100 protein-coding genes and 2 pseudogenes (1 of these 102 only partly in view) are annotated in these 114,450 nt (G+C 65.0%); 56 read left to right on the forward strand and 46 right to left on the reverse strand.

Features of this window, described 5'->3' with window-relative positions:
* Window positions 1–137: 137 nt before the first annotated feature.
* The 7 genes from WD006_RS22575 (at window position 138) to WD006_RS22605 (ending at window position 8,221) form a co-directional block, all read left to right on the forward strand.
* Window positions 138–527: an OsmC family protein gene (locus tag WD006_RS22575; protein ID WP_011518147.1), complete on the forward strand. Its 390-nt coding sequence runs from the start codon at window positions 138–140 to the stop codon at window positions 525–527.
* Between the two features lie 386 nt (window positions 528–913).
* Window positions 914–1,738 (forward strand): hypothetical protein, encoded by an 825-nt coding sequence (locus WD006_RS22580; RefSeq protein WP_029308649.1) that lies wholly within the window; start codon window positions 914–916, stop codon window positions 1,736–1,738.
* A 315-nt stretch (window positions 1,739–2,053) separates the two neighbouring features.
* Window positions 2,054–2,686 carry a response regulator transcription factor gene (locus WD006_RS22585; protein ID WP_008645493.1) on the forward strand — a complete coding sequence of 211 codons (633 nt, stop codon included), beginning with the start codon at window positions 2,054–2,056 and terminating at the stop codon, window positions 2,684–2,686.
* A complete protein-coding gene (locus WD006_RS22590) occupies window positions 2,683–3,099 on the forward strand; it encodes an Hpt domain-containing protein (RefSeq protein ID WP_029308650.1) in 417 nt (138 codons plus the stop codon). Before WD006_RS22585 ends, WD006_RS22590 begins: the two co-directional genes overlap by 4 nt.
* 127 nt (window positions 3,100–3,226) lie before the next feature.
* Window positions 3,227–4,201, forward strand: coding sequence for a DedA family protein/thiosulfate sulfurtransferase GlpE (locus WD006_RS22595; RefSeq protein WP_029308651.1), 975 nt, complete (start codon window positions 3,227–3,229; stop codon window positions 4,199–4,201).
* An 87-nt stretch (window positions 4,202–4,288) separates the two neighbouring features.
* Window positions 4,289–7,060, forward strand: a complete 2,772-nt coding sequence (locus WD006_RS22600) for a hypothetical protein (RefSeq protein ID WP_029308652.1) — start codon at window positions 4,289–4,291, stop codon at window positions 7,058–7,060.
* A 144-nt stretch (window positions 7,061–7,204) separates the two neighbouring features.
* Entirely contained in the window at window positions 7,205–8,221 is a 1,017-nt protein-coding gene (locus tag WD006_RS22605; protein WP_035833204.1) for an LLM class flavin-dependent oxidoreductase, read from the forward strand.
* 37 nt (window positions 8,222–8,258) lie between these two features.
* On the opposite strand, the gene WD006_RS22610 is transcribed toward WD006_RS22605, so the two are convergent.
* Window positions 8,259–9,821 (reverse strand): methyl-accepting chemotaxis protein, encoded by a 1,563-nt coding sequence (locus tag WD006_RS22610; RefSeq protein WP_011518140.1) that lies wholly within the window; start codon window positions 9,819–9,821, stop codon window positions 8,259–8,261.
* 154 nt (window positions 9,822–9,975) lie between these two features.
* Here WD006_RS22610 and WD006_RS22615 point away from each other — a divergent pair, with 154 nt between their 5' ends.
* Window positions 9,976–10,716, forward strand: coding sequence for a lipoate--protein ligase family protein (locus WD006_RS22615; RefSeq protein ID WP_029308654.1), 741 nt, complete (start codon window positions 9,976–9,978; stop codon window positions 10,714–10,716).
* A 6-nt stretch (window positions 10,717–10,722) separates the two neighbouring features.
* Here the strand turns inward: WD006_RS22615 and WD006_RS22620 are convergent, their stop codons facing one another.
* On the reverse strand, window positions 10,723–11,283 hold the full coding sequence (locus tag WD006_RS22620) for a DUF3047 domain-containing protein (protein ID WP_029308655.1): 561 nt from the start codon (window positions 11,281–11,283) through the stop codon (window positions 10,723–10,725).
* A 300-nt stretch (window positions 11,284–11,583) separates the two neighbouring features.
* Between WD006_RS22620 and WD006_RS22625 the strand changes: the two genes are divergently transcribed.
* The 4 genes from WD006_RS22625 to WD006_RS22640 all read left to right on the forward strand — a co-directional run bounded on the left by WD006_RS22625 (window position 11,584) and on the right by WD006_RS22640 (window position 15,475).
* A complete protein-coding gene (locus WD006_RS22625) occupies window positions 11,584–11,808 on the forward strand; it encodes a hypothetical protein (protein WP_224444636.1) in 225 nt (74 codons plus the stop codon).
* A 184-nt stretch (window positions 11,809–11,992) separates the two neighbouring features.
* The gene (locus WD006_RS22630) at window positions 11,993–12,910 is read left to right on the forward strand and encodes a polysaccharide deacetylase family protein (protein ID WP_227874018.1); all 918 of its coding nucleotides are present in this window, start codon (window positions 11,993–11,995) and stop codon (window positions 12,908–12,910) included.
* Window positions 12,911–13,013: 103 nt separating this feature from the next.
* Window positions 13,014–15,122, forward strand: a complete 2,109-nt coding sequence (fusA, locus tag WD006_RS22635) for an elongation factor G (protein ID WP_008645473.1) — start codon at window positions 13,014–13,016, stop codon at window positions 15,120–15,122.
* A gap of 101 nt (window positions 15,123–15,223) precedes the next feature.
* Window positions 15,224–15,475 (forward strand): GlsB/YeaQ/YmgE family stress response membrane protein, encoded by a 252-nt coding sequence (locus tag WD006_RS22640; protein ID WP_011518135.1) that lies wholly within the window; start codon window positions 15,224–15,226, stop codon window positions 15,473–15,475.
* 53 nt (window positions 15,476–15,528) lie between these two features.
* Here WD006_RS22640 and WD006_RS22645 read toward each other — a convergent pair whose 3' ends face one another.
* The 3 genes from WD006_RS22645 to argG form a co-directional block, all read right to left on the reverse strand.
* A complete protein-coding gene (locus WD006_RS22645; RefSeq protein ID WP_227874017.1) occupies window positions 15,529–18,597 on the reverse strand; it encodes a transglycosylase domain-containing protein in 3,069 nt (1,022 codons plus the stop codon).
* A 226-nt stretch (window positions 18,598–18,823) separates the two neighbouring features.
* Window positions 18,824–19,849 carry an aldo/keto reductase gene (locus WD006_RS22650; RefSeq protein ID WP_029308659.1) on the reverse strand — a complete coding sequence of 342 codons (1,026 nt, stop codon included), beginning with the start codon at window positions 19,847–19,849 and terminating at the stop codon, window positions 18,824–18,826.
* A gap of 152 nt (window positions 19,850–20,001) precedes the next feature.
* A complete protein-coding gene (gene argG / locus WD006_RS22655) occupies window positions 20,002–21,327 on the reverse strand; it encodes an argininosuccinate synthase (RefSeq protein WP_008645466.1) in 1,326 nt (441 codons plus the stop codon).
* Window positions 21,328–21,616: 289 nt separating this feature from the next.
* On the opposite strand from argG, the gene WD006_RS22660 reads away from it, so the two are divergent.
* The 3 genes from WD006_RS22660 (at window position 21,617) to WD006_RS22670 (ending at window position 23,117) form a co-directional block, all read left to right on the forward strand.
* On the forward strand, window positions 21,617–22,045 hold the full coding sequence (locus WD006_RS22660; protein WP_029308660.1) for a VOC family protein: 429 nt from the start codon (window positions 21,617–21,619) through the stop codon (window positions 22,043–22,045).
* A gap of 195 nt (window positions 22,046–22,240) precedes the next feature.
* The gene (locus tag WD006_RS22665) at window positions 22,241–22,444 is read left to right on the forward strand and encodes a SlyX family protein (protein WP_008645462.1); all 204 of its coding nucleotides are present in this window, start codon (window positions 22,241–22,243) and stop codon (window positions 22,442–22,444) included.
* 91 nt (window positions 22,445–22,535) lie between these two features.
* Complete coding sequence (locus WD006_RS22670; protein ID WP_011518132.1) at window positions 22,536–23,117, forward strand: DUF1439 domain-containing protein; 582 nt, start codon at window positions 22,536–22,538, stop codon at window positions 23,115–23,117.
* Here WD006_RS22670 and WD006_RS22675 read toward each other — a convergent pair.
* From WD006_RS22675 to WD006_RS22685, 3 genes and pseudogenes are all read right to left on the reverse strand, one after another.
* Window positions 23,114–23,972 (reverse strand): annotated as a pseudogene (locus tag WD006_RS22675) (DMT family transporter). The gene WD006_RS22670 and the pseudogene WD006_RS22675 overlap by 4 nt on opposite strands.
* A gap of 282 nt (window positions 23,973–24,254) precedes the next feature.
* Window positions 24,255–25,088, reverse strand: a complete 834-nt coding sequence (locus tag WD006_RS22680) for an NAD-dependent protein deacetylase (RefSeq protein WP_029308661.1) — start codon at window positions 25,086–25,088, stop codon at window positions 24,255–24,257.
* Complete coding sequence (locus WD006_RS22685) at window positions 25,085–25,453, reverse strand: oxidoreductase-like domain-containing protein (RefSeq protein WP_029308662.1); 369 nt, start codon at window positions 25,451–25,453, stop codon at window positions 25,085–25,087. Before WD006_RS22685 ends, WD006_RS22680 begins: the two co-directional genes overlap by 4 nt.
* A gap of 74 nt (window positions 25,454–25,527) precedes the next feature.
* Here WD006_RS22685 and WD006_RS22690 point away from each other — a divergent pair, with 74 nt between their 5' ends.
* Both WD006_RS22690 and WD006_RS22695 read left to right on the forward strand, forming a co-directional pair.
* The gene (locus WD006_RS22690) at window positions 25,528–27,780 is read left to right on the forward strand and encodes a patatin-like phospholipase family protein (protein WP_029308663.1); all 2,253 of its coding nucleotides are present in this window, start codon (window positions 25,528–25,530) and stop codon (window positions 27,778–27,780) included.
* A 294-nt stretch (window positions 27,781–28,074) separates the two neighbouring features.
* Entirely contained in the window at window positions 28,075–28,929 is an 855-nt protein-coding gene (locus tag WD006_RS22695; RefSeq protein WP_008645453.1) for an IclR family transcriptional regulator domain-containing protein, read from the forward strand.
* Window positions 28,930–28,987: 58 nt separating this feature from the next.
* Here the strand turns inward: WD006_RS22695 and WD006_RS22700 are convergent, their stop codons facing one another.
* Together WD006_RS22700 and WD006_RS22705 are read right to left on the reverse strand one after the other, a co-directional pair.
* A complete protein-coding gene (locus WD006_RS22700; RefSeq protein ID WP_011518126.1) occupies window positions 28,988–29,782 on the reverse strand; it encodes a flagellar brake protein in 795 nt (264 codons plus the stop codon).
* A 246-nt stretch (window positions 29,783–30,028) separates the two neighbouring features.
* Window positions 30,029–30,889 (reverse strand): LysR substrate-binding domain-containing protein, encoded by an 861-nt coding sequence (locus WD006_RS22705; protein WP_029308664.1) that lies wholly within the window; start codon window positions 30,887–30,889, stop codon window positions 30,029–30,031.
* 147 nt (window positions 30,890–31,036) lie between these two features.
* Here WD006_RS22705 and WD006_RS22710 point away from each other — a divergent pair, with 147 nt between their 5' ends.
* Window positions 31,037–31,651 (forward strand): LysE family translocator, encoded by a 615-nt coding sequence (locus WD006_RS22710; RefSeq protein WP_029308665.1) that lies wholly within the window; start codon window positions 31,037–31,039, stop codon window positions 31,649–31,651.
* Window positions 31,652–31,783: 132 nt separating this feature from the next.
* Here the strand turns inward: WD006_RS22710 and thpR are convergent, their stop codons facing one another.
* Genes thpR through WD006_RS22725 form a run of 3 tightly spaced genes read right to left on the reverse strand, consistent with a single transcriptional unit; the run spans window position 31,784 to window position 34,415 of the window.
* Window positions 31,784–32,350, reverse strand: coding sequence for an RNA 2',3'-cyclic phosphodiesterase (gene thpR, locus WD006_RS22715; RefSeq protein WP_011518123.1), 567 nt, complete (start codon window positions 32,348–32,350; stop codon window positions 31,784–31,786).
* Window positions 32,351–32,367: 17 nt separating this feature from the next.
* Window positions 32,368–32,916 (reverse strand): methylated-DNA--[protein]-cysteine S-methyltransferase, encoded by a 549-nt coding sequence (locus WD006_RS22720; protein WP_011518122.1) that lies wholly within the window; start codon window positions 32,914–32,916, stop codon window positions 32,368–32,370.
* Window positions 32,913–34,415: an AlkA N-terminal domain-containing protein gene (locus tag WD006_RS22725; RefSeq protein WP_029308666.1), complete on the reverse strand. Its 1,503-nt coding sequence runs from the start codon at window positions 34,413–34,415 to the stop codon at window positions 32,913–32,915. The genes WD006_RS22720 and WD006_RS22725 overlap by 4 nt, the downstream gene beginning before the upstream one ends.
* Before the next feature lie 188 nt (window positions 34,416–34,603).
* On the opposite strand from WD006_RS22725, the gene WD006_RS22730 reads away from it, so the two are divergent.
* Both WD006_RS22730 and WD006_RS22735 read left to right on the forward strand, forming a co-directional pair.
* Window positions 34,604–37,477 carry a M16 family metallopeptidase gene (locus tag WD006_RS22730; protein ID WP_011518120.1) on the forward strand — a complete coding sequence of 958 codons (2,874 nt, stop codon included), beginning with the start codon at window positions 34,604–34,606 and terminating at the stop codon, window positions 37,475–37,477.
* Window positions 37,478–37,582: 105 nt separating this feature from the next.
* Window positions 37,583–37,954 (forward strand): hypothetical protein, encoded by a 372-nt coding sequence (locus WD006_RS22735; RefSeq protein WP_029308667.1) that lies wholly within the window; start codon window positions 37,583–37,585, stop codon window positions 37,952–37,954.
* 158 nt (window positions 37,955–38,112) lie between these two features.
* Here WD006_RS22735 and WD006_RS22740 read toward each other — a convergent pair whose 3' ends face one another.
* From WD006_RS22740 to WD006_RS22750, 3 genes are all read right to left on the reverse strand, one after another.
* Complete coding sequence (locus WD006_RS22740) at window positions 38,113–38,688, reverse strand: hypothetical protein (protein WP_011518116.1); 576 nt, start codon at window positions 38,686–38,688, stop codon at window positions 38,113–38,115.
* Window positions 38,689–38,748: 60 nt separating this feature from the next.
* The gene (locus WD006_RS22745; protein ID WP_011518115.1) at window positions 38,749–39,906 is read right to left on the reverse strand and encodes an acyl-CoA dehydrogenase family protein; all 1,158 of its coding nucleotides are present in this window, start codon (window positions 39,904–39,906) and stop codon (window positions 38,749–38,751) included.
* Window positions 39,907–40,032: 126 nt separating this feature from the next.
* Window positions 40,033–40,356: a hypothetical protein gene (locus WD006_RS22750; protein WP_011518114.1), complete on the reverse strand. Its 324-nt coding sequence runs from the start codon at window positions 40,354–40,356 to the stop codon at window positions 40,033–40,035.
* 361 nt (window positions 40,357–40,717) lie between these two features.
* Between WD006_RS22750 and WD006_RS22755 the strand changes: the two genes are divergently transcribed.
* The 3 genes from WD006_RS22755 (at window position 40,718) to WD006_RS22765 (ending at window position 43,577) form a co-directional block, all read left to right on the forward strand.
* Complete coding sequence (locus WD006_RS22755) at window positions 40,718–42,031, forward strand: MFS family transporter (protein WP_011518113.1); 1,314 nt, start codon at window positions 40,718–40,720, stop codon at window positions 42,029–42,031.
* An 84-nt stretch (window positions 42,032–42,115) separates the two neighbouring features.
* On the forward strand, window positions 42,116–43,069 hold the full coding sequence (locus WD006_RS22760) for a LysR family transcriptional regulator (protein ID WP_011518112.1): 954 nt from the start codon (window positions 42,116–42,118) through the stop codon (window positions 43,067–43,069).
* Between the two features lie 34 nt (window positions 43,070–43,103).
* Window positions 43,104–43,577, forward strand: coding sequence for an aminoacyl-tRNA deacylase (locus WD006_RS22765; RefSeq protein WP_011518111.1), 474 nt, complete (start codon window positions 43,104–43,106; stop codon window positions 43,575–43,577).
* 18 nt (window positions 43,578–43,595) lie between these two features.
* Here WD006_RS22765 and eutC read toward each other — a convergent pair whose 3' ends face one another.
* Both eutC and WD006_RS22775 read right to left on the reverse strand, forming a co-directional pair.
* Window positions 43,596–44,366 carry an ethanolamine ammonia-lyase subunit EutC gene (gene eutC, locus WD006_RS22770; protein WP_029308668.1) on the reverse strand — a complete coding sequence of 257 codons (771 nt, stop codon included), beginning with the start codon at window positions 44,364–44,366 and terminating at the stop codon, window positions 43,596–43,598.
* 17 nt (window positions 44,367–44,383) lie between these two features.
* Complete coding sequence (locus WD006_RS22775) at window positions 44,384–45,766, reverse strand: ethanolamine ammonia-lyase subunit EutB (RefSeq protein WP_029308669.1); 1,383 nt, start codon at window positions 45,764–45,766, stop codon at window positions 44,384–44,386.
* A 202-nt stretch (window positions 45,767–45,968) separates the two neighbouring features.
* On the opposite strand from WD006_RS22775, the gene WD006_RS22780 reads away from it, so the two are divergent.
* Window positions 45,969–47,063: an AI-2E family transporter gene (locus WD006_RS22780; protein ID WP_011518108.1), complete on the forward strand. Its 1,095-nt coding sequence runs from the start codon at window positions 45,969–45,971 to the stop codon at window positions 47,061–47,063.
* 71 nt (window positions 47,064–47,134) lie between these two features.
* Here WD006_RS22780 and WD006_RS22785 read toward each other — a convergent pair whose 3' ends face one another.
* Window positions 47,135–47,833 (reverse strand): FadR/GntR family transcriptional regulator, encoded by a 699-nt coding sequence (locus WD006_RS22785; RefSeq protein ID WP_029308671.1) that lies wholly within the window; start codon window positions 47,831–47,833, stop codon window positions 47,135–47,137.
* A 137-nt stretch (window positions 47,834–47,970) separates the two neighbouring features.
* Here WD006_RS22785 and WD006_RS22790 point away from each other — a divergent pair, with 137 nt between their 5' ends.
* From WD006_RS22790 to WD006_RS22805, 4 genes are read left to right on the forward strand one after another with little or no spacing between them, the layout of a single operon-like run.
* Complete coding sequence (locus WD006_RS22790) at window positions 47,971–48,756, forward strand: (Fe-S)-binding protein (RefSeq protein ID WP_029308672.1); 786 nt, start codon at window positions 47,971–47,973, stop codon at window positions 48,754–48,756.
* A complete protein-coding gene (locus WD006_RS22795; RefSeq protein ID WP_011518105.1) occupies window positions 48,753–49,463 on the forward strand; it encodes a LutC/YkgG family protein in 711 nt (236 codons plus the stop codon). Before WD006_RS22790 ends, WD006_RS22795 begins: the two co-directional genes overlap by 4 nt.
* Window positions 49,460–50,905 (forward strand): LutB/LldF family L-lactate oxidation iron-sulfur protein, encoded by a 1,446-nt coding sequence (locus WD006_RS22800; RefSeq protein WP_029308673.1) that lies wholly within the window; start codon window positions 49,460–49,462, stop codon window positions 50,903–50,905. Before WD006_RS22795 ends, WD006_RS22800 begins: the two co-directional genes overlap by 4 nt.
* 58 nt (window positions 50,906–50,963) lie before the next feature.
* A complete protein-coding gene (locus WD006_RS22805) occupies window positions 50,964–52,664 on the forward strand; it encodes a lactate permease LctP family transporter (protein WP_008646178.1) in 1,701 nt (566 codons plus the stop codon).
* Window positions 52,665–52,738: 74 nt separating this feature from the next.
* Here WD006_RS22805 and WD006_RS22810 read toward each other — a convergent pair whose 3' ends face one another.
* The 3 genes from WD006_RS22810 to WD006_RS22820 form a co-directional block, all read right to left on the reverse strand.
* Window positions 52,739–53,878, reverse strand: coding sequence for a CaiB/BaiF CoA transferase family protein (locus WD006_RS22810; RefSeq protein WP_011518103.1), 1,140 nt, complete (start codon window positions 53,876–53,878; stop codon window positions 52,739–52,741).
* 23 nt (window positions 53,879–53,901) lie between these two features.
* Entirely contained in the window at window positions 53,902–54,900 is a 999-nt protein-coding gene (locus tag WD006_RS22815; protein ID WP_008646175.1) for a Bug family tripartite tricarboxylate transporter substrate binding protein, read from the reverse strand.
* A 130-nt stretch (window positions 54,901–55,030) separates the two neighbouring features.
* Entirely contained in the window at window positions 55,031–56,827 is a 1,797-nt protein-coding gene (locus WD006_RS22820) for an acyl-CoA dehydrogenase family protein (RefSeq protein ID WP_029308674.1), read from the reverse strand.
* Between the two features lie 143 nt (window positions 56,828–56,970).
* Between WD006_RS22820 and WD006_RS22825 the strand changes: the two genes are divergently transcribed.
* The 4 genes from WD006_RS22825 (at window position 56,971) to WD006_RS22840 (ending at window position 60,727) form a co-directional block, all read left to right on the forward strand.
* On the forward strand, window positions 56,971–57,864 hold the full coding sequence (locus tag WD006_RS22825; RefSeq protein WP_029308675.1) for a LysR substrate-binding domain-containing protein: 894 nt from the start codon (window positions 56,971–56,973) through the stop codon (window positions 57,862–57,864).
* Window positions 57,865–58,202: 338 nt separating this feature from the next.
* Complete coding sequence (locus WD006_RS22830; protein WP_011518099.1) at window positions 58,203–58,505, forward strand: FeoA family protein; 303 nt, start codon at window positions 58,203–58,205, stop codon at window positions 58,503–58,505.
* Between the two features lie 23 nt (window positions 58,506–58,528).
* On the forward strand, window positions 58,529–60,391 hold the full coding sequence (feoB, locus tag WD006_RS22835; RefSeq protein ID WP_029308676.1) for a ferrous iron transport protein B: 1,863 nt from the start codon (window positions 58,529–58,531) through the stop codon (window positions 60,389–60,391).
* Window positions 60,392–60,406: 15 nt separating this feature from the next.
* Window positions 60,407–60,727 carry a DUF6587 family protein gene (locus WD006_RS22840; protein WP_011518097.1) on the forward strand — a complete coding sequence of 107 codons (321 nt, stop codon included), beginning with the start codon at window positions 60,407–60,409 and terminating at the stop codon, window positions 60,725–60,727.
* 292 nt (window positions 60,728–61,019) lie between these two features.
* Here WD006_RS22840 and WD006_RS22845 read toward each other — a convergent pair whose 3' ends face one another.
* Window positions 61,020–62,405 carry a hypothetical protein gene (locus WD006_RS22845; protein WP_011518095.1) on the reverse strand — a complete coding sequence of 462 codons (1,386 nt, stop codon included), beginning with the start codon at window positions 62,403–62,405 and terminating at the stop codon, window positions 61,020–61,022.
* Window positions 62,406–62,677: 272 nt separating this feature from the next.
* On the opposite strand from WD006_RS22845, the gene WD006_RS22850 reads away from it, so the two are divergent.
* The 3 genes from WD006_RS22850 (at window position 62,678) to WD006_RS22860 (ending at window position 65,646) form a co-directional block, all read left to right on the forward strand.
* On the forward strand, window positions 62,678–62,827 hold the full coding sequence (locus WD006_RS22850; protein ID WP_011518094.1) for a hypothetical protein: 150 nt from the start codon (window positions 62,678–62,680) through the stop codon (window positions 62,825–62,827).
* A 108-nt stretch (window positions 62,828–62,935) separates the two neighbouring features.
* On the forward strand, window positions 62,936–64,633 hold the full coding sequence (gene leuA / locus WD006_RS22855) for a 2-isopropylmalate synthase (RefSeq protein ID WP_175582393.1): 1,698 nt from the start codon (window positions 62,936–62,938) through the stop codon (window positions 64,631–64,633).
* 350 nt (window positions 64,634–64,983) lie between these two features.
* On the forward strand, window positions 64,984–65,646 hold the full coding sequence (locus WD006_RS22860; RefSeq protein WP_375198994.1) for an OmpW family protein: 663 nt from the start codon (window positions 64,984–64,986) through the stop codon (window positions 65,644–65,646).
* 117 nt (window positions 65,647–65,763) lie between these two features.
* Here WD006_RS22860 and WD006_RS22865 read toward each other — a convergent pair whose 3' ends face one another.
* Window positions 65,764–67,254 (reverse strand): AMP nucleosidase, encoded by a 1,491-nt coding sequence (locus tag WD006_RS22865; RefSeq protein WP_011518091.1) that lies wholly within the window; start codon window positions 67,252–67,254, stop codon window positions 65,764–65,766.
* Window positions 67,255–67,480: 226 nt separating this feature from the next.
* On the opposite strand from WD006_RS22865, the gene WD006_RS22870 reads away from it, so the two are divergent.
* The gene (locus tag WD006_RS22870) at window positions 67,481–67,870 is read left to right on the forward strand and encodes a GNAT family N-acetyltransferase (protein ID WP_008646522.1); all 390 of its coding nucleotides are present in this window, start codon (window positions 67,481–67,483) and stop codon (window positions 67,868–67,870) included.
* 60 nt (window positions 67,871–67,930) lie between these two features.
* Here the strand turns inward: WD006_RS22870 and WD006_RS22875 are convergent.
* The 4 genes and pseudogenes from WD006_RS22875 to WD006_RS22890 all read right to left on the reverse strand — a co-directional run bounded on the left by WD006_RS22875 (window position 67,931) and on the right by WD006_RS22890 (window position 71,548).
* Window positions 67,931–68,681 (reverse strand): annotated as a pseudogene (locus WD006_RS22875) (NADPH-dependent F420 reductase).
* Window positions 68,682–68,800: 119 nt separating this feature from the next.
* Window positions 68,801–69,787 carry a Bug family tripartite tricarboxylate transporter substrate binding protein gene (locus WD006_RS22880; protein ID WP_011518089.1) on the reverse strand — a complete coding sequence of 329 codons (987 nt, stop codon included), beginning with the start codon at window positions 69,785–69,787 and terminating at the stop codon, window positions 68,801–68,803.
* A gap of 42 nt (window positions 69,788–69,829) precedes the next feature.
* A complete protein-coding gene (locus tag WD006_RS22885) occupies window positions 69,830–70,174 on the reverse strand; it encodes an AtuA-related protein (RefSeq protein ID WP_011518088.1) in 345 nt (114 codons plus the stop codon).
* A gap of 12 nt (window positions 70,175–70,186) precedes the next feature.
* Window positions 70,187–71,548 carry an acyclic terpene utilization AtuA family protein gene (locus WD006_RS22890; protein ID WP_029308681.1) on the reverse strand — a complete coding sequence of 454 codons (1,362 nt, stop codon included), beginning with the start codon at window positions 71,546–71,548 and terminating at the stop codon, window positions 70,187–70,189.
* Between the two features lie 123 nt (window positions 71,549–71,671).
* Between WD006_RS22890 and WD006_RS22895 the strand changes: the two genes are divergently transcribed.
* Window positions 71,672–72,571 carry a LysR family transcriptional regulator gene (locus tag WD006_RS22895; RefSeq protein WP_029308682.1) on the forward strand — a complete coding sequence of 300 codons (900 nt, stop codon included), beginning with the start codon at window positions 71,672–71,674 and terminating at the stop codon, window positions 72,569–72,571.
* A gap of 22 nt (window positions 72,572–72,593) precedes the next feature.
* Here the strand turns inward: WD006_RS22895 and WD006_RS22900 are convergent, their stop codons facing one another.
* From WD006_RS22900 to WD006_RS22935, 8 genes are all read right to left on the reverse strand, one after another.
* Window positions 72,594–73,373, reverse strand: a complete 780-nt coding sequence (locus tag WD006_RS22900; RefSeq protein WP_011518085.1) for an SDR family oxidoreductase — start codon at window positions 73,371–73,373, stop codon at window positions 72,594–72,596.
* Window positions 73,374–73,403: 30 nt separating this feature from the next.
* Entirely contained in the window at window positions 73,404–74,543 is a 1,140-nt protein-coding gene (locus tag WD006_RS22905; RefSeq protein WP_008643458.1) for an ABC transporter substrate-binding protein, read from the reverse strand.
* A gap of 283 nt (window positions 74,544–74,826) precedes the next feature.
* Entirely contained in the window at window positions 74,827–75,339 is a 513-nt protein-coding gene (locus tag WD006_RS22910) for a hypothetical protein (protein WP_008643456.1), read from the reverse strand.
* Between the two features lie 168 nt (window positions 75,340–75,507).
* The gene (locus WD006_RS22915) at window positions 75,508–76,980 is read right to left on the reverse strand and encodes an acetate kinase (RefSeq protein WP_011518084.1); all 1,473 of its coding nucleotides are present in this window, start codon (window positions 76,978–76,980) and stop codon (window positions 75,508–75,510) included.
* Window positions 76,981–77,088: 108 nt separating this feature from the next.
* The gene (locus WD006_RS22920) at window positions 77,089–78,228 is read right to left on the reverse strand and encodes a hypothetical protein (RefSeq protein ID WP_029308683.1); all 1,140 of its coding nucleotides are present in this window, start codon (window positions 78,226–78,228) and stop codon (window positions 77,089–77,091) included.
* A 13-nt stretch (window positions 78,229–78,241) separates the two neighbouring features.
* Window positions 78,242–78,940 carry a C39 family peptidase gene (locus WD006_RS22925; RefSeq protein WP_011518082.1) on the reverse strand — a complete coding sequence of 233 codons (699 nt, stop codon included), beginning with the start codon at window positions 78,938–78,940 and terminating at the stop codon, window positions 78,242–78,244.
* Window positions 78,937–79,398: a hypothetical protein gene (locus tag WD006_RS22930; protein WP_011518081.1), complete on the reverse strand. Its 462-nt coding sequence runs from the start codon at window positions 79,396–79,398 to the stop codon at window positions 78,937–78,939. The genes WD006_RS22925 and WD006_RS22930 overlap by 4 nt, the downstream gene beginning before the upstream one ends.
* Window positions 79,399–79,590: 192 nt before the next feature.
* A complete protein-coding gene (locus WD006_RS22935; protein WP_011518080.1) occupies window positions 79,591–81,072 on the reverse strand; it encodes a hypothetical protein in 1,482 nt (493 codons plus the stop codon).
* A gap of 699 nt (window positions 81,073–81,771) precedes the next feature.
* On the opposite strand from WD006_RS22935, the gene WD006_RS22940 reads away from it, so the two are divergent.
* The 4 genes from WD006_RS22940 to WD006_RS22955 all read left to right on the forward strand — a co-directional run bounded on the left by WD006_RS22940 (window position 81,772) and on the right by WD006_RS22955 (window position 85,523).
* Window positions 81,772–82,554: a GntR family transcriptional regulator gene (locus WD006_RS22940; protein WP_011518079.1), complete on the forward strand. Its 783-nt coding sequence runs from the start codon at window positions 81,772–81,774 to the stop codon at window positions 82,552–82,554.
* Between the two features lie 100 nt (window positions 82,555–82,654).
* Entirely contained in the window at window positions 82,655–83,695 is a 1,041-nt protein-coding gene (locus WD006_RS22945; protein ID WP_029308684.1) for a tripartite tricarboxylate transporter substrate binding protein, read from the forward strand.
* On the forward strand, window positions 83,692–85,014 hold the full coding sequence (locus tag WD006_RS22950; protein ID WP_011518077.1) for a 3-isopropylmalate dehydratase large subunit: 1,323 nt from the start codon (window positions 83,692–83,694) through the stop codon (window positions 85,012–85,014). The genes WD006_RS22945 and WD006_RS22950 overlap by 4 nt, the downstream gene beginning before the upstream one ends.
* Window positions 85,011–85,523, forward strand: coding sequence for a 3-isopropylmalate dehydratase small subunit (locus WD006_RS22955; protein WP_011518076.1), 513 nt, complete (start codon window positions 85,011–85,013; stop codon window positions 85,521–85,523). The genes WD006_RS22950 and WD006_RS22955 overlap by 4 nt, the downstream gene beginning before the upstream one ends.
* A gap of 9 nt (window positions 85,524–85,532) precedes the next feature.
* Here WD006_RS22955 and WD006_RS22960 read toward each other — a convergent pair whose 3' ends face one another.
* A complete protein-coding gene (locus tag WD006_RS22960) occupies window positions 85,533–86,315 on the reverse strand; it encodes a phosphoribosyltransferase (RefSeq protein ID WP_029308685.1) in 783 nt (260 codons plus the stop codon).
* 339 nt (window positions 86,316–86,654) lie between these two features.
* Here WD006_RS22960 and WD006_RS22965 point away from each other — a divergent pair, with 339 nt between their 5' ends.
* A complete protein-coding gene (locus WD006_RS22965) occupies window positions 86,655–86,819 on the forward strand; it encodes a hypothetical protein (RefSeq protein ID WP_011518074.1) in 165 nt (54 codons plus the stop codon).
* Window positions 86,820–86,897: 78 nt separating this feature from the next.
* Here WD006_RS22965 and cynS read toward each other — a convergent pair whose 3' ends face one another.
* Complete coding sequence (cynS, locus tag WD006_RS22970) at window positions 86,898–87,341, reverse strand: cyanase (protein WP_029308686.1); 444 nt, start codon at window positions 87,339–87,341, stop codon at window positions 86,898–86,900.
* Between the two features lie 91 nt (window positions 87,342–87,432).
* A complete protein-coding gene (locus tag WD006_RS22975) occupies window positions 87,433–87,573 on the reverse strand; it encodes a hypothetical protein (protein WP_017510937.1) in 141 nt (46 codons plus the stop codon).
* Between the two features lie 518 nt (window positions 87,574–88,091).
* Here WD006_RS22975 and WD006_RS22980 point away from each other — a divergent pair.
* From WD006_RS22980 to WD006_RS23005, 6 genes are all read left to right on the forward strand, one after another.
* Window positions 88,092–88,223, forward strand: a complete 132-nt coding sequence (locus tag WD006_RS22980; protein ID WP_008647799.1) for a hypothetical protein — start codon at window positions 88,092–88,094, stop codon at window positions 88,221–88,223.
* Window positions 88,224–88,285: 62 nt separating this feature from the next.
* A complete protein-coding gene (locus tag WD006_RS22985) occupies window positions 88,286–88,594 on the forward strand; it encodes a YXWGXW repeat-containing protein (RefSeq protein ID WP_011518071.1) in 309 nt (102 codons plus the stop codon).
* An 808-nt stretch (window positions 88,595–89,402) separates the two neighbouring features.
* Entirely contained in the window at window positions 89,403–90,332 is a 930-nt protein-coding gene (locus WD006_RS22990; RefSeq protein WP_011518069.1) for a helix-turn-helix transcriptional regulator, read from the forward strand.
* 179 nt (window positions 90,333–90,511) lie between these two features.
* Entirely contained in the window at window positions 90,512–91,717 is a 1,206-nt protein-coding gene (gmd, locus tag WD006_RS22995) for a GDP-mannose 4,6-dehydratase (protein WP_011518068.1), read from the forward strand.
* Window positions 91,701–92,702 carry a GDP-L-fucose synthase family protein gene (locus tag WD006_RS23000; protein ID WP_011518067.1) on the forward strand — a complete coding sequence of 334 codons (1,002 nt, stop codon included), beginning with the start codon at window positions 91,701–91,703 and terminating at the stop codon, window positions 92,700–92,702. The genes gmd and WD006_RS23000 overlap by 17 nt, the downstream gene beginning before the upstream one ends.
* A 38-nt stretch (window positions 92,703–92,740) precedes the next feature.
* Window positions 92,741–94,180 carry a hypothetical protein gene (locus tag WD006_RS23005; RefSeq protein ID WP_029308687.1) on the forward strand — a complete coding sequence of 480 codons (1,440 nt, stop codon included), beginning with the start codon at window positions 92,741–92,743 and terminating at the stop codon, window positions 94,178–94,180.
* A 132-nt stretch (window positions 94,181–94,312) separates the two neighbouring features.
* Here WD006_RS23005 and WD006_RS23010 read toward each other — a convergent pair whose 3' ends face one another.
* Window positions 94,313–95,716: a hypothetical protein gene (locus WD006_RS23010; RefSeq protein WP_011518065.1), complete on the reverse strand. Its 1,404-nt coding sequence runs from the start codon at window positions 95,714–95,716 to the stop codon at window positions 94,313–94,315.
* Window positions 95,717–96,038: 322 nt separating this feature from the next.
* Here WD006_RS23010 and WD006_RS23015 point away from each other — a divergent pair, with 322 nt between their 5' ends.
* From WD006_RS23015 to WD006_RS23030, 4 genes are all read left to right on the forward strand, one after another.
* Window positions 96,039–97,301, forward strand: a complete 1,263-nt coding sequence (locus tag WD006_RS23015; RefSeq protein ID WP_011518063.1) for a glycosyltransferase WbuB — start codon at window positions 96,039–96,041, stop codon at window positions 97,299–97,301.
* Window positions 97,302–97,443: 142 nt separating this feature from the next.
* Window positions 97,444–98,064, forward strand: coding sequence for a putative colanic acid biosynthesis acetyltransferase (locus WD006_RS23020; protein ID WP_029308688.1), 621 nt, complete (start codon window positions 97,444–97,446; stop codon window positions 98,062–98,064).
* Between the two features lie 43 nt (window positions 98,065–98,107).
* On the forward strand, window positions 98,108–99,253 hold the full coding sequence (locus WD006_RS23025) for a glycosyltransferase family 4 protein (protein ID WP_029308689.1): 1,146 nt from the start codon (window positions 98,108–98,110) through the stop codon (window positions 99,251–99,253).
* The gene (locus WD006_RS23030) at window positions 99,250–100,482 is read left to right on the forward strand and encodes a glycosyltransferase family 4 protein (RefSeq protein WP_029308690.1); all 1,233 of its coding nucleotides are present in this window, start codon (window positions 99,250–99,252) and stop codon (window positions 100,480–100,482) included. Before WD006_RS23025 ends, WD006_RS23030 begins: the two co-directional genes overlap by 4 nt.
* Window positions 100,483–100,516: 34 nt before the next feature.
* Here the strand turns inward: WD006_RS23030 and WD006_RS23035 are convergent, their stop codons facing one another.
* On the reverse strand, window positions 100,517–101,278 hold the full coding sequence (locus WD006_RS23035) for a ChbG/HpnK family deacetylase (protein ID WP_017510947.1): 762 nt from the start codon (window positions 101,276–101,278) through the stop codon (window positions 100,517–100,519).
* Between the two features lie 337 nt (window positions 101,279–101,615).
* On the opposite strand from WD006_RS23035, the gene WD006_RS23040 reads away from it, so the two are divergent.
* From WD006_RS23040 to WD006_RS23050, 3 genes are read left to right on the forward strand one after another with little or no spacing between them, the layout of a single operon-like run.
* Complete coding sequence (locus WD006_RS23040) at window positions 101,616–102,704, forward strand: polysaccharide biosynthesis/export family protein (RefSeq protein ID WP_008647828.1); 1,089 nt, start codon at window positions 101,616–101,618, stop codon at window positions 102,702–102,704.
* A gap of 3 nt (window positions 102,705–102,707) precedes the next feature.
* Window positions 102,708–103,202 carry a low molecular weight protein-tyrosine-phosphatase gene (locus WD006_RS23045; protein ID WP_017510949.1) on the forward strand — a complete coding sequence of 165 codons (495 nt, stop codon included), beginning with the start codon at window positions 102,708–102,710 and terminating at the stop codon, window positions 103,200–103,202.
* Window positions 103,202–105,448, forward strand: a complete 2,247-nt coding sequence (locus WD006_RS23050; protein WP_029308691.1) for a polysaccharide biosynthesis tyrosine autokinase — start codon at window positions 103,202–103,204, stop codon at window positions 105,446–105,448. The genes WD006_RS23045 and WD006_RS23050 overlap by 1 nt, the downstream gene beginning before the upstream one ends.
* 81 nt (window positions 105,449–105,529) lie before the next feature.
* Here the strand turns inward: WD006_RS23050 and WD006_RS23055 are convergent, their stop codons facing one another.
* Complete coding sequence (locus tag WD006_RS23055) at window positions 105,530–106,732, reverse strand: glycosyltransferase family 87 protein (RefSeq protein WP_029308692.1); 1,203 nt, start codon at window positions 106,730–106,732, stop codon at window positions 105,530–105,532.
* A 171-nt stretch (window positions 106,733–106,903) separates the two neighbouring features.
* Here WD006_RS23055 and WD006_RS23060 point away from each other — a divergent pair, with 171 nt between their 5' ends.
* Window positions 106,904–107,749 carry an SDR family NAD(P)-dependent oxidoreductase gene (locus WD006_RS23060; protein WP_011518055.1) on the forward strand — a complete coding sequence of 282 codons (846 nt, stop codon included), beginning with the start codon at window positions 106,904–106,906 and terminating at the stop codon, window positions 107,747–107,749.
* Between the two features lie 20 nt (window positions 107,750–107,769).
* On the opposite strand, the gene WD006_RS23065 is transcribed toward WD006_RS23060, so the two are convergent.
* The 4 genes from WD006_RS23065 to WD006_RS23080 all read right to left on the reverse strand — a co-directional run.
* Window positions 107,770–109,380 carry a hypothetical protein gene (locus WD006_RS23065; RefSeq protein WP_011518054.1) on the reverse strand — a complete coding sequence of 537 codons (1,611 nt, stop codon included), beginning with the start codon at window positions 109,378–109,380 and terminating at the stop codon, window positions 107,770–107,772.
* A gap of 51 nt (window positions 109,381–109,431) precedes the next feature.
* Entirely contained in the window at window positions 109,432–111,279 is a 1,848-nt protein-coding gene (locus WD006_RS23070; RefSeq protein WP_011518053.1) for an alpha/beta fold hydrolase, read from the reverse strand.
* 107 nt (window positions 111,280–111,386) lie between these two features.
* Window positions 111,387–113,720, reverse strand: coding sequence for a polysaccharide biosynthesis tyrosine autokinase (locus WD006_RS23075; RefSeq protein ID WP_035820283.1), 2,334 nt, complete (start codon window positions 113,718–113,720; stop codon window positions 111,387–111,389).
* A gap of 70 nt (window positions 113,721–113,790) precedes the next feature.
* A protein-coding gene (locus tag WD006_RS23080) for a mannose-1-phosphate guanylyltransferase/mannose-6-phosphate isomerase (RefSeq protein ID WP_029308693.1) crosses the window boundary here: on the reverse strand, window positions 113,791–114,450 show its 3' portion. Its footprint extends 837 nt past the window's final position; 660 of the gene's 1,497 nt are visible here — the last part of the coding sequence; its start codon lies off the right edge, out of view; it ends in the stop codon at window positions 113,791–113,793.

The raw sequence follows: 114,450 nt of genomic DNA on the forward strand, positions 1-114,450 counted from the left end.
AGGGTTGGCAAGCACTTTGTCATAAAAGTTTTATGCAACGATAAAAGCGCCGTTTTAATCACTCAATGGGGCGTGATCAACCCTGTATAGAATCTGTGCATCGGCCTCCCCTGGCCCTCTTTCAAAAGGAAGCATCCATGACTATTGAAGCGACGTGGCTGGCAAACTCCGGTGCGAGCTTGTGTGACCTAAGCAATGGCACGGCCCATTGGAAGGCGGATCTCGACGCACCGGCCGGCGATGCGACCCTTCCCAATCCTCATGACCTGCTGGATTCCGCCCTGGCTGCCTGCACCACCCTCACCCTGCAGATCTACGCAAAGCGGAGGAACTACGACCTGCAGGAAGTTCGCGTGACGGTTTCGCATGAAGAGGCGCCCGGCACCTACAAACTGGTGCGACGCCTTGAACTCCAGGGCAATCTTGATGAGAAGGCCCGGGAGGATCTGCTGCGCGTCGCCAACAAGTGTCCGGTTCACAAGGTACTCTCCTCCCAGATCTCGATCGACACCACGCTCGCAGGCTGACACATCTCCGGCGTCTTGATTTAATGAATGATAATCGTTATCATTCATTCCCTCGGGTTCAGACACGCCCGAGTCAGCAAATGGGTTCCCGGACACTTCCCGTGTCCGGCCTTTTTCGCTATCCAGCCATTCTTCCCCTTCGTCATCACCCTGCCCTACTAGGTCCGCAACGTTGCCTGGCAGCGCGACACGCACTTGTCGTCCACTGACCTTGCACCGTCGTTGGGCGCATTCGCTCGCTTTGTGCGCTGCCCCACGCAGCCAGTGTTGCTACGGGTCGTAGACGCCACCCTACCGCTTTGTCGGCCTGGGGCATCGGCTTACCATGAAGCCAAAAAAGAACATTGGCAGCACGAAGCAAGGAATGCATCAGGAGCGGGGACACCTTGGCGAATTACATTGAAGAGTATTGCGCGCGCATCCGGCAGGGCGGCGCGCGAGGTCTTGCGGAAAAACCCGTCGTCATCGGCCAGGACAACATCTACGCGATGCATTACGTGCCGTACGAGTACTGGAACAACAGTGCGCGGCTCGTGATCGTCAGTACCACGCCCGGGCATACGCATGTCCGGCTTGCAGCAACTGTCACAGAAGAACTGCTGCAAACCCATGCGCCGGGACCACAGATCCAGCGTGAGAACAAGCGCCGCGTGGAGTTGGGCGGGCGGATGGTGCGCCCCAACCTCATACGAATGCTCGACCACTTTCACGTGCCGGCACTGATCAGCCAGCCAGATGCCACGTCCCTGTGGGAAGAGGCGGGCTTCGATTCGATCCAGCCGCTGGCGTTGCTGCCCCACGCCACGACGCGCCGCGGGCTGGCTTTCGACGGTCCGCTGGATGAACTGCTTGACACACCGATGCTGCGTGACGTGTTCCAGCGGGAGTTTCTGGACCGGCTCCCGCAATATCCCCGGGACGCCCTCTACATCGGACTTGGGCGCACGGCATGGTCCGGACTCGAACACGCCGTCCGAGCGGGGCTGCTCCGCCAGCAACAACTGCTGGGCATGATGCCCGTCCCCACACGGGCCGGCAGCATGGTGCGCTACTTCCTGCGCGAGGTCCGGGAAGCCGATCTTTCCCCCAACGATCCGGTCCGGCATCGCATTGCCTGGCTCGATGCCGCCCATCGGGAAATGGAAGCTGGCGTGGAACGGCTGCGCACCGAATCGATACCTTCGGCACAACCTCGCCGGCTCACCGCCTGACCCTGCAACCGAAGTGACCCAGACCCCACGTCGGTAGGGATCAACCCACGCGTCCCGCGCCGATATTCCCTCTTGAGGAATCTGACCTCCTCGCATTCCCGATTGGCGGCCCCCGTTTGAGTGCGGAGGGCCGCGATTTTTTTGTGCCGTCGGACTGCCGGCTTCGGCCAGTCGCAAATCCGACACCTTCCATGGAAAATTCCTACACGAACTGCGGAATCGTCGCATTACCGGAGCACTAACGTCTCCCTATACTGCCCCGTCATGTAGTGACCGCCCCATTGAATGGTCGGGCTACCACCAAGGCAGCAAGGCATGGCAAGCATTCTTATCGTCGACGACCACCCAGCGCTACGGCTGGCGCTGCGTACCCAGCTTTCACAACTGCTGGGCGTGACAACCCTTCTGGAGGCCGATAACGGGCAAGGCGCGCTCAACCTGGTCCGGCAGCACAGGCCAGACCTTGTCCTGCTGGATCTCGACATCCCCCGCATGAGCGGCCTGGATGCCGTGCCACGCATACGTGCCCTCCACCCCGCCGTCCGCATCCTGGTACTTTCCGCGCAAGACCCCATCCCGTTCGCAGCACGTGCCTACCACGCCGGCGCACAAGGCTTCGTGAGCAAGACGCAAAACATGGACGCCATCCTCCGATGCGTCGAAAGCGTGCTTGGGGGCTTCACCGTATTCCCGAACAACAACCCTCGCGACAACCCGCGCGAAAGCCGCGTCGTGGGCGACAGCGAAGGACTGAGCAAGCTGACGGACAAGGAAGTGGAAATCCTGCGGATGCTGACCCGGGGCATGAGCAACAAGGCCATCGGCAAGGCGCTGTTCATCAGCAACAAGACGGTAAGCAGCTACAAGACCCGCGTGATGAAAAAGCTGGCTGCGGATTCACTGGTGGACCTGATCGACTTTGCCCGCCGCTGCCGGCTGATTCCATGACGTCCTCCGGCACCCCCTCCGTGCTGACCACCGAGGAATGCCAGGCGTTCGGCCCGGCGCTGGCAAGCGCCGCGCGCGAGGACCCCACCGTGTACCACCTGCTACTGACCCGCCTGATCGACGCCAACCATGGCGATCTCACCGATCTGCGTCGAGCCGCCAAACTGCGTGACTGGGCTGGCGTGCACCGGAGCATTCATCGCCTCAAGGGCAGTGCGGCGCTGGCCCGATGTCCGACGCTGGTCGCGGCCGGCAAGTCCATCGAGTCTGCGGCGAAGTATCGCAAGGCCGCCGTCGTGAACGCCCTGCTGCCGCGCTACGTCGCCATCGTCACCGAATTCAACGACCGATTGCGCGATTTGCGCAGTAACAGGCGCTCCGCGCCGGGTGGCGGCTTCGTTCAAGGAATTTGATCAAGCCGTCCATCAGGCACGCGTGCAAGTGCCCTGACACGCTGGCAAACTGTGAACCTGCTCCGGCCGCGCCCCCAAGTCATGTCTGCCGCCGGGAGCCTCAACAGTTTAGGCGGGAGACCTTGTCGTGGGTGATTTACAGAGCTTGCTCGATGGTCACGGGCTGATGCTCGTGTTTCTCAATGTACTGGCCGAACAGGCCGGGCTGCCGATTCCTGCCTACCCCATGCTGTTTGTGGCGGGCGCATTGTCGATGCAACCGAACGGCCCCTCGATCGGCACGGTACTGTTCGCCGTGATTGTCGCCTGTCTGATCGCCGACACCGCCTGGTACTTCGCCGGAAAGCGGCTGGGCCAGCCAATGCTGCGCACGATCTGCCGCGTCTCGATCTCACCGGACACCTGCATCCGACAGACCCAGTCGCTCTACCTGCGCGTGGGCCCCCGGTCGCTGATCTTCGCCAAGCTGCTGCCTGGCGCCGGCGCGCTCTCCACGTCGATGGCCGGCATGACCGCCACGCCGTTCCTGACCTTCATCTTCTATGACGCGCTCGGCGCACTGGTATGGGCGGGCGCCGCACTGGTCGCCGGCATGGTCTTCAGCGATTTCGTCGATACGATCCTGGCCGCCTTCAGCGCCTTCGGCCATATCGCCCTCATGGTGGTGCTCGGCGCATTCGCGCTGTTCATCGCCTGGCGATTCTGGATGCGCTGGCGCCTGCTGCGCCGGTCCGGCCTGATTCCGCGCATGACGGTCATGGAATTCGAGCAGCGCCGGGCGGCAGGAGACAAGCCGGTCGTCGTCATCGATGTGCGCGCCCATGGCGCCGCCCCCATCGAGCGCATTCCCGGCTCGATCGTGATGGAAATCAAGGGCCCCTTCGACACGTTGTCCGGCCATGACGCCAGTTCCGACTTCGTGGTCTATTGCGCATGTCCACACGAGATGTCGGCTGCCGTCCTGGCCGAACGCCTGCGCACGGCCGGGTATCCGAACACTTGGGCGCTGGCCGGGGGATTCGACGAATGGAAGCGGCTGCAAGGCACTTCAGGCCTGCCAACCGCCACGCCAGACGCGCCACAGCAGATCATCGCGCACTAGACCCGGCGCCGGAGGCTCCACGCCGCCCTTTCGGTTCCCCTGTCGCTTCCTATACTTGGCCCAAGCCGTTTGTGCACGGAGGGTGACATGCCGGGCGAAGACCATGGTTGGGAAGAGGAAGCCGCGCGCGTGGCCCACCGCCGTCGCGCGCTCGATATTCCCGAGGTAGCAGGAACCGACGGACGCAACCGCGCGCTGGCGCTTTCCGGGGGCGGCATTCGCAGCGCCACGTTCTGCCTGGGCGTGATGCAGGCGCTGGCCGAAGCGCCTGCGCCGGATGCCACCCCGAATGCCACCCCCGAAGCCACCCCCAATACCAGCTCCACGCCGGCCGACACCCCGGGCACGCGCTCGCTGCTGGCCCAGTTCGACTACCTTTCGACGGTCAGCGGCGGCGGCTACATCGGATCGTTCTTCACCAGCCTGTTCGTGCCGGGCCGTCTGCGCCGTGGCACCAGTCCGCTTCAGGCCGCGCAGGACGCCTATCGCACGCTGCAGTACGAGCCACCGGGCCGTATCCGAACGGGAGATGTCTACAGCGACGCCCCGGGCCGGGCCGCCGTAGCATGGCTACGCGAGAACGGCCGCTATCTCACCCCGACTGGTGCTGGCGACAACCTGTACGCGGCGGCAGTCATCGTCCGCAACTGGATGGCGATGCAATACGTCATCGGCAGTGCGTTGCTGGTACTGCTGGCCGCCTTGGCATTGGGCCTCCACAAGGCCACCGGGACCTGGCCCGGCTTGTGGCAGGGCGAGATGGACCTCCTGCATGACGCACGCCAGGCCATCAACGACGGCGACCTGGGAATCTGGTGGAGCTCCTACCTCTGGATGCCGGTGGCATCCACCGTGCTGTTCGTGCTACCACCCGGCATCGCGTACTGGCTCGTCTATCCCACATCCGACAATCCGCAGCAGCCGGTGCGTGCGCTCAACGGCGCCGTCCTGCTCACGATGCTTCTCGGCGCGCTGTTCCTTGCGGCATCGCTATGGTTCCAGACGATTGAACCGAACATGCGCGTTGCCTATGCCTGTTTCGTGATCGGCCTGCTGGCGTGGCTCGGCGTGGCCGCCTGCCTGGTCATGCTGATGCCCGCGCCACGCACAGTCACCAACTACCGTGTGCGCGCCACGCGGGTACTGCGTGGCGCGATGGGGTTCACGGCGATGCTGGCCGCGCTGGGCCTGGCCGACACGGTCGCCCGCACGTGCTACCTCTACAGCTTCATGGCGGCGCACCCATGGGCCGCGATCGGCCCGGCCGGCGCGCTCGGCGGCCTGGTGTGGCTGGTCCGCTACGGGGCGACGCTATTCGACGACGGCAAGCAGGGCGCCACGGATTCGGTCTGGCGCTCGCTGCTATCCCGGCTGCCCGTGTCGCTGCTCGCGGGATTGGTCGCCGCACTGGTCGCGCTGCTCGTCTTCGTGCTGTGGTCCTGGATCGTGCTCTGGGTGCGCTGGGACGGCGGCGAGCCCGTCGACTGGCATGTGTTCGGCAAGGCGTGGACCACCGCCGCGCTCGCCACGCTGACGTTGCTAGCGTTGTGCATGGCGATCGTAGTGGGACGCTTCGCGGGCTTCCTGAACTTGTCCACGCTGCAGTCGTTCTACGCGGCCCGCCTGACGCGGGCTTACCTCGGCGCGTCCAACGGCAATCGATTCAGCACCCCCGCGACGGACCGCGCGGCACGCCAGCGCTTCAGCGTGGCCGAGCCCGCGCCGGATGACGCGCTCAGCCTCAACGACTACTACGACCCCCGCGTTCTGGCCCCGCTGCACCTGATCAACGTGACGATGAACCAGACGGTGGACCCCGCGGAGCAGCTCGTTCAACGCGACCGCAAGGGCAAGCCGCTCTGCATCGGCCCTGGACCCGCGCTGGTGCAACCGGGCAATGCCCAGCAGCTTCCCGCCGACGCCTACGTACGCTTCACGGTCGACGGGCAACTCTGCTGCGCGAAATCGCAGCAGCCCGCCGGCGCCGCTACACGTTCGATCGAGATGGCGCAGGCGCGTACCGTCGGCGACTGGATCGCGATCTCTGGCGCCGCGATCTCCACGGGCCTCGGGCGCGCCACGACGCTGGGCACGTCGCTACTGCTCGGGCTGGCCAATCTGCGGCTGGGGATCTGGTGGCCGTCGAACATGGCCGAAGGCGGATCGTGCGCAGTACCGTCGGCCATGCGCCGCCCCGATATCGAACAGCGACTGCATCCGGCGTTGGGCGTGATCACAGGTCTGTTCCGCACGCAGTACTACCTTGCGTGCGAACTGGCCGCGCGCTTCCACGGCACACGGCGACGCTGGCAGTACCTGTCGGACGGCGGGCACTTCGAGAACACCGCCATCTACGAACTGCTGCGCCCCGAGCGCCGTGTCGGCCTGATCGTCGTCTGTGACTGCGGTTGCGACGGGGATTACCGCTTTGGCGATCTTGCCAATCTGATCCGGCTGGCGCGCATCGACTTCGGGCTTGAGATCGTTGTCGATCAGGCGGCGCCGGACGACGCCGTTCTGGGCCCGGTATTCGGCACCCCAGACGACTTGGCCGCCAATGCCCCACCCGAGTCCCGGGACAAGGTCGCCATCCTGCTCAACGTCCATATCGCCGGCCAGGCGGGGGCACCCGACAGCGCGCCGATCACACGCATCGTGCTGCTCAAGCCTCGCCTGACGCCATCGGCGCCAGCGGACGTGCGGCAGTACGGCGCAATGCACCCGGCATTCCCGCAGGAAGGCACGGCCGACCAGTTCTTCGATGAAGCGCAGTGGGAAAGCTATCGTGCGCTCGGCGTGGCCATTGGTCGGCGCATTGCCAGCGGTGCCGTCGCGTCGCGCTTGTTCAGCCACGTGTGATTCGGCCGGGTGTAACGGTGGCCCCACGGCCGTCATGGCTACTTTGCCGCCGCCAGCACGATCTGGCCGGTGTGACTACCATAGCCCGTCCCTGATTCAAGACCTCGCGTGGCATGCGTCGCGCGAGGCATGCAAGCTTTCCCCATGACTCCCTATTCCCTGCTCGACCTCTCGCCCATCATCGAAGGCAGCGACGCCACCCAGGCCATGCGCAACACGCTGAGCCTGGCGCAGCACGCGGAACGTCTTGGCTATCGGCGCTTCTGGCTGGCCGAACACCACAACATGCCGGGCATTGCCAGTGCCGCCACGGCGGTGCTGATCGGGTACGTCGCCAACGGCACCTCGACGATCCGGGTCGGCTCCGGTGGCATCATGCTGCCCAACCATTCCCCGCTGGTGGTGGCCGAACAGTTCGGCACGCTGGCCTCACTCTATCCGGGCCGGATCGACCTCGGGCTGGGCCGCGCCCCCGGCACCGACCAGGCCACGGCACGCGCGCTGCGCCGAACCCTGAGCCACGACTCGGCCGACTCGTTCCCGCAGGATGTGGAAGAACTGCAAGCGTACTTTGATGAGGTGCGACCCGGCCAGCGCGTGCGCGCCGTGCCGGGCGCGGGGCTCAAGGTGCCACTGTGGCTCCTCGGTTCCAGCCTGTTCGGCGCGCAGCTAGCAGCGGCGATGGGCCTGCCTTTCGCGTTTGCTTCGCACTTTGCCCCGGGCTTCATGCGGCAGGCGATAGACCTGTATCGCCGCACCTTCCGCCCGTCGGAGCAGCTCGATCGTCCGCATGTGATGCTTGGCCTCAACGTGTTCGCCGCCGAGACCGACGCTGAGGCGCGTCACCTGTTCAGTTCGCTGCAGCAGCAGTTTCTGGCGCTGGTTCGCGGCACGCCGGGACAGCTCAAGCCGCCGGTCGACGATATCGAGCGTCTGTGGGATGCCAGCGAAGCGGAGCATATCCGCCGATCCCTCGCCTGCTCGGTCGTGGGAGACCCGGCGGCGGTACGCGAGGGCATCCAGCGTTTCGTGGACGATTTGCGGCCAGATGAGCTGATGCTGACCGGCCAGATCTACGACCATGCCGCCCGGCTGCGATCGTTCGAGATCGCAGCCGATGCCATGCGCGCGCTACAGCCCGCATCATCGCAGACGGCGTGATGACGGGAAGTCGTCGATAACAGGAAGGCCAGCAGGTTCAGACCGTTGCCAGCCGGAACGCCGACACCGCACGCATCATCGACTGCGCCTGCTCGGCCAGCGATTGCGCGGCAGCGGCCGCTTCTTCCACAAGCGCGGCATTCTGCTGCGTGACGGAGTCCATCTGCGTCACGGCCTGGCCCACCTGCTCGATGCCGGTGCTCTGCTCGGCCGACGCGGCGCTGATCTCGCCCATGATGTCGGTGACGCGTCTGACCGCGCCAACCACCTCCTGCATTGTGGCGCCGGCCTTGGCCACCAGTGTCGAACCGGTGTCGACCTGCGCCACCGAGTTGTCGATCAGCGTCTTGATCTCCTTCGCCGCATTGGCGCTGCGTTGGGCGAGACTACGCACCTCACCCGCCACCACCGCGAACCCGCGTCCTTGTTCACCGGCGCGCGCGGCTTCCACCGCAGCGTTCAGCGCCAGGATATTGGTCTGGAATGCGATGCCCTCGATCACGCCGATGATGTCGACGATCTTGCGCGAGGCCTGGTTGATCTCGCCCATCGTGCTCACCACTTCGCTGACCACCTCGCCGCCACGGTTGGCGATCTCCGACGCGTTGACGGCCAGCGCGCTGGCCTGCCGCGCATTGTCGGCGTTCTGGCGCACGATGCCGGTCAGTTCCTCCATGCTCGATGCGGTCTGCTCGAGCGCGGCGGCCTGCTGTTCAGTCCGTTGCGAGAGATCGTTGTTGCCAGCCGAGATCTGATGCGTGGCGCTGGCGATGGCGCCGGCCGCGCCGCGGATATCGCCCAGCGTTGCGGCAAGTCGCTCCTGCATCTGCTGCATGGCGGCCAGCACGCTGCGATCGTCGTCACCGCGCACCTGCAGCGGCACGGTCAGGTCGCCGCCCGCGATACGCGTCACTGATTCCACGGCGTAGGCCGGCTCGCCACCAAGACTGCGCTGGACCGTCCGCATGATCATGCCCATCACGGCCGCAATCAGCGCTCCGATCAGCAAGGTACTGGCGATCGCGTTGATCAGGTTGGCGCGGAAGGCATCCTCGATGTCGACCAGGAACACGCCCGTGGCGACGAACCAGTCCCAGTCCGCCACGTAGCGCCCGTAGGTCAGCTTGCGCTTCGGCGTTTCGGTGCCGGGCAGGCGGCCCCGGTAGGTCGAAAAGCCAGCGTCCTCGCCGGTGGTGCGGCGCGCGCCTTCGATAATCGCGCGGTAGACGTACACCCCGTCGGGGTCCTTGAAGTCGCCGACCATATTGCCTTCGGTCTGCGGCAGGCCCGGGTTCAGCACCACCTGCGGCTTGGAATCGACAATGAACAGGTAGCCGTTCTGGCCGAAGCGCATCGCGCGCAGCGCGTCCTTGGCGGCGGCCTGGGCGTCCTCTTTCGACATCACGCCCTTGGCGGCGCGTTCAGCGTACAGCTTGACGATGCCCTCGCCGGTGGTCACAAGCGATTGCAGCGCGTCGCGCCGCTCGGCCATCATCACGGACCGCGCGTGGAAGGCATTCCATGTACCGAGCGCAAGCAGCAGCAACCACATGACGGCTAGCGCCGCCCAGAGTTTGGTATTGAGGGTAAGTCGATTCATGATCCGGCAGGGGGTTACCTGAGACCTCGTGGATATCGGCACACCGCGGCAAAACCCTTAGTCCGCCCCTGGTCGGGGTCACGCCACTGGCGCCCCACACCGCCTGCGTGGAGAATGCGTTATCCGCCACGCGAGCGCCCGACGCCTAGCTGCCATGACGTTCACCTTTGTCGAATCTGATCCAACCGAGACCGATCCGCTGCAGGGTGAGCTGGCCCTGCTGGAACACGCGATCAGCACCGGCCCCGTGGCACAGCTCTGGGAGGCGCCGCTCTCGCTCGTCATCCCGCGCAGCTACCTGCGCCAACCGGGTATCGAGGAGGCGCGGGCCCAGTTCGCGGCCCAGGGTTGCCCGGTCTGGCTGCGCATGTCCGGCGGCGGGCTGGTGCCGCAGGGTCCGGGCATCCTCAATGTCAGCCTGGCCTACGCTGTACCCCGGGGCGTGGCGACGTGGATGGAACCGGTCTACCTCCATCTGTGCGAAGTCATCGCACAAGGGCTGCGCGAGGTCGGCGTGGAAACCCATTGGCAGGCCGTGGAAGGTTCGTTCTGTGACGGCCGCTTCAACCTGGCATGGGGTCCCGGCGATAGCGCCCGCAAGATCGCAGGCACAGCGCAGTACTGGCGCCGCGCCCCAAGCGCGGTGCAGACACCCGACGGTCAGCGGCATCTGGTGCTGGCCCATGCCATTCTGCTCGTGGACGCGGACCCGGTCGAAATCAACGCCCGCGCCAATGCGTTCGAAGCGGCCATCCACAGCGGCCGTCACTACGATCCGGCCAAGGTGGTCAGCGTGCACGAGGCGTCGGGTATCGACGATGCCACCGGCCTGACCGAAACTGTGAAGACGGCGATCCGGAACGCCATCGCGCGCTCGACAGCGCCCGGGCAATAAGCCCCGCTAGTTCTGCGGCGAGAACCTGATATCGCCGTACCAGGCGCGTGCCACGCCGCCCGTGTTGTCGGTATCGGTCAGGATGCCGTAGCCGGTCAGCTTGCCGGGCTTCTCATGAAAGACTTTCTCGAAATCGGCGACGACATTGCGGCGCAGGCTCTGCCATTTGCCCGCCTCGTTACCAACCACGATCATCTGCACCCGGCTGGAATGGGGGTTCTCGATGACGGTACCGGGCGCGGCGCTGTTGGTCCAGATGTACATCAACGTGGCGTAAGGCAGACTCTCGCCCAGAGCATGGGCCGCGAACATCTCTGCGCGATCGCCAATCGACAGGCTGTCGACCTGACCGCCGAAGAAGAACACGAGCCGTGCGGGCGAGTCCTCGCGGTCGGCCACGCGATTGTCGGCATTCTGGATCGGCGCGGCCACCTTCCAGCGCCACGAGACGACCGGTGTCTTGTTCAGATCGAAGTCGCCCTCGTGTACCAGCCCGGATGCCGAGCCGCTGGCATCGGCTTCGAGCACCGTGGTACCTTGGTCCGCCACCAGCACATAGCTGGTCATCTTTTTTCCGGGCAAGACCGGCCTGTTCTGCCATCCGCTCGGCAGCCCGCTGCCAGGCCGGGCCGTTGAGAATACAACCCCCGGCTCCACCGTCTGCGCGCGTACCGGCACGCAGTGGAGAACGGTTGGCAGCAGACAGGCCGCCAGTCCCAACAGCCGGGCTTTGGTGAGGATAGACGGCATAGTGACCGTTGATGTCGGGATGCGTTGGACGAGGATGACACGAGCATTCTAGGTGCCCGCCGTGATCGCTGTCGACGCGGCGTCGAAAACAAGAACGCGGGAACGGGAAAGGTCGGTATGGATCTGGTTGTCGGCACCATTGGCTGGCTCTGCGTCGAGCTCGTTTTTTACGGCCTGTTCTATGCGATCGGCTGGAGCTTCATCAAGATGGTCACGCTGGGGCGCCACCCGGGCCCATGGCGGGGAGCGGAAGGTTTCGTCGACGCCGAACTCGTGGCATTCGCCGGCATCGTTGTCACGTTGGTCGTGGTCCTGGTCGCCTGGAAGTACCTGGCGCCCTGATGCGTCGACGCTGCGTCATCCGCTGATGTGATACGAAAAGATCACATTGACAGTTGCTTACAACTGCGCGTCCGCGCGGTCATGCCGGGGTGATAAGGTGCACCGTCGCGCGGGCCAGCCGGTACCGGCTGGCTGCCACGTATTCTGAGATCCCTTGCCACACCCTAGATTTCGTTCGCTCCACGTGCCTTCATCCGTCCTGATGCGTCGCCTGACGCTCGCCGCAACCGCTACGGTCACCGTGATCGCCGCGCTGGTCGCGCCCCCCGCCCTGGCCGAGGGGACCGTCACGGCGGCGGACGCCGACCAGCCGGCAGCGCTGACCAAGGCCCCGGACGCCGCCCAGGCGCTCGCGCCCGTGCGCTTCCTGCTAACGTTCGACGACGGGCCCGATAGCGGCCCCGACGGCAGCACGCCCGTGATCCTTCGCCAGCTTGCCAACAATCCGATTGCGCCCGGCATCAAGGCCGTCTTCTTCGTCCAGACCGCGCACCGGCGCCGTGGCGGTAGCCCGGAGGGGCAGGCGCAGATGCGCGACACCTGCGCGGCAGGCCACCTGCTGGCCGTGCACAGCGGCCTGCCCGAAGGGCACGTCCCGCACACCCGGCTGACGCCGGAAAAGCTCGCCTACTCGCTGCGCTCTGGTGAGGCCGACATCGTCGCGCAGTGCGGCCACGTCGCCCCCGTGGTGCGGCCGCCCGACTGGGCCCATAACGACGCCACCGAGGCCGTCTATCACCAGCTCGGTCTGGACATGCTGATGGCCGACGCCAACGCGCGCGACGGCAAGATCTACGGCTGGCATATCAGCCTGCGCCGGCGCTCGCACATGGTCAGCGAGCTCGAACGGGTTGGCCGCGCCATGGCCACGCACCGGCTCGAACCCGTGGACGGCGTGGTGCCGGTGATCGTTGCTTTTCACGACACCAATGACTTCACGGCGTCGCACATGACCGATTACCTGCAGATCCTGGTCGATGCGGCGCGCGAAAACGGTTTGCCGCTGGCCGATCCGCCGTTCTATACCGATACAGGCGCCGCCGAACAAGCCGCCGTCGCCCGTGCCAAGGCAGGGCTGTACGCACGCGAAAGCTGGCCCTGATCCGGTACATGGTCGGCTTGCCCTTGTGTGAAGCGGGGACATACGGAATCGTCCCGGAAGTGCTACGCTAGTTGCCCGTGGTGCCCTTACCAGGAGAAACACCGTGCCCCGCAAGACCCCCATCGAACGCTACCGAAATATCGGCATCAGTGCGCACATCGACGCTGGCAAGACGACGACGACGGAGCGCATCCTCTTCTACACCGGCGTGAACCACAAGCTGGGCGAGGTGCACGACGGCGCGGCCACCATGGACTGGATGGAGCAGGAGCAGGAGCGCGGCATCACCATCACGTCCGCCGCCACCACGGCGTTCTGGAAAGGCATGGCCAACAACTATCCGGAACACCGCATCAACATCATCGACACGCCCGGACACGTGGACTTCACCATCGAGGTGGAACGCTCGATGCGCGTGCTTGATGGCGCCTGCATGGTCTATGACGCCGTGGGCGGCGTGCAGCCGCAATCGGAAACCGTCTGGCGTCAGGCCAACAAGTACAGCGTGCCGCGCATCGCGTTCGTCAACAAGATGGATCGCGTGGGCGCGGACTTCTTCCGCGTGCGCACGCAGATTGCCGACCGCCTCAAGGGCAATGCCGTGCCGATCCAGATCCCCGTTGGCGCCGAGGACCACTTCAAGGGTGTGGTCGATCTGGTCAAGATGCGCGCGATCGTCTGGGACGACGACAGCCAGGGCGTCCGGTTCGAATACACCGATATCCCGCCCGAACTCGTTGCCACCGCGAAGGAATGGCACGACAAGATGGTTGAGGCCGCGGCCGAAGCCAGCGAGGAGCTGCTCGAGCGTTACCTGAGCGGCGAGCCGCTGTCCGAGGAAGAGATCAAGACCGGCCTGCGCAAGCGCACGGTGGCCGGCGAAATCGTGCCGATGCTCTGCGGCAGCGCGTTCAAGAACAAGGGCGTGCAGGCGATGCTCGACGCCGTGATCGACTACCTGCCCTCCCCGGTGGACGTGCCCGCCATCCTGGGGCATACCGAGGACGACAAGGAAGCCGAGCGCCACCCGAGCGACGACGAGCCGTTTTCCGCGCTGGCGTTCAAGATCATGACCGACCCGTTCGTCGGTCAGCTGATCTTCTTCCGCGTCTATTCCGGTGTGGTCAATTCCGGCGACACGGTCTACAACCCGGTAAAGGGCAAGCGCGAGCGCCTGGGCCGCATCCTGCAGATGCACGCCAACGTGCGCAACGAGATCAAGGAAGTGCGTGCGGGCGACATCGCTGCGGCGGTGGGGCTCAAGGAAGCCACCACGGGCGACACGCTGTGCGACCCGGACAAGGTCATCATCCTCGAACGCATGAGCTTCCCGGAACCCGTGATTTCGCAGGCCGTGGAACCGAAGACCAAGGCCGACCAGGAAAAGATGGGCATCGCCCTGAACCGGCTGGCGCAGGAAGATCCTTCGTTCCGCGTGGCGACCGACGAGGAGTCCGGCCAGACGATCATTTCCGGCATGGGCGAACTGCATCTGGAAATCCTGGTCGACCGCATGAAGCGCGAGTTCGGCGTGGAGGCATCGGTCGGCAAGCCGCAAGTGGCGTATCGTGAAACGATCAAGGGCAAGGCCCGCGACGTCGAAGGCAAGTTCATCAAGCAGTCGGGCGGCCGTGGACAGTATGGTCACGTGGTGCTCGATGTGGAACCGATGCCGCAGGGCGGCGGCTACGAGTTCGTCGATGCCATCAAGGGTGGCGTGGTGCCGCGCGAGTTCATCCCCGCGGTGGACAAGGGCATCCGCGAAACGCTGGAGACGGGGGTGCTGGCCGGTTACCCGGTGGTCGACGTGAAGGCCACGCTGGTGTTCGGCTCGTACCACGACGTCGACTCGAACGAGAACGCGTTCCGCATGGCCGGCTCGATGGCGTTCAAGGAAGGGATGCGGCGCGCCAAGCCGGTGCTACTGGAACCGATGATGGCCGTGGAGGTGGAAACACCCGAGGAATTCACGGGCAACGTGATGGGTGATTTGTCATCGCGGCGCGGCATGGTGCATGGTATGGAGGACATCGCCGGCGGTGGCGGCAAGATTGTGCGCGCCGAAGTGCCGCTGGCGACGATGTTCGGCTATTCGACGTCGCTGCGTTCGCTGACCCAGGGCCGTGCCACGTTCACGATGGAATTCAAGCATTACGCCGAGGCACCGGCCAACGTGGCGGAAGCGGTGATCAACGCGCGCAAGGTTGGATAAGTCGCGCAGCAGGGCCGACAAACCCGGGGATTTGGACCTGTCCGCTTCCCCAGCCGTAACCGCCGGCCCACCGGCGGCCTTCGCACTTTCAGGAGCGCATCATGATGGCATTTCTTGGCACCGTGTTCGTTGGCCTGATCGTCGGTTTGATTGCTAGAGCGATCAAGCCCGGCGACGACAAGATGGGTTGGATCATGACGATCGTCCTCGGCATTCTGGGGTCGGTGGCGGCGGGTTACGTGGGACGCGCCCTTGGCATGTATCAGCCCGGGCAACCGGCCGGCTGGATTGCCTCGGTGATCGGCGCCATCGTGCTGTTGGCGATCTACGATATGGTCCGGCGCAAAGCCTGAGCCCTGCGCCCTGAGCCATAAACCCGCGGCGATCCCGGAACGGCCGGGATCGCTCAGTTCTCGCAGCGGAGCAGTGTCGCGTCGCTGCCGGGCGCGACCATCGCCGTGATCTGCGGCGCCAGCGAGCGCAGCACCCGTAATGACAATGCGCTGGTGAACGAGTAACGCGCGGCGTAGGGCTCCCGCACGTGAATCGTCACGGTGCCGAAATAGCGATCACCGAGCAGGAACACGAACGTCGCCGAGCGGCTGACCGAGCGCGACGAGATCACGCGGCCACCCGGGCCATAGGTCTGGAAGCGTTGGTCGCCGGTGCCGGTCTTGCCGGCAATGATCAATGGCGCCCCCACCGCCTGCCCCTTCCGATTCAATGGCACGAACGCACCGTTGATGGACTTGGCGGTGCCGTTCTGCACGACATCGAGCATGGATCGCCGCACCAGCATGGCGATCTCCGGCACGATCAGCGGCTTGCCGGGCGCCGGTTGCAGCCGGTAGGCGCTTGCGTAGGGCGTGTCCGACGCGAAGGCCAGCGCGCGCACCGCCGAGGGCTGGGCGTCCACCCCGTTGGCCAGGATGATCCCCGCCAGTTCGGCCAGCGCGGCAGGCCGGTCACCCGATGCGCCGATCGCCGTGCCGTAGGACGGCGTGAGCGAATCGAACGGATAGCCCAGCCGTTGCCAGCGCGTGGCGATCTTCCCAAAGGCCTCGCGTTCCAGCAGCGTGCGAATGCGGCCATCCTGACCGAGCTTGCTGCGCGTCTTGAACAACCATGCATAGACAGTCTGGCGATCGGGCGCGCTCGCCTTCAGGATCTCCTTCAGCGTCGCATCCGGATGCGTGCCCAAATACTCGACCATCCACAGCTCCAGCGGGTGGATGCGCGACAGGTAGCCCCGATCGTTGAGGTTGAACTTGTCGTGGCCGTACTTCACATACAGCGCCTGCAGGTCCTCGTCCGACAGCGTCTCCTTCTGTTTCGGCATCCACTGGCGCAGCGTGCGCGCGTATGTCTCGAAATCGGTGTTTGGCCGCGCGCTCAGTAACGTGACGGACAGCCGCACGGCCGCCAGATGCGGCGTCGGCTGCTTGACCCGGCCGAGCAGCACCTTGAGCCGCTCGTCGTTGTCCTTGCCGCGATAACGCTGGTAGAACGCGGTCATGAACGCCGTACCTTCTTCGTCGGCAAACTGCTCGAGATAAGCGCGACGGCCGGGCGCGTAGCGGTCCTCGAGCAAATCACGTGCGTCAGGGTGCGCCTGGTAAACCTCATAACGCACGATGTCCCGCATCATCCGCACGAACACCAGGTTGACCGAATGCTGGAAACCCACGCGCACTGTCATCTGGTGCTCGCCTTCCCATTTCTCAAAGTTCGAGAAGCTCTGCATGCCACCGCCGGTAAAGAACGCCTCTCCGGCGCTGCCCGAATACTTGCGCTCCATCGCGGCATCGAGCATCGTGGCCAGCCGACGGTCAGCCGGGGATTTCGCGGCGATCAGGTAGTCGACCGCCCAGCGTGTCAGCACATCCTGGCGCGGCACCTGGAGCGCGGTCAGCTCGGCGCGGCTCATGTCCACGTAGCGATCATGCAGTTCGCTGATGATCTCGAGATACGTCACCAGCGTGCGCAGCTTGGCGGTCGACCCGAGATTGAGCCGCGCCCCGGCGTTGATGTCGAACGGCTGGTCAACATTGTCAGTCTGCACGCGCACCACGCTCGCATTGCCAACGCGCTCGAACAGCGTGAAGCTGGCCACGAGACGCGATGGGTCATCGCCTTCGCGTAGCAGGTTCTTGCCATACAGGCCCATCTCGTGCGCGACGCCCTTGTCACGCATCCGCAGCAGCGTATCGGTAACCAGGCGCTGTGCCTCGCGATTGATGGTGCTGTCGACGGTCAGGTCCAGCCGGTCCAGGTCATAGCGGCTGTTGATGCCGATCATGTGCGAGACATCGTTGCTGACCTGGTTGACGGCCTTGCGCGTGACCCACGGCTCGGCGTCCGGGCGTGGCGGCGGTGGGGCCTTGTCCAACGACTGCTCCAGCGCCGCGTCTCTCAACTCCGGCGTGATGACGTTGTTCGCAGCCAGCAGGCGCAGGTAGCTACCTGTCAGCGCATCGAGGTTCGTGTCATCGCGCCGCAGGTGATACGACGGACGCCGCTGCGAGATGATCAGTGACAACGCACGCTTGTAAGCCTGCGCTTCGCGTGGCGTGGGGTCACGCGGATTCATCTGCTGCAGCGCGGCGTTGAACTCGCTGAAATCTTCGCCGTACCAGACGTAAAGCGCGTCGCCGATACCGTTGATCTCGCCGTGGCCAACTCGCGCCGACAGCGGCACGGTATTCAGATAGTCCAGCACGACGTTCTCGCGCACGCGCTGCGTGTCGGGTCCGTCATGGTAGGCGCGCAGTGAAGCGGAGGCCATCTGCCGGAACTTTTCGGAGACCGACTGCGTTTTTCCCTTCGGGGAATGCCGGTACTTCTCGATCTGTGTGGCCAGCGTGCTGCCACCGGGGGTGTCGTGGTGCCGGTCAGCGAACTTGATGCCCTGGTCGAGTACCGCACGCGACAGCCGGCGCCAATCCAGCGCCGGATTCATCATCGGATACTCGGGATTGAGCAGGTTCTGGTTCTCCACATAGAGCAGAGAGGAGATCAGCACCTTCGGAATCGACTCGAAGTTGTCATATTGGCGCTGCGGGTAGCGCGCGAATGCCAGCGTCAACGCGTTGCAGTCGCGCACTAGCAGACCGGCCTGGTTCTTCTCGCGATAGGGCGGAAAGATGCCGTTGTCCATCAGTCGCACCATGTCGGGCGACATGCGCGCCTGGGAACTGGTCACGTAACCTTGCTTGAGCAGACGCTCGCCAAACTCACCCAGGCGCTCGTAGCCGAGTCGCTCGTCGTAGGGGCCGGAGTGTGGATAGCGGATGCTGTCGCTGGGGCCGGGCTCGATGGAGTACGTCAACGACTGGCCCAGCCGGCTCATGTACCGAGCCTGCCATTGCGAGGTGCGAACCTCATTCGCGACGAGGCTCACAACGATGTAGGTGCCGCCGCATGCGGCGACCGTCATCCCGACGAGAATCCAGCCACGACGTGACACGTTTCGCATCCGGTTGCGCCGGGCCTGCCGTCTCGGCGGGCGTCACCGGCTCATAGCCTCACGCAAGTCGGCCGTCATTTGACGGCCGTGCGTGCTTTTATATTACGCCCAACCGCAGCGGTTTGCCGCAGGGAAGTTGGCTGGCGCACATGGGTGTCAGCCTTCGTGCACTGGGCGCAACAGGCAGCTTGGGAATCACACCCGGAATGGGGATGCGGGAGGCTACGTGTGGCTGCTAGGCGGCAGCGACGGGACGTCCGCCAAACGGGTATCCCGGGTCGTTGTACCCGTGCGTCGACGCATGTCCGCGCGGCACCAGGCCGTCGACCATGGCTTCTTCCGCCGGGGTGATCGCCGCGGCCACCGCGCCAAAGTAATCCTCGAATTGCGCCAGCGTACGCGGGCCAGCGATCACCGAACTGATGATCGGGTTGGCAAGCACCCACGCGGTGGCGAACTGGCCCGGCGTCAGTCCACGACCCTCGGCATGGCTCTTGAGCGTCTGCGCGATGACCAGCGATTCCTCGCGGAATTCGGTTTCCATGATGCGCCTGTCCGCGCGGCCGGCGCGCGTTTCCGCACCGGGTGCCTGGCCGGGTAGATACTTGCCGGTCAGGACACCACGCGCGATCGGGCTGTAGGGCACCACGCCCAGGCCGAAGTGCTGGCATGCGGGCAGGATCTCGACTTCGGGCACCCGGTTCAGCAGGTTGTAATACGGCTGACAGGCAACCGGACGCGGCACGCCGAGCCGGTCGCACAGCGCGGCGATTTCCGCGATGCGCCAGCCCCGGAAATTCGACACGGCCCAGTAGCGGATCTTGCCGGCCCGGATCAGGTCACCCATCGCACGCACGGGCTCTTCGAGATTGGCGCCGGCGAAATCGCGATGCAGGTAAAGGATGTCGATGTAGTCGGTGGCCAGACGGGTCAGGCTGTCTTCCACCGAACGCATGATCCACGTGCGCGAGTAGTTCGACTGGTTCGGGCCACTACCCATCGCGTTACCGAGCTTGGTCGCCAGCACCCAGTCGTGGCGACTGCCGGCCAGCAACCGTCCTACCATCTGTTCGGATGCCCCCTTGCTGTACACGTCGGCGGTGTCGATAAAGTTCACACCGTGCTCACGCGCGCTGGCGACGATGCGGGCGGCCTCGGCCTCGTCGGTCTGATCGGCGAACATCATCGTGCCCAGGCACAGGTTCGAGACGTTCAGGTTGCTGGCGCCAAGGCGGCGGTACTGCATGGCGAAATCTGGCATGGTGGATTCCTGAGTAGGACGAGCGGAGAGGACTTCACGCATTGTGCCGCGTTGCGGTAGAGCTTGCAGGGCGCCAGATGTCTGCCGGGCGGCAGCGAAAAAAAAGCGGCACGATCGCTCGTGCCGCTTTTCCGTCCGGAAACGTGCCTTGCTCAGTCTTCGAGCTTTGGCAGCGCCGCGCTGGTCTGGTTCGACAGCAGGCCGGACTTGGCGTACGTCTGCAGCTTCTCGCGCGTGTCGACGATGTCGAGCGTACGCATCGTGAGTTGGCCAATACGGTCCAGCGGCGTGAACATCGACTCGCCCTTTTCCATCGTCAGGCGCTCGGGCTTGTACGTCAGGTTCGGCGACGTCGTGTTCAGGATCGAGTAGTCGTTACCGCGACGCAGTTCGATCGTCACCTCGCCGGTCACGGCGCCAGCCACCCAGCGCTGGGCGGTTTCGCGCAGCATGATGGCTTGCGGATCGAACCAGCGGCCCTGGTACAGCAGGCGGCCCAGACGGCGGCCGTTGTCGCGGTACTGCTCGATGGTGTCTTCGTTGTGGATACCGGTGATCAGGCGCTCGTAAGCGATGAACAGCAGCGCCAGGCCCGGGGCTTCGTAGATGCCGCGGCTCTTGGCTTCGATGATGCGGTTCTCGATCTGGTCGCTCATGCCCAGGCCATGACGGCCACCGATGACATTGGCTTCCATGAGCAGGTCGACGGCATTGGCGAACGTCTTGCCATTCAGCGCCACCGGCTGGCCTTCCTCGAAGCGCACGGTCACTTCCTCGCGCTTCACTTCGACGTCATCGCGCCAGAACTGCACGCCCATGATCGGCTGGACGATGCGGATGCCGGAATCCAGGTGCTCCAGATCCTTGGCCTCGTGCGTGGCGCCGAGCATGTTCGAATCAGTCGAGTACGCCTTTTCCGCCGACATCTTGTAGGCATGGCCGTGCTGGCGCATGAACTCGGACATTTCGGCGCGGCCACCTAGTTCGTCGATGAACTGCTGGTCCAGCCACGGCTTGTAGATCTGCAGACCCGGGTTGGTCAGCAGGCCGTAGCGGTAGAAGCGCTCGATGTCGTTGCCCTTGAACGTGCTGCCGTCGCCCCAGATGTTGACGCCGTCTTCCTTCATGGCCGCCACCAGCATCGTGCCGGTCACGGCACGGCCGATCGGGGTCGTGTTGAAGTAGGTCACGCCGGCGGTCGAGATATGGAACGCGCCGCATTGCAGCGCGGCGATACCTTCGGCCACCAGTTGGGTGCGGCAATCCACCAGACGGGCGGCCTCGGCGCCGTACGCCATGGCGCGGCGGGGGATGTCGTCGTAATCCGGTTCGTCGGGCTGGCCCAGGTTCGCCGTGTAGGCGTAGGGAATGGCGCCCTTCTGGCGCATCCAGAGGAGCGCGGCGCTGGTATCGAGTCCGCCCGAGAAGGCGATTCCGACGCGCTGGCCGGAAGGAATGTGCTGCAGGATGGTAGTCATCGCCAGAAAACCAGGTGAATTTGTCGGCTCTTGGGGCGCCCCCGCACGATCGCGTCATGCGGCGAGCCGGTCCGGCGCCCGAAACTCGTAACCGTGAATTGTGACATGGCCCGGCGTCAGCGCCAAACGGCAACGGTGAAACAAGCCTTTCGCGACCCGTCATATCTGTCCCCGAAAATAGATGTGGACATCCCCCGGACTCTCGCCTAATCTTTGTGGACGCCGTACACAAGTACCGGTTCAGCCCCCCGCCCGGCCGTATTGGGCGCCCAATCCACAGGAGTTATCGATGTCCTCGAAAGTCCAGCCGTATCTGTTTTTCGATGGTCGCGCTGAGGAAGCGGCCGAGTTCTACAAGACCGCCCTGGGCGCGCAGGTTGGCGCCATGCTGCGCTACCGCGATGGCCCCAAGGATGCCGGTCCCGGCTGTGGTCCGGCCGTCATCGACGAAGACAAAATCATGCATATGGCGCTGCAAATCGGCGATGCCGTGATCATGGGGTCCGACGGGGAAGCCAAGGGCAAGACCGAGTTCAAGGGCTTCGGCCTGTCGCTGAACGTGGCCAATGCCGCCGAGTGCGACAAGACGATGGAAAAGCTCGCCGAGGGTGGCCAGATCAACATGCCGCCGTCGCAGACGTTCTTCAGTGAGCGCTTTGGCATGGTCACCGACAAGTTCGGCGTGATGTGGATGGTGATCGCCGGGCCCAAGGAATAACCTGGGCCACTGGGCCACTGGGCCACTGGGCCACTGGGCCACTGGGCCACTGGGCCACTGGTCCACTGGTCCACTGGTCCACTGGTCCACTGGTCCACTGGTCCACTGGTCCACTGGTCCACTGATCATCGTTGCCGTTCTTCGGCTGGCCGTACCGTACAGTCCCGTACAATGCGCGGCCAACCGGAGAACACCATGGAATCCCGCCTGACCGATCTGGAGATCAAGGTCGCCTTCCAGGAAGACCTGATCGAGACGCTGAATCTCGCCGTCGCCCGCCAACAGCAGCAGATCGATCTGTTGCAGGCGCAGTTTCGCGCGCTGTACCAACAAGTGCGTGCCAGCGCACCCATGGCTGCCGAGTCCGATCCGCAGCACGAAATCCCGCCGCACTACTGAAACCTGTCGATGGCCCGCACCGGCATCACATGTCGGAACGATCACCGCGCGGCACGGGTCTGACTGCGTAACTTCGATTCGCATCCCGGCCATGTCCCGTACCCTGATCAACCGCCTGTCCCACGCGCGCCGCCCGTTGCTGGCCCTGGCCATTGTCGCGGCGGCGCTGGGCACTGCCCACGCCGGCTACAACGTCTGGACTGGCGAATACACGTTCACCAAGGACGAGTTGCAAAGCGCGGTGGACAAGCGCTTCCCGGCCACGCTGCGCTATGGCGAACTGGTCAGCGTGCGGCTTTCGAACCCGCGCCTCGTGCTCGACGAGGCCGGCAACCGCATCACCACCCGGGTGGACGCGGCGCTCTCGAACACGGTAATCCCGTCCCCGCCGGTCAACGGCTCGCTGGCGCTGAACAGCGGCGTCCGCTACGACGCCACGCGCCGCGCGGTGCTGCTGGACAACCCGACGGTGCAGGACGTGGAGGTGCAAGGCATGAGCCAGTACCGCGAGCAACTCAACGCCATTGGCGCCGTGGTCGCCCAGCAACTGCTGAAGGACTATCCCCTGTACACGTTCAAACCCGAAGAACTCCGCTTCAACGGCAAGGATGTCGAGCCAGGCGCCATCACCGTGGCGCCCGACGGCATCCGCGTGCAGGTCAACCTGCGCTAGCGTCCCGCGCGAAACGCCAGCGCCAGCCCCACCGGAATGGCAATCATGCCGACCAGCGCAAGCGGCGCGGGCCGGTTGCTCAGCGCGACGAAGTCCAGCAGAACGGTCACAGGCGGCACCAGATAGAACAGGCTGGTCACGTTGACCAGGTTACCGGCCTGGATCAGCCGGTAGAACAGCAGCGTCGCCACCACCGAAATCACGATCCCCATCCAGAGCAGCGGGAAAATGAAGCCCGGCACGTGCTCGAGCCGGAACGGCTGGAACGGCACGCACAGCAGGCACATCGCCAGCGCCACCGTGTACTGCAGCGGCAGGATCTCCACCGGGGCCTGCCGGATGCCTTTCTGCCCGATAGCGCCCAACGTCATGCACGCGAGCGCGGCCAGGGCGGCCCCCCCAGCCAGCCATCGAGAACCTTGCGGCCATCAGGCTATCGGCCACGATCGTCACCAGCCCGGCCAGCGCCAGCGTCAGACCCGCCAGCCGCGCTACCGACACGCGCCGCTCCATCCAGAGCAAAGTCAGGATTGGCTGCACGCCCAGCACGGTAGCCAGCACACCTGGTGTCATGCCGAAATCCAGTGCCAGCAGGTAGCTGATCGAGTAACCGCCGATCATCAGCGCGCCCGTCACCGCCACACGCACACGCGTACCGGGTGCTGGCAGCATGCGTCGGCGTGCCACGCCGATGGCGGCGAGCAGGGTCAGCGCGATGACGAACCGCAACGTGAGAAACGCAAATGGCGAGGCATGGGAAAGTCCCACACGGCTGAAGATCGCGCCTCCACTCCAGAGCAGCACAAACAAAGGGGTTGCGCCATACACGGCAAGCGCGTGCATGGACGTGCGCATGGCGGATGCGTCCGCCATGACGTCCTTTTCGGAATTCATGAATTGTCCTGTCAAAAACCACGCAGGCTCCGGCGCGTGCCGCGCGCGATGCGCGAGCACGTCTTCGTCAGCGATACCGGAGACGTCAGTCGGCTGGAATCAGCCGCGCGGCGGCGCGCAGGGGGGCGCCGTGACAGAAACAGGGGTCATGAGATGACTGGTTGGGGGGCACCCGAAGATATCGGGCAATGCGTCGATCCTAGCGGCGGGCGCCGCCGTGGTCAATCGGTGGTCAGTCGGTAGTCAATCGCCGGCCAGCCCGATCCCGCTCGCCAGCGCAGACAGTGTGGGCCCGATCGGCGCGGATACCTTGAGTGTCAGCAGCGGATCGGCGCGCGTGGTGCCAAGGTTCAGCGCGGCGATCGGCAAACCTAGCTCGTTCGCCCACAGGCAGAAGCGATAGCCCGAAAACACCGTCAGCGACGACCCGACCACCAGCACGGCATCGGAGCTGGCGAGTGCCGCCCGGCCGGTATCGACGCGCTCGCGCGGCACCGACTCGCCAAAAAACACCACATCTGGCTTGAGCACGCCCTCGCATCGCTCGCAAATCGGCACCGCGAAATTGTCGAATAACGGCGACTCCAGATGCGCGTCGCCGTCCGCGGCGGGTAATGCCGTCATGTCACGAAAATCGGGATTGTGTTGCCAGAGCCAGTGCTGCAACTCCGCGCGCGGGTAGCGCGTGGCGCACGACATACACACGACCTGCCTGATGCTGCCGTGCAACTCGACGACATCGCGGCTGCCCGCCTGCTGGTGCAGTCCGTCCACGTTCTGGGTAACCAGCGCCGACACGCGCCCGGCATCGCCAAGCCGCGCCACCACGCGATGACTGATATTTGGATGTGCCCCCGCCGCCACCGGCCAACCGACCATGCTGCGCGCCCAGTAGCGCTGCCGTGCCGCATGACCGCTCATGAACGCGCTGATGGTCATCGGCGCCGAGCGTTGCCAGCGGCCTTGTTCGTCGCGATAGCCCGGAATGCCGGAGTCCGTGCTGATGCCGGCGCCGGTCAGGACGAACAGGCGCCGATGCCGTTCAACGAAGTCCTGAAGCGCGGCGGAATGGTTCACGAATGCGTTGCGGCGTTATCGCGAGCGGCTTGGCGAGCGGCTTGGCGCGCCTCCCATGCCCGCAGTTCCTGGCGATAGCGCTCCATCTCGTCGTTGTAGAAATCGAAGACGCATGGATCGCAGCCGCTGCCGCAGCACTCGTTGTCGCCGGGTCTTTCTGGCGGCGCGGGTTTTGGATCGTCGGGGGGCGTGTGGAAATGTTCTGCGGAAGACACGGAAGACACGGAAGACGCAATGGAATCAGGTACGGCGCCAGTATATGCCGCATCGGCTATCCCGCGCCTGAGCGGACAGAAGCCGACATGCGTGGCCGCCGATCTGAATGGTTCCGGCGCGCGTGATGAATTGTTTTGATCTTGGCGCATGGCATACGCCACATGCGGACCACACTGCTAGTGTTGAAGGTCGCGGCAATGTCCTTCGCCGCCCCCTCTTCTTCATGTCATCTGCGATGCGCCACGCCTCTGCCCTTCTTCGCTGCGCCGCATGGTTGGCAGTGCTGTGTTCGGGCGCGATAGCCGGCCCGTCGGCACTGGCGGCCGAGCCCGCCGCGGCATCGGCGCCGCAGGGCCGGCCGAAGATCTGCCTGGTGCTTTCGGGCGGCGGCGCGCGGGGCGCGGCCCATATTGGCGTGCTCAAGGTGCTCGAGGAACTGCGCGTGCCGATCGATTGCATCGCCGGCACCAGCATGGGATCGATCGTCGGCGGCGCGTACGCGACCGGCATGAGCACGTCGGACATGGAGAAACTCGTCGGCGGGCTGACGACGGGAACGATCTTCAAGGAGCGCCCGCCCCGTCAGGATCTGGCCATTCGCCGCAAGATCGACGACCACACGAACCTTTTCACGCCCGAGATCGGCGTGCGCTCGGACGGCCTGCTTTTGCCCAAGGGTGCCGTCTCGGGCGTGCAGCTCGAAACCGTATTGCGGCAGCTCGCCAATGCTCCCGGCTATCGCAACTTCGACACACTGCCGATTCCGTATCGGGCAGTCGCCACGGATCTGGTCGCAGGTACGCCGGTGGTGTTCAGCCAGGGCGAACTGGCCAACGTGATGCGGGCAAGCATGTCGGTGCCGGGCGCGGTAGCGCCCACCGAGTATGAAGGCAAGCTACTGGTCGATGGCGGCCTGACCGACAACCTGCCCGTCGACGTGGCGCGGGCGATGGGCGCGGACATCATCATCGCCGTCAATCTCGGCACACCGCTGATGAAGCGCGAAGAGCTGACCTCGATCATCGGGGTAACCGGACAGATGCTCAACATCCTGACCGAGCAGAACGTGCGCACATCGCTGGCCTCCTTGAGGCCCACCGACATCCTCATCAAGCCCGAATTGGGGGATTTCTCGGCAGGTGATTTCGACCACCTGCCCAAGACGATCCCGATCGGCGAGGCCGCCGCACGGAAAGAGGCGAGCCGGCTGTCCGAGCTGTCGATCCCGCCGGCACAATACGCCCAACTGCGCGCGCGACAGGTGGCGCTGCCGCCGCCCGACGTGCGGCCCGTCGACGAAATCCGCTTTGCGCCGATGGAACGTGTAAATCCGGAGTTCGCGGCCGCCACGATGGAGACCAAGCCCGGTGAGCCGATCACGCAGGCCACTCTCGATCGCGACATGCGCCGCCTGTTCGGCACCGGCGACTTCGAGCATGTGAACTATCGCTTCCTGGAGGAACCGGGCAAGCGCGTGCTTTCGGTCGATGCGATCGAGAAATCCTACGGCCCCGACTATCTGCGCTTCGGTCTCGGGCTGAGCACCGACTTCCGCGGCGATGCCTACTTCAACCTGCTGGCCAGCTACCGCCGCACTTGGCTGAACTCGCTCGGGGCGGAGTGGCGAACCGATGCGCAGGTGGGTCAGACTTCGAGCCTGATCAGCGAGTTCTACCAGCCGCTCGATACGCGCCAGCTTTTCTTCGTGGCGCCACGTATCGAACTGGAGCGGCGGCCGGTCAATATCTTCAGCGGCAGCACCAGACTGGCCCAGTACGATCTGCGCCGCACCGACTTCGCATTCGACATCGGCAGCCAGATCACCAAGTACGGCGAGGCCCGGCTTGGCGTGGTCGTTGGGGAGCAGAATGCTTCGCTATCCACCGGCCCCGCGTATCTGAGTCCCGGCCCTGGCCGCGTCAACCGGCGCGCCATCGAAGGCCGGCTGGTCGCGGATCAGCTCGACAACCTCAACTTCCCGCGCTTCGGGTACGGCGGCACGCTGAACGTCTACGCCTCGCAGGGTGGCATGGGCGCGACCGATACCTATACCAAGGGCGATATCTCAGGCGCGTGGGCATACTCGATCGGCAATAACACGCTCAGTTTGGCGTTCAAGGCCGGCAGCAATATCGGCGGCCCCGCCCTGCCGAAGTACGACCTGTTCCAATGGGGTGGCTTCCTGCAGCAGTCGGGGTACAGCACGGGGCAACTCATCGGCGGCAATTTGCAGTTCGCGCGGATGGTCTACTACAACAAGCTGATCCACCAGACGTTCTTCGACGGCGTCTACGCCGGCTTCTCGCTTGAGGCCGGGCGCGTCGGCGCGCCGCTGGTGCCGGGTAGTCCAAAGGGGCTGCTGAAGTCGATGGCGGCATTCCTGGGCATCGACAGCCCGGTCGGGCCGCTTTACCTCGGCTATGGCCGGGCGGCGGGCGGCAGCTATGCGTTCTACCTGTTCCTGGGCAAGCCTTGAAGGTGCCTTTTGAGGAGGCCTTGAGCGATCCTGAAGCCGTCGCGAACAGCCCCTGAGCGACCGATGTGCCTCCCGGCGCTGGCTGTCGGCGCCTTCCCCCACCTTAGTTGTATTTAATGTCTCTGTACCCCTACCTATACTCGATTCGTCGTCAGGACCCCCGTCTTGACCGACACCCCCTTCCCCGTCGCCGTCCCGACCGGCGACATTTTTTTGTCCAGAAGGCGGCAATCAGCGCTCTGGGGCGTTAAGATGCGCGATTATCGAACGCTCCCCCGCACCGTTTTATCCGCCATGGACGCTCCGAGCCCCAGCCCCATCAGTCTCAAACCGGCGCAAGCCGACACCGTGCGCGCTGCCAAGCCGCCCGCTGACATCCTCGGCAGCTTTGCCGGCGATCCTAACTTCATGCTCTCGCTGGCGCGCGGACTGACCGTGCTCGAGGCATTCTCCGAACGCAAGCGCCCACTGACTATTTCTCAGGTGGCGCAGCGCACGCAGTTGTCGCGCGCTTCGGTTCGCCGCTGCCTCTACACGCTGGAACAGCTTGGCTACGTCAGCCAGCAGGACGGCCACTTCGCGCTGCGTCCGCGCGTGCTGCACCTTGGCCACGCATTTTTCTCGTCGAGTGCGATCGTCTCTCTGGCGCAGCCCGTTCTGGATAGCCTCAGCGCGCGCGTGCACGAGACCTCGGCGCTCGCCATCCTCGACGGCACCGACATCCTGTATCTGGTTCGCTCGGAAGTGCAGCGCGTGCTGACGCACTCGCTCGGCATGGGCAGCCGCCTGCCGGCCTATTGCACGTCCACCGGCCGCCTGTTGCTGGCCCATCAGCCGCAACCGATCCTGGAGGCGTTCTTCGACCATGCTGAACTGCGCCCGCGCACGCTGCTGACCAAGATCTCGCGTCCTGAGCTCGAGGCAGCCTTCCAGCGCGCCCGCGACATGGACTATGTGCTGATCGACGAGGAACTGGAGCCGGGATTGCGCGCGATCGCCGTGCCCGTGCGGTCGCAGGCCGGCGTGGTGCTGGCGGCCATCAGCGTCAGCGTGAAGGCCAACAAGGTGTCGGAGGGGGAAATGATTGCGCGGCTGCTCGGCCCCATGCGGGAGGCGGCAGCCGCGATCGGCAAGATGATTGGCAACTAAGCGGAAACTGAGCGGAAGCTAAGCGGAAACTGAGCCGCTTTCCGCTTGCGCCGGGGTGTCAGCCCCGGTGCGCCAGTTCGAGCTGGAACACCAGGCGCTGCAGGAAGTTTTCCATGCGGCCGTCCGGGTTCAGGAACGCGCATCCGTAGTGGTGCACGGTGTTGTCGTCGAAGCCCACCAGCCAATGACCCACCACCTGCATGTCGAGCTCCAGTCGGCCGAGTTCGGCAAAGTCCAGCAGGCAGCGCTTGATCACGGTGCCCACGGGCAACTGGTCCGCGCCCACCGCGCGCGAGCGCAAACCCACCCCTGACAACGACAAGTCAGCGATATCGAGCTGCAGCGCCTGCTTTTCCGTCTCGGGAATTCGCAGTTCGCAGCGGTAGCCCTTGGTCAGCAACGTGCGCGCGCGGAAATGGCGGCGGCGCTGGAAGTGGTACAGCTTTTCGGGAAAATCGGCGATGAACGCGGGACCGCCTTCGAAGCGCGTGGCGCCCGGCGTGCCAACGATAAAGTTGACCGGCACTCCGCGCAGCAGGCCGGAAAAGGCGTTCTGCTCGGACGACATCAATGCCTGCCGCTCGCCATCGGCACGGCACCAATCGAAAATGAAAGTCTTGTTGGCCGGATCGACATGCAGGATCGACGTCACGATCTCGGAGCCGCCCTTCGAGCGCACATTCAGCAGGCACTTCTGCCAGGCCATATCGCGCAGCACGGTGCCGATCTGTGAGCTGTGCGTCAACCGGTAGCGTTCATCCGACTGGGCCGCAGCGTCCCGCTCGTCGGCCTCGCCATCGACCTGGGACTGTGATTGGGCCAGCTTGGACCCGATGGGTTCTTGAAGACTCATGGAGATACGCTACATCGAAAGGGTTGCGCCACAACGCACCCTTTTGGGGGGCGGGAACTGGAAAGCGGTGACAGCTCGCGGCGACCAGCCGCCGCATGGTAAGCGCCACCCGAAGGTGGCGCAAGCACCTGCCATATGCTTCGGCAAAATACGACGTAACTTTAGCGACAGACTTCCGAGGGGTGGCGCACGTAACGCTTCTTCCACTTCGCGACGCACTCGAATGGCGATAACGGCGCCACCTTGCTATACGTGTGAGGATGCGTTTGCCTCGGCATGGAGCCAGTCGAACAACGCCAGCCGGCGCGAGTCATGCTCGAACGGCACAGGCGAAAGCAGATGGTACGCCGAGCCATCAGCCACGAAACCCCGGGGTGCGGCCATGCGACCGTCGGACAACTCGTCATAGGCCATCAGCTCCGAAGCAATCGCCCAGCCAAGCCCGGCGGACGCGGCCTGCAGGCTTAGATAAAAGTGCTCGTACCAGACGTCCGTGCTGCCAGTGAGCACATACCCCGCGCTACGCGCCCAGCGCTGCCAGGCATCGGGTCTAGTGCGCGTATGCAGCCAGGGCATTGCATCGAGCCCGTGATCTGCCAGATCCGGCCGGCAAACCGGCCCCACCCGCTCGGGCGTCACCTCCCGCGTGTGCCAGCGCGTATCGAACGGGAAATCATTGCGACGCAATGCCACGTCGACACCGCTACGCGCAAAGTCGATCGCGCCGCCAGCAGCCATCAGATGCAACGGGATATCGGGATGCCGAGCGGAAAACCGTGCCAACCGAGGAATCAGCCAGCGCATGGCGATGGTTGGCTCGCATGACAACACCAGCGCGGTGTTCGCAGCGGGCTTGCGGATGCGCTCGACCGCCGCCGCAAGCAAGTCCATCGACTGCGTGGCCGCGGACTGGAGAGTGCGGCCAGCCTCGGTCAGAAAGACCGCGCGATTACGCCGTTCGAACAGGCTCACGCCGAGTTCGGCTTCAAGCTGGCGGATCTGCCGACTGATCGCGCCGTGGGTCAGGTGCAACTCGTCGGCCGCGCGGGCGAAGTTCTGGTGACGCGCGGCGGCTTCGAAGAAGCGAATCCAGCCGAGCCAGTGCATCGATGGCATGCCAATCAGTCAGTTTTTCTCACGGAATATGGCGAGTATATATCGTTTGCCGTACCCGTTTCTGCGAATAAAAATGGCATATGTCGTGCCATCGAATACACGGCTTACGCAACGAAAACTGACTGAAATACCACAACAATGACCCCACTCGCCGAACTGCTGGCCGTCGCGGCCATCACCCTTCTTGCCGTCATCAGCCCTGGCCCGGACTTCGCCATGGTCACGCGCAACAGCTACCTGTTTGGCCGCCGCACCGGGCTGCTTTGCGCGCTGGGCATCGCGCTCGGCGTGCAGGTACACGTCGCCTACACCATGTTCGGCGTGTCACTGCTGGTGCGCCACGCGCACGGGCTGCTCTCGATCATCAAGCTGGCTGGTGCGGCCTACTTGATCTGGATCGGCATTCAGACACTACGCAATCGCAAGGCGTTGGACGTCGACGCCGATGGGGCACCCGCCGTTTCGGGACTGGCGGCGTTTCGCATGGGTTTCCTGACCAATGCGCTCAACCCGAAGACCACACTGTTCGTGGTCAGCACGTACTCGCAGGTCGTCAACGAGCACACGCCCGCCGCCGTGCAGTTTGGCTATGGATTGTTCATGTCGGCCACGCATTGGGTCTGGTTTAGCATCGTCGCGTGGTGTTTCGGCTCGAAGTCGCTGCGTGCCACGATGCTGCGATACCAACGACAGCTCGATGTCATCATCGGGACTGCCCTATTCGGGCTGGGCGTGGCACTTGGCGTCAGGTAGCCCACCGCGTTGAGCAAGCCATCCAGATACTGCATGCAACATGCGTTACAGCCGTTACATGGCAGATCTGAAGCCAACACTCAGAGCGGCTGTCCGGGCGATCACCGGCCGAGCGGCACGGCGTGACAGGTGTCAGCGTTGGGGGCAGCGGTCTGGACCGTTCGCGACAAGTGGATAGACGGCCCGCGCCACATGCCGCGCGCCCTGTCGGTCAAGCACGCTCTCGAACAGGACGAACCGGTCGATCGTGCAGGCAGGCAGCGACAGTGCCCGACGGGCCGCCAGCCAGTCCCGCAGTACATGCTCCGGCACCTCAGGCCGGCAACGTGCCAGGGTCAAATGTGGCCAGAAGCGGCGGCGCTCGGGTGGAATCCCTTCGCGCTCCAGCGCGGCGGTGATGGCGTCGACCAACGCCTGCATCGGCGCCGACGCCTCCAGCCCGGCCCAGAGTATGGCGCCCTGGCGGCCACGAAAGCGGCCGACACCCTTCACCTGCAACACCACGGACGGCGCAGCTACCTCGGACAACACCCGTTCAATCCGCACCGCCGTGGGGTCATCCTGCTCGCCCAGAAAGCGCAGGGTCAGGTGCAACTGCGCGGCCATCGTCGGCCGAATGCCGTGCTGTGCGGGAACGATGCGCAGCAGGTCGGCCACCAGCGCGGCGGGAGGCTGGATGGCGACGAACAGACGCGCCACGCGCGCTCCCGCCTTCGTCAGTCCAGGGCAAGGGCGGCCTGACCCAGCGCCGTGGCTTGCAACTGGCCCGGATAAAGCACGCCCTCCAGCGTCAGCAGCGCACGCTTGCGGTCCACGCCGCCCGCGTAGCCGGTCAGGTCGCCGGACGCGCCAAGCACGCGATGACACGGAACGATGATCGACAAGGGATTGCGCCCCACGGCACCGCCCACCGCCCGCGAATGGCTTGGCGGCAAGCCGAGCCCCGCGCCGAGTTGTCCGTAGGTCGAAGTCTCACCAAATTCGATATCGCACAGCGCTTGCCAGATCCGCTGCTGGAACGCGCTGCCAACCAGCCGGAACGGGACGGAGAATCCATGCAATGCCCCGTCGAAGTAGGCGCCGAGTTCCATCGCGGCCTGCTCCAGCACGCGCGCATCCGCTGCGGGCATCGCCGAGACGGGAGTGGGACGCGCCAGCCCGGGGTAGTACTTCTGGCCGGCAAAGAACACGCCGGTCAACGCGCCGCCATCGGCACGCAACAGCATGTCGCCCAGCGGGCTGTCGATGATGTGATGGCTGCTCATGCCGCCTGCTCCTCGATATCGCTACCCTGAAGCTTCAGCGCTTCGTAGCGGTGCCAGAGATGGATTGCCGCATAGGCGCGCCACGGCGCCCATCCGGCGGTCTTCGCCTGCATCCCGCGAACCGTATCGACGCCCAGCACCTTGCGCAGCGCATAGTCGGTGCCCGGAAATGCGTCAGGCCAGCCTAACGCGCGCATTGCGACGTATTGCGCCGTCCAGTCTCCGATGCCATCGATGGCACGCAATTGCGCCACGGTCACCTCGGGTGGCGCGTGGGGATCGAGATCGATCTCATGGGCAGCCACGCTGCGGGCCAACGCACGAATCGTCCGGGTCTTCGCGGCGGTCACGCCAGCCGCCCGATATGCCTCGTCGGGCAATGCAGCCAGAGCCTGCGCGGTCGGGAAGGCGTGAGTCAGCGGCGCTTGGCCGGCAGGCGTGGTAAGTCCCGCTTGGGCCGCTTCCGGCAACGGCTCGCCGGCCGCCTGCGCCAGCCGAGCCAGAATGCGCCGCGCCTGCACCACCGGAATCACCTGACCGACGATCGCGCGCACCCCGATCTCGAATCCGTCGAACGCGCCGGGCAGGCGCATTCCAGGCGTCTGCGCAGCCAGTTCGCCCAGGTGGGCATCGACGATGTCGGGGCGACAGCCCAAATCGCATAACCGCCGGACCTTGCCCAATGCCTGCGGAATCACGGGCGCCAACGCGCCGGACAACGTGATGCGCAGCACCGCGCGCCGCGCCACATGCTCGAGCCGCACCCAGCCCGCATGACACCGGCCACCCGCTTCGATCGACAACGTGCGCGAGTACACCTCGCCATCACATTGTTCGATGCCGTCGACGGCACGCACGGCCAGAAATCCGAGCAGCGCCCCCCACGCCATCGGCGGCCGGTAGCCGAGCTCGAACACGAGCCGGTCCGCCATGCCATCTGCGGCGCGCTTGCGCATCGCCAGCGGCGTCAGGCCATAGCGTTCCTTGAGCACGTCGTTGAACCGCCGCACGCTGCCAAAGCCGGCTGCCAGCGCCACCTCGGTGACGGGCAGCGCGGTGTCTGTCAGCAGGCGCTTGGCCAGCAGTAGCTTTTGCGTCTGGGCGTACTCATGCACCGACACGCCGAACTCGGCATCGAACAGGCGGCGCAGGTGACGCTCGGTCACACCGATCCGCGCGGCCAGCTGGGCCACGCCCGCGCCGGCCATGAAGCCTTCGTCGATCAACGTGGCGGCCGCCTGCGCCAGCCGGCCGGAGATGTCCGCCAGCCCATGCCCCGGCGCCAATTCCGGGCGACAACGCAGACAAGGCCTGAAGCCGTGTTTCTCCGCGGCGGCGGCGGTCTCGTAGAACGTGCAGTTCTCGCGCTTGGGCGTGCGCACGGCGCAAATCGGCCGGCAGTACACGCCCGTCGACGACACCCCGACGAAGAAGCGTCCGTCGAAGCGCCGGTCATGCGAGGCCACGGCCTTGTAGCAGGTGTCAGGATCGAGTTCCATGCCATGCATCCTACGCCTTTACGACATGACAAACCCGCTGGAATCGGACATTCGCCTCGGGCCCGGATGCCGCCGGCGGTCACGATTGTTGGCCCCGAATCTGAAAGTGTGCCGGCACGCGGTTCGCGTGTCGTCCATCCGGCTAGAATCCTTGCAGACGGCCAACCGGCGCCGTCTACGGAGAATTCATGCGTCGTCTTGTCACCAGTTTTGCCGCCAGCTTCGTCACCGGCGCGGCTTGCTTCATTTTGGCGGGCCTGAGCGCCCTGCCCGTGCCCGCCTTCGCCGCGCGGCCGAGCAGTGTCGCGCCCCCGCCACCCGCAGCGCCGGTCATCCGCGCGGAGCGCGTGGCCGCCGTGGAAGGCATCACCGAGTACCGGCTGCCGAACGGCCTCCGGATCCTGCTCGCCCCCGACGACGCCCAGCCGACCACCACGGTGAACATGACCTACCTCGTGGGCAGCCGGCACGAGAACTACGGCGAAACCGGCATGGCGCACCTGCTCGAGCACCTGATGTTCAAGGGCACGCCGTCATTGCCGGGCCGGACGATTCCCACCGAGTTCGCCCGGCGCGGCATGCAGTTCAACGGCACGACGGCGCAGGACCGCACCAACTATTTCGAGACCTTTGCTGCCAGCGACGACAACCTCGACTGGGCGCTCCGGATGGAAGCGGACCGCATGGTCAACAGCTTCATCTCGCGCGCCGACCTCGACAAGGAAATGACGGTCGTGCGCAACGAGATGGAGATCGGTGAGAACAATCCGATGCGGATGCTGCAACAGCAGATGTACGCGGCGGCCTATCGGTGGCACAACTACGCCAAGGCGCCAATCGGCGCGCGCAGCGATGTGGAGCGTGTCGGCATCCAGAACCTGCAGGCGTTCTATCGACGCTACTACCAGCCCGACAACGCAGTGCTGGTGGTAGCCGGGCAGTTCGATCCGGTGCGTGCGCTGTCACGGATCGAGCAGGCGTTCGGGCCGATTCCGCGGCCCACGCGCGTGCTCCCGACCGAGCACACCGTGGAACCGCCGCAGGAAGGCGCCCGGGAACTGACGCTGACGCGCCCCGGGGACAGCAGCATCGTGGCCGCGATGTATCACGTCGCGCCTGGCGCGCACCCCGACACCACGGCCCTCGCGCTGCTGACGGTCATCCTCGCCGACACGCCGGGAGGGCGGCTCGAGCATGCGCTGGTGGACACGCGCAAGGCGGCATGGCAGATGTCGATGTTCGACGCGATGAAGGATCCCGGCGTGATCCTGTTCGCGGCAGGGACAGGCAAGGACCGGCCCATCGAGCCGGTGCGCGCGGCGCTGCTTGCGGAAATCGAAGGACTGGCCGCAAAGCCAGTCACCCAGGACGAACTGGATCGCGCCCGCGTGCGGATGCGTAACGCGTACGAGAAGATTCTCAACGATCCGGCGCGCTATGGCGTGGCGCTGTCCGAATCCATTGCAAAGGGCGACTGGCGCCTGCTCTTTATCGCGCGCGACCGCGTGGAAACCACCACGCTGGAAGACGTACAGCGCGTGGCGGAGAACTACCTGCGCCAGACGAACCGCACGGTCGGCGAGTTCCTGCCCGGAGACAAACCCCAGCTTGCGACCATTCCGCAGTCGCCCGACGTGGCCGCGCTGGTACGCGACTACGCCGGCAAGGCTGTCGCGCAGGCCGTGCCCACGTTCGACCCAAGCCCGGCCAACATTGACGCCCACACGGTGCGCCAGACGCTTCCAAACGGGATGGAGCTTGCGCTGCTATCCAAGCCCACGCGCGGCGAAGCGGTCAATGGCACGCTGGTCCTGCATCTGGGCAATACCCAGTCGCTGCAAGGGAAAACAGCGATTGGCTCGCTGACGGCCGGAATGCTCGACCGTGGCGCGGGCGTGTTCAGCCGCCAGCAGATTGCGGATCGGTTCGAGGCGCTCAAGGCCAATGTATCGATCTCGGGCAGTTCGGAGCGGCTGACGGTACGGTTCGAGACGCACCGTGCCTACCTGCCCGACCTGTTGGACCTGTTGCGAACGGTGCTGCGCATGCCGACATTCCCGTCGGCCGAACTGGAAACCCTGCGCGCCAGCAGTATCGCGGGGGTAGACAGCCAGCGTCGCCAGCCCAACGCGCTGGCACCGAACGCCCTCGGGCGCCATGGCAACCCATATCCGGCCGAAGATCCACGCTACACGCCAACCTTCGACGAAAGCGTGGCCAGCCTCAGGGGCGTGACGCAGGCCGATCTGCGCGAGTTCCATGCGCAGTTCTACGGCGCCGACCACGCGCAGCTTGCGATCGTCGGTGACTTCGATGCCGCCGACGCCGCGAAGCAGATCCAGTTCCTGTTCGGCGACTGGCGGGCCCAGGTACCGTTCGAACGCGTGGATCGCCCGTTCATCGCCATTCCGGCGGCCAGCTTCACACTCGACACGCCTGGCAAGGCCAACGCTGTGTACCTGGCATCGCAACCCGTCGATCTGCTCAACGACTCGCCGGACTACCCGCTGATGCTGATCGCAGCCAGAGTGCTCGGCGGCACCGGTATGCGCAGCCGGTTGGCCGATCGGTTGCGGCAGCAGGAAGGCATCAGCTATGGCGTCTCGAGCTCGCTGTCGATTGGCGCACTCGACCGCGCAGGACGCTTTGCCTTATGGGCCGTCTACGCACCGCAGAACCAGACGCGCCTGCGCGACGCGGTGGGTCAAGAGATGCAACGCTTTGTGCGCGATGGCATCACATCCGTCGAGTTGTCGGAAGCCGTCAGCGGGCTGCTGCAACAGGGCCTGATCAGTCGCACAAGGGATGGCCTTCTGGCTGGGGCGCTGGCGAATCAGCTTTACCTTGGACGCACCATGGCCCATACGGCCGAAGTGGAGGCTCGCATCAGCAAGGCCACGCCGGAGGCGGTCAATGACGCGATCCGGCGTTACCTGAGTCCGGATACGTTGACGCAGGCATTTGCCGGAGACTTCGGCTCGGGTGCAGGCACCCCGGCAGCAACGGCGGCGGAACCCGCCACCGCGCCAGCAGCCGCCCCAGCGGAACCGGCCAGACCATGATCCGGCAATGCAGCGGGATATGTCGGAAACGTCATGCCCAAAGCCTTGAGACCTGACGACAATCACTGTATATTTATACAGTGATTGTTCAGACTAGAGGTATGGATGTCGATCGTGCGAGCTGGCAGCAAGGCAGAAGCGCTCAGGCTTCTGGCCTCTGAGCGGATGCTTGCGCTTGAGCTGGATTACGAGACCGGATGGCAGGACGCCGTCGAACTCGGACGGCTCGGAGAGAAGCGCGGTATCAAGGTGCAGTACCGCGGACAGGAGAGCATCGCTGTCCGCTCCCATGACGCCCTGATCGAAGGGCTTGGCAAACCCAAGACAACGTTCCGGCAACGCAATCTGTATTGCCAGTTCGATCTCGGCACGATGGCCGACCAGCATCTTCTGGAGCTCGAGGCCAAGGCGAGCCGCCTCGGCGACTACATCCTGGCGGGGCACCTTCTACGCGATGTGGACGGCGTGTGGGCGTGACCGGTTGAGACCGGCGCCGGCGGTAGTTGTGGTGATGGTGGCAATGGCGTTGCCGGCGATTTCCCCAGTTACAACAAGGATGGCGGCATCGTGCGCCGTTGCCGCATCCGACAGCGCAATCGCAAAGGCTGTTGCTACTGCTATTACTACGGCCGGTGTTATTGCCAGACGCGCATCGCGCCGGCCCAGCGGGCGGCTGCGGAGGTGTGCATCATCGCGCGATCCGCTTCGTTGGCCGACTGGGACTCGACTGCCGCGCCGTCGATGGCCGTGCAGCACAACACGCCGGTCACCAGTGTCTTGATATTCCCGCGTCCGGTGCTGGCCAGCGCGGCCAGACGGTCATAGCCGTCCAGCACGATCAGGTGGTCGCCGTCGCGTGGATGCATCTCGAGCGTGTACAGGTGATCGCACTCGCATTGCATCCTGCCGCCCGATACCGCGACGACGATCGCGCTGGGAAGCGCCAGACCGCTGTCGCGTACCGAGTTCAGCAACCGGTCCAGATGGGCTTGCGCGCGATAGTCGCGCGCCGAATGCGACGGTTCCGGGCCGCGGCTCAGCGACATCAGTTCGTCCGGGGATACGACCAGTGTGTAAGCCTGCAGCGTCGTGCGATACGTCGCCACCACGGCACGAAGCCGGTGCACTGCGTGGAGATCGTCCTGGGACACCTTTGACTGCTGCCCCGCCGTGACCGGCCCTTGCGAGGCCGTTACCTGGAACCTGCTCATCCTGTCTCCTATCCCCTCAGGCCCATCTGGCCTGATCGTTCCGGCTTTCTTGAGCCGTGCTCAGTCGCGCAGCAGTTGCTTGGCGATGATGAGCTGCTGGATCTGCGTCGTGCCTTCATAGAGGCGCAGCAGACGCACGTCGCGGTAGAAGCGCTCGGCCTTGTATTCGGCGATATAACCCGCACCACCGTGGATCTGCACCGCGCGGTCCGCTACGCGGCCCACCATCTCGGTACAGAACATCTTCGTGCACGATGCCAGCATGCTGACTTCCGGATCGCTCTTGCCAGCCGGCTTCGCATCATAACGCTGTGCGCAATCGCGCACCATCGACAGGCCCGCATAGAGTTCGGCCTGGCTGTCGGCCAGCATCCCCTGGATCAGTTGGAAATCGCCGATCGGCTTGCCGAACTGCTTGCGCTCCTTCGCGTACGCCACGGCGTCGGTAATCAGCCGGTGCGCCATGCCGCAGGCCAGCGCCGAGATGTGCAGGCGGCCACGGTCCAGCACCTTCATCGCCGTCTTGAAACCCACGCCCGGAACGCCGCCGATGATGTTGGCGGCCGGCACGCGCACGTTTTCCAGCACCACGTCGCACGTCTTGGTACCGCGCTGGCCCATCTTCTTGTCCGGCTTGCCCAGTGAGATGCCCGGGGTATCGGCCGGCACGATGAACGACGAAATGCCCGACGCGCCTTGGCCACCCGTGCGTGCCATTAGCGTGAACGCCCCCGCGCGCGGCGCGTTGGTGATGAACCGCTTGGTACCGTTGATCACGTAGTGGTCGCCGTCGAGGTCGGCGCGCGTTTGCAGCGAGGCGGCGTCGGAGCCGGCGTTCGGCTCGGTCAGCGCGAACGAGATGATCAGTTCGCCGCTGGCGATCTTCGGCAGATAGGTCTGCTTCTGTTCCTCGGTGCCGTCCATCAGGATGCCCTGCGAGCCGATACCCACGTTAGTGCCGAACACCGAGCGGAAGGCAAAAGCAGTGTGGCCCAAGTCGTAGACCACATCGCATTCCTGCGACATCGACAGGCCGATGCCACCATAGCTCTCGGGAATCGAGATGCCGAACAGGCCCATTTCCTTCATGTCGGCCACGATATCGGCCGGCACATCGTCAATCTCTTCGAGCGTGTCCTCGGCCGGCTTCAGGCGATCGTCGATAAAACGCTGCACCGAAGCGCGCAGCAAGGAAAAGGATTCGGCGTCGAGGGCCATGGCAATCTCCGGTGATTCAGATGCGATAACGAAGGCGAACAATGGTACGCGGACTACCGAATTTGACAATCCACTGCGACTTGGACAGAACCGAAAGTATTTTTTGACAATAAGCCAGATTGCAGATTATCGATCACATTTCTTTTTGGCGAGGGTTTCGCGGGTGTAGCCGTAGCCCACGCGCAATTGATGCTCGACAGCATCGGCCTGGTCCAGGCAGGAGAACACGAGATCGTCCTTGAACTTCTGCGTGACGCCCTTGAGCCGTGGGGCCTCATAAGAAATCTCCCGCGCGCGGCAGCGCAGGAACAGCAGCGTTTCCTCCGACGCCGAACGCAGCTGCGACTGATCGACGCGCTGGCATTGCACGAGGTCGGGTTCTGCCTGCGCGATCAATGGCATGAGCAACAACTGCGGTAGCAGAATCAGCAGATAACGCAAAACTGGCATTGGCAGGCTTCGGAAAAGATCGGCAAAGACTTGGATAAGGGGGCTGGGGCGCAATCCGCAAGCATCATTGCGCAGCGTGAAGCGTCATGCAAGCCATACGGTCACGTGAGACGCTAGCCAGCCAAATTCCGCGCCAGCCCACAGCAGCATTTGCAGAAACACTATTCACCGGCAAAGACAATGTTCCGCGAACCCAGCGCGGGCCGGGCCCTTCCGAATATGGCTGGCAACCATCTGCGCACTTCTGCTGTGCAGTCTTCGTTTTACGAGTTACGCTAAGTAAGCACACGGGCCCCAGTGTGCGACGTCGCGCCCGCCCCCATCCGGCGGCAAGCCCCACCGCCAAGAATCAGAAGGTCCTATGACAGACACCGCCTCTTCCGTCACCACCGGTACGGCACCCTCCCCAGAAGAAGTCAAAAAACGCATCTTCGCGATTGTTGCCGCGTCGTCCGGCAATCTGGTGGAATGGTTCGACTTTTATGTCTATGCGTTCAGCGCGATCTATTTCGCGTCATCGTTCTTCCCCAAAGCCGACCCCACCGCGCAGCTCCTGAACACCGCCGGGGTGTTCGCGGCCGGCTTCCTGATGCGGCCGATCGGCGGATGGCTATTCGGCCGCATTGCCGATCGCACCGGCCGCAAGCACTCGATGGTGATCTCGGTCACGATGATGTGCTTCGGCTCGCTGATGATCGCCTGCCTGCCGACCTATGCCGCGATCGGCAACCTGGCGCCAGCGCTTCTGCTGCTGGCCCGGCTGCTGCAGGGCCTCTCGGTCGGTGGCGAGTACGGCACTACCGCCACGTACATGAGCGAAGTGGCGCTCAAGGGCCGGCGCGGCTTCTTCTCATCGTTCCAGTACGTGACCCTGATCGGCGGTCAGCTGCTGGCCGTACTGGTGATCGTGATCCTGGAGCAGTTGCTGACCGAGGCCGAACTGAAGGCCTGGGGCTGGCGCATCCCGTTCGTGGTTGGCGCGGTCACCGCGGTGGTGGCCCTGCTGCTGCGCCGCACGCTGCATGAAACGACCACCGCCCAGTCGCGCAACAGCAAAGGCGCCGGCACCGTGGGCGAGCTCTTCCGCCACCACAAGGCCGCGTTCTTCACGGTGCTCGGGTACACGGCCGGCGGCTCGCTGATCTTCTACACGTTCACCACGTACATGCAGAAGTACCTGGTCAACACGGCCGGCATGCCGATCAAGACGGCCAGCTACGTGATGACAGGCTGCCTGTTCCTGTACATGTGCATGCAGCCGCTGTTCGGCATGTTGTCGGACCGCATCGGTCGCCGCAACAACATGCTGATGTTCGGCGCGCTGGGCGCAGTCGCCACAGTGCCGATCCTGACCGCGCTCAAGACCGTCAGCAGCCCCGAGATGGCGCTGTTGCTGATCTGCGTGGCGCTGGCCATCGTCAGCTTCTACACGTCGATCAGCGGCATCGTGAAGGCCGAGATGTTCCCGCCGGAAGTGCGTGCGCTGGGCGTCGGCCTGGCATACGCGGTCGCCAACGCCATTTTTGGCGGCTCGGCCGAATATGTGGCGCTGGGCCTGAAATCGATCGGGCACGAGAGCGCGTTCTACTGGTATGTCACCGCGATGATGGTGGTGGCGTTCCTGGTCAGCCTGCGCCTGCCGCGCCAGGCCAAGTACCTGCATCACGAGCACTGACCGGCCACCCGCCGCAGTCATGGCAAACTGAGGGGCCTTCGGGCCCCTTTTTATTTGCACGCGGCCTTCGCTCTCCTCCCCGCCATGGATCTCAACGCCCTGCGCCTGTTCGTCGATATCGTCGACGCTGGCAATCTCAGCGCCGCCGCGCGCAAGCTCAAGATGACGCGCGCCAACGTCAGCTACCACCTCAAGGCTCTGGAGGAGGAACTCGGCGTGCAACTGCTGCGCCGGACGACCCGGCACGTGGAACCGACGCCGGTGGGCGCCGGACTGTATGAGCACGGCAAAAACATCCTGGGTGAAGTGGCTGCGGCCAACGCGCTGATCAGCAGCATGGGCAAGAGCCTCCAGGGCCATGTGCGGCTGTCGGTACCCACCGGTCTGGGTCACACGATGATCTCGCCGCTGCTGGTGCGCTTCAAACAGCGCTATCCCGATATCACGCTCGACGTCGTCTTCGACAACCGCATCCACAACCTCGTCTCCGAGGATGTGGAAGTGGCGTTGCGCATCATCTCCACGCCTCCCGACTCGGTCGTTGCCACCGAAATCGGCGGGGTGGACTGGCTGCTTTGCGCTGCGCCGTCGTATCTGGCCGGACGCACGCCGCCCGCGCACCTTGCCGACCTGACGACCCATGCGATCGTGTGCGCGTCGCCGATCGGGCAGAAACTCAAGGTGTCAGGCACGCGCGACGGCACCGCCGACCGCGAACAGGTGGTGCTGGAGCCAACCCTGAGTTCCGAGAACTTCGCGTTCCTCAAGGAGGCCGTGGTCGGCGGACTCGGCATCGGCATTTTTCCGCTCTATGCGGTGGACAAGGAACTGGCCAGCGGCGCGCTGGAATCGCTGCTCGGCGACTATCAGATCAGCGCGTTCGGCAGCAAGCTGTACATGCTGACCATGCCCAATCGCTACCAGACCATGGCAACGCGCTACCTGCTTACGTTCCTGAGAACAGAGCTGCAGGCGATCTGGCCGCGCATTCGTGCCGGCGGTGCCGACAGTGCCTATAGTGAGAACACTCAGGACTAAACTGCGCGTGGCTCGCGTAGGAAGGAAGGCAATCATGGCAATGGCAGGCACTCTGGCTGGCCGGCTCAGCCGTATGAACAGCCAGTTCGACATCATTCGTCATCCTTACAGCCTCAGCAGCATGGCCACTGCGCAGGCTGCCCATGTACCAGGAAACCGTCTGGCCAAAACGCTGTTGCTCGAGGACGAAGGCGGCTATGTGGCGGTTGTGATTCCTTCGAGTCACCATCTGCAGATGTCAACCATCTGCGAGATGACCGGCCGCAAGCTCGTGCTCGCGCACGAGGATGAGATCCGCGAAGTGTTCAAGGACTGCGACCTTGGCGCCATCCCGCCTTGCGCGATGTCGTACGGCATGCAGACCTACGTGGACGAAAGCCTGTTCGACGAACCGGAAGTCTGGTTCGAGGCCGGCGACCACATGGAACTCGTGCACATGCAACGCGATCAGTTCATGACGTTGATGAGCGATGCGGAAAGCGGCAAGTTCTCGCACCGCATGATGTAGCACCCTTCCCTTATGTCTTCAGGGGGGCGACAGTGCCGCCGACACGGCGGCACTGTCGTCTTTCAGGTCCACGCCGGACCGACCGAGCGCGACCGCCCCTTGCATCAGGAACACCAGCCTGTCCGCCGCCTGCGCATAAGACAGTCCTTCGGGCCGCACGTTGGAGATGCAGTTGCGCTGGGCATCCGTACGCCCCACACGGGGGTCGAATGTCAGGTAGATCCCAAGGCTATCCGGCGAACTGAGCCCCGGACGCTCGCCAATCAGCATCACCACCTGCCGCGCACCAAGGCGCTCGCCAATCTCGTCGCCCAACGCCACCCGCGATTGCCGCGCGACCACCACCGGTCCAACCCGCCAGTCATGCAGACGCGCCAGCACTGCCTGCAGCAGCGGCACCGCGTGGCGCTGCGCGGCCAGTGCGGAAAGCCCGTCGGCGATCACGAAGACGACATCGTATGGCTGCGCCGATGGAACGAGTCGCGCGCGGCTCTCGGCATCGAGACTTCGGCCCAGGTCAGGGCGACGCAGGTACTGGTCGCGATCCGCCGCTGCGCCATGCACGTGCAGCACGTGCAGCGCATCCAGGCCGGCATCGCGCAGCGCGGTTTCCAACGCCGCCACATCGATCGCCAGATGCACGGCATCACGCGCCTGTGCATGGGCCAGGCCAAACGCCAGGATCGACGCGGTCTTCTGCGCGTGACCGGTGCGGCCGATGGCGATGCGGGCGCGTGTGAACTGGCGCAAGCGCGCCCACGGGTCTTCGGGGTTCGCTGGCGTCGACATGGTGTTCCTCCTCCCGTTCAAAGCGTGTCCGCCATGGTCAGCAGCGCCTGGCGCGTGCCAGGCTCCAGCAACCGCCCGCCCGCGTCGACAATGCCCATCTTGCGCAGCCACGCCTCGAACTCCGGCGCGGGCCGCAGGCCAAGGACTTCGCGCAGGTACAGCGCGTCATGAAACGACGTGCTCTGGTAGTTCAGCATGATGTCGTCGGCGCCGGGCACGCCCATGATGAAGTTGATGCCCGCCACGCCAAACAGCGTCAGCAGGTTGTCCATGTCGTCCTGATCGGCCTCGGCGTGGTTCGTGTAACAGACGTCGCAGCCCATCGGCACGCCCAGCAGCTTGCCGCAGAAGTGGTCCTCAAGCCCGGCCCGGATGATCTGCTTGCCGTCGTAGAGATACTCGGGACCGATGAACCCCACCACGGTATTGACCAGCAACGGCTCGAACCGGCGCGCCACCGCATACGCGCGCGCCTCCATGGTCTGCTGATCCACACCATGGTGGGCGTTGGCGGAAAGCGCGCTGCCCTGGCCGGTCTCGAAATACATCACGTTGTGCCCCACCGTGCCGCGCCGCAGCGACAACGCCGCCTGCCGTGCCTCTTCGAGCAGCGCCAGAGAGATGCCGAACGCTTCATTGGCCGCCTGGCTGCCAGCCACCGACTGGAACACCAAATCGACCGGCGCGCCCTGCTCCATCACGCGCAAGGTGTTGGTGACGTGAGTCAGCACGCAAGACTGGGTGGGGATCTCGTAGCGGGTGCGAATGTCATCCAGAAGCTTCAGCAACGTGGTGATCGCCCCAAGGTTGTCGCTGGCCGGGTTGATGCCGATGGTGGCATCGCCGCAGCCGTACAGCAGCCCGTCGATGATCGATGCGGCGATGCCGCGCGGGTCGTCGGTCGGATGGTTCGGCTGCAGCCGCACGGCGAGGCGCCCGGGCAGCCCGATGGTGTTACGGAAGGCGGTGACCACCGCGCATTTGCGCGCCACGGCCACCAGGTCCTGGTTGCGCATGAGCTTGCTCACGGCTGCCGCCATCTCGGGGGTGACGCCTGGCGCCACCCGCGCCAGCGTGGCCGTATCGGTGTCGTGCCGCAGCAGCCAGTCCCGAAACTCCCCGACGGTCAGGCTGGCAAGCGCCGCGAACGCCTGCGCGTCGTGGCTGTCCACGATCAGCCGGGTGACCTCGTCGGCCTCGTAAGGAACCAGCGGCTCCGCAAGGCAATGCGCCAGCGGCATGTCCGCCAGCGCCATACGCGCCGCAATCCGCTCTTCTTCGCTGGCGGCGGCGATACCCGCGAGGGCGTCGCCCGACCGGGCCGGACTGGCCTTGGCCAGCAGCGTGCGCAGATCGTCAAAGACGTGTCGGCGTACGCCGACGGTATGCGTGAAGGCCATGCAAGTGGTCTCCTGAAGGGCTGCCACGGAACTTCAATATAGGCCAGTGCTGCAAATATCACGCCCGGGCAACCGTCCGCACGATTTGTCCCGTTATCAGCTTGTCTCGTCATCCTGTCTTGCCATTGTTACGCCCGGCATCGACAATCGTGGCGATTGCTTCCTTGCTTCATTTCCGCAACGCCCCGCTCTCCGCCGAGATATGCCGCAGTTGGACAACGAATTGGACACCGAACAGACCGAAGACCGCGCCGGAACCGGCAGCACCGAACAGCCTGACCAAACCCGGCCCCTGACTCCCGCCGCCTGGTTCAGCGTCAAGACCGTGTCGTACGTGTTGACCGCCGGGGCCCTGCTGCTGGTGATGCACGCCAACCTGGTGTCCGCCCTGCTCGCCGGCCTGCTGCTCTACTCTCTGGTGGATGTGCTGGCGCCACGGCTGATGCGACTGCATTCGCGCCGCGACGCCATCGCCGTGGCGATCCTGTCCACCATCATCCTGCTGGTGCTGACCGGCAGCATCTGGGCGCTCATCCGCTTTATCAGCGGCGACGGCAATACGCTGGACCGGCTGCTCGACCATTCCGCCGACATCATCGACCGCTCTCGCGCCCAGTTGCCAGCCTGGCTGAGCGACTACCTGCCCAACGGGGTCGACGAACTCGCCACGACCCTGATCTCGGCATTGCGCGAGCACGCGCAGATGGCGCAGCGGCTCGGCGCCGATATCCTGCGCACGCTGGTCCATATCCTCGTCGGCCTCATCATCGGCGCGATGATCGCGCTGTACCGCGCCATTTCCCGCCCGAATCGTCGCCCGCTAGCCTTGGCCCTGGTGGACCGGGCCCGCACGCTGCAGACTGCGTTCTCGCAGTTCATCTTCGCGCAGATCCAGATCTCGCTCGTCAACACAATCCTGACCGCGATCTACCTGCTGGTGCTGCTGCCCCTGTTCCACCAGCACCTGCCGCTCTCCAAGACGCTGGTGGCCATCACGTTTATCGCCGGACTGCTGCCGGTGCTGGGCAACCTGATCTCGAATACGGCCATTGTCATCGCCTCGCTTTCGGTCTCGCTGCCGATCGCGGTGGTGTCGCTGCTGTTCCTGGTGTTGATCCACAAGCTCGAGTACTTCCTCAACGCGCGAATCATCGGCGCGCGTATACACGCCGCCGCATGGGAACTGCTGACAGTGATGCTGGTGATGGAAACGCTCTACGGCATCCCCGGCGTGATCGCGGGACCGATCTTCTATGCCTACGTAAAGCGCGAACTGAGCACGGCCGGGCTTGTGTAGGCGCTCAGCCAAGTGCTTGATTTCATTGCTTTGTCGTACGCAGAAATTGGTACGACCAATATGCGGGAAGACTAGTCGACCTTGCTCCGCACGAAGTCGATGTGCGTCTGCATCGCCGTGCGGGCTTCTTCCGGCCGGCGCGCCAGAATCGCCTCGCAAAGCGTGCGGTGCTGCCGCAGCAGCAGGTCCGACGACTCATCGTCGGCCTCGCGCAGCCCGGTGCCGTTGATCGTGATGTGCTCGCGCAACATGCCAATCACGCTGGTATGCAGATGCAGGAACATCGTGTTGTGCGAAGCCTGCGCGATGGCGTCGTGCAGCTTCGCATCCGCATCGGCCTCGGCGCGCTTGTCATCGGTCATGCGCGAGCGCTCCAGTTCCTTGAGCAGCGCGCGTATACGCTTCAGATCCGCTGCATCGGCACGCAACGCCGCGAAGTAGGCGGTGGCGCCTTCCAGTACCCTGCGGAACTCCAGAATGTCATCGCGCAGCGCCGGGTGATCGGCCACGAGCTGGCCCCAGGGCGAGGCGATGCCCGTGCGCAACTGATCGGTGACGTATACGCCCGCGCCGCGTCGGCTTTGCAGCAGGTTGCGCGCCGCCAGGCGCTGGATCGCCTCGCGGATCGTGTTGCGCGCCACCCCGAACTGCTCCGCCAGAACACGCTCCGCAGGCAGCCGCGTGCCGACGGGCCAGGTGCCGTCCAGCAGCGCGGTCTCCATCTTGCGCATGATGTCTTCCACACGGTTGCGTGCGTTGCCTGCCCCCATCCCTCATCCCTTGAAATCCGGTCGCTCCGGCAAGTGGTCCAACCAATTTGTGCTCCGGCGCGAGAGCGGGAATTATGCGCCCAAAAATGTCGCAGCGCCTTGCCGGGCAGGTTGCGCCGCCATCCGGAGACTGACAAATGGAATCCAGGCAGTACCCCACCACCGCGCCACAGCAGGTGTACCTGTTCGGCACGTGCCTCGTTGATCTCTTCGTTCCGCAGGCCGGTCTGGATGCCGTGCGATTGCTCGAGCGCGAAGGCCTGACCGTTCACTTTCCGCGCGGACAAAGCTGCTGCGGCCAGCCGGCGTACAGCAGCGGCAACCCCGAGCAGGCTCGCAAGGTCGCCCGCGCGCAGCTGGACCTGTTCCGGGAACCCTGGCCGATCATCGTGCCGTCCGGCTCGTGCTCCGGCATGATGCGTCATCACTGGCCTACGCTGTTCGCCGACGACCCCAGCGACCCTGACGCCGCTGCACTGGCCCGTGACATTGCCTCCCGCGTCTACGAACTCGCAGAATTCCTGCTCAATGTGCTTCATGTGCGCTTCGACGCCACGCCCGCCGACGCGCCGCACGAGCGCGTGGTGCTGCATACGTCCTGCGCGGCACGCCGGGAAATGGGCACCCGCGCCCACGGCGTGGCGTTGCTGGACGCGCTACCCGGGGTGACACGCGTCGAGCATGAGCGCGAGTCCGAATGCTGCGGCTTCGGCGGCACGTTCTCGCTCAAGCACGCCGATATCTCCGGCGCGATGGTGCGCGACAAGGTGGCCTCCGCCTGCGCCACCGGGTGCGACCGACTCGTCTCCGCCGATTGCGGCTGCCTGCTCAATATCGGCCATGCGGCCGCCCACACCGGCGCGCCGCTGCCGGTCGAGCATCTGGCTTCGTTCCTGTGGCGCCGCACTGGAGGTGCCGAATGACGACGATGAGCGCGCGCGAGCGCATGATCGGGCGGCTGCGTGCCGCCGCGCCCGCTTCCGGTGCGACGCTGAGCGGAGACACCCAGAAACTGGACCGGCGGATCGACGACCATTTCGATAGCCGCCGTGGTCAGGCACCATCGATCGACGCGATGGTCGCCTCGATGCAGGCCGCCTTAACTGCCTCCCACGCCGACGTGATCTGCACCGACGCGGCAAGCTGGCCCGCATGGGTCGCGCGGCGGCTGGCGGACGAAGGCGTGCGCCGACTGCTGCTGGACCGCGATCGCCCCGAAGGCGCCGCACTTGCGCGGGCGCTGCCATCCAGCATCGACACCGTAACGTTCGACCGTCCGCTGGAAGCATGGAAAGCGGAACTGTTCGATACCGTCGATGCCGGCTTCACCGTGGCCCGCTCCGGGCTGGCCGCTACCGGCACGCTGGTGCTGGCGCCCGATGCCGGATCGCCACGCACGATGTCGCTGGTGCCGCCCACGCATATCGCACTAGTCTACGCATCGGCGCTGCACCCCGACCTTCATGCCGCCGCGCGAGCCGAGCGCTGGTTGGACGGCATGCCGACCAACCTGGTGATGGTCTCCGGCCCGTCCAAGACCTCCGACATCCAGCAAACGCTGGCCTACGGCGCGCACGGCCCACGCAGGCTGTGGGTCGTGATCGTGACCGACGGAGAAGCCGCGCGATGAGCCAGCAACCCCTGCATTTCGTTCCCACCGAGGACTTTCGCGCCCGCGCGCGCGCCGCGCTCGACGATCCCAAGCTGCGCAAGAGCTTTCGCGGCGCTATGGACTTCCTCCAGCAGAAGCGGGCCGTGCAGTTCCCCGACGGTGACGAACTCGAGCACCTGCGCAACCTCGGCGAAGCCATCCGCCAGCACGCGCTGGCCAATCTGCCCGACCTGCTGGTCGAACTCGAAGGCAATCTGACCGCTGCCGGCGTGCAGGTCCACTGGGCCGAGACCGCCGATGAAGCCAACGCGATCATCCTGCGGATCGCCCAGGGCCACGCCGCCCGGCGCGTGATCAAGGGCAAGTCGATGGCCAGCGAGGAGATGGAACTCAACCATTACCTGGCCGAGCGCGGCATCGACTGCATCGAATCGGACATGGGCGAGTACATCGTCCAGCTGGCCGGCGAGAAGCCATCGCACATCGTGATGCCGGCGATCCACAAGACCAAGGCCGATATCGCGACGCTGTTCGAGCAACACATCCCCGATACGCCGTACACGGAAGACGTGGATGCGCTGATCCAGACCGGCCGCCGCGCGCTGCGCCAGGCGTTCGTCGAGGCCGATATCGGCCTGTCCGGCGTCAACTTCGCGGCGGCGGACACCGGCACGCTGTGGCTGGTGGAGAACGAGGGCAATGGCCGTCTTTCCACCACTGTGCCCGACGTGCATATCGCCGTCATGGGGATGGAGAAGGTGGTGGCGAAGCTGTCGCACATCGTGCCGCTCTCCAGCCTGCTGACGCGTTCCGCGACCGGGCAGCCCATCACCACCTACTTCAACCTGATCTCGAGCCCACGCAAGCCGCATGAGCAGGACGGTCCGCGCGAAGTCCATCTGGTGCTGCTCGACAACGGCCGCAGCCAGGCATACGCCGACGAGCAGCTACGCGCCACGCTGCAGTGCATTCGCTGCGGCGCGTGCATGAACCACTGCCCGGTCTACACGCGCATCGGCGGTCATGCCTACGGCACGACTTATCCGGGACCGATCGGCAAGATCATCTCGCCCCACCTGCTCGGCCTCGACGCCACGGCCGATCTGGCAACGGCATCGAGCCTGTGTGGCGCGTGCGGCGAGGTCTGTCCCGTGCGCATTCCGATTCCGCAGCTGCTGGTGCGATTGCGCACTGAGGCGAACCGCAACCCCGACGAGGCCGTGCCGCACGCGCTCAAGGGCCAAGGCGCGAAGTTCAGTCGCCGCGAGCACCTGGTGTGGCGCTTCTGGAGCGGCGCGTTCGCCCATCCCACCACGTACCGCCTGTTCCGCTGGGCCGCCACGCGGCTGCGAGCGCTGACGCCATCGCGGCAAATGGGCTGGACGCAGCATCGCAAGCCACTGACGCCGGCGCCAAAGAGCCTTTCCGACCTGCTCGACGCACGCAACCAGCCCGAGTAGCGGCATCGCGCGGCATCCCACCAAAAGAACTCAGACAAACCACCAAGGAGACTTCCAGATGCAACCCTGGACCCAGATCTATACGCCGCTGGGCAGCCTCTGGCTGTCCGCGCTCGCGGCGGCGATACCCATCCTGTTTTTCTTCGTCGCACTCGCGGTACTGCGCATGAAGGGCCATGTGGCGGCGGCTGTCACGCTGGCACTGGCGCTGGCCGTGGCGATCTTCGCGTACGGGATGCCCGCGCAGCAGGCATTTGCCGCGGCCGGCTTCGGCTTTGCCTATGGCCTGTGGCCAATCGCGTGGATCATCGTCACCGCGGTGTTCCTCTACAAGATCGTGGTCAAGACCGGGCAGTTCGACGTCATCCGCGCGTCGGTGCTGTCGATCACCGATGACCAGCGCCTGCAGATGCTGCTGATCGGCTTTGCCTTCGGGGCGTTCCTGGAAGGTGCGGCGGGCTTCGGCGCACCGGTGGCGATTACCGCCGCGCTGCTGGTCGGGCTCGGGTTCAACCCGCTCTATGCGGCCGGGCTCTGCCTGATCGCGAACACCGCGCCGGTGGCGTTTGGCGCGATGGGCATCCCGATCATCGTGGCCGGACAGGTCACGGGCATCGACCCGATGCATATCGGCGCGATGGCGGGCCGCCAATTGCCGCTGCTGTCGCTGGCCGTGCCGTTCTGGCTGGTGTTCATGATGGATGGCGCCAAGGGCGTGCGCGAGACCTGGCCAGCCGCGCTGGTCGTCGGTGGCAGCTTCGCCGTCACGCAGTACTTCACGTCGAACCACATCGGGCCCGAGCTGCCGGACATCACGTCGGCACTGGTCAGTCTGATCTCGCTCGCCGCGTTCCTGCGTGTGTGGCAACCGCGCTCGGCATCGCAAGCGGCTGGTGGCACGGTTGCGGCCGGCGGCACTGTGGCGATGGCCGGGTTCGGTGGCGGTATGGGTGCGCCCGCGAGCCGCAAAGCATCGCCCTACACGTTCGGCCAGACCGTGCGCGCATGGGCGCCGTTCGGCATCCTGACCGCCATCGTCACGGTCTGGAGCCTGGCACCGTTCAAGGCACTGTTCGCCGGCAACGGCGCGCTGGCGGGAACGGTACTGAAGTTCAAGGTGCCGATGCTCGACCAGCTCGTGATCAAGAGCGCCCCGATCGTGGCATCGCCCAAGCCCTATGAGGCCGTGCTGAAGCTCGACCTGCTGTCGGCCGTCGGTACCGCGATCCTGCTGACCGCCATCATCTCGGCAGTGCTGCTGCGCATGAAGCCGAGCGATGCCATCACCACCTTCAAGGAAACGCTGCTGGAACTGCGCCGCCCGATCGCCTCGATCGGTCTGGTACTGGCGTTCGCGTTCGTCGCCAACTACTCCGGTATGTCATCGACGCTGGCGCTGCTGCTGGCCGGAACCGGCGCGGCGTTCCCGTTCTTCTCGCCGCTGCTCGGCTGGCTGGGGGTGTTCCTGACCGGCTCGGATACGTCGTCGAACGCGCTGTTCTGCTCGCTGCAGCATACGACCGCGCATCAGATCGGCGTATCGGACACGCTGCTGGTGGCCGCCAACACCACGGGCGGCGTGACCGGCAAGATGATCTCGCCGCAGTCGATCGCGGTGGCTTGCGCGGCGACGGGTCTGGTCGGCAAGGAGTCAGAACTGTTCCGCTTCACCGTGAAGCACAGCCTGCTGTTCGCAGCCATCGTGGGTGTGATCACGATGATCCAGGCGTACTGGCTGACGGGGATGATTCCGGGATAAGAAGCGGTGAGGGTGCTTTTGCCCCCCTCTCCCGCGCGGGAGAGGGCGGCGCATACCAACGGTTGGCACCCAACTCAATCGTTCGCCGCCTCGCGCGGCAGGAACTGGTTGCCTTCGGTCAGCGGTGCATACCGGTACGTCGCCGGCGTGCGGCTCAGTTTGACCGGAGCGCCCAGGCCCTTGTAACCGCCGGGCATCTCCACCACCATCTCGCGATGGGCGGTATGCGGATGCGTCAGTGCATCGGGCACCGACAACACCGGTGCGCACGGTACACCGGCCGCAGACAGTTCGTCGGCCAGCGCCTTGCCGTCCCACGTGGCCAGCTTCGATTCCAGCGTGCCCTTCAATTGCGCCCGATTGACCGAGCGCGCGCCTGCCGTTGCAAAGCGTTCGTCGTCGGCCAGCTCCGCCACGCCGAGGTACTCGCACAGGATGCGGAATTGCCGGTCGTTACCGACGGCAAGGAAGATCGGATCGGTCGCGGTGGCCACCGTGTCGTACGGGTAGATGTTCGGATGCGCGTTACCGGTGCGCCCGGGCGTCTTGCCACTCATGAACCAGTTGGCCGCATGGGGATGCAGCAGCGACAGGCCCGAGTCATACAGCGCCGATTCCACGAACTGCCCACGTCCGCTGCGTTCGCGCTCCTGCAATGCCAGCAGCACGCCCAGCGCGGCGTTCAGACCAGTGACCATGTCCACCACGGGCAAACCAACGCGCAGCGGTTCTCGGTCGGCCTCGCCGTTGATGCTCATGATGCCGGCCATCGCCTGGATCGCCGCGTCATAACCCGGCAGTCCACCCAGCGGACCATCGGCGCCGAAGCCCGACACGCGGCAATGCACGAGCCGGGGGAAGCGCTGCGACAGCACATCGAAACCAAGGCCCCATTTCTCGAGCGTGCCGGTCTTGAAGTTCTCGATCAGCACGTCGGCATCGGCCAGCAGCGTCAGCAAGACTTCGCGGTCGGTATCGGCCGTCAGGTCCAGCTTCATGATGCGCTTGTTGCGATTGAGGCCGAAGTAGTACGACGCCACGCCATCGCGGAACGGCGGCCCCCAGGTGCGTGTGTCATCGCCCTGCGGAGGCTCGATCTTGAGTACGTCCGCGCCGTGATCGCCGAGGATCTGGCCGCAAAGCGGGCCGCCCAGAATGCGCGACAGATCGACTACGCGAATGCCTGCCAGCGCGCCGGGTGTGAGTGGCGTCATGTCTCCTCCTGTTCTTGTCATGATCAGTCGAGCTGCGCGCCCGACTTCTGCACCACGGAACGCCATTTGCCGACTTCCGACTTCACGAAGCCACCAAGCTGCTCTGGCGTGGTGGCCGGCGCGAACTCCAGCCCCTGTGCCAGCAGCGTCTTGCGCACGTCTGGCTGTGCCAACGCATCGGCAAATGCGTGATTGAGCTTGCGGATGACTTCCGGTGGCGTACCTGCAGGTGCTACCACTCCGAAGAATACCGAAACATCGAAGCCGGCAACACCCTGTTCCGCCACGGTGGGCACATCGGGCAATGCCTGCGAACGCCCTTTCGTGGTCACCCCGAGCGCGCGCACCTTGCCGCTCTTGATGAACGGCAGCGCGGTCAGCACATCGGTGAACGTCATGCTGACCTGCCCACCCAGCAGATCATTGAGCGCCGGGCCGGTGCCCTTGTATGGCACATGCTGGAAGTCGGTGCCGGCCAGGTTGTTGAACAGCACGCCGGCCAGGTGCGACGATGCGCCATTGCCCGACGACGCATAGGACAGCTTGCCCGGATGCGCCTTGCTGTACGCGATCAGCTCTTGCACGTTCTTCGCGGGCACGCTCGGATTTACCACCAGCACATTGGGCAGTTGGCCGATCTGGATCACCGGCGCGAAGCTCTTGACCGGGTCGTAGTTGATCTTGCGATACAGGCTGACGTTGATGGCCAGCGGCGCCGACGTGCCGAACATCAGCGTGTAGCCATCGGGCTCGGCACGCGCGACGACTTCCGCGCCGATATTGCCGCCCGCGCCGGCGCGGTTCTCCACGACCACGGGCTGGCCAAGGCTGTTCTTCAACGCAGCGGCCAGCGTGCGGGCCATCGCGTCGGTGGGTCCGCCGGGCGGATAGGTCACCACCAGCATGATCGGCTTGCTCGGGAATTCCTTCTGCGCGAAGGCCGGCGTGGTGGTAAGCGTGAACGTGCAGGCGACCAACGAGGTCAGCGCGGCAAGGGCCGCGCGGCGGTGCCATTGGGGCATGATGGGTTGTCTCCGGTAAAGCTTTTTATGTTTGGAATGCGCGCCGCGGGCGCGCGAGGTGCGCCGTTGCGGGCGCACCGTACTGCCTGGGTGCTCTCTGGGTGTTATCCAGCTTTCCTTTGGTGAGCCGTCAGAACACGTTGATCTGGTCCACGGGCCCCGCCGCGCGCACCACACCATCGGCGGACGGCTCCACGGTTTCGGCCAGCCATTCTGGCTCGACGCCGCCGCCGAGCGGATCCTGCGGCAACACGCGATGCACCAGCACCAGCTGCGCCAGCCGCATCCGGCGAACCGAACCGATCTGGCCGGCTTCCCATGCCATGGCGACGGCACTGGTCACGTGATACAGCGCGGAAGCCGCCTGACGCGCCAGCACGTCGCCATCGGCCCCGGCTTCTGCCGCATGGGTCGCCAGCGCGACGGTGTTGGCCAGGGCCAGATCGAACGTGGCGCGCGCGGTGGCGTGCATCGGCGTATCGCCAAGCAGCGCCTGCAGGTGTGCCTGCAACACGGGCAGCGAGCCCTCGCGGCGAATTGCGCGCAGCACGTCGAGTGCGACGATATTGCTCGTGCCTTCCCAGATCGAACCGAGATGCGCGTCGCGCACGAGGCGCGGGTCGCTCCATTCCTCGATGTAGCCGCAGCCGCCGCGGATCTCCATCGCATCACCCGTGACCTTGCGTGCGTCTCGGCAGGCGCGGAACTTGATCAGCGGTGTCAGGATGCGCATCAGCGGATAGGCGTCGGCATCGCCCGCGTCGGCACGGCGCAGGGCTTCGGCAGTCTGGAACACCATCGTGCGCGCCTGCTCCGTGGGCAGCGTCAGCTTCAGCAACTGGCGACGCATCAGCGGCATGTCCGCCAGGCGCTTGCCGAACGCGCGGCGCTCGCGGGCGATGAACTGGCCCTCGGTCAACGCCCGGCGCATCAGGCCGGCCGCGCGCACGCCGTTGGACAGGCGCGAGTTGTTGATCATGTCGGCCATCTGCACGAAACCACGGCCCAGTTCGCCAACCAGGTAGGCGTGCGCGCCCTCCAGCCGGATCTCGCCGCTAGCCATCGAGCGTGTGCCGAGCTTGTCCTTGAGACGGATGATGCGGAAGTGGTTGGCGCTGCCATCCGCCAGCGTGCGCGGCAACAGGAACAGCGAGACGCCCTTGATACCGGCAACGGCCGAACCGTCGGCTTCCTCCACCCGCGCCAGCACCATCGCCAGCGCGGCATCGGGATTCGAGCAGAACCACTTGTCGCCCACCAGACGCCAGCCACCCTCGGCGTTGCCGTCGCGAATCGCACGGGTGGTCGTGGCGGCGACGTCAGAGCCTGCCCCCTGTTCGGTCATGAACATCGCGCCCTGGTAAAGGTCGTCGAACACCTGCGTGGTCAGGTTCGGCAGGAAGCGGTCGACCAGCGCCGGATCGCCGAACTTGCGCAGCGTGCGCGTCAGCGAGTCGGTCATCGACAGCGGGCAGCACAGGCCGAATTCGGCCTGCACGAACAGGTAGGTCAGTGCGTACTTCGCGGCAGGGGGCATTGGCTTGTCCCAGCCGAGCACGCCGCCGCGATGCGACGCCGCAGCCAGCCCGAATTCCGAGAACGCCACGCGCTCCAGTTCCACGTAGGACGGATGCTTATGGATGCGCTGGGCATCCAGGCCGGTGCGGGTGCGGTGCGACAGCGTGGGCGGCGCGTGATCGGCCTCGTTGGCCAGTTCGTCGAGCACGCCGCCGGCCAGCGCGCCCATGCGCTCGAGGTGCGGCAGCAGGTGGTTGAACAGGTCAGCAGGCAGGTAGAGCGGCAGCAGCGCGCGCAGGTCCGGATCGGCCGTGAACAGACTCGCGCCATGGCGATCTGGCACCGGATGCGCGGCAACTTCGGGGTACGCGGTGGTGGACGCGGCTGGGCGCGCGGCGCTGGTCGGCATGAATCGTCTCCTGGAAGTCCCCGTCCTGGACACGATGCCTGTCGGGCGGCTGTCGGGCGGGATGGTTTGCGTCCATTATTCAAACCCCAACGATTCGTGTCTAATTCTAAAATTGGCTCGATCAATACAAATTTTGTATCACCATGGAATTCCGACATCTGCGCTACTTCCTTGTGCTCGCCGAGGAACTTCATTTCGGGCGCGCCGCACGGCGACTGTCGATTTCGCAGCCGCCGCTATCGCTCAATATCCAGCAACTCGAAGCCTCGGTCGGCGCCCGGCTGTTCGAGCGTGACAGCCGTGGCGTGCGCCTGACCGCGGCCGGACGCGCGTTTCGGGAATCGGCCATGGCACTACTGGCGCAGGCCGAGGAAGCCCGGCTACTGGCGCGGGAGATCGAGGCCGGCGCGGTGGGACGGCTGCGGGTCGGCTTCGTGGGGTCGATGCTCTATCGTGGGCTGCCCCAGCGCCTGAAGGAGTTCCAGACGCGCTATCCCGGCATCCACGTGGCCCTGACAGAGCTGAACTCACAAGAGCAGATTGATGCACTTTTGCACGGTGAACTCGATGCGGGCTTTGTCCACACCAGCCGCGTGCCGGATGAGCTGGCCACCACGCTGGCGCACCGCGAACCGTTCGTCTGCTGCATGCCAGCCAAGCATCCGCTTGGCCAACAGGATACGGTAGCGCTCACTGACTTACGCGGCGAGCCATTCGTCCTGTTCTCCCGCAAGGCGTCGCCCGACTACTACAGCCGCATTTTCGATATGTGCGCCGCGCACGGCTTCTATCCCCAGATTCGCCATGAGGTGCGGCACTGGCTGTCCGTGGTGTCGTTGGTGTCACAGGGGATGGGGATTGCCGTGGTGCCTGCTGCGATGGCACGCTCCGGCATGGCAGGCGCCGCGTTTCGGCCACTTGCGGATGCGACCGTGCCTTCGGAGGTGTATTGCGTGTGGAAGCAGGCGCCGGATCACCCGGCACGCGACCATTTCGTCGAAATGGTCAGGCTGGCCGCCAGCGTGGCCGACATCTAGACACTCGGCAAGAAGGCGCCAGGAATACGCCAAAAGAAGAAGCCACTGGCCGAAGCCAGTGGCTTGAGAAGTACGCGTGGAACGGGGTGTTCAGCGTGCTTGCAGCTTAGCCCCGAGGCGACTTCGCAACCAATACCGCAATTGTGTTATTCGGAACATAAGGGGGGTTTACCGGGGGCAAATCGTCGTCGATTTCCCAATATGCGATGCGCGGTAAACCACCGTCAAAGCGCCAAACGGCTACGAATGCTATACAATCGAGAACGATTTCTATTTACGTAGCCGGCAGGTTCCGAGCCTGCCGCGCGGCGCTGATCGCGCCCCTGGACTGGAAGCATATGCGGTTGTCTGAACTGCCCCGGCGCACTGCCGCCGTTGTGAAATCCGTGGATGACGAATTCACGCATGATCCCATTGCGCGCCGTCTGCGCGACCTGGGCTTCGTGCCCGGCGAGACCGTGCAGATCATCGCGTTCGGACCGTTCGGCAAGGATCCGCTCGTTGCCCAGGTTGGCTACTCGCGATTCGCGTTGCGCCGCTCGGAAGCCGCCCGCATCACCGTGGAAGTGGCCAGCGCCACCGTGACCAGCATCGCGCCAGCCGGCGAAACCGAAGCGCCGCCATCGCAGCGCATCGCGTAACCGGCCTGCCTCTTCGCACTCACATGTCAGTCGCACAGAATCCCACCGCCGCCCTGCGCATTGCGCTGGTAGGCAATCCCAACTGCGGCAAGACCGCACTGTTCAATCGTCTCACCGGCAGCCGCCAGAAGGTGGCCAACTACGCGGGCGTCACCGTCGAACGCAAGGAAGGCCAGTTTGTATCGCCGGGCGGGCGCACGGTTCGCATCCTCGACCTGCCGGGCGCCTACAGCCTGGACTCCGCCAGCCTGGATGAAGCCATCACGCGCGAGGTCTGCCTGGGCCAGCGCCCGGGCGAGACACGCCCGGACCTGATCGTGTCCGTGGTGGCCGCCACCAATCTGCGCCTGCACCTGCGCTTCGTGCTGGAACTGCGCCGCCTTGGGGTGCCGATGGTGGTGGTGCTGAACATGAGCGATGCCGCCGAACGGCGCGGCATCAAGATCGATCGCGAAGCGCTGTCGCGTGAACTTGGCGTGCCAGTGGTGCAAACCGTCGCGGTCAAGCACGATGGCGCTGCATCGCTGATCAAGCTGTTCGACGACACGCTGCCACCGGCGCCACAGGCCCAGCCGCTCGATAGCGTGTCGGAGCTCGATACGCACGCCGAGGTCAAGCGGCTGCTCGACGTCGCCGTCACGGTGCCCACGCGCACCGCGCAGTTCGAGGACAAGCTCGACGTCGTGGTGCTGCACCCGGTTTTCGGCTTGGCGATTCTGGCGGTGCTGCTGTTCTTCATGTTCCAGGCCGTGTTCTCGTGGGCCACGCCGTTGATGGACGGCATCGAGGCCGGCGTGCACTGGTTCGGCGAGCTGGTCGGCACGACGATGCCCGACGGGATGCTCAAGAGCCTGATCGTGGACGGCATCATCGCGGGCGTTGGCAGCGTGATCGTGTTCCTGCCGCAGATCCTGTTCCTGTTCCTGTTTATCCTGACGCTTGAGGAATCGGGCTACCTGCCGCGCGCGGCGTTTCTGCTTGACCGCCTGATGATGAGCGCGGGCCTGTCCGGCCGCTCGTTCATTCCCCTGCTCTCCAGCTTCGCCTGCGCGATTCCGGGGATCATGGCCACGCGCACGATCCAGGACCCGCGCGACCGGCTGACGACCATTCTCGTGGCGCCGCTGATGACCTGCTCGGCACGCCTGCCTGTCTACGCGCTGCTGATCGCCGCATTCATCCCGGAACGCACGGTGGCCGGATTGTTCAACCTGCAGGGCCTGGTGCTCTTCGTGCTCTACGTGGCCGGCATCGTCAGCGCGCTGCTGGTGGCATACGTGCTCAAGTGGTTCCGCCGCGACCACACCGAGCATCCGCTGCTGATGGAATTGCCGGCGTATCGCGTGCCGAATCCGCGCGACATCGCCATTGGCCTGTGGGAACGCGCCCGCATCTTCCTGTCACGTGTCGGCCGCGTGATCCTGACGATGACGGTGCTGCTGTGGTTCCTGGCGACGTTCCCGTCGCCGCCCGAAGGCGCCACCATGCCGGCGATCGACTATAGCTTTGCGGGGATGATCGGGCGCGCGCTCGAACATGTCTTCGCCCCGATCGGCTTTAACTGGCAGATCTGTATCGCCCTGGTGCCCGGCATGGCTGCCCGCGAAGTCGCCGTGGGCGCGCTGGGTACGGTCTACGCGCTGTCCGGCAGCGACGACGCCGTGGCCACGCAGCTCGCACCGATGATTGCCGCTCAGTGGCCGCTGGCCACCGCGCTGTCGCTGCTGGCGTGGTACGTCTTCGCGCCGCAGTGCATCTCCACGCTCGCCGTGATCCGTCGCGAAACCAACTCCTGGAAGGTGATGGCCGCCTCCGTCGCCTACCTGGGCGGGCTGGCCTACCTCGCGTCGTTCATCACGTACCGCGTGGCGTTGATGTTCAGTTGAACGGGCACAAAGACCATGACGTTCTATCAAGCCTTTGAAACGCTGGTGGTTCCGCTGATCGTGCTGGCCTGCGCCGTGCACGTGGTGGGCCGCTACATGCCGCGCACGCGCGAGCGCGTGAAAGCGAGCCTGGCCGCGGGGCTGGGCGGAGCATCGGCCAGCGGCTGGCGTGGCTGGGTCGCGCGACGACTCGCGCCGCGCGAGGCTGCCGGTTGCGCCACGGGGTGCGATACGAACAGTGGATGCAGCACCTGCGGATCCAATACCTCGACCAAGTCGACGGAGTCGGGCGGCGCCAGCAACGAGCATATCGTCCGCTTCGTACGCAAATCCTGACGACGGGATCGACGGATGATGCCTGACGACGGCGACCTGAAAGGGTCGCCGTTTTCATTTGCGGGGACGCGAGCCACGCTCGCAGAAATGGGTACGCTTTGGTCCGTGCGCACCCCTCTCCCACGACGCAGGCGAGGGGTTGGGGGAGTGGGCGTGCAGGCTCTGCCTGCCGCCTTGTCGCAATTTGAGGCGCTATTCCCTCTCACCCGGCCCCTCTCCCGCAAGCGGGAAAGGGGGGCAAACCAAGGAGGCAAGCGTACGCAGAAACGGGTACGCACCTCGCAGGAGTGCGTTACTGTGCCGTGCCCGGAATCGTGATCGACAACGGCATGGCCTCCACCCCGGCCGTGCACGTCGCCGTGACCGAGAAGGGGCCAGCCGCCGTCGGCAGGATCGACGCCGAGTTGGGCGCGAGCACCGACTGCGCGACCACGATGTTGCTGCTCGTTGTCGACCACGCCCAGCTCGTCCCGCAACCGGTGATGCCCTCATCCACACCACGATGCATCAGTTGCACCGCGACAGTCGCGCCAGCCAGGCGGTTCACCACCAATGGCTGTGGACCGTTGTAGACCAGCGCCCACGTTGGTTGCTCCGTGACAAACAGCGTGGCGCGCGGCTTTGCGCTCAGCGTCAAGCTGCTGGCCATCTCCGAAAGAATGCTCTGCAGCGGCGACGCGCCGTTCGGCCGACCGGTGCTGACCGTGGTGAGACGCGTCGAGGAATCCGGCAACACGAGCAACGATGGCGATGTGGTCGTAAAGGTCCACAGGCCGGTGAAATCCGGGGTCGAATCGTTTCCATCGCTACGCACCACCTGTGAGAGGTACGTCTGCGGGAAGCCGTTGAGCACGTTCAGCGCATTGATCTGCGAGCCGTTCTGCGACAGCACGAGCCGGAAGCTCGACACCCCGGTCGGGAACACCGACACCGGGAAAGCACCGGTCAGGGTGCTGCCATCCGGCGCCGTGACCTGGACGCTGACCACCGACAGCGCGACGGTGCTGCCCCCATTGACGCCAAGCAGCACGCCGACATTGGCCACGCCTGCGGCCTGCACCGCCGACGTGGTGCTGCGCCAGGTCCATCCGGTGGCGCTGGCGGAGCGATCCGCGCCGTCGCTGTCGATCAGGGATGCCGTCACGCGCAGGGTCTGTCCGTCCGTCATCGAAAGCGATGGGTACGGCAGCGCAAGGCTGTACGTCCTGCTGCCCGGCGCAACCACTGTAATCGTCGTCGATGCCTGTGGCAGCACGGTCGTCGCATTATTGGCGCCGGTCACGGTCGCCACCACGCTGATGTTGGCGATACCCAGACCCACGCCGGTCACCACCGCGCCGCCCGGTACCGATGCGTTCGCCACGACGGCGATGGAGGAGTTGATGGTCGACCAGGCAAATGTGGTCGAACCGGTAACGTCATTGCCAAGATTGTCAACGACTGACGCAGTCAGCGGCATCGTGTCGCCTACCGCGACCTTGCCGGAGGTCTGGTTCAACACCAGCGTATAGGACGTCGCTACCGCGCCGGAGCCGCCGCTACCGGCGCTACCGCCACTGCCCGCGCCGCCGGATGGCGCCGATCCCGAGCCCGAACTACCGCCTCCGCCGCCGCATGCCACCATCAGCATGGCGATCGCCGCACAGGCGAGCCATGTGGTCCACGTACGTGTCCGCATGATGATCCCCTCTTGTAGTTTTGGGCCCGTTCCCAGAATCAGACTAGGCGCGATGCGGCGGATGCAATACCGGCCAGAGGATTGAGTGCGAACCAACACAAGGGGCGCGTTTCATCCCTTTGTCGTAAGACGCAACGGCCATGACGGCTCCAAATCGCACCGATGCAGGGCACATCCAGGCGGATCCGCGCCCGATTCCAGGTTGACGCCAGCCCGTGTTCTGCACTACGCTCCTTGAGTCGCACAACCGCTGCGACACATTTCCCAGCACGATGACCGCTACCGCACTCAACCTCCGCCACGCCGCCGATGCCTCGCGCATCGATGCCGCCGTGCGCGCGTGCGTCGCGGGCCTGCTGTCGTGCCGCGCCCTGGGCGCTTCCTCGCTACTGCTAAGCCTACCGATCGGTTGCCGGGCCTAGAGCCCTGTGGCAGTTCGGCAGCCTTTCGCCACCGTTTTTCCGTCCGTTTTCCGTTTTTGACGCATTCGTCGCATCTTCCCTTAGCGAGGAAGGAGATTTCTCATGCCCATGTTGCAGGATCCATCCACCAAATATCGCCCCGCCGCCACGGTCGACTTGCCTGACCGAACCTGGCCGTCGCGCCAGATCACCCGCGCGCCGCGCTGGATGAGCACCGATCTGCGCGACGGCAACCAGGCGCTGATCGAACCGATGAACAGCGCGCGCAAGCTGCGATTCTTCGAGCAACTCGTCAAGATCGGGCTCAAGGAAATCGAAGTGGCATTCCCCTCTGCATCGCAGACCGATTTCGATTTCGTGCGGATGCTGATCGAGGAAGATCGCATCCCCGAGGACGTCAACATCGTCGTGCTGACCCAGGCACGCGATGACCTGATCCGCCGCACGGTGGAGTCCGTGCGCGGCGCCAGGCGCGCGACGGTGCATCTCTACAACCCGATCGCGCCCGCATGGCGCCGCATCGTGTTCAATGCATCGCGCGAGGAGATCAAGGAAGTGGCCGTCTCCGGCACGCGCCTGATCCGTGAACTGACCGATGCCATGCCGGACACCGCATGGACCTACGAGTACTCGCCCGAAACCTTCAGCCTGGCCGAACTCGACTTCTCGCTCGAAGTATCGGACGCGGTGTCGGCCGTGTGGGAGCCCGATGCCAACCAACCGATGGTTCTGAATCTTCCGACCACAGTGGAATGCAGCACCCCCAACGTGTTCGCGGACCAGGTCGAATGGATGCATCGCCGTCTGGCGCGGCGCGAGCACATCGTGCTGTCGGTGCATCCGCACAACGATCGTGGCACTGCCGTGGCCGCGGCGGAACTGGCCGTGATGGCCGGTGCCGATCGCGTGGAAGGCTGTCTGTTCGGCAACGGCGAGCGCACCGGCAATGTGGATCTGGTCACGCTGGCGCTGAACCTGTACACACAGGGCGTGGACCCGCAACTGGACTTCTCCGATATCGACGAAGTGCGCCAGTGCGTCGAGCACTGCAATCAGTTGCCTGTGCACCCGCGTCATCCGTACGTGGGCGATCTGGTCTTCACGGCATTCTCGGGTTCCCATCAGGACGCGATCCGCAAGGGATTCGCCCAGCAGAAGGACGACGCGATCTGGGAAGTGCCTTACCTGCCGATCGATCCGGCCGATCTCGGCCGCAGCTATGACGCGGTGATCCGTGTGAACAGCCAGTCCGGCAAGGGCGGCATGGCCTATCTGCTCGAACAGATGCACGGCATCTACATGCCGCGCCGCCTGCAGATCGAGTTCAGTCGGGCGGTGCAAGCCATGACCGATGACACCGGGCTCGAGGCCAGTGCCGCGGATCTCTACGCACTGTTCCGCCGCGAGTATCTCGACGTCGAGGCGCCACTGCGCTACGTATCGCATCGCATGGTATCGGCCAGCGACGCCGCCGCGGAAGTGGAGATCGATATCGTGCGCGATGGTCGTCCGATGCGCATGCGTGGCACGGGCAATGGTCCGATCGATGCGGCAGTGGATGCGTTCACGCGCGGCCTGGGCGTGGCGGTGCGTGTGATGGACTATCACGAGCACGCCATGACCACCGGCGCCGATGCCAACGCGGCTTGCTATGTGGAAGTGCGCGTCGCGGGCTCGATCACGGGCTTCGGCGCGGGCGTCGATCCCAGTATCGTCACAGCGTCACTGAAGGCCGTGGTCTCCGGTATCAATCGCCATCTGCAAACCCGCGACATGTCGGAAGCCGTGGAGGCCAGGGCGGCCTGATGACTGGCGGATGCCCTGCATCCGAGAAAACCGGTGTGCCCTCCCCCCAGAGGGCACACCGCGAAAGACGTCCTCTCGGACGCCCACGACATGCGCGGTGCACAACCACGTGCGCACAGCGTACGGCGGAGGCCGCGTGGGCGCCACGAATCATTCCGCATGTGGTTAGAAGCCCTGTCCGCACAAGCTTGATCGCGGTTTGCACAAAGCTGTAGCGATCTGTCGCGCACAGGCGACGATCAATCCCCCTTTCAATAACAGGGTGATTCTTGCTTGTGCTACGTCAAGGTCTGCAAGGGAACCAAGGGACACACTGGGCGCACATTTTCAATGTCCAGTGCTTTCAGACCATGACCACTACCCTCTCTCCCCGCCGCAAGACCCTTGTTTCCTCCATCTGCATGGCGCTGACCGCCGCCACGATCGGCGCGCTCTCGGCACCGGCCGTGGCCGCCGACGAACAGCAGAGCAACTGGATGATCCGCCTGCGCGGCACGTTCCTGAACATGGACAACAAGTCCGACCCGGTTGGCGGTGTGGGCGCATCTGATCGGATCAGCGTCAACAACAAGTGGATTCCGGAACTGGACGTTACCTACTTCATCGTGCCGAACATTGCCGCTGAACTGGTGCTGACGATCCCGCAAAAGCAGGATGTCCGTCTGGATGGCGCGAAGATCGGCACGTTCAGCCACCTGCCACCGAGCCTGCTGCTGCAGTACCACTTCATTCCGAATGGCACCTTCCGTCCCTATGTTGGCGCTGGTGTGAACGTGACGCGAATCTGGGGCGCGGACATCGCCGGCAACACGCTCGGCCTGGACCGCTGGAGCGTGGGCCCGGCCCTGCAGGTCGGCATGGACTACAAGGTAACCAAGAACTGGTTCCTCAACGTCGACGTCAAGAAGATCTGGATCTCGAGCAACGTCTACGCGAATGGAACAGGCCAGAAGGTATCGAACGTGCAGCTCAATCCGTGGCTGTTCAGCGCCGGTGTCGGCTATCGCTTCTAAGCGGCGATTTTTCTCCTCCTTGTCAAACGGCTGAGCTCGCGACGGCTCACTCCGATTCCAGGCGCGCGGTGATACCGCGCGCTTTTTTTCGTTCAGTAAGACAAGGAGGAAGGTGTCTTATCTGAATGCAGGCTCGTCGAAGCTGCGCAGCTTTCGCGAGTGCAGTTGTTCGACGCCGTTCTCACGCAGTATGCGGATCGCCTCCAGCCCGATGGTCATGTGCTGGCTCACACGCTGACGGTAGAACGCATTCGCCATGCCGCGCAGCTTGAGTTCGCCGTGTAGCGGCTTGTCCGATACGCACAGGAGCGTGCCGTAGGGCACACGCAGTCGGAAGCCATTGGCGGCCACCGCGGCGCTCTCCATGTCGATGGCGATCGCGCGTGACTGGTTGAAGCGCGCGTAGAGCGACTTCGATTTCAGTTCCCAGTTGCGATCGTCGGTTGACACCACCGTGCCTGTGCGCATCCGTGTCTTCATCTCGGTACCGGACAATCCCGTCACACGCGCCACTGCTTCCTGCAATGCCACCTGGATCTCGGCGATCGGCGGCACCGGCACCCAGGGCGGCAGGTCGTGGTCGAGCACGTGGTCGTCGCGCACATACGCATGCGCCAGCACGTAGTCACCAAGCTGCTGCGAGCGGCGCAGCCCGCCGCAGTGGCCCACCATCAGCCAGCAATGTGGGCGCAGCACGGCGAGGTGGTCCGTCATCGTCTTCGCGTTGGAAGGCCCCACGCCGATGTTGACCAGCGTGACACCCAGCCCATCCTCGCGCACGAGGTGGTAGGCCGGCATCTGCGGCAATGCGCGTGGACGTGTCGCGTCATCCGGCTCCTGCTCGCCGAGTTGCTGGATCACGTCGCCGGGCTCGACAAAGCGCACATAGCCATCGCCACCGTCACCGGCCATCAGCGAACGGCCCAGTGTCACGAACTCGTCGACGTAACGTTGATAGTTTGTGAACAGCACGAAACGCTGGAAATGCTGCGGCGCGGTACCCGTGTAGTGATAAAGCCGCTGCAGTGCCAGATCCACACGCTCCGCAGAAAACAGCGACAGCGGCCAGGCTTCGCCCGGAGTGGGCTCATACGTGCCATTGGCGATCGAGTCATCAATGCGGCTCAGTTCCGGCAGCACGAATGACGCCTCGAGTTCACGCGCCTGCGTGTAGCTGATATCGGTGGTCGATGCTTCGATCACGAACGGCAGCGGGATCGGTCGGCGCGAAAGCCCTACCACCACCGGCACGCGGTGATAACGCATCAGGCGCTCGATCTGGTCGCGGTAGTAGTCGCACAGCAGGTCCGGCCGCGTCACCGTGGTGCCATAGACCCCGGGATAGGCCACCGTGCCCCAGGAAGGCCGGCTGTCGGTGACCATCGTCTCGAGATTGACCGAGATGCCCAGGTATGGATAGCACGCGTGCGCGGCCGACGGCAGCGGCTTGCCCTGGGCAAACGCGTCAAATCGCGCGCGCACGGCGGCCACTGAGCTGTCATAGATCTCGCGGATACGCGCCAGCGCGCTATCTGCGTCGTTGAACTCGGCAAGCTGATCTGCCGGGTGGGCGGAGGAGAAGATCGTGGCATTCATGGCAGGCATCATACCGCTAGCCCAAGGGACACGACAGGGCCCCGCGCGGGCCCTCGTGCGGCACCGAACGAGGGGGCTTAACGGACAAAGTTGTTTGACGCAGCCGTGTTCGCTTAGCTACACTCTGTCGCCAAAACGCGCGAACCATACGCGCGCCCGTGGCGGAAGGCACTGGCGTACCCCCACTTTCGTGGGAGTAAGGCGTGCGTGCCCAAGTACCAGGCTGGAGGAATCGTCAATGGAAATCCGCAACCCGTTGCCCGCAGATATCGAGGCAGCCCGGCGTCTGCTTGCCGCCAATGGTTGGGAACAACAGGTCAGCAATCCCGAACGGTTCGCGCAGCTCATCGCCAACTCGCAACGCGTCGCAGTGGCGGTGGAGGGCGGCGAGGTCATCGGCTTCGCGCGCGCGCTCTGCGACGACATCGCGAACGGCTATATCTCGATGGTTGCCGTAGCGCCACAGCATCGTCGCCGCGGTGTCGGCCGCGCACTGCTGCGGCATGTCATGGGCAACGATCCGGATATCACCTGGGTTCTACGCGCGGCGCGCTCGTCGGAAGCCGCATTCTTCGGCCAACTCGGGTTCACGCCGTCGATGGTGGCGATGGAGTGGCGGCGCCGCTGAGCAAGCCCGCCACAAGGTCTCACTCATCAGGTCTCACAGCAGGCATCACGGGCTCAGGCATCACGGCGCGGAATTTTGCGCCATGGCACGACGGAATTCCGCTTCCGTGCCCTCCATGTGGAACAACTTGCCTCCCGGCGCGAAGCGGTCGGCGCTGGACAGGCCTCCCACCACCACGGGCTGAAAGCCCGCATCGCGTACCAGCCTGCCGGCAATGATCAGCGCGCCGGCATCGTTCCCCGCCATCGGCACCGCCATCAACGGCCCCTTGCGATTGCTCTCACGCGCGAAGGACCCCGCGCTCGTGAAATTGAAGACACGCACGACGCGCGCGCCTGGCAGGTATTTGGCGGTGGTCACCCCGATGCCATTGGCTTTGACCTCCTCGACGATCGCCCCATCGCGCGGCGCGACAGCGTTGGTGGCGTCGAGCACGATCTTGCCCTTCCAGTCATGCTGGCTGCCCAGTTCGGGCAACGCGCCGTAAGGCACGGCAAGCAGGACAACATTGGAAAACGCCAGGGCCTGGTCCACGGTCCCTGGCCTGTGCCAGCGATCCCAGTTTCTCGACCAACGGCTTGAGTTCTTCGGGATGGCGCGACGAGAACATCACCGGATGCCCCACACCCACCCAGATACCCCCGATCGTGCCGCCGATGTGGCCGGCACCGATGACGCCGATCTTCGATCTCGGCTTGCCGCGTAGTGACTGTGCCGACGCCGGCAACGCCACGGTGCCCAACGCCGCGGACGCCACCCCGATCAGGAAACCGCGCCGCTCACTCCGAAACCCCTTGCCTGTCTGGCTCATGACACGCTCCAGTCGTTCCGATCCAGACACTCTAGGCGAAATCACGGCACGTGGCGGCGCAAGTTGTCACGGGAACGCCCTGCCAGCGCAAAGCGTACCCGTTTCTGCGTGAAGCGAACTTACTCGGGCTGGATGTTTGCCGCCTTGATGATGCGGCCCCATTTCGCCGATTCCTGCGCCTGGAACTTCGCAAGTTCGGCCGGCGAACTTGTGAACACGTCGGTACCGGTCGACTGGTAGAAGGTGGCGGCCGTCTCGCTCCTGGCGGCCTTGACCAGCATCTGGTTCAGCTTGCCGACCACTGCGGGCGGCGTGCCGGCCGGCGCATAGGCCGCAAACCAGTAGCTCATCTCGTAGCCCTTCACGCCAGCCTCGTCGATCGTCGGCACGTCAGGCGCCAGCGGCGAGCGCGCCTTGCCAGAGACACCCAGCGCGCGCAGCTTGCCGCTCTTCACCTGCGGCAGCCCCGTCGCCGTGTCGGTGATCATCATCTGGATCTGGTTGCCGAGCAAGTCGGTGATCGCCAGCGGGTTGCTCTTGTACGGCACATGCAGCAGTTCCACGTGCGCCATCTGCTGGAACAGCTCGCCGGCAATGCGCGACGAAGAACTGCCGCTGCCGAAGCTGAGTTTGCCCGGCTCCTTCTTTGCCAGCGCGATGAACTCGCCCACGGTCTTGGCCGGTACCTGCGGATTGACCACCATGATCTGGCCGCCACGGCCCAGCGCCGTCAGCGGCGCATAGTCCTTGACCGGGTCGTACGGCAGCTTCTTGAACAGATGCTCATTGGCTGCGTGCGTCGTGTTGGTGGTGATCAGCACCGTATAGCCATCGGGGGCGGCCTTCGCCACGTCGCCGGCGGCGATGAAGCCATTCGCGCCCGGCTTGTTGTCGACCACCACGGTCACCTTCGCTTCCTGCGTCACGGCCTGGCCCACGGCGCGCGCGAGCTGGTCCGTCGCGCTACCGGCCGCGAAGGGCACGACAAAGCGGATCGGCTTGTCGGGAAATTCGGCCCACGCACTGCCGGCCGGCAAGGCCAGGCACGTGAACGTAGCGAAAGCGAGTAGGGCTGCGGGGGCCTGCGGCCTGCGAAACGCGGACATCTGTGTCTCCTCCAGTTGTTTTGTGATGGAACAGCTTGGCAATCATGAAGCGCCGCCGGCAAACCGCGGCGGCAAGGGAATCGGCATGTCCAGCAGCAGAAACGCCAGCGCCTTGCCGTGTGTATCGAGATTGAGCGCATCGTTGACGCCGCCATCGAGCGCGCCATCAATGACGAAGTTCATCGCGTGGATCGACGGCACCAGATAGCGTTTCACGGCCCCGGGGTGCCGATGCGCAAACAACGCGCGCACCGCATCTTCGGTCACGTGCGCGACGAGGTGATCGAAATCGCGGGCATCGTAGGCAATCACGCTGATGTTGGAGCGGTCGCCCTTGTCGCCGGTGCGGCCGTGAGCAAACCGGTAGAGCTTTGTGGTTACGGTCATGGCAGGCTCCGGTCAGGACAACAGGGTATGGCGCGGCGCCACGGCGGAGCGCGGCGCCAGACACGACATCGCGTTAAGGCGCGCACGCAATGCCGTGCGCACGCCACCACCGCCCGCGGGGCCGCAGGTGTAGAGCGCATTGACCTCGCGCAGCAGCGCCTGGGCCACCGCCTTGTCCTCGTGCGCAAGGGCGGCGCGCAGGCGCACATCGCGTGCCTCGGCCTCATGCGGCTGCAGCCGCGCCAGCATCTCGCCGGCGTCATCGGCAAACACGCTCAGGACGCCGATCAGGTCGAAGCGGATCGGCACGTCGAAACCAAGCCCCTTCATGCGCTTGCCAAGGATGTCGGCAGCCAGTCGCGCACGCGCCGCCGCATTGGGGCCTGCATACGAGATCTCGCCCTCGGCAATCCACCCGCCCTGGTAGAACAGGTTGACCTTGAGCGTGTCCGGACGCGCATGGCCTCGGATATTGCGGACAGCTACGCGATCCGGACCGACCTGCGCGACGGTCACCTCGCCGATATCGGCGACCACGTCGGGGGTCAGGTAGGCGCAGGGGTCGTGCACCTCGTACAGAAGTTGTTCCTTCACGGTGCGCAGATCCACGCAGCCGCCGGTGCCAGCCGCCTTGAAGACCTCGATGCCACCATCGGCATCGAGCCGCGCGATCGGAAAACCGACGGCGTGTACATCGGGCACGTCCTTCATGCCCGGATCGGCAAAATAGCCGCCGCTGACCTGCGCGCCGCATTCGAGCAGATGGCCGGCCATCGTCGCAGCAGCCAGGCGATTCCAGTCATCCCAGGCCCAGCCGAAGTGCGCCATCGCCGGACCCACAGCCAGCGCGGGATCGGCCACGCGGCCGCACACCACCACCTGCGCGCCGTCGCGCAGCGCATCGGCAATGCCCTGCGCGCCGATGTAGGCGTTGGCGCAGACGAAACGCGCCTCCGGGAAAGTGTCGCCGACGATACCGCGCAGCAGCGCCCGACCTTCGTCGTGCGACAGGTCATCACCCTCCACGACGGCCACACGCGGCACCGGCAGACCCAACTCCACCGCCAGCTCGCCGATACGACGGGCCGCCGCACGCGGATTGGCCGCGCCGAAGTTGCCGACGATCGGAATGTCGTTGACCAGGCACAAACCGAGGACTGGCGTCAGGAGCTGGTCCAGCAGCGGTTCGTAGCCATGCTCGGGATCGTCGCGACGTGCCAGTTGCGCAAGTGCCAACGTGCGTTCGGCCAGCGTTTCGAAGATCAGCGCGGCAGGTCCGCCCGCGGCAATCAGCGTGCGCACCACTGGCAGGGCGGCGTCGGTGCGGTCACCGGAAAATCCGGCGCCGGAGCCGATCAGCAAGGGGACAGTCATGGCGTTTCCGAAACTCGAAGAAAAGGACGGCGAACCCATTCTAGGTCTCGCAGGCTCTCACTAACAAACGGATGATTTGGATTAATCTATCGATATCTCCGATAAATCCCCACTACCCGAGCCATGCTGTCGAACCTGTCGGTCAAGCACCTGCGCGCTTTCGTTGCGCTGGCCACCCATCGCAATTTCACGCGCGCTGCGCAGGCGTGCCACTTGTCCCAATCGGCATTCAGCGCGTTGATCCAGACGCTCGAGGAACAGGCGGGCTGCCGGCTTTTCGAACGCACCACACGACATGTGGACCTGAGCACCGACGGGCGCCGATTCGAGGAGATGGCGCGTCGGCTGCTGGGCGATTTCGAAGCGGCCTTCGATGATCTGCGCGACCATGCCGAGCGCCGCAAGGGTCGCGTGGCGATCGCTGCGCTACCGTCGCTCGCGGGCGGCGACCTGCCGCCGTTGCTGGCCAGCTTCCACCAGCAATATCCCGGTATCGCGCTCGAACTGCACGACCAGCTCGCCGACGGCTGCATCGAGTTGGTGCGACGTGGACAGGCCGACTTCGCGCTGGCGCCCGCGCCGGCCCAGGACGCCGACCTGCGCGTCGAAGCGCTGGTGCGCGATAGTTTCCATCTGGTCTGCCCGGCCGATCACCCGCTGGCCGGGAAGCGGCGCGTTACGCCACAAGCCCTGGCCGGACTGCCATTTATCCAGCTGTCGCGCACCAGCAGCGTGAGGCAGCACCTCGATGCAGCTCTGCATCCGCTCAAGCTGAACGGAGTCATGGAAGTCGAGCACCTGGCTACCGTGGCGGCGCTCGTCGAGGCGGGTCTGGGCGTGTCGGTCGTGCCAGCGCTGGCGCTATTCCAGTTCCGGCGCGAAGGGCTGGCCATCCGGCCCATGCAAATGCCCACGCTGGTGCGCGACATCTGCGTGGTACGGCTCAAGGATCGGGGCGATTCGGCGGCGGCAACCGCGATGCTGGATTGCCTGCGCGCGCATTACCGGAGCGGCAGGCGCTAGAGCTAGACCTGGAGGATTGGGCTCAGAAGTGGCCGAGGTAGCCGCCATCGACGGCCAGCACCTGCCCTGTCACGTACGATGCCGCCGGCGAAGCCAGGAACACCACCGCGCCCGCCACCTCTTCCGGTTGGCCCCAGCGGCCCAGTGAGGTCCGGTTGCGCAGCCACTCTGCCACGGTCTTGTCGGCCACCATCGTCTGATTTGGCTCGGTAGCGAAGTATCCCGGCGCAATGGCGTTGACGGTAATGCCCTGGCGGCCCAGATCGGCGGCCATCGCACGCGTCAGCGCATCGAGTCCGCCCTTGGTGGCGGGATAGAGCACGTCATTGGCGCGCGCCACCTGGCCAGCGATCGACGTGACATTGACGATCCGTCCATACCCGCCACGCTGCATCCATTGCGCCGCATGACGGCACAACGCATAGGGCGCGACGAGGTTGGTCTCCAGCATCTGCCGCAGGTCGGCCGCATCGAGGTGGGCCATCGAATTGCGATTACGCGCGCCGGCATTATTGACGAGGATGTCGAGCCGCCCGTGACAGGCGACGATATCGTCGAACGCCGCGGCCACGGCGGCTTCATCGGTGATGTCGAGAACGAGCGCCTCGGCGCCTAGGCCGTTGGCCCGCAGTTGCGCGACGGCTTCGTCCACGCGCGCGGCGTTGCGCGCGCAGATCAGGACGTGCGCGCCAGCGGCGGCCAGGCCGGCGGCAATCGCCTGGCCAAGGCCCTGCGCACCGCCCGTGACCAGTGCCACGCGGCCGGTGAGCGAGAAGGGATGGGCTGTGGATGCATTTTCCATGCGGGGAAATATACCGCAGCCCCCCGGTCTTCAGCGAATCAGCTTGCCGGTCGACGAGACGATCGACATTTCCACGAACGAGGAACCAGTGTGGCGCGTCGGACTATAGCTGATCAGGATGCCGCCGAGATCGTAGTCGCGCAGGCCTTCAAGCGCCGCCACGAGCTTCTCGCGTGTGGGCTCAGGTCCCGCGCGGCGCAACCCCTCGACCAGCACCTTTGCCGACATGAAGCCCTCCATGCCCGCATTGCTCGGCTCCACCTTCTGCGCCTTGGCCAGGCCGCGATATTCGCTGGCAACGCTCATCTGGCTCGAGTTCATGCCCGGCACCACCTGCGTGATGATCAAGCCCCGGGCATCGTCGCCCAGTTCCTTGATGAACGAATCGGCTGCGTTGTTGGACAGCGTGACGAACTGCGCCTGGCTACCGGCCTTCTTCATCTCGTGGATGATTCGGGCAGCCTCCGAGCCCGAACCGATCACCATCACGGCCTGCGGATCGGCCTTGTTGACGCTGGCCACACCCTGGCTGATATCCCCCATCGGGCGATTGAACGACGCCGCGCCAGCTGGCTGCACGCCACGTGCCTGCAAGGCCGTGTTGAACCCCTCGAAGACGTCCTGCCCGAATCCGTCGTTGGCGTAGAAGATCGCGATCCGGTTCATGCCGGATGTGGCCAGATGATTGATCGCCCTGGCCACTTCATCCTGGTATTTCGCGCGCACGTTGAACACGTAGCGATTGACCGGTCGATGCAGCGTGATGGCCCCGGTCAGCGGCGCCACCAGCGGCACCTTCTCCGCGCCGATGATCGGCAGGATGCTCTCGTTCTGCGGCGTGCCACGCACCATGAACAGCGCGAAGACCTTGTCGTCGGCAATCAGCTTGCGCACATTGCCGGGCGTGCGTTTGGCATCGAAGCCGTCGTCATAGGTCAGCAGTTCGATGCGCCGGCCCGCAACGCCGCCGCTGGCATTGACCGCATTGAGATAGACCTGGGCACCGGCGATCTGCTCCTTGACCGAGCCCGCCACCGGGCCGGTGACGCCGGCCGACTGGCCGATGCGGATGGTGTTCTTGGTGATGCCGGGTTCCGCGTGTGCCGCGATGGGCGCGACAAACCCGAGCGTGGCGGCGAATATGCCGCACGCGAACTGCCTTGCGTTCATTGTTGACCCCTCCAGTAGCGCTGGTGTGTTTGATTTTTAAGCGCGCCGCGCAACTGCGGCGGCATGGGGACGGTAACCCAATGGGTGGCAATGAGCAAACAAAGCGGCGGATAGGGCGGAATTTGGCGCAAAAAGTGCGGTGAAGTGTTGCTGCGGCATCACACCGGAAACCTGAAGACTCCGGTACCGGTTTCAGGTGTGGCCGCAGCATGGCGCGTGATGGGACACACGCCGGGGCGCGCCACGACGGGCGCGCGAAGGGAGAGGCCTGGCCCCGCTTGGATCAGGGGAAGGCCGGTACAGCAGGATCCAGGCCGGCGAAGGACGCTTCGGGGTGCGCCTTCTGCAGCAGCGCCTCGACTTCTTCAACACGGCCGCGCGGCACATCCACCATCAGCAGCAGTTTGCCTGCCTCGATGTCCTTCTCGAACGACCGTAGTCGACTGTTCGGCGCCGAGCTGCCGATCATGCTCGCGGCCCACGCGCCAAACACGGCGCCCAGCACGGCGAGCACGCCGACCAGGCCCCATTGCGGAGAGTCGCTGACGATCGGGAACATCGCCACCACCACACCGGCCACGATACCGACACCACCGCCAACCATCAGACCCATTTCCGCAGCGTGAACGATGTCCGAAGTCTGGAACAGGTTTGCCTCGTGCAGACCCGTCATGTCGGCGCCATCGCGTCCCACGAAATGGATGTGGCTATTCTCGATGCGAGCCAGCAGCAGGTCGTCCATGGTACGGCGCGCGCTCGCCAGGTCGGGCAACAACCAGAAGATCCGTTTGCGCATGACTAGCCTCCTCTGTCAGGCCGCCCCGTACTCTGATGATCCGTCTTCGGGACGGGTTAGTAGCTGTTCTACTCTCTCCACGAAGCCTGCGCAAGGTACCGAATGGATGACGGGAAGTGGGGTGCCAAACGGAGAATTTCGCGCGTCACTTCGCCTGTGCGAACGCCATCAGAATGTGATCGGTAGACGCACCGTCACCGTCAGATCCGGTGTGTCTCGCGTCAGGCCCGCGCCCACCGAAAGGTTCAGTGTGTACCGGTTGTTGAAGCGATAGGAGTAGCCCACGAGCAGCGTGCCCTGCGTGATGCGCACGGAGCCTGGGACGGTCTGCCCGTTCTGCTTGGTCGGCCAGATGATGCTCTGGTCGTAGCCGATACTGAACGACGCGTGCTCGTTGAGCGACAGGCCCATGCCAAAGTTGAACTCGAAGATGTCTCCCGGTGCGATCTTGCCGAGGAATTCCTGCTGGCCGTTCAGCACGGTGCGATAGATGTTGTCACGCGCGAAGTTGTGCAGGTAGCTGAAGGTACCAAAGAACACCGCCGGATCGGTCGGCAACAGCCACGTGACGCCAGGCTGGATTGCCTGGAAGCCGGTGCCGGTCGGCATGCCCAGCGGCAACCCGGTGCCGGTAGTGTTGCTGACACAACGGGTCACGCAATCGGTCACCACCTCGAACGGATCCTTGCCGGTGTTCGACTTGTAGCGCAGCCAGCCGATGAAGTACGGCATCTTCTCGTTGCCGTAGTTGAGCTGGTAGCGCAACGTCGCCTCAACGTCGCCCAGGCCGCTGCCGCTCGCATTGAAGGCGTTGTCGACGGCGGTGCCGGTGAAGATTTCGCGGCTGACGGTATCGCTGCTCGAATGCACGTACGGCACCTTGGCTTCGATCTCGAGACGCTTGGTAATGCCGTAGCGGAAGGCCATGGACGTGATGTACGTCGACGTCTTGATCTCGCGCACGTCGATCAGGCCGATCAGCAGCGCGGGAATCACCGTGTAGCCGACCAGTACCGCGCGGTCACTCGACGAGTAGCCGTACTGGAAGCTCGGTTCGATCACGATCTTGCCCTGGGGCGTGAGTACGCCAGGCTGGTCGAAGATTGGCGCGATCTCTGGTGGACGCGTATCGCGCTCCGGCGGCCTGCCCACCGGTTGTTCGGGACCCGCGGCGGACTCGCCTTGCTGGTCGCCCTGCGCGGCCTGGCCCTGCTGCACGTTCTGTGGCGCCACGGCCTGCGGCGGCGCGTCGGATGGCGCCTGTTGGGCCTGTACGCCTTGCTGGGCCGTGCTGTTGATCTGTGTGGCGCTGGCGCCCGCCGCGGCCGCGGCGGCATTGGTCGCCATGTTGCTCGGCGTCACGCCGGTGCCTACCCCGGCCTGGCCACCACGTTTGCGCGCCAGCGATTCGCTATCCACCGTGCTGCGCAGTTCGCGGATCGTGGCCTCCTGTTCGGCCAGCGCCCGTTTCATCGCCTCCAGCTGCTTCGCCTGTTCGGTCAGTTCCTTCTGCAGCGTTTCGAGCTTGGCGGCCGCCGGCGGCCCATCGTCGGGCGGAGTCTGCGCATGAGCCATGCCGCCAAGCAGGCACATCGTAGAGCAACTGGCAAGACCAATGCCCTGCAGCGAGCGCTTCTTCATGACGTCTACCTCCCCCGAGGACGGCGGGCAAAAACGCTAAGGCCCGCTACCAGTTCGTCGATGTCTTCCTTTCCACGACCAAAGTTTCCTGCGACTGCCTTATTGCTGTTACTTCATGCCGGCCATTGTTGGAATGACGCTGTTCAGCGCGGTGTTTGCCATTTGCGCGCGGAATGCCGCCAGCGTGTTCACGCTGGCGTTGATCGTCATCAGGCTCTGGATATTCTGGTTGTTGAGGGTATTCTGGATAACCGTGGCCGGCATGTTCGCTACCGAACCTACGTTCGCGGTGTTGGCCGCGCCGTTCTGTATCACCGTGAGCAGGCCGTTGGTGACGACCGTGCCCGCCGCCGCGACGGCGGTCGCGGCCTGTTGTTGCGCTACGCCGGCGGCGCCCGTTGCCTGGGCGATCCCGCCGCTTGCTGCTGCAGTCGAAGTGGACGCCGCGACACCGGCAGCGCCTTGCGCGCTGGCTGCCGCGCCATTCGCTGCCGTGGTCGCGGATTGTCCCGCCTGACCGGCCTGACCCGTTGCAGCCTGCGCGGCAGCAATCGCCGCGCTCGCTATGCTGTTGGCGCCGGTTACGGCAACAGTCACCGGCGCCAGGGCCTGTGCGAGTTGCGCGGCCTGTGCCGAGGTGATGCTGCTGATGTTGGGAATCGTGATGCTCGTGGCCACGGCCAGCGCGCCATTGACGAAGACGGCGCGGTCAATACCGAAGCCAACCTGCAAACCGGCGACATCGAAACCGCCACGCGATTCTTCAAGCCGCGCCTGCGCGACCGGCTTCCACCTGGCCATGCCGTCGCGTGCTTCGGCCACCTGCGCAGCGGGCTCCCGCGTGGCCATTGTCATGGCAGCCACGAGCGTGTCCCCGATGGGGTGATGCCGCGCAACGGACGCCTTGTCCACCGGTTCTACTCCCCGCGCAGGCGCTTCGGCGATCGACTCGACAGCTTTCCCGGACACGTTCTCCGCGACGTTGTCCGCAACGATGGGGTCTGCGGCACGCGCCGCAACAGTGATTGGATCTTCGGATAGCGCCGACAGCTGTTTCGGCGTCGGCATTGCAGGCAGGTCGATGGCGACTGGAGTCGCCACGCCCGCGGTATCGGCTGACTCGGGTGCCAAGGTCTCGACACCGGCGTGGGCATTGCCCGCGCAGGCCAGCCCCGCGCCAAGCAGCACGGCCGCGGTTGTCGACCTGGCCGTGCATCTTGGTGCGGGTGAAATGGTTGTCTGGACCATGATGTTCCTCAGCTCAGAAATCGGCGGGGCCATGCTTTGGCATGACGGTGAAGAACAGACTGTCTCGCGGAACTCCCATCCAGTAAGGGCCCGACGGCGCCACGCGCCAGTCGGCTGCCAGGTTGAATCGCGCGCGGTCCGTGCGATTGTGGATAACGAACAGCAACTGGCTGTCCCAGATCTTTTCGAAGTGATCGCGCTCGATGGAGCGGGTGCCGCGCGCGGGGTCACCGATCAGCACGCGGTCGCCCTTGATCCCCTTGATCACGACGAAGTGGTGATAACCGTTCTCGACGATCAGCACGATCGCCGGAATCTGCGCTTCCTCGAGCTTCGATAGCGGCAACTCGTAGCCGTCGGCCAGGAACCCGCGCGACTCGAGGAACCGCTTCATGTCAAGCAGGGAGAATCCTTCCGAGCGGATCTTGGCCTGATCGCCGTTGACATACATGTTGGCGAAGACCGTCTCTTCATTGACGGGGAATCCGTACTGAAAGGTCAGTAGCGTGGCCACGGCGGCCGAGCCGCAGCTGAAGTCGTATTGCTGTCGGATGGTCGTGCGGAAGCGCGCTTCGCGCAGGCTGGTCACGGGCACTGTGTAAGAGTTGCCCTGATCGCCCGGAATGCGAATGGTATCGGCGCGGGCTTCGGCGATGCCACCCAGCGCCACCGCCAGCGTGGCGGCTGCCAACAGCAGGCTGCGCATGATCATTTGAACTGGACGTTGAGGATGGTCGCGTTCTGGATCAGTACGTTGTTGCCCGAATTCTGGATCACGGTCGGCAAACCCGCGGCATTGGCGAACGAACCGTCCGAGACATAGTTGCTGCCCGACAGCGTGTTGATGGCAGCGTTGCCGCCCACGGTGCCGTTCAGGCGCATGTCGTTGACGACCAGTTCAGCGCCACCGCGCACGTCGTCGAGCTTGCTGCTCGCGACCGCATTGGCTGTCGTGCCGAAAATATTCAACTTGGGGGCAGCATCCGGCGTTACCGCCGTCACGCTTGCCGCCGCGCCCGCCACAACAGTGGCTGCGCCCGTATCACTGCTTGCCACCGCGACGGCCGTGGCGGATGCCTCGGCGACGGGGGGCCCCGCAATAGCCTGCGCAAACGGCCAGGCCAGGATGGCTGTCGACATTGCCAGGACAGCTCGGCGATGCAATCGCATGGTGCGTCTCCTCATGCCCCGAGGCACGGCCCCCCATCCGGGCCGCCAGCGTCGGAAGCGATTTCGGACCTACAGGCGTCTGATGCGGCAGAGCGGTCGACAAACAATGCCGTCGGCACGCACTGCCCCATCCGATTCAACCCTGCGGGTGCTGTACCGTTCCGTGCGGAACGGTACAGACGCTCGAAGGACTTACTTGCCGACTGCCAGGTTCGCCTGGACGTTGACGCTTTGTTGCACCAGCGACGACATGCCGCTGTTCTGGTTGGCCATCATGATGCCGGCTGCGGACTGGCCGACGCTGGACATCATGTTCGACATGTTGAAGGTGCCTGCATCGACATAGTTGGTGCCGCCGTTGCCGCCAGCGCCGCCAACCGCACCGTTGCCGGTACCACCCGTGCCGCCCATGCCCACGCCACCAGCACCGCCAGCGCCAGACGAAGCGCCAACCGCGCCATTGCCTGCCGTTGCGCTGCCATTCGACGCCATGCTGCTTGCGCTGCCGTTAGTGGCTGCACCGCCAGCGCCACCGTTGCCGGCAACACTGTTCTGCGCACCACCGGCGCCGCCGGTCGAAGTCGCGGCGCCACCAGTTGCCGCGCCGGCAGTCGAGGTGTTGGCGCCGCCAGCACCGCCAGAACCAGTGCCTGCGCCGCCTGCGGCAGCTGCCGTAGCCGCACCGCCTGCACCACCTGCACCGCCCGTGCCGCTACCCGCGCCACCAGTGCCCGAAGCAGTACCACCGGTGCCATTGCCACCCGCTCCGGAAGTAGCCGAGCTGTTGCCGGCATTGCCATGGACCTTGCCGAGCGCGGACCCAGCAGCGCTGTCGCCGCCCAGGCCACCGCTGGCGCCCAGAGCACCGCCACCGCTACCCTTGGCATTGCCGCCGTCGCCACCGAAGCCGCCCAGGGCGCCGGCACCTGCGGCTCCGCCACTGCCCTTGCCCGAGCCGCCGAAGCCGCCTACGCCAAGGCTCGCCGTGAGCGCGCCGCCACCGTTGCTCTTGGCGTTGCCGCCATCGCCAGCCCAGCCAACGGCCTTGCCGCCTGCCGCGCCATCGCCAGCGGTTGCGCTGCCATTGGAGGCATAACCCGCCTTGGCGCTGCCATTGATTGCCGAGCCGCCGCTGCCGCCGCCGCCACCAGCGCCGCTAGCGCCACCCGAACCACCCGAGCCGCCCTTGCCGTCGCCGCCATAACCGGCGCCACCCTTGCCACCCGCGCCACCATTGGCGGTGCCATTGTTGGTGGCAACGTTACCGATGTTGTGGATGTAGTTGCCGGTCACATAGCCTTCAAGCTTGCTGATGGCCAGCGCCTTGCTGGAGTTGAACGAGTTGGTGAAGTTGGCGGTAGCCGTACTGCCATTGGCCGCAGCGGCATTGCCATAGCCGTGCATGTCCTGATCGGTGTGATTCTTGGAGTTGGTGTTGGTGTTGGTGGTGTTCTTCGTCTTGTTGGTGGTCGACGAGGAAGAGTTTCCATTAGCCTGGAGAGCCGTCGAATTTTCATTCGCAGATGCACCAGCACCGCTCTGCGTGGATGTTGCCGTCGCATTCTGGGTATTGGTGGTGCCGGTCTTTTCGTTGTTGTTCGTCGGGTTTGCCAGCGCCTGGCCACCTATGCCAAAAGCCAGCGCAATCGCCGACGCAAGTAATGTCTTGTTCATACGTTGCTCCCAGGAGAATTTCACATTGCGGCTCAGCCTCCGGCCACCGCTCATACAGCCAGAACGCCGGCTGGAGGTTCAGGTCCCGCACGGTTGCTGGACCAGCCTTCCCCTGCGCATATTCAGTGCCAGCACGCATGGCGCGCGGCGCATCCCGTTGAAATACAAAGGCTGGCGCGGAATTCCCTGGGAACTTTTTCCGTTTGTTGTGCGCCGCACATTCACCAGGAACCTGTGCATGGGAGTAGACATGTCACAGCGGTGTGACACCGATTTTGGCCGTCAGGCGAACCGGCCCGGCACGTCCGAAAAAAATGCCAGAAATTCAATGTGTTATGACCGTACGAGCGACACGCTGAAGACGGCAACCCGCGTAACGGCGGTGAAACAGCGATGCCACCGCCCCCCAACCATCCCCCCCCAAGGTGCCGGCAAGCCTGACTAGTCAGTGTCGGCTTCGTCATGCTGCAAGCGCGTGAAACCGGGCCGCGCGGACATATGACTACGCCCCGGTGCGCAGGAATCGCCGCTGCACACCGTCTTTTCTTGCGGCTGGCGGACGTTCGATGCCGTCTCGCAACACATATGGTCGCGGATTGTGCTTCGCACGCCGCGAGTGCGTTTGATGCTGGCCGCCATGTCTGATTTAAAGTACATTACACGCGTCTAGGACTTGTCAGCGCTTACGCAAGGGAAACCATGAGTGAAGCCGTCGTTCCCCTGTATCACCAGATTTACGTGGTGCTCCGCCAGCAGATCGTGGAAGGCCGCTTCGGCCAGGGCCCGCTGCCAGGCGAAATCGACCTTGCCAAGCAATTTCACGCTTCGCGCGTGACGATGCGGCGCGTGTTCGACCGCCTGGTTCAGGAAGGCCTGGTCCGCCGCCATCGCGGACTCGGGACGTTCGTGAACCCGCATCCAGTCAGGCCGCAGGTCACCGAGGAACGCGCCACGAGCCTGCTCGGCGCCATCATCGACATGGGCGAGAAGACCGCGGTCAAGGTCATCTCGATCGACGAGGTGCACGCCACCCCTGAAGTCGCGGAAGCGCTGCAGATCCAGGTGGGCGATCCCGTGGTCAAGATCGTGCGCGTGCGTCACTACCGCAACCGCCCTCTGTCCCACATCACGGTCTACCTGCCGATCGACCTGGGCCGCTCACTGACCCGCAAGGATCTGGAAAACACGCCGATGCTGCGCCTGCTGGAAGCCGCCGGTGTGGAGCTGGGCCGCGCGTCGCAAGTGCTGACGGCCCGCCTGGCCGACGTGGTCGTGGCCCCGCTGCTCGACGTGCCCGTTGGCGGCGCGCTGCTGGCCGTGCGCCGCGTGGTGCTCGACAAGAACGGGCGTCCGGTGCAACTGCTGATGGGCCAGTATCGACCCGACCGCTACGAGTACCGCATGGAACTGTCGCCAATGGGCGGCGGGGACAGCGCCAACGTGTGGGTGGAGAACGAAACCCGCACGGGCCTGCGCGACTGACCTGCGGGCGAGGCCGGAACCCACTCCTCGTACCGGCCTCGCGACGAATCAGAATCGGGCGATACTGCGCACTCCACATCACAACCGAGGAGCTTTCGTCATGCCAGTCGTTCGCCCGGGCGAGCATCAGCCTGCCTGCAAGTCTGCCCTGCAATCCACCAGCAGCCGGCGGCGCGCATCCTGTGCAGCGCTGCTCGCGCTGGCCGCGTGGTGCATCGCGCCTTCCGCACAGGCCGCGCAAGCTGCGATCGCTGGCGGCAAGCCTATCCGCATCCTCGTAGGCGCGCCCGCGGGCGGTACCACCGACACGCTGGCACGCACGATCGCCCAAGAAATGTCGCAGACGCTGGACCAGCCCGTGGTGGTCGAGAACCGCCCCGGCGCAGGCGGCAATATCGCTGCCGACATGGTGGCCAAGAGCCCGGCCGACGGCACTACGCTGCTGATGAGCTTCACCAGCCATACGATCAACGCGACGCTGTACAAGAAGCTGCCGTTCGATCCGATCCAGGACTTCACGCCGATCACGCTCGTGGCCACCGTGCCCAGCGTGCTGGTGGCACGGCCCAACCTGCCCGCCAACAACATCCCCGAACTGATCCGTCTGGCCAAGTCCGAGCCGGGCAAGCTGAACTTCGGCATCGGCGCGGTGGGATCGTCGGTGCATCTGGCCGGTGACATGTTCAAGATGATGACGGGAACGTATATCGTCAACATCCCGTACAAGGGCACCACGCCCGCCATCACGGATCTGCTCGCGGGGCAGGTTGACCTGATGTTCGCCAGCACGATCAACGTGGCGCAGCACGTCAAGGCCGGCAAGCTCAAGGTGCTCGGCGTGACCAGCCCGACGCCGCTGCCGCAGTTTCCGGGCGCGCAGCCGATTGGCGCCACCGTGAAGGGTTTCGAGTCCAGCGCGTGGTTCGGCCTGTTCGGCCCGGCCAATCTGCCGCCGGAGATCACACAGGCCCTGTATCAGGCCGCACGCCACGGGCTCGAGCAGCCCGCAGTGCGCAAGCGCCTGGAAACCGATGGCGCGCAGCCCAGTGCCATGCCGCCCGAGGCGTTCGCGAATTTCGTGAAGCAGGACGTCAAGCGCTGGGCCACGGTGGTGAAGTATTCAGGAGCCAAGCCCGAATGACCCTGCCGCACGGCAAGACCGCGGTCGACCCCAGCCAACTGCCCGCCACGCTCGCCCAGAAACTGGTCGCTCGCGCGGCAGGTGTGTCGCATGTCACGCCAGGATCGGTGGTGATGTGCAAGGTCGACCTGGCCATGTCGCACGACTCGAGCGGACCGCGCCGCGTGGCGCCGCTGCTGCGCGAACTCGGCGCAAAGGTCTGGGATCCGTCCCGCTTCGTGGTGGTCACCGACCACTACGTGCCTGCGGCCGACCCCGAAGCCGAATCGATTCTGCGCTTCACGCGCGACTGGGTGCGTGAAGCGGGCATTCAGAACTTCATCGACAACGAAGGCATCTGCCACGTGGTGCTGCCCGAGCGCGGCCATATCCTGCCCGGACGCTTCATCGTCGGCGGCGACAGCCACAGCCCCACGGGCGGCGCTTTTGGCGCGTACATGTTCGGTATCGGCGCCACGGAAATGGCCGGCGTGCTGGCCACGGGGGAGATCTGGCTGCGTGTGCCGAACACGATCCGGGTCGAGTGGCAGGGGACGCTGTCGGACGGCGTTTGCGCCAAGGACATCATGCTGTTCCTGTGCGCCACGCTGGGTATGGCGGGTGGCCGCTACGAAGTGATCGAATACACCGGGAGCACGGTAAAGACGCTGTCGATGCAGGAGCGCATGACGCTCACGAACATGAGCACCGAACTCGGTGCGCAAACGGCGCTGATCGCGCCGGATGCCACGACGATGGCCTGGCTTGCCGATGCCGGCGTCGATGCCGCCACGCTCGCCGCGATCGAACCGCGCCAGTGGCGCAGCGATGCCGACGCACCGGTACTGGCCACACATCGCTTCGATGCCGGCACGCTGGTACCGCAGGTAGCCGCGCCGCATTCGCCGGCCAACAGCGGCCCGGTCGACCAGGCCGCCGGCGCGCCGATCGAGATCGCCTATCTGGGCGCCTGCACCGGCGCCAAGCTCGAAGACCTGCGCATGGCCGCGCGCGTGCTGCGCGGGCGCAAGGTGGCACCGGGCGTGTCGTTGAAGGTCGCGCCGGCCTCGCTGCGCGACCAGCAACAAGCGGCCACCGAAGGGACGCTCGGCGTGCTGATGGATGCCGGCGCGGAGCTGCTGCCGAACGCGTGCAATGCGTGCGCCGGCTACGGCGCCACACGCTTTCCGGCCGGCAGCCGCGCCATCGCCTCGACCGCGCGCAACTTCCCCGGCCGCATGGGCGATGCAGGTAGCGCCGTATGGCTGGCATCGCCCATGACCGTGGCTGCCAGCGCCGCCACCGGCTGCATCACTGACCCACGCACGTTACTGGCATGACCCCGGCTCCGGATTTCCACCCCCCGCCCTCTGGCCGCATCTGGCGCTTCGGCGAAAACGTCGATACCGACGCGATGGCGCCGGGCCGATTCATGAAGGACGGGCTCGATGTGCTGGCAAGCCACTGCCTGGAAAACCTGCGGCCGGAGTTTCCGGGCGCGGTCAAACCCGGCGACGTCATCGTGGCGGGCAGCAACTTCGGCATGGGGTCTTCGCGTGAGCAGGCAGCCCAGGCATTGAAGCATCTTGGCGTGGCGGCCGTGCTGGCGTCGTCGTTCGCCGGGCTGTTTTATCGCAACGCGATCAACATTGGGCTGCCGGTGCTGGTGTGCGCGGATACGGCCGCATTGGCCGACGGAGCGCGAGCCACGTTCTTCCTCGATGCGGCCGAGATCAGGCTCTGCGATGGCCGGCGCGTATCCTGCGAACCGGTGCCCGATTTCCTGCGCGCACTGTTGCACGCGGGCGGGCTGGTGCCGCACCTCAAAGCCCGCCTCAATAAAGTCTGAGACCTGGTGTCAGTGGGCAGCCGGCCCGTTGCTGAGGTGTCCTGACTCACCACCTCCTGACACACCACCATTGCGCGACCAGGCACCATGCGTGGCCAGGGGCGGTGCGACGGCAGCGGCCTCGCGCAGCAGCGACAGCGCCTCGTCATCCGAGGTCTGCGTGAAATCGAGATAGAACGCGCCGACCGCGCCAAAGTTTTCGGGGATATTCAGGCAGACCACGCGATCCGCCACGGCGCGGAGCGTGTCGAGGCCATCCACGGATCCCACCGGCACCGCCGCCACGACCTCCGCGGCACCCGCCATGCGCACGGCATCGAGCGCCGCACGCATCGTCGCGCCGGTAGCCACGCCATCATCGACAACGATCACGCGCCGGCCCGCCATCGCGGTAACGGGGTGCCCCTGGCGATACCGCTGCTGTCGACGGCAGATCTCGCCAAGCTGACGGCCGCGTTCCGCATCGAACGCGCCAGACTCCAGCGCGCGGCGTGCCCACGGGTCGTCGTTGACGACCGTATGCGGCCCGCTGCCACCGGCATCGCCCTCGACCACGGCACCAAGCGCCAGTTCCGGATAGCCGGGCGCGCCAATCTTGCGCACGAGCAGCACATCAAGTGTCGCGTCGAGCATGCGTGCGACTTCGTAGGCAACGGGAACGCCACCGCGTGGCAAGGCCAGCACAAGTGCCGGATCGCCATCATGTGAGCGGGAACAGCCAAGCGCGGCCAGATGACGACCGAGGTACTGGCCCGCCTCGCGGCGGTTGGCAAAAGATGGCGGAAGACTCATAACGGGCTCCCCCAGGCTGGCAGGAAAGATGGGATGCAAACCGCGCCGGGCGCGGCTCCACAGCCACTATAGTCCTGGCCGAACAGCCCGGCGGCGCTTTGTTCGCGCTGTCTTTGCGACACGACAAACCCACAACATATGCAGGGCCGTTGTTGTGATGAAAGCGCTTGATGTGCGGTGCATATCCGCGATTGATGGTGGAACTGGAACAGTCTTTTCGGGCGGATGCCGCTGATTCCTCCGCCAGGCTTGGGTAGGATGCACTGCGTGACGGCAATCCCGTCCGGTTCCTTGACACGCGGTGCCCAGGCGGCCCGCCCTGAATGAGTGAGCGTTACCGTGAATCCGCAACAGATCTCCCGCACCAACGACGAGGCCAAGCAACCGGAGGCCGACCTCGACATCCCCTTCGGCTCGCTCGACGCGGCCGCCATGGCCGAGCTGCCGTACACGTTCCGGCAAACCGGCACGTGCACGCGCTACTACCAGGAGTTCTTCGGCTGAGTATGGGAATGGCGGCGGGCCGGATGCAACCGGCCGCCGCGAACGCCCATCTGGCGCCTGTAGCCCCTTCCTCCGCCGTCAGTAGGTCTTGTACGGCAGGAACTTGCCGGACATCTCGATGCGAACGCGATCGCCGTTGGGATCGGGTTCGCGCTGCAGGTCCATGCGGAAGTCGATGGCACTCATGATCCCGTCGCCGAATTCCTCGTGAATCAATGCCTTGAAGGTCGTGCCGTAGACGCTGATCAGTTCGTAGAAGCGATAGATCAGCGGGTCCGTGGGCACCTGCGTGGGTAGCGAGCCCTTGTAGGGCACGGCACGCAGCCACGGTTCGGCCTCGGCGGGAAGCCCGAAGATCTCCATCACGGCGCGCGCACCGGCTTCATCGAAGGCCATCTGGCCCAGGCAGGCCGCGGTCGTCCATTCCTTGCTCTTGCCGACACGTTCGGCTACATCGGCCCATCGAATGCCACGCAGCACCTTGGCTTCGATAATCAGGTCGGTCACGTCACTACGATTCATGGTCTCTCCGTTCGTCATGGATGAATGCGGAGAGGACGTGAACACCGGCGCGCCTGTGCTCGCCCCTGCCCTTGCTCGCCTATGGCTATGGCTATGGCACCTGGGTGCGATCGATGACCGCCACGGCATCCGCGCCATCGACGCCGCCGTGGGCACGGGCGAATTGCGGCACGGTAAGCGGGCTCAGACCTTCAAGCGCCTGCAAGACCAGCACGATGAGCATGACCGGCATGACGTCCTCCCTCGGGATTACGGCGAACTCATTGGCGCAAACTTCATGCCACCGGGCCAGCGGCATCCGCGCCCTGCATTTGACGCATCGTGGGGCAATCCGGGCACTGGCCGCCGCCACGGACACGCATTGCGCACCATGTCCGGGCACCCGCCGATTCCGGCTCAACCAGCGAAAGCGTACCCGTTTCTGCGTCCAACGTGGGGAACGTCTCCTGCGATGACAGGGGTCCTCCGATACCGCAACCGAGCCCCTCGCATCGGAAAATCTTTGCACGACTCATTTCCGATGTAACGCCACATTATTTGGCGCGCCATCGCGCGTGCATGTCCGAGCGTTCGCGTCACATTCCTCCAAACCCTTGCCAGTCAAGGGCTGGCGGGTTATCTGTCAGGTCAGAAAACAAGCGGTCGGCGCGTTGCGGCGTGAGAGACCGTCTTACAAGTGCAACCGCGCAAGAGAAGAGACCGTCGCTAGAGTGAAGCCGTGTTCAACGCGAACCGGATATGGAGCCCCGAATGAAACGCGCACTCACCCTGGCCTTGCTGCTCGTCACCACCAGTGCCCTGCTTTCCGCGTGCATCGTGGTGCCGCCGCGCGGACCGCATTACCACTACGACCACTATGACCGCTATGGCGGCCGCTACTGAGCCCGCTGGGCCCGGATGCAACCGACACCGGTTTCCGACTCAACGCTAGCCAAGGAGACATCATGAAACGCCAGCTACTGCTCGCCGCCGCCGTGCTTGCCACCGGCAGCGTCTTCGGACTGATTTCGCCGGGCGCCCAGGCGCACGACAACTACTATCGAAGCCCACCGCCGCCCCCGCGCCACGAGGTTCGCCCCGCGCCACGGCCCGGCCATGTCTGGGTACCAGGCCACTATGACCACGCTCGAGACAACTACGCCTGGCGCGGCGGCTACTGGCAATCGGCACGGCCCGGCTACCGCTACGTGCCGGAGCGCTGGGAGCGTGGTCCGCACGGGTGGTACAAGCGCCCGGGCTACTGGGGCCGATAAGGGGCCGATAAGTCGCACGGACGAATGGCTCCGCCAGGTGGGCGCGATCGGTAAACGGCAGCCTGGCGTTGGTCGGGGCATGGGCATGTGACCCCGACCAACGCCAGATTTGCCAGCCGATCAGGCTCGCCGAGGGTGGTTGGAACCCGGGAGACGGACGGCCGACAGGCAATCTTTTATCTCCTACTGAAGTGGGGTACATCCCTCATCCATTTGAACTAGTGCGACTCCCATTCCGCGTCAACCCGATGTCCGGATATATGGCATAAATGCCCTTTTTCATGGGTTTCATCAGTGTGTCAGCCAGCACGATATTCGTTAATGCCACACCCCCCAACCGGGTGAATAATTGATAATTGTCAGACCACTTTCATTCAAATCGGTTGCATCGATGAAACATTCTCGGGAATCACTGTATCAAGCGTGAAACCCTTGTGACAGCACGTCCAGCAAGGCTTAGCGGGCAGGCGCGCCACCAAATGAATGAATCTGGAGACGGATTATGAGGCGGACTTCATTCCATCCCGACACCGCCTCTAATCCAGCCGCTTGCAATCAGATCAACCAGCCCATAAGATGAATTTAAGTTCGATTTTGGAGCGAGATTTTCTTTCGGGTTTGGGTTCGGGTCATACTTCCGGTCGCGCGGACAAGTCCATCCTGACAAATGGACAAAGACTGACACGGAAGCACGGGGTTGGCGCAGTTTCGCGGCACCGCCATTGGGGCGGCTGTCTGTCCTGACGCAGCAATGATTCCCGCAAGCAAAGCATCCCGCAGCTCACCCATGAACGGGGAGTGAAGAAGAATGAACGCCTTGCTTATCGAGGAGCATCCATTGCTCCGGCTCGGGCTGCTGCAGATGCTCGAGACCATTCAGGAATTCGGCCACGTACTTGCATTGTCGCCAGCTGACGTTGCCCGAACTGAAGTACCTCATCGGAATGCCGAACTGCTGGTCTTTGGCATGCCCGGCGACCAGGCCTATGGATGGGCGCAACTCGAACAGGCGCGCGAGCGTCTGGCGCCTCAACGCATCCTGGTGCTGGCCGACGCCTTGCCGCTGCACGTGCCGAACGCGGAGGCCGCGCGCGGCATCTGCGGATGCCTGCCGAAGTCCACATCGCTGCCCGTGATCGAGGCCGCCATCCGGCTGACCATCTCTAGCGTGCAGGGCCTGATGCTCGCAAGCGAGGTCTGCGCGACGCCATCGGCATCGCGCTCGGCCATGCATGCCACGCAATCGCTGGCATCGGCTGCGCCATTGCCGTTGCCACCGGCCATGCAGGAGCCGCTTTCGCCCGGCGCTTGCGCCAGCGTCCTGCGCACCACCGTTGCCGTGCGCGACCTCACGAGTCTGCGCCCGGGCCAGCCGATCAGTTCGTCGGCTGCCCCGTTGTCGCCGATGGTCGAGGAGGAGCCTGGCTACGACGAAGCAGAGATGCTGCAGATCACGCCGCGCCAGTACGAAGTGCTGGTGCTGCTGGCACGCGGGTATCCGATCAAAACCGTCAGCCGGATGCTCAATATCTCGGTGGCCACCGTGAAGAGCCACGCCTGCACGCTTTATCAGCGCCTCAAGGTTCGTAACAAGGGAGAAGCCGTGTATGCGGCATTGCAGCGCGGCGCAACACTTGAGTGGGTCCATGGCGACGAACACTCGGCTCGCGACGGCGGTGTGCGGCGCGTGATCGCCCGCGGCCCCGACGCACAGTACGACAGCAGCTTGCCTGCCTGACTCTCCGGATCTCCCGGACCCCTGCCATGCGGGCGCCTTCCTCGGAAGGCGCCCTTTTTCATTGGGCACGGCACATTGGGCACGTCACGCCCGGGCGCTGCCACTGTGTGGGGTAGCAGACAGTGGCTTCAGGACACCCCCCCTACAGTCCGCGTATTGCTAACCAAAATGTGACTGTCATGGGCGTAAACGAACTGGATAACCTCTTCGACGCGGCCGACAAGCCCGGCGATGCATCGACGCCACGCGGCGCCAATGGCCGGCGCCGGGCACTGATCACCGGCATCACCGGCCAGGACGGTTCGTACCTGTGCGAATACCTGCTCGACAAGGGATACGAAGTCCACGGCATCAAGCGGCGCAGTTCGCTGTTCAATACCGAGCGTATCGATCATCTGTACGAGGACCCGCAAGCACCGGACCGCAGGTTGATCCTCCATCACGGCGACATGACCGATACGGCGAGCCTCGTGCGCGTCGTGCAACAGTCCCGCCCCGACGAGGTCTACAACCTCGCGGCGCAGAGCCACGTGCAGGTGTCCTTCGAGGAGCCCGAGTACACCGCCAACACCGACGCCGTCGGCACGCTGCGCCTGCTCGAGGCGATGCGGATTCTCGGCATGGAGCAAAGCACGCGTTTCTACCAGGCATCCACGTCCGAACTGTATGGACTGGTGCAGGAGATTCCGCAGAAGGAAACCACGCCGTTCTATCCGCGCAGCCCGTATGCCGTGGCCAAGCTCTACGCCTACTGGATCACCGTGAACTACCGTGAAGCCTATGGCATGTACGCGTGCAACGGCATCCTGTTCAATCACGAAAGCCCCGTGCGCGGCGAGACGTTCGTCACCCGCAAGATCACACGCGCCATCGCGCGCATCGCGCTGGGCCTGCAGGAAGTGCTCTATCTTGGCAACCTGTCCGCGCTGCGCGACTGGGGCCATGCGCGCGACTACGTCGAGATGCAGTGGCTGATGCTGCAGCAGGAAACGCCGCGTGATTTCGTCATCGCCACGGGCGAGCAACACAGCGTGCGCGAGTTCGTCACGCTCTCCGCGCAGAAGCTCGGGCTAACGGTCACCTTCGAGGGCAGCGGCGTCGACGAGGTCGGCATCATTTCTCATATCGACACCTCACGCCGCGAGTTGTCCTCCCGCTGCAAGGTCGGCGACGTGATCGTGCGCGTGGACCCGCGCTACTTCCGCCCGACCGAAGTCGAGACGCTGCTGGGCGACCCGACGCAGGCACGTGAGCAACTGGGCTGGTCCCCACGCATCACGTTCGACGAACTAGTGCACGAAATGATCGAAGCGGACTTCGTGGCCGCGCGGCGTGACGCGCTGGTCAAGATGGCCGGCTTCAGAACCTATGACTACCATGAGTGACGCACGCCCGAGAGTGTTCGTGGCCGGCCATCGCGGCATGGTCGGTTCCGCGATCGTGCGCGCGCTGGCCGCGCGTGGCGACGTGGAACTGGTCCTGCGCACCCACCGCGAACTGGATCTGACCGAACAGCGGGACGTGCGCCATTTCTTCGCCACCGAACGGATCTCCCAGGTCTACCTGGCGGCCGCGCGCGTGGGCGGCATCCATGCCAATAACGTCTATCCCGCCGAGTTCATCCAGCAGAACCTGACGATCGCGGCCAACGTGATTCACGAAGCCTGGCGCGGCGGTGTCGAGCAGTTGCTGTTCCTGGGTTCGAGTTGCATCTATCCGAAGTTCGCGTCGCAGCCCATCCAGGAATCGGCGTTGCTGACCGGCGCGCTCGAGCCCACCAACGCGCCATACGCGATCGCCAAGATCGCCGGCATGATGATGTGCGACAGCTACAACCGCCAATACGGCGTCGACTACCGGAGCGTGATGCCCACGAACCTCTATGGTCCGGGCGACAACTACCATCCCGAGAACAGCCACGTCATCCCGGCATTGATCCGACGCATCCACGAGGCCAGGCTGGCGGATGCGCCGGAGGTCGCCGTGTGGGGCTCCGGTGCGCCGATGCGCGAATTCCTTCACGCCGACGACCTCGCCCACGCCTGCCTGCATGTGATGGACCTGCCCCAGGCATCGTACCGGGCGCATACGCAGGGCGCCGGATTCCTGAACGTCGGGAGCGGCGAAGAAGTCTCGATTCGACAGCTGGCGCTGCTGATCGCGCGCGTGGTCGGCTATCGCGGCAACATCGCGTTCGACCCGACGCGCCCAGACGGCACGCCACGCAAGATGCTCGACTGCGGCCTTATCAACGCAACCGGCTGGCAGCCGCAGGTGTCGCTGGAATCCGGCCTGCGATCGACCTACCAGGAGGCGCTTTCGAGCGGACGGCTCAGCGTCGAGCCGGAAGCGCTGGCCACGCCAACCTAGCGGTTCGAACGAAGCCAAGCGACTCCCGGGAGACCAACATGCGTCTGCAGCGCAACTTCGTATGGGACACCCTGCTGGCGGCGACGCTGTTGCTGATCGTCGGCTACTGCCATGCGATATCGCATATGGACTCGCCGATGCTGCTGCTGTCGACCCTGATGCTGACCGCGATGGTCATCATCCACTGGTTGCTGCACGTGCGGGAACGCGTCCCATCGCTGGCGAACTCTAGCGTGCTGCTCTTCGAGACGCTGTTTCTCGTCGTAGCCCCCTCCGTGCAGCGCGCCTATTACGAATGGCATATGGTCAACACGGCCACGCTCGAGGAAAGCCTGGCGGTGAGCACCAACCTGCTCTGCACGCTGTTCGTGATGACCTACGTTGCCACGCGGTACTACATGCAGCGGCGCGACCAGCATCGGTCGCGCACACGTCGGCCACGTCCGCCCACGTTCGTGCGCACGCTGCGCCTGAACGCGCCGCGCACGTTCGTGCTGCTGGGCGTGGCGGCAGTCGCCGCAATGCTGTCCTGGCAGACCATCGACCTGCGCGCGCAGTCTGAAGTGATTGAAGCCACGCCGCAGTACCTTCTGGTGCAGAAGTACCTCTGCTTCATGCCGGTGCCGATGCTGCTGATGCTGGTCAACGTGAAGGGGCGCAAGCTGCTGCGCCAGCCGTTCTGGCTGCTGGTCACGCTGTTCGTGCTGGCCTGTGTGCTGATCACGCAGAATCCGCTGATCGAGAAGCGCAACGCCATCGGGCCGATCTACCTGAGCCTGTTGCTGATGCTGATGCCGTGGTTCTCCCGCACGCCTCGCCGCCTGGTGTCGACGCTCGTGCTTCTGACCGGCGTCTTCTTTCCGTTGCTGTCGATCTTCACGCACACCGACCTGTCGGCATGGCAGCCTTCGGAGATCCTCGATCCGTGGCTGTATTTCTCGCACTTCCTTGATCTGCACTACGACGCCTGGGCCAACATCGCCACGGTCATCGAGATGGTGAACCGCGACGGCCTGAGCTATGGCCACCAGCTGGCGGGCAGCCTGCTTTTCTTCGTGCCACACACGCTTTGGGAAACCAAACCGCTCGCCACAGGCATCGAGATCGGCCAGTTCCTGATGGCGTACTACAAGCTCGATTTCGACAACCTGTCGGCGCCGCTGATCGCGGAGGCCTACATCGATTTCTTCGCATTTGGCGTGATCGCCTACGCAATTGCCCTGGCGTTTATCGTGCGGCTGCTGGACAAGCTCTGCCGTAGCGGCGGCATCATGGCGCTGCCCGCCGGTATCTATTTCTCGATCTTCCTGATCTTCGCGCTGCGCGGCGCACTGATGATTGCCATGGCCTACGGCAGCGGCGCCTTGATGGCGTTCCTCACCATCGGCTGGTTCGTTTCCGGCAAGCGCAGGCTCCATACCCGGCGCTCCCGCAATGTTCGCCCGCTAGGCCCCACGCCGGTCCGTCCGGCCATCTAGTCGATTCGCTTCGATTGCGTTTGCAGGACCCGCCAGCATCTACGTCGGCGAAATCGAAGCGAACCCAGGCGGGTCCCTCCCCTCGCATTGCCCATGCCACGCTCCGGCACTGCCGGAGCGTCAGCCAACGTCTCAGTGCTGCGCATCCAGCGAGCCCCGGCTCAGTCGCACGATGGCCTGCGTCGGCATCATCCAGAGAGCGGTCATGGCATTGGCCGCGATCAGCGCCTCCACCACATGCGGGAAGCTGACCGCATCGGCGAAGTACAGGATGGTGCAGAGCACGCCTGCAGCCAGAAACTCGGCCATTCCGATGTTCCCCAGGCTGACGAACGCCTTCGCGCCCATCAGTACCGGAGTGCTCGCCGCCGAGGTTACCAGCAGGGCAAAGTAGACCGCGCACAGCGTTGCCAGCTTGTTGGAGATCGGGTATTCACCGGCCGTCCACAGCGACACCGCCGCGCCACCAACGAATGCCGCGCCAATGATGGCCAGCAGCCCATAGGCCACATAGCACGTGGCCAGCTTGCGATAGATCCTGATCACCCACTGCCAGTCGCCCGCCAGCATGTTGCGGTGAATGATCGGCCAGAGCGGCTGGTTGATCATGTAGACAAAGCTATGCAGCAGCAGGTTGGCGCGAAAGAGCAAGGCGAGCAGCGCGGCATCGCGCGGCATGTCGGTTTCGTAGCACAGCAGCACCGCGCCCTGCTGCAGGAAAACCACAGCCAGTTGCGCCTGCAGGAGCGACCAGGAATTGCGTGCCAGTTCGCGCGCGAACGCCTTGCCAGGAAACGCATGAGGCCATCCGGCGCGTACCACCACGCCGATCATGTTCACGACGCGGATCAGGATGAAACCGGCCTGGCTGGCCACGAACAGCAACGTCACATCGACATGTTCCTCGCCGGGCGGGCGGAAATAGGTCACCAGCAGAATGAACACGACATTCAGAATGCTGCCCGCCGCGGTAATCAGGTTGTTCACATGCTGACGATGCTGCCCCTGGTTTACCGCCTCGCCCACGGAGAGCACAGTCAGCATCGCATAGCAGACCAGCGCCGCGGTGAAGAGACTGTAGTGCCTGGCGGAGAACAGGTTGATGCCACTCTGTTCGAGTACCGGCCGCAGGACCAGCACCAGCACGATCAGCGACGCGAAGATCGCCGACAGCCCCACCCACGACACCGTCAGAACACCTGCCAGTTGCCCGCGCCGCCGATCGTCGGCAGCGATGGAGGTGACGGTCGGCCAGATACCGATCGCCACCAGCGACAGCCATGCCGTCACGCCGAAGTAGACCATCATCGCGCTGAAATCGTCGGTGTCCAGCACCCGGGCGAAGAGCGGAATGCTGACGGCCTGCAAGCCGATGCTGCAAACCTTCGACACCATCGAGCTTGCCACGGCCAGGCGCAATGCCCGCTTGGCCTCGCTGGCCCGCTCCGCGGCCGCGCCGTACTGCCCGCCTTGCGCGGCCGCCGCCATCCCGGTTTCGGTTTCACCCTCCAGCAACTCCCCCTTGATGGTCGTCACACATACCTCCAGATGGCCAGGCTTCAGATTGATGTTCGCCGATGCCGCTCATGGCATCGGCTTGGAAAATGGGGACGCGCGGACACGCACGATGCAGGACCGCCCGGCATTGGAGCCTAGTCCCCTGACCCATTGGCTTCTGTTCGCTCGCGCACAACCGTGCCAGGCGCTGGCGCGTGCGTGCGGAGGCGAACGTTCCCTTCCGGCGACTCTCCCTACACTTCGCACGTGAATGAGCCGCCTTGTCGCACTGACCAACGGTGGATCCCGAATGGATACCTCCACCCTGACCAGCCCGGGGTGGCAGTACTGAAGTAGACCGATGAAAATCCTGCTTTATTGCCTCAACTACGCGCCGGAACTGACTGGTATCGGCAAGTACACCGGAGAGCAGGCCGAATGGCTTGCCGCGCGCGGGCACCAGGTGCGCGTGATCACGGCGCCGCCCTATTACCCTGCCTGGAAGATCGACCGGGCATACCGGGGCCTGCGCTACCGGCGCGAGATGCGCCACGCCGTCGACGTCATGCGCGCGCCGCTGTGGGTGCCCGAGCGTCCGTCCGGCGTGAAGCGACTGCTGCATCTCGCGTCGTTCGCCGTCACCAGTCTTGGATGGCTGGCACGCCAAGTGGCATGGCGCCCCGACGTGGTGTTCACCGTCGAGCCGCCATTGTTCTGCAGCCCCGCGACGCTGTTGTTCGCCCGGCTCACCGGCGCGAAGGCATGGCTGCATATCCAGGACTACGAGGTCGATGCCGCCTTCAAGCTGGGGCTGCTCAAGGGCGGCCTGCCGCAACGCATGGCGAGTACGTTCGAGCGCTTCATCATGCGGCGCTATGACCATGTGTCATCGATCTCGCACACGATGGTGGCACTGGCACGCCAGAAAGGCGTGGACGCCACGCGCGTGTCCATGCTGCCCAACTGGGTAGATCTGGCGGCACTAGCGCGCCGAGGCGACGCGGATTTCCGCGCACGCCTTGGAATACCGGCGAACGCCGTCGTGGCGCTGTATTCCGGCACCATCGGCACCAAGCAGGGCATCGAGATCTTGGCCGACGCGGCGCGGCACCTGTGCTCGCGCGATGACCTTCATTTCATCATCTGCGGCGCGGGCGCCGGAGTGCCGGCATTGCGCACGCAATGCGAAGGCCTGGCACGCGTGCATTTCCTCCCGCTGCAATCGGCCGAAGACTTCCCGGCGCTGCTCGATTGCGCCGACATCCACCTGATGCCCCAGCGGGCCGACGCCGCCGACCTCGTGCTGCCGTCCAAGCTCACGAACATGCTCGCCAGCGGAAAACCCGTGGTGGCCACTGCTGCACCGGACACCGAGCTGGGCAAGCTGGTCATTCAGTTCGGCTCGCTGGTCGAACCCGGCAACAGCGTGGCAATGGCCGATGCCATCGCGGCGCTGGCCGACGATCCGCCGCGCCGTCAGGCACTCGGGTCGGCCGGAAAGGCGTGGGCAGCCGCCCATCTCGACCGGGACGCCGTGCTGGCGGAATTCGAGCGAACGTTGCTGCGATTGCGTGCCCCACGTGGCGTGGCCGATCAGGCCGCCGCCGACCTCGCCGGGAAATAAGGCCGGGCACACGTCATGTGACCGCTTTGTGGTCTGGCGTACGGTACGTACGCCAGCGCGGGGCCATGATGAAACCATCGTCACCGGCCTGACCGGGAACAAGGCTCGGGCTGGTTCCAGCCCGGCATTAGGAGCCTGCTGTATGTTTCAGGACCTGTCGACTTTCCGCATGCCACCCGGCTTCCGTGGCCGCTCCGCCGTTGTCGTGCAACTGTGGTGGTGTGTCCAGAGCCTGTTCTTTCATCACTCTCCGCATTTCGCCAACGGATTCCGCTGCTGGCTGTTGCGCCGCTTTGGCGCCCGCGTGGGCCATCACGTCGTCATCCGGCCCAGCGTCCGCATCACCTATCCGTGGAAGGTCAGCATCGGCGACTACGCGTGGATCGGTGACGGCGCCGAGCTGTACAGCCTGGCCGAGATCGAGATCGGCGATCACGCGGTGGTATCCCAGTTCAGCTACCTGTGCGGCGGCGACCATGACTACCGCAGCAGCGACTTCGCCATCCGGGGACGCCCTATCCGCATCGCGGACGAGGCGTGGGTGGCCAGTCACACCTTTATCGCGCCTGGCGTCAGCATCGGCAAAGGGGCCGTAATCGGCGCCCGCAGCGCGGTATTCACCGACATGCCTGCCGGCATGCTCTGCGTGGGCAGTCCTTGCCGGCCGTTGCGGCCGCGCCTGGACACCGCCTCGCAGAACCAGACGCGTCCGCATTCGCAGGCGGCCGCGCCATCAGAACTAGATTCCGCTCAAGTCAACTAGATAACGGGAACGCGGAAACCAAACAGGGAACTCATGGCTGCCAATGATCGACATCTATCACAACATCCTATGGCCTAGGTACAAGGGAGCCGTATTCAGCGAAGCTTTCTCTCACGCACACAAAGCCGGGCATAAGGTGCGCTTCTTCCATATCTCGTCCACGGGATACGGGCGCACGGCCTACAGCGGCGTCGACACCAGTTATCACCGGTACCCGTACGAGATTCTTTTCGATGAACCGTACGAGGCGATTCCGACGTGGAAGATGTCGCTGCGGCTCATGCGCGAGGTCTGGCGTTCGAAGAACCGTCTGATCCTGATGCCTGGCTACCATCGCGTGGAGTTCTGGGCAATGCTGGTAGCGTGCATGTTGAGTGGCAAGCGTCGTGCCGTGTTCTGCGATTCCACCATCCAGGACCAGGCCGACCATCCGATGAAGCGGCGGCTGAAGCGGTTCTTCTTCAGCCGGTGCGATGGCGTGTTCGTCTACGGCCGACGCTCCGCCGAGTATGCGATCGCGATGGGTGCCGACCCCACGAAAGTCATCTGCCATTGTCAGGCCGCCGCGCTGCCGCACTCGTACAACGCTGCCGAAGCCAACCGAATACGTATCGCCAACGCGCCGCCAGCGGAGGCGCCACGTTTCCTGTTCGCGGGCCTGGTATGCCGCGCCAAGGGCATCGAGGATCTGCTCCGAGCGTTCGTGGAAGTGCGCAGGCAATTGCCGGCCGCCACGCTGGTACTGGCGGGACCGGTCGTCGAGGCCGACCAGTTGCCGGAACTGGCCCGTTCACTGGGCCTTGGCGATGCCGCGCAGTTCCTGGGCGCCATGGATATCGATCAACTGGCGCAGCAGTACTCGCGCGCGACGTGCCTGGTACTGCCGAGCCACACGGAAGCCTGGGGCCTGGTCGTGAACGAAGCGCTCAACTATGGCTGCCCGGCAGTGGTCAGCGATTGCTGCGGTTGCATCCCCGAACTGATCAAGGAAGGCCGCACGGGCCATACGTTCGTCACGCGCGACGTCGACGATCTGGCGCGCGTGCTGTTGAAGGCGACCAGCAGCTTCGCCGACGTCCAGGCCACCATGCGGAACTGCGTTGATGTGGTGCGAAAGTACACGCCTGCCCGCGCCGGCCGATCCATCATCAAAGGCTGCCAGAAGATACTGAAGAGGGCCCGAACATGACGATACCCAACACCCTCGGTCCCATCGCCCGGCAGCCAGTCGACGATGACATCCCGCCATCGCCGGCGCAGTCTCTCGCGCAGGCTGGCGCACCATCAACAGTTGCGCGGCCAGTGCTGTTCCTCGGGCCGCTTCCGCCGCCACATCACGGCTTCTCCGCGTCGAACCAACGCATGGTGGACCAGATTCGCCAGCACGCGCCAGTCGTGGTGCTGGACGTCGCGCCACGGGCGTCCGGCCGGTTCGGCGGCCGGTTTGGCGGTCTGCAGGCGCTGGGCAATCGCGCACGGCAACTCTGGCGCATGGTCCGGCTCGTGACGAACCGCAAGCCCGGCAACCGGCCGCATACGCTGTACATGGGGCTCTCGGGCGGCCTTGGCCAACTGCTCGACGCGCCTTTCGTGGCACTGGCGCACTGGTCTGGCATGGACATCTACTTCCATCATCACAGCTTCGCGTACATCAACCGGCCCACGTGGTACACGCGCCTGATCCTGCGTTGCGCGCCGCGCGGCAGGCATCTGACGCTGTGCGACCGGATGCGCGCGGAGCTGGCCCGCCTCTACCGGCTGACCCCGGACCGTGTCCAGGTACTGTCCAACCTGAGCCTCATCGACCTGCCTGCAACGACATCGACAGAGGCACCGGCTCGCCGGCATTCGGAAGCGATCAACGTCGGCTTCCTGTCGAACATCACCGCCGCCAAGGGCATCTTCACATTCCTGGAGGTAGTGCGACTGGCGCAGGAGATCGGCATCCCGGTTTGCGCCCGGATCGCAGGGCCAGTGGCACGCGATATCCGCGCGAGGTTCGACACGGAACTGGCCCGCACGCCCTGCACGCGCTACCTCGGTCCGATTCATGGCACGGAGAAGGAGGCGTTCTTCCAGGATATCGACGTGCTGATGTTCCCGACGACCTATCACAACGAAGCAGCCCCGCTGATCGTGCTTGAAGCGCACAGCCATGGTGTGCCCGTCGTTGCGCATGACCGTGGCTGTATCGGGTCCATGATCGACGAGCGCAATGGCGTGCTGGTGCCGGCCGACGCGGACTTTGCCGAAGCCGCCATCGCTTACCTGCGGAACATGATGCTCGCGCACTCGCAGGCCGAATCGCAGGCCGAATCGAAACGTGCGGCGCTGCTCGCCGACTTCCAGGCTCAGCGCGGACGCGCCGAGGCCGTTCTGGCGCGCGCGGTGGCGGATATCAGCCACTGCCCCGACTGACCGGGGCAGCGGCAAGGGCGAGTCAGATTACCGGTCAGATGTCGTGATAGCGCATCAACACGACCCCGGCCTGCCTGAACGCGGTGGCAAGGGGCGTCGGATGCATCAGCGGCTCGCCCTCCTCCCGGCGCCATGGCTCGGCGAATCCCGGGTGCACCGACATCTCGGTCACGCCTTCCGGCAGCATCGCCGGCAACCGCAGCGCCCATCCCTGCTGACGCGTATCCGCGCCCACGTAGAAGTCCGGGCTGCGCAGGCCGTTGAAGTGGCGCAGCAGCATCACGTTCATCGCGCCGCGCATGTGGTTCTTCAGGAAGTAGCAGTTCTGCGGCGGCCGGACACGCTCGATGCCGGCGCGCAGCATTTCGTCGCGCAGCACCCGCATGACGGCGGGGTACTTGTGCAGATGGCCATGCCCATCGACGTGCGACACGTTCACGCCGTGATCGCGCAGCTCGTCAAGCTGGAGCCGGAACTCGCGCCGGATATCGGCGGCATCGATCAGGCCCGCCATCGCGCGGGCGCGCTGGATCTTTGGCGGGAACAGCGAGCCGTCCTTGCGGCACAGCGTGGAGGACGCGCCATGCGGGCGCCGCCCTTCCACGATATTGAAGTGCAGCCCGAACGAGAACCGGCTGTGATTGTCTCGCGCGTACTGGCACGCGCGTGCTGTCGCCGGGCTGCCCGCCAGGATCGTCGCGCTGGTCAGCAGCCCAGCGTCGAAGCAGGCAACGGTGGCCTGAAACGTATCGTCGTCATAGCCGAAATCGTCGGCGTTGATGATCACGCCCTTCATGCTTCCCCCTCCTTGTTTTTGGTGCGGCAAGAATGCGCCGACGGGCCGGATGCGCGGCCAGTGGTGCGAACGATACGCGGCACGTCAAGGGGCCTTCCGTGCGCCGCGCAACACATCGGCGCGACAAGGGCCATTGGGGCAGTCCTTCGGACGTCAATGTGGTGAAACGCACCGATAGCGCACATTGCAGGCTCCTACGATGCACGTAAATGCGCGGGACTGCGATGTCCGCGCTCGTTTCAACGACTGCGGAGAGGATGCCGTGAAGAGATGCCCTGACCACGCCACCTGCAGGCAGGATGCCGGATCGTTTCATGCGCTGGGAGCCACGCTTGCCATGGCCTGCGCGGCGCTGCTGCTGAGCGCGTGCGCGGTGTCTCCGGGGATGCAGTTCAGCTCCAGTGCGCCGGTCAATGCGGTGAGCCCGAACGCGATGCCTGATGTCACACCCATCACGCTCGACCTCGTGCACGAACAGCAGGCGCACTCCAAGCCGACCAATGCCGGCGTGGAGGACCTGTACGGCACACCAACGCCTTATCGTATCGGCCCTGGCGACATCATCTCGGTCGTGGTCTGGGACCACCCCGAACTCGTGTTCCCGACGCAGACGTACAGCATCGGCGCGGCCTTCGAGATCCCGACGTCGAGCGGTGGCTCCAACATGCCTGGGTACGTGGTCAGCCCCGCAGGCGATATCCAGTTTCCCTACGCCGGGGTGATGCGGGTGGCGGGCAAGACCGCCAACGAAGTCCGCGATGAGATGGCGCGCATTCTGTCGCGCGTGGTGCGTGACCCGCAGATGACCGTGCGCGTGCTCGGATTCCGCAGCCAGCGCGTCTACGTGGATGGGGAAGTCAAGACCCCGGGGATGCTGGCCATCGACGATGCGCCAATGACACTGGTCGAGGCGCTGAACCGCGCCGGCGGCGTGCTTAACCTGACCGGCGACAACAGCCGCGTCCGTGTCACACGTGGTGAACGCAGCTGGTACGTCAACATTCCGGCACTGCTGGCCAAGGGCACAGACCCCGCGCGGATTCTGCTGCAATCGGGCGACATCGTTCGCGTGGAGCAACGCGAAGACAGCAAGATCTTCGTGACAGGCGAGGTGGTCAAGCCCTCGTCGCTGCTGATGCGTAACGGCCGCATGACGCTGAACGAAGCGCTGGGCGATGCCGGTGGCGTGAATCCGTCGTCGGCCAACGCCGAACAGATCTTCGTGATTCGCCGGGCCACCGACGGCAAGCCGAAGGTGTACCACCTCGACGGCACCTCGCCGGTGGCACTGGCCATCGCCGAGAGCTTCGAGCTCGAACCCAAGGACGTGGTCTACGTGGATGCCCGTGACCTCGTGCGCTGGAGCCGTGTGATGACGCTGCTGATCCAGCCGGTCGTCGGCACGGCCACCATTGTCAAGCCATAAGACATGGAAGTCATGAGAGAGGAAAAGGAAGCCGCATTCATCCGGTCGATCCTCGTGGTGTGTATCGGCAACCGGTGCCGCAGCCCGATGGCGGCGGCACTGCTTGGCCGCGCGCTGCCGCAGTGCCGCGTGCTGTCGGCGGGCCTGGCACCCCCGGTAGGCGCCGCGGCCGATCCGCGCGCGGTGCGCCTGCTGGCGGTGGAGGGCAGCGATCTGACCGACCACCGCGCGCGCGCCGTGAGCGCCGCGCTCGTCGCCGGCGCGGACCTCGTGCTGGTCATGGATGAAGAGCAACGCGACGCGCTGGAGGACATGTACCCCCAGGCGCGCGGCAAGACCTATCGCCTGTGCGAACAGGAACAAACCGACGTGCCAGATCCGTTCAGCGGATCGATGAGCATGTTCGTCATCGCGCTTGGGCTGATCAAGATGGGGGTTGAATCCTGGTCGGCAAGAATTCATGCGGCAGAACCGGCACACCGCCACGGAGGGGCATGATGAGTAACGTAAGGCATTTCCGAGAGCCCTCGCCAGAGCCATGGGAGGAAAGCGACAACGCCGTCGACATGACGTCCTATGTCGATGTGCTGATTCGCTATCGCTGGACCTTCCTCGTCGTCGCGGGGACGATCCTCGGCGTCGGCCTGTTGTACGCGCTGATGGCCCGCCCGATCTACCGCGCCGACATCATGGTCCAGGTGGAGGAATCCAACCCGACCAATAACGCGAGCAAGCTGATCGCCAGCATTTCGCCGGGGCTCGACGTGAAACCGGCAGCCACGGCTGAGATGGAACTGCTGCGCTCACGCGCGGTGGTGGGCAAGGCAGTGGAAACGCTGCGTCTCGACATCGACGCCAAGCCACGCTATTTCCCGCTTATCGGCGCATCGATCGCCAGCTACAACAAGGAGCTGTCGAAGCCGGGGCTGTTCGGCTTTGGCGGGTTCGCCTGGGGCAGCGAATCGATCGTAGTCGACCGGCTCGACGTGCCCGAACAGATGGAAGACCGCCGCATGGTCGTGACCGCGCTGGGCGACAGCAAGTACCGGCTCGAGTTCGCCAGCAGCGAGAAATCCGCCGAAGGCACGGTCGGCCAGCCGCTGACGGTGGCCACCGACAGCGGCACCGTCTCGATCGACATCAGTCAGCTGGACGCACACGCCGGCACCCAGTTCCGCGTGCGCCGCGTGCCACGCGCCACCGCCATCGCCAACCTGCAGGACCAGTTGATGATCGGCGAGCGCGGCAAGCAGAGCGGCGTGATCGGCGTGGCGCTGGAGGACACATCGGCCGTCACCGCCGCCGCCATCCTGAATGAGATCGCCAGCGAGTACGTGGACCAGAACCTGCGCCGCAAGGCCGCGGAAGCCGAGAAGTCGGTGAACTTCCTCGAAAGCCAGCTGCCGCAGCTCAAGCAGCAGATGGAGACCTCCGAGGCACGCTACAACGCGATGCGCAACCAGCGCGGCACGATCGACCTCAGCGAGGAATCGAAGCTGATCCTGGCGCAGTCGGTGCAGATCCAGGGCAAGCTGCAGGAACTGCGTCAGAAGCGCCAGGAACTGATCGTGCGCTTTACCGCGAATCACCCCACGATCGAAATCCTGGATAGCCAGATCGCAGGCCTGACCGCGCAGCTCAACGGCGTCTCCGGCAAGATCCAGAAGCTGCCAGACGTGGAACAGGACGTGGTGCGCCTGATGCGCGATGTGAAGGTCAACACGGAGCTTTACCAGTCCTTGCTCAATGACGTGCAGCAACTGCGGCTGCTGAAGGCCAGCAAGGTCGGCACGGCACGCCTGATCGACGCCGCCGACGTGCCGATCAAGCCGGTGCGTCCAAACCGGATGCTGGTCACGGGCGTATCGGTGGCGATGGCTGTCGTCATGGGACTGCTCGCGGTTGGGGTGCGCCGCGTCTTCGATGGCGGCATCACCGACGCCGAAGAGATCGAGACGCAATGCGGCATGACCGTCTACGCCACGATTCCCATGAGTCCGAACCAGGCCCGCCTGGCACGCAACAAGGAGAGCGGCGGCGATGTGCTGGCACTCGACCAGCCGGACGATCCGGCCATCGAAAGCCTGCGTGCGTTCCGCACGGCATTGCAGTTCGCGCTGCTCTCCGCGCAGCGCAACAACGTCGTGGTCTTCACGGGCCCGTCGCCCGAGGCCGGCAAGTCGTTTGTCAGCGTCAACTTCGCTGTGGTCGCGGCCGCCGCCGGGCGCAAGGTGATTCTGGTCGACAGCGACCTGCGCCGTGGTCTGCTCAACGAGCGCTTCAATGTGTCGCGCAAACCCGGCCTGACCGAGGCTCTGACCGGCACGCGGCTCGACCAGGTCATCCAGCACGACGTGGCGCCCGGTGTGGACTTCATCGCTACCGGCGCGGAGCCGCCGCTTGCGGCAGACCTGCTGCAGAGCCCCGGCATGGACACTCTGCTCGCAGAGCTGCGTTCACGCTATGACCTCGTGCTGATCGACACGCCTCCGGTTCTGGCGGCATCCGATGCCGGTATCCTGGCGCCGAAGGCCGGCGCGGTGTTCATGGTGGCTCGCGCTGACAAGACCACGACCGCCGAACTTACCGCCGCACGCCGCCTGGTCGAGCAGACAGGTGGCGAGATCAAGGGCGTGCTGTTCAATGGGCTCAAGATCGAAGGACGCTGGTACCGCTCGCATTACCACTTCGGCAAGTACCGCTACCTGAACCGCTACGGCCACGATCACGCCAAGCAGGCGTGAACCACGCCAGGAAAGACAAGGCCGCTTCTTCGGAAGCGGCCTTGTCTTTTCGCTCATCGCTACGCGCCTGCTGGCGCATCGTCATGGCTGATAAGCGGGCGCGACCGCTGTCATCGCCAGATGCCGCCGGACCAGCATGACGAGCAAGGCGATCATGACGATGGGAAGCACGTTGAGATACTGGTGCAGATACGCGGATAGCAGCGCCTGAGCCGGCGCCACCCAGGCCAAGGCGAAGACGATCCATCCTAGGGGCGACAGCGGCAACCTGTTGCCATCGCGCAGAAGAAAGGCCATCGGCAAGATAAGCCAGGCCAGGTCGTAGAACATGACGTAGGGTTGCAGCAGCAACGTGGCAAGGATGAACGAGGCCGCCCGTAGCTCGAATCTGGCGCGCTGCGCCCAGAGGAACGCCATCGCAAGAACCGCCGGTGCTGCGACGAGGCCGTGCAACAGGTAGGCGCCGTTGACAGAGAGGCCGATGCTACGGCCCAGCGCGAAAGCGGTTGGCATCCCCGGCCACATCATGTTGCCGCCTTGCTCCACCGCCAGCGTGCCGAATTGCGGCAGGAACGCTGCAAACGCGCGCCATGCGTCCTGCCCGAGCAGCACGACGCTGGCGCCAACGAAAACGGCAGTGCAAAGCGCCGAGACGCCAAACACCTTCCAATGCCTGCCGCAGATGAGCGCCAGCGGAAACAGGATACCGAATTGCGGCTTGATCGCCAGCACGGCGATGCATACCCCCGCAAGCGCCGCCTCGACTTCGAGCAGTGCCAGCGCCGCGCCGGCAGCAGCGAGCGTGAACAGGGAGTTTTGACCAAGCCCGATGGCAATGGCAGCCCCCGGGAACGCCAGCAGCAGCGACAGATACCCACGGTCGATACCGCGACAGATGCGCAGCAGCACGGCGCCATAGACGAGCAGGCCGAGCACTGAATACAGGATCAGCGCCGCACCAAAGGGCAGTTGCCCCAACGGCAAGACCACCAGCAGGAACGTGGGCGGATACGGCCATGCCGAATAGTCGCTGAGCCCCAAGGCGCGTTCCATGGGCAGCATCCACTCCGGCGAGAATACCGAGGCCGCCCCATGTTCCACGGCAACCTTTGCGGCGGACCAGAAGATCGCGAAGTCGATGCCGAGCATGGGGGCCGATTGGTCCCCGAGAATGTAGAACCGGATGATCCATATCCCCAGGACCAGAATCTGGATCGTGAGTGCCACCCCGGCGTAGACCGTCAGGCGGCGCACGCCCGGGCGCTTCTCATGCATCGACGACATGGGCTCCCTCCTGAATGATCTTTCGCGGAGTCTACCTCTTCAATCCTCAAATATCGTGCAGGCACTCCCCGATGCGGGGGCGTGTTTTCCCTGACGTCGGTCGAAATGGGCTGGTGACCAGCGCGCCCTGCTCCATAATCTGGGCACAAATCATATAGGGGAGACAAGTCGATGACGCAATCCAATCAGGACAACCGCGGCGCGAAGATGCAACTCCAGGGCAAGGTCGCCGTCGTCACCGGCGCCGGCAGCGGGATCGGCCGCGCCGTGGCACAGGCGCTGGCGCAGCGCGGCTGTCATCTGGCGCTTGCGGACCGCAATCAGGAAGGGCTCGCCGAGACCGCCGCGCTGCCGGAACTGAACAGCGTGAAAGTCAGTCTCCACACCCTTGACGTGGCCGACCGCGACGCGGTGGCGGCCTTTCCGCAAACGGTGCTGGCCCACCACGATCGCATCGATCTCCTCGTCAACAATGCCGGTGTGGCGCTGGCCGGCAGCTTTGAACAGGTCAGCGAGACTGACTTCGATTGGGTCATGGCGATCAACTTCCATGGCGTGGTGCGCATGACGCGGGCCTTCCTCCCATTGCTGCATCGCAGCGACGACGCCCGCATCGTCAACATCTCCAGCCTGTTCGGCCTGATCTCGCCGCCGGGGCAGAGTGCCTACTCGGCCAGCAAGTTCGCCGTGCGCGGGTTCTCCAATGCACTGCGCCATGAACTGGCCGACAGCCGCGTTGGCGTCACCGTCGTCCACCCCGGCGGCATTGCCACATCAATCGCCCGGAATGCGCGCGTGTCCGCGGACATTCCGCAAGCGCAAATGCAGGAGCGCCTCGCGAACTCGCAGAAGATGCTGCGGATGCCGCCGCCGAAGGCGGCCGACATCATCGTGCGCGGTATCGAGAAGCGTAGCGCCCGCGTGCTGGTCGGCTCGGACGCGGTCGTGATGTCGTGGCTCGAAAGACTGTTCCCGGTACGCTACTGGAACCTGCTCGCCCGTCGCGCCAAGCTTTGAACGCGGCGGCTGATCGCCGCCTAGCCGATGTATTCGATCAGTGCCACAACCTCTGTGCCCGGGTCCGACCCGGGCGTGAGGGTCAGCGTGCAGCGCTGCCGCGTGTTGCAGCGGAAAGGCAGCCGTTCCTCGGCCGGCCCGCTTGCCTTGAATACGGACAGTTTGGTGGCATCGCCGCTCACGATGGCGTAGCTCCCCCTGTCGCCCGCGGTATCGAAGACGACGCGCGTGACGACCGCATTGAGCGGCAGGATCGCCGTCGGCATGGACCCACGCTGGCCACGCGCCACCCTGAGTGCCATGACCTTGGTCCTGACGGCGGCCGATGCGGCCACGTGCCAGCCAATCTCGGCATCGGCATACACGTTCGCCGCCCCCTTGCCACGGCAGCCTTCCAGCGTCACCACGCGGCGATTGCCAGCGAGGTTGTTGGCCTCCGAGAACATCAATGCTTCGTCGGGATAGGTGTAGTTCACGAAATCGCAGTTGCGATAGACCGCCCGCCCCTGCGCAGCCGGCGTGTTGCCCGAGACATACTGGTGGCGTCCCATGATCTGGCAATTGTCGAACACGACTTGCGCGCCCGCCGTGTTGCCCGGTGAAAACACTGCGGAAACGGTATCGGCCGCAAACGGGCGAAACCCCTGCGAGCCGAAATCGCATTCCCGAAAGCCGATATTGCCCTGCTCCCATTCGCACAGCATCAGGCCGGCGTTGCGCGACTTCTGCTCCACTCGCAAACCGTGGGCCTTGAACGAGCAGACACCCATTGCATGGTTGTTGCCGCGCAGATTGAACAGGTACGTCTGTGTCGACGGCTCGTAGCCGCTCACATCGCAGTCGGTCAGCTTGATATGGCCGCCTCGGCGCATGTCGATCCATGGGCTGGAGCACCAGTACCGGCAATGCTCGAACCAGTAGTTCAGGAACTGGTCTGACGTGTTTTTCTCGCCCACGTGCAGGAACGAATCCCACGTGCCGGCCCAGGTGCAGCGCCAGAACTTCCACTCGCTATTGCAGTTGTCACCGGTCAGGTCAACGCCGTAGCGCCACGTTCCGGTGAACATGCAATCGTCGAAGGCATAGTCCTGCGCGCCGCCGGAACTCACGCTCGTGATCAGGTCGCTCCTGGCGTCCATGCCATGGAATTGCAGGTTGCGCAGCCGCACGCCCAGCGCCTTGTCCTGGTTGTTGAACAACGCCCCCGAGCCGTCGCGGCCCGGCTTGTAGAGGATGACAACGGTGCCCGGCGGGCCATCGCCCTCGATCGTGAAGCCGCATGTGCGGCTGGGAAACTGCCTGGCATTGAACAGCACGCCGGGCCTGGTCAGCAGATAGGTGCCGCGAGGCACGACGATTCGCGCGCCGCCGATGTTGTTCGGGTTCTCGCCGAATGCCGGCGCATGCACCTGGCCGGCTACGGCTTGCAGCGCTGCGCGGAAAGCCTCATCCGAAGGCGACTTTCCGGTGCCGTCCAGCCCCGGAAAGTCGGCAACGGACACCACCTTCTCCGCGGCGTCTGACTTCGGGTTGGCTGGAGCACCCAGATCGCGCGCACCGGCGGCGGTGGCCACGCCCGCGCCGGTCAGGGCGCCAAGCGTTGCCAGAAAACTGCGTCGAAGATTGGGCATCGATGAGTTCCCGTTCCTGTTTGGGAAGCGTTGGTGCCTGCCCCGCGCGGTCTACGCCGCGCGCTGGGTCACTGGCGTGAACGATATGGCTGCCTCGGGCGTATCCGACGTCTCGGAGCTGTCCATCGACATCCACCGGAGATGCTCGATCAGTTGCTCGGCGAAGGCCTGTCGGCTCGCGTCGAGGAACAGTGAATGATCGAGCAGCGGCAAGGTGCGGAACTGGACATTGCGCAATCCCTGGATAGCCTCCAGGTGCTTGCCCAGGCCCAGTCGCAGTTCATGCAAACCCACGTCCGTGGCGCCATACAGGAACATCGTCGGCACGCCACGCCGGTCCAGTTCCCGCACGGCGGCAGCGGCGAACTCGGGCATGGTCTGCTGCACGTCGTTACGCCGCATCCGCCCGCCGACAGCGGACACGCGGTCGTGCACACGCTGCCGTACCCTGCGCAACGTTGCCGACAAGAGGCGGCGCGCGTTGATCTCGCCACGGAACAGCCGTTGCCAGGTTTCCCATTGCCGTGCCGCGGCCAGGTAGACACGCATCGAACGCAGGTGGTCGCCCACCGCCGCATCATCGGCCTCGTCCCAGCGAAACTTCACCAGGTTCACCAGCAGCAGCCCGCTGACGCCCGGGTTGCTCAGCGCGGCATACAGGCCCATGAATGCGCCGGAGCAAACGCCGGCAACCACGACGTCGCCAAAGCCGCGCGCGCGTGCCCAATCCACGGCGGCAGCAAGGTCCGCGCGGGGCTTCATCGAATAGATCGCCGACACGCTCATCTTGCACGCCGGGGCAGGGCTGTCGCCCAGGGCCGATACGTCCAGCCGCAGTGCCGCCGTGCCTGCGCGTGCCAGTTGCCGCGAGACGTCCACGAACATGCGGCCGTCTCCGATGTGATGATTGCCGCCGGTGTTCGGAAAGATCACGACCGTGTTTGCCTGTCTGGCGTTGGCATTGGCCTCTGCGGGCACGCAGAGGATGCCGAACATCCGTGCTTCGTCCAGCCACACCGGGTGTTCCACGACACCGTCCATGCCCTCGCCCACCAGCGCGTCGCCAGCGCTGTTGGCGCTGTTGGCACTGTCAGGTGCGGCCTCCGCGCTGGCCGACACTTCAGGCTGGCGGGCCGTGCCTGCTTTCACCCAGTCGGCTACGTGCTTCCAGGCCTCCACGGGCACATCCGCGAACTCGGTCGAACGCATCATCTCCGGATACTCGGCGAACGGCGCCATGTCGACGTCAACGCCAGCCTCGCCAAGTTTCAGGGCCATCGCCGCAACTGGCGATGCCGCATCCGGCCATGCATCGAGCAGCAACACGCGACGGGCGGGCACGACGTCATCGAGCCGCATCGCCTGGATGGCGGCGATGGTCGCGGCGGACAAGCGGAAGCTGAGCACGTCCTGCTCGCCGGCAGGCGTGGGCGGTACCTCGAGTTCGGGAATCATGCTGTTGCGCCAGCCCGCATGCAACGCGCGAAGCTCCCGCAGATACAAGCGGCCGTTGACGACGGGGGCCAGCATGACCACGCCGCTGACTTCCCGCCCGCGCGCGGCGGCAAGCGCGGCGAGCGATGCCCCCAGGCGAAGCCCGCACAGCACCACCCGGGTGACGTGCGTCTCGCGGCGTAGCGCCAGGACGGCCGCCGCGATATCCGCCAGCGCGCCGCCGAACATGTCCGCGCCGGGCTCCAGATCGGCGGAATCTCCTGTGCCACGGTAGTCGAAGCGCAGCACCGGCACACCAGACATCGCCAGCGCATCGGCCAGATGCCGCCACGCGCGATGGGACCACAGCATCTCGTGGCCCTGCGGCGCGCACATCACCACACCCGTGTCGCCCCCAGCCTCATGCAACCACCCCGCGCAGCCTTCGAACACGACCCGTCTCATGGGTCCTCCCGTTGCAATGGACGGGGTGCCCACGCCAGCCCGCCTCCGCGATGTCGCCCAGACCGGCGTCCGCAGAAACGGGTACGCACCCCGCCGGGCCAGGCCCGTCAGCTCGTTGTTGTCTTGTCTTCCACGGCAGGGACGTGGGCAATCTGCCGGACCGCTGGCATGACCGTGGGCATGCCGAGATAGGGATTCATGGTGCCGAAGCCGACGCGGTTGCTGCGCTTCGGCATCACGCCGTTGAGAATGCCGCCCGAGAGACTGGCCCCGGCGCGGGTCAGGCGCTTGATGGTTTCCTCGACCTGCGACGGCAGCGTCGAATCGGCCCGCAGCACGAGCAACGTCGCGCCCACGACATTGGCGACGAGCATGGCATCCGCCACCGCCAGAACGGGCGGGGTATCGATCAGGACGAGGTCGAAGCGCTCCGCACCAGCACGCAGGCAATCCGCAAAGGCAGGACGCATAAGCAGTTCCGACGGGTTCGTAGGCGGCGCGCCGGCAGGCAGGATCGACAGCCCGTTGACGACGGTTGGCCGTGCCGCGTCGACCAGCGTGGCGCGGCCGGCCAGCACTTCGGCCATACCCGGACCCGCCGGCTGGCCGAACCAGCTCGACACCCGCCCTCGGCGCAGGTCGGCATCGACGAGCAACACGCGCTGGCCCGCTTCGGCGAACAGCACAGCCAGGTTGACCGAGACAAACGTCTTGCCCGCCCCTGCGGTGGGGCTGGTCACGGCCACCACCTTGTTGCTGCCCTCGCGACGCAGGAAATGCAGTGCCGCGCGCACGCTGCGCAGGCCCTCCACGGCCATCGAATGCGGCGCGTTGCGGGCCAGCAGGTATTGATCATGCAAACCCCAATGACCCGGCTCGGCATCGCCGGCCCCGTGCGGCAACGCCTGCGCGACCTGGCGCCCGGGCTCCGGCGCCTGCAGCGCCAGCATTGTCCCGATATCCTGGTCCTTCGCCGTCAGCAGCCGCTCCAGTTCCACCTGTTCGCGGCTGTACGCGACATCCCCGAGCATGGCCAGGCCAAGCGTCTCCTCGGCATCATTGGCGGTGGCCACGGCCGGCTTCATGCGCTGGCGCACCGAGACCACGCACATCGCCAGGCAGATGCCCAGCAACCCGCCGCCCATCGTGAGCGGCGCGGTGCCCACGCCGATTGGCGAGACCGGTGTCAGCGCGATGTCGACCACGCGGGTCTGCCGGGTGCTGTCGAGCTTGGCCAGCGAGAGCTGTTCGAGCCGGTTGCGCAAGGACATGTACATGTCCTCGGCCACCTTGACGTCACGCGTCAGGGCCACGGACTCGCGCTCGGAGACCGACAGCGTCTGCATCCGGGTATCCAGCTCCTTGCGGTCCCGCGTGAGCTGCTGGATCTGGCTGTCCATCGTTCGTACTTCGTTCGACTCTTCCGTAAAGCGCTGCAGCAGCTTGGTGCGGTCGAGCTTGAGCTGGGCGATCTGCTTCTGGTAATCGATGCTGCTGTTCAGGTACGACTGGGCGTCCTGGCTCGGCTGCATCGATCCCGTGCGCGAGCGGTAGCGCGTGAGCGCCGCCTCGGCGCGTTCGAGCTCGTCCTTGACACGCGGCAGTTCGCCGCTCAGGAAGGCCAGCGTGGAGGCTGCCTCGTCGCGGCGCGTCTCGGCCTGTCCGGTAATGTAGGAATCGGCGATGCCGTTGATCAGCGCGGCTACCGCGGTGCGGTCACTGCTCTGCCACGCGATGCGTACCGTGCTGGTATCGCTGCCATCGCTGCCGATGCGCAGTTCACGCGCCACGGTATCGATCGTCTGCGCCGTGTCGTGCCGTGTGACAGTGAATCGCGTGCCCGCGCGCGCGTCGATGCGCGACACCAGGATGGACACGCCATTCTCTTCGACACGGCTGCCGATCTTGCCATCGGTCACGAGCTCGCCGTCGAGCGTCAGGCGATAGGCATCCCCAGGCAACACTTCGAGCGTCATTGGCACGTTGAGCAGGCGCTCCGGCACGTCCAGGGTGCGGATGTCGACCCGCTCGCCGCCCCACGCGTAACCGAGCCGCTCCGGCCACGGTCCCCGGAGCTTGCCCGCCTGCGCGAAGTGCGCGGCCACGCCGCCCAGCAATGGCGCGCGCAGCGGCTCGACGGAGATGTACAGGCGCAGGCGCTCCACCACCGGGCCGACCACGGCGCGGCTGCGCAGCATCCCCACGTCGAACGGTTCGGTGCGCTGCGTGGTGCCCGAGCCGTCACCCTTCTGATAGATCTGCACGAGCGTGTGGGCATCGTAGAGATTGGGACGGGAAATGCCGATCATCGCGGCAATCGTGGCACCAATGACGCCAGCCGCGACAATCCAGCCAGCATGGTCCATCCATGCGCGCAAATGGCGCCCCCCCTTGCGCGTGGCGCTGCTCCCTGGCGCCGGCATCGCGCCGGCAGATGACATGGTGCTCACGTAATACTCCCCTGACGCCTGGCTGGCTCCCGGTGGCCATGGCGCACCGGAGGCCGCGGGACTACTTGCGTCCGTAGTTGTCCTCGACTCTGACGATGTCGTCCTCCCCCAGATACGCGCCCGACTGCACCTCGATGATTTCCAGCGGCGTCTTGCCGGGATTCTCGAGTCGATGCAGCGTGCCGATCGGGATATAGGTCGACTGGTTTTCGGTAAGAATGCTGGTGGTCTCGCCGCAGGTCACCCGCGCGGTGCCGCGCACAACGACCCAATGCTCCGCGCGGTGGTAGTGCATCTGCAGGGAAAGGCTCGCGCCGGGCTCGACGACGATCCGCTTGACCTGGAAGCGGTCGCCATGGTCGATGGAGTCGTAGCATCCCCACGGCCGGTGTACCTTGCGGTGATTGACGATCTCCGCGCCATGCTCCTGGCGCAGCCGCTGCACCACGTTCTTGACGTCCTGCACGTGGTGCTTGTCGACCACAAGCACCGCATCGGCGGTTTCCACCACCACCACGTCCTGCACGCCCACGCACGCGATCAGCCTGCCCTCCGAATGGGCCAGGCACGAACTCGCGCCGTCGAACAACACGCGGCCACGGCCGGCATTGCCGGCGTTGTCCTTCGTGGCGATATCCCAGATGGCCGCCCACGAGCCCACGTCCGACCATCCGGCATCCATCGGCACGAGCATGCCGGGGATACCGCGCAGCCCGTCGAG

Source organism: Cupriavidus sp. Met-2, assembly GCF_049843575.1.
GTDB lineage: Bacteria > Pseudomonadota > Gammaproteobacteria > Burkholderiales > Burkholderiaceae > Cupriavidus > Cupriavidus metallidurans.

Excerpts from the sequence above, each read along its gene's own strand:
- WD006_RS22575 (WP_011518147.1), top strand. The coding sequence starts at position 138 with ATGACTATTGAAGCGACGTGGCTGGCAAACTCCGGTGCGAGCTTGTGT.
- WD006_RS22585 (WP_008645493.1), top strand. The coding sequence starts at position 2,054 with ATGGCAAGCATTCTTATCGTCGACGACCACCCAGCGCTACGGCTGGCG.
- WD006_RS22590 (WP_029308650.1), top strand. The coding sequence starts at position 2,683 with ATGACGTCCTCCGGCACCCCCTCCGTGCTGACCACCGAGGAATGCCAG.
- WD006_RS22600 (WP_029308652.1), top strand. The coding sequence starts at position 4,289 with ATGCCGGGCGAAGACCATGGTTGGGAAGAGGAAGCCGCGCGCGTGGCC.
- WD006_RS22605 (WP_035833204.1), top strand. The coding sequence starts at position 7,205 with ATGACTCCCTATTCCCTGCTCGACCTCTCGCCCATCATCGAAGGCAGC.
- WD006_RS22610 (WP_011518140.1), bottom strand. The coding sequence starts at position 9,821 with ATGAATCGACTTACCCTCAATACCAAACTCTGGGCGGCGCTAGCCGTC.
- WD006_RS22615 (WP_029308654.1), top strand. The coding sequence starts at position 9,976 with ATGACGTTCACCTTTGTCGAATCTGATCCAACCGAGACCGATCCGCTG.
- WD006_RS22620 (WP_029308655.1), bottom strand. The coding sequence starts at position 11,283 with ATGACCAGCTATGTGCTGGTGGCGGACCAAGGTACCACGGTGCTCGAA.
- WD006_RS22625 (WP_224444636.1), top strand. The coding sequence starts at position 11,584 with ATGGATCTGGTTGTCGGCACCATTGGCTGGCTCTGCGTCGAGCTCGTT.
- WD006_RS22640 (WP_011518135.1), top strand. The coding sequence starts at position 15,224 with ATGATGGCATTTCTTGGCACCGTGTTCGTTGGCCTGATCGTCGGTTTG.
- WD006_RS22645 (WP_227874017.1), bottom strand. The coding sequence starts at position 18,597 with ATGCGAAACGTGTCACGTCGTGGCTGGATTCTCGTCGGGATGACGGTC.
- WD006_RS22650 (WP_029308659.1), bottom strand. The coding sequence starts at position 19,849 with ATGCCAGATTTCGCCATGCAGTACCGCCGCCTTGGCGCCAGCAACCTG.
- argG (WP_008645466.1), bottom strand. The coding sequence starts at position 21,327 with ATGACTACCATCCTGCAGCACATTCCTTCCGGCCAGCGCGTCGGAATC.
- WD006_RS22660 (WP_029308660.1), top strand. The coding sequence starts at position 21,617 with ATGTCCTCGAAAGTCCAGCCGTATCTGTTTTTCGATGGTCGCGCTGAG.
- WD006_RS22665 (WP_008645462.1), top strand. The coding sequence starts at position 22,241 with ATGGAATCCCGCCTGACCGATCTGGAGATCAAGGTCGCCTTCCAGGAA.
- WD006_RS22670 (WP_011518132.1), top strand. The coding sequence starts at position 22,536 with ATGTCCCGTACCCTGATCAACCGCCTGTCCCACGCGCGCCGCCCGTTG.
- WD006_RS22685 (WP_029308662.1), bottom strand. The coding sequence starts at position 25,453 with ATGCGCCAAGATCAAAACAATTCATCACGCGCGCCGGAACCATTCAGA.
- WD006_RS22690 (WP_029308663.1), top strand. The coding sequence starts at position 25,528 with ATGTCATCTGCGATGCGCCACGCCTCTGCCCTTCTTCGCTGCGCCGCA.
- WD006_RS22695 (WP_008645453.1), top strand. The coding sequence starts at position 28,075 with ATGGACGCTCCGAGCCCCAGCCCCATCAGTCTCAAACCGGCGCAAGCC.
- WD006_RS22700 (WP_011518126.1), bottom strand. The coding sequence starts at position 29,782 with ATGAGTCTTCAAGAACCCATCGGGTCCAAGCTGGCCCAATCACAGTCC.
- WD006_RS22705 (WP_029308664.1), bottom strand. The coding sequence starts at position 30,889 with ATGCACTGGCTCGGCTGGATTCGCTTCTTCGAAGCCGCCGCGCGTCAC.
- WD006_RS22710 (WP_029308665.1), top strand. The coding sequence starts at position 31,037 with ATGACCCCACTCGCCGAACTGCTGGCCGTCGCGGCCATCACCCTTCTT.
- WD006_RS22720 (WP_011518122.1), bottom strand. The coding sequence starts at position 32,916 with ATGAGCAGCCATCACATCATCGACAGCCCGCTGGGCGACATGCTGTTG.
- WD006_RS22725 (WP_029308666.1), bottom strand. The coding sequence starts at position 34,415 with ATGGAACTCGATCCTGACACCTGCTACAAGGCCGTGGCCTCGCATGAC.
- WD006_RS22730 (WP_011518120.1), top strand. The coding sequence starts at position 34,604 with ATGCGTCGTCTTGTCACCAGTTTTGCCGCCAGCTTCGTCACCGGCGCG.
- WD006_RS22735 (WP_029308667.1), top strand. The coding sequence starts at position 37,583 with ATGTCGATCGTGCGAGCTGGCAGCAAGGCAGAAGCGCTCAGGCTTCTG.
- WD006_RS22740 (WP_011518116.1), bottom strand. The coding sequence starts at position 38,688 with ATGAGCAGGTTCCAGGTAACGGCCTCGCAAGGGCCGGTCACGGCGGGG.
- WD006_RS22745 (WP_011518115.1), bottom strand. The coding sequence starts at position 39,906 with ATGGCCCTCGACGCCGAATCCTTTTCCTTGCTGCGCGCTTCGGTGCAG.
- WD006_RS22750 (WP_011518114.1), bottom strand. The coding sequence starts at position 40,356 with ATGCCAGTTTTGCGTTATCTGCTGATTCTGCTACCGCAGTTGTTGCTC.
- WD006_RS22755 (WP_011518113.1), top strand. The coding sequence starts at position 40,718 with ATGACAGACACCGCCTCTTCCGTCACCACCGGTACGGCACCCTCCCCA.
- WD006_RS22760 (WP_011518112.1), top strand. The coding sequence starts at position 42,116 with ATGGATCTCAACGCCCTGCGCCTGTTCGTCGATATCGTCGACGCTGGC.
- WD006_RS22765 (WP_011518111.1), top strand. The coding sequence starts at position 43,104 with ATGGCAATGGCAGGCACTCTGGCTGGCCGGCTCAGCCGTATGAACAGC.
- eutC (WP_029308668.1), bottom strand. The coding sequence starts at position 44,366 with ATGTCGACGCCAGCGAACCCCGAAGACCCGTGGGCGCGCTTGCGCCAG.
- WD006_RS22775 (WP_029308669.1), bottom strand. The coding sequence starts at position 45,766 with ATGGCCTTCACGCATACCGTCGGCGTACGCCGACACGTCTTTGACGAT.
- WD006_RS22780 (WP_011518108.1), top strand. The coding sequence starts at position 45,969 with ATGCCGCAGTTGGACAACGAATTGGACACCGAACAGACCGAAGACCGC.
- WD006_RS22785 (WP_029308671.1), bottom strand. The coding sequence starts at position 47,833 with ATGGGGGCAGGCAACGCACGCAACCGTGTGGAAGACATCATGCGCAAG.
- WD006_RS22790 (WP_029308672.1), top strand. The coding sequence starts at position 47,971 with ATGGAATCCAGGCAGTACCCCACCACCGCGCCACAGCAGGTGTACCTG.
- WD006_RS22795 (WP_011518105.1), top strand. The coding sequence starts at position 48,753 with ATGACGACGATGAGCGCGCGCGAGCGCATGATCGGGCGGCTGCGTGCC.
- WD006_RS22800 (WP_029308673.1), top strand. The coding sequence starts at position 49,460 with ATGAGCCAGCAACCCCTGCATTTCGTTCCCACCGAGGACTTTCGCGCC.
- WD006_RS22805 (WP_008646178.1), top strand. The coding sequence starts at position 50,964 with ATGCAACCCTGGACCCAGATCTATACGCCGCTGGGCAGCCTCTGGCTG.
- WD006_RS22810 (WP_011518103.1), bottom strand. The coding sequence starts at position 53,878 with ATGACGCCACTCACACCCGGCGCGCTGGCAGGCATTCGCGTAGTCGAT.
- WD006_RS22815 (WP_008646175.1), bottom strand. The coding sequence starts at position 54,900 with ATGCCCCAATGGCACCGCCGCGCGGCCCTTGCCGCGCTGACCTCGTTG.
- WD006_RS22820 (WP_029308674.1), bottom strand. The coding sequence starts at position 56,827 with ATGCCGACCAGCGCCGCGCGCCCAGCCGCGTCCACCACCGCGTACCCC.
- WD006_RS22825 (WP_029308675.1), top strand. The coding sequence starts at position 56,971 with ATGGAATTCCGACATCTGCGCTACTTCCTTGTGCTCGCCGAGGAACTT.
- WD006_RS22830 (WP_011518099.1), top strand. The coding sequence starts at position 58,203 with ATGCGGTTGTCTGAACTGCCCCGGCGCACTGCCGCCGTTGTGAAATCC.
- feoB (WP_029308676.1), top strand. The coding sequence starts at position 58,529 with ATGTCAGTCGCACAGAATCCCACCGCCGCCCTGCGCATTGCGCTGGTA.
- WD006_RS22840 (WP_011518097.1), top strand. The coding sequence starts at position 60,407 with ATGACGTTCTATCAAGCCTTTGAAACGCTGGTGGTTCCGCTGATCGTG.
- WD006_RS22845 (WP_011518095.1), bottom strand. The coding sequence starts at position 62,405 with ATGCGGACACGTACGTGGACCACATGGCTCGCCTGTGCGGCGATCGCC.
- WD006_RS22850 (WP_011518094.1), top strand. The coding sequence starts at position 62,678 with ATGACCGCTACCGCACTCAACCTCCGCCACGCCGCCGATGCCTCGCGC.
- leuA (WP_175582393.1), top strand. The coding sequence starts at position 62,936 with ATGTTGCAGGATCCATCCACCAAATATCGCCCCGCCGCCACGGTCGAC.
- WD006_RS22860 (WP_375198994.1), top strand. The coding sequence starts at position 64,984 with ATGACCACTACCCTCTCTCCCCGCCGCAAGACCCTTGTTTCCTCCATC.
- WD006_RS22865 (WP_011518091.1), bottom strand. The coding sequence starts at position 67,254 with ATGATGCCTGCCATGAATGCCACGATCTTCTCCTCCGCCCACCCGGCA.
- WD006_RS22870 (WP_008646522.1), top strand. The coding sequence starts at position 67,481 with ATGGAAATCCGCAACCCGTTGCCCGCAGATATCGAGGCAGCCCGGCGT.
- WD006_RS22880 (WP_011518089.1), bottom strand. The coding sequence starts at position 69,787 with ATGTCCGCGTTTCGCAGGCCGCAGGCCCCCGCAGCCCTACTCGCTTTC.
- WD006_RS22885 (WP_011518088.1), bottom strand. The coding sequence starts at position 70,174 with ATGACCGTAACCACAAAGCTCTACCGGTTTGCTCACGGCCGCACCGGC.
- WD006_RS22890 (WP_029308681.1), bottom strand. The coding sequence starts at position 71,548 with ATGACTGTCCCCTTGCTGATCGGCTCCGGCGCCGGATTTTCCGGTGAC.
- WD006_RS22895 (WP_029308682.1), top strand. The coding sequence starts at position 71,672 with ATGCTGTCGAACCTGTCGGTCAAGCACCTGCGCGCTTTCGTTGCGCTG.
- WD006_RS22900 (WP_011518085.1), bottom strand. The coding sequence starts at position 73,373 with ATGGAAAATGCATCCACAGCCCATCCCTTCTCGCTCACCGGCCGCGTG.
- WD006_RS22905 (WP_008643458.1), bottom strand. The coding sequence starts at position 74,543 with ATGAACGCAAGGCAGTTCGCGTGCGGCATATTCGCCGCCACGCTCGGG.
- WD006_RS22910 (WP_008643456.1), bottom strand. The coding sequence starts at position 75,339 with ATGCGCAAACGGATCTTCTGGTTGTTGCCCGACCTGGCGAGCGCGCGC.
- WD006_RS22915 (WP_011518084.1), bottom strand. The coding sequence starts at position 76,980 with ATGAAGAAGCGCTCGCTGCAGGGCATTGGTCTTGCCAGTTGCTCTACG.
- WD006_RS22920 (WP_029308683.1), bottom strand. The coding sequence starts at position 78,228 with ATGGTCCAGACAACCATTTCACCCGCACCAAGATGCACGGCCAGGTCG.
- WD006_RS22925 (WP_011518082.1), bottom strand. The coding sequence starts at position 78,940 with ATGATCATGCGCAGCCTGCTGTTGGCAGCCGCCACGCTGGCGGTGGCG.
- WD006_RS22930 (WP_011518081.1), bottom strand. The coding sequence starts at position 79,398 with ATGCGATTGCATCGCCGAGCTGTCCTGGCAATGTCGACAGCCATCCTG.
- WD006_RS22935 (WP_011518080.1), bottom strand. The coding sequence starts at position 81,072 with ATGAACAAGACATTACTTGCGTCGGCGATTGCGCTGGCTTTTGGCATA.
- WD006_RS22940 (WP_011518079.1), top strand. The coding sequence starts at position 81,772 with ATGAGTGAAGCCGTCGTTCCCCTGTATCACCAGATTTACGTGGTGCTC.
- WD006_RS22945 (WP_029308684.1), top strand. The coding sequence starts at position 82,655 with ATGCCAGTCGTTCGCCCGGGCGAGCATCAGCCTGCCTGCAAGTCTGCC.
- WD006_RS22950 (WP_011518077.1), top strand. The coding sequence starts at position 83,692 with ATGACCCTGCCGCACGGCAAGACCGCGGTCGACCCCAGCCAACTGCCC.
- WD006_RS22955 (WP_011518076.1), top strand. The coding sequence starts at position 85,011 with ATGACCCCGGCTCCGGATTTCCACCCCCCGCCCTCTGGCCGCATCTGG.
- WD006_RS22960 (WP_029308685.1), bottom strand. The coding sequence starts at position 86,315 with ATGAGTCTTCCGCCATCTTTTGCCAACCGCCGCGAGGCGGGCCAGTAC.
- cynS (WP_029308686.1), bottom strand. The coding sequence starts at position 87,341 with ATGAATCGTAGTGACGTGACCGACCTGATTATCGAAGCCAAGGTGCTG.
- WD006_RS22975 (WP_017510937.1), bottom strand. The coding sequence starts at position 87,573 with ATGCCGGTCATGCTCATCGTGCTGGTCTTGCAGGCGCTTGAAGGTCTG.
- WD006_RS22980 (WP_008647799.1), top strand. The coding sequence starts at position 88,092 with ATGAAACGCGCACTCACCCTGGCCTTGCTGCTCGTCACCACCAGTGCC.
- WD006_RS22985 (WP_011518071.1), top strand. The coding sequence starts at position 88,286 with ATGAAACGCCAGCTACTGCTCGCCGCCGCCGTGCTTGCCACCGGCAGC.
- WD006_RS22990 (WP_011518069.1), top strand. The coding sequence starts at position 89,403 with ATGAACGCCTTGCTTATCGAGGAGCATCCATTGCTCCGGCTCGGGCTG.
- gmd (WP_011518068.1), top strand. The coding sequence starts at position 90,512 with ATGGGCGTAAACGAACTGGATAACCTCTTCGACGCGGCCGACAAGCCC.
- WD006_RS23000 (WP_011518067.1), top strand. The coding sequence starts at position 91,701 with ATGACTACCATGAGTGACGCACGCCCGAGAGTGTTCGTGGCCGGCCAT.
- WD006_RS23005 (WP_029308687.1), top strand. The coding sequence starts at position 92,741 with ATGCGTCTGCAGCGCAACTTCGTATGGGACACCCTGCTGGCGGCGACG.
- WD006_RS23015 (WP_011518063.1), top strand. The coding sequence starts at position 96,039 with ATGAAAATCCTGCTTTATTGCCTCAACTACGCGCCGGAACTGACTGGT.
- WD006_RS23020 (WP_029308688.1), top strand. The coding sequence starts at position 97,444 with ATGTTTCAGGACCTGTCGACTTTCCGCATGCCACCCGGCTTCCGTGGC.
- WD006_RS23025 (WP_029308689.1), top strand. The coding sequence starts at position 98,108 with ATGATCGACATCTATCACAACATCCTATGGCCTAGGTACAAGGGAGCC.
- WD006_RS23030 (WP_029308690.1), top strand. The coding sequence starts at position 99,250 with ATGACGATACCCAACACCCTCGGTCCCATCGCCCGGCAGCCAGTCGAC.
- WD006_RS23035 (WP_017510947.1), bottom strand. The coding sequence starts at position 101,278 with ATGAAGGGCGTGATCATCAACGCCGACGATTTCGGCTATGACGACGAT.
- WD006_RS23040 (WP_008647828.1), top strand. The coding sequence starts at position 101,616 with ATGGCCTGCGCGGCGCTGCTGCTGAGCGCGTGCGCGGTGTCTCCGGGG.
- WD006_RS23045 (WP_017510949.1), top strand. The coding sequence starts at position 102,708 with ATGGAAGTCATGAGAGAGGAAAAGGAAGCCGCATTCATCCGGTCGATC.
- WD006_RS23050 (WP_029308691.1), top strand. The coding sequence starts at position 103,202 with ATGAGTAACGTAAGGCATTTCCGAGAGCCCTCGCCAGAGCCATGGGAG.
- WD006_RS23055 (WP_029308692.1), bottom strand. The coding sequence starts at position 106,732 with ATGTCGTCGATGCATGAGAAGCGCCCGGGCGTGCGCCGCCTGACGGTC.
- WD006_RS23060 (WP_011518055.1), top strand. The coding sequence starts at position 106,904 with ATGACGCAATCCAATCAGGACAACCGCGGCGCGAAGATGCAACTCCAG.
- WD006_RS23065 (WP_011518054.1), bottom strand. The coding sequence starts at position 109,380 with ATGCCCAATCTTCGACGCAGTTTTCTGGCAACGCTTGGCGCCCTGACC.
- WD006_RS23070 (WP_011518053.1), bottom strand. The coding sequence starts at position 111,279 with ATGAGACGGGTCGTGTTCGAAGGCTGCGCGGGGTGGTTGCATGAGGCT.
- WD006_RS23075 (WP_035820283.1), bottom strand. The coding sequence starts at position 113,720 with ATGTCATCTGCCGGCGCGATGCCGGCGCCAGGGAGCAGCGCCACGCGC.